General features: G+C 56.3%; 103 protein-coding genes, 4 tRNA genes, 3 rRNA genes and 5 pseudogenes (2 of these 115 running past the window's edge). 70 read left to right on the top strand and 45 right to left on the bottom strand.

The window, feature by feature from the left end; genetic code table 11:
- From paaC to paaZ, 4 genes are all read left to right on the top strand, one after another.
- Positions 1–398, top strand: partial view of a 1,2-phenylacetyl-CoA epoxidase subunit PaaC gene (gene paaC, locus AC1MEA_RS16645; protein ID WP_480416811.1) — the 3' portion only. Its footprint begins 364 nt before the window's first position; 398 of the gene's 762 nt are visible here — the last part of the coding sequence; its start codon lies beyond the left edge, outside the window; it ends in the stop codon at positions 396–398.
- Entirely contained in the window at positions 385–918 is a 534-nt protein-coding gene (paaD, locus tag AC1MEA_RS16640; protein ID WP_480416810.1) for a 1,2-phenylacetyl-CoA epoxidase subunit PaaD, read from the top strand. The genes paaC and paaD overlap by 14 nt, the downstream gene beginning before the upstream one ends.
- Positions 919–951: 33 nt before the next feature.
- Positions 952–2,028, top strand: coding sequence for a 1,2-phenylacetyl-CoA epoxidase subunit PaaE (gene paaE / locus AC1MEA_RS16635; RefSeq protein ID WP_480416809.1), 1,077 nt, complete (start codon positions 952–954; stop codon positions 2,026–2,028).
- Positions 2,029–2,219: 191 nt separating this feature from the next.
- Positions 2,220–4,271 carry a phenylacetic acid degradation bifunctional protein PaaZ gene (gene paaZ, locus AC1MEA_RS16630; RefSeq protein ID WP_480416808.1) on the top strand — a complete coding sequence of 684 codons (2,052 nt, stop codon included), beginning with the start codon at positions 2,220–2,222 and terminating at the stop codon, positions 4,269–4,271.
- Between the two features lie 271 nt (positions 4,272–4,542).
- On the opposite strand, the gene AC1MEA_RS16625 is transcribed toward paaZ, so the two are convergent.
- Both AC1MEA_RS16625 and AC1MEA_RS16620 read right to left on the bottom strand, forming a co-directional pair.
- On the bottom strand, positions 4,543–5,163 hold the full coding sequence (locus AC1MEA_RS16625; RefSeq protein WP_480416807.1) for a response regulator transcription factor: 621 nt from the start codon (positions 5,161–5,163) through the stop codon (positions 4,543–4,545).
- Entirely contained in the window at positions 5,163–8,090 is a 2,928-nt protein-coding gene (locus tag AC1MEA_RS16620; RefSeq protein WP_480416806.1) for an ATP-binding protein, read from the bottom strand. Before AC1MEA_RS16620 ends, AC1MEA_RS16625 begins: the two co-directional genes overlap by 1 nt.
- Positions 8,091–8,966: 876 nt before the next feature.
- Here AC1MEA_RS16620 and AC1MEA_RS16615 point away from each other — a divergent pair.
- Positions 8,967–9,119, top strand: a pseudogene (locus tag AC1MEA_RS16615) (IS3 family transposase); the annotation flags it as partial.
- Here AC1MEA_RS16615 and AC1MEA_RS16610 read toward each other — a convergent pair.
- Positions 9,118–10,351: pseudogene (locus tag AC1MEA_RS16610) on the bottom strand (IS30 family transposase); the annotation flags it as partial. The pseudogenes AC1MEA_RS16615 and AC1MEA_RS16610 sit on opposite strands and share 2 nt — an antisense overlap.
- Before the next feature lie 62 nt (positions 10,352–10,413).
- Here AC1MEA_RS16610 and AC1MEA_RS16605 point away from each other — a divergent pair.
- Positions 10,414–10,703: pseudogene (locus AC1MEA_RS16605) on the top strand (integrase core domain-containing protein); the annotation flags it as partial.
- Here the strand turns inward: AC1MEA_RS16605 and AC1MEA_RS16600 are convergent.
- The 6 genes from AC1MEA_RS16600 to AC1MEA_RS16575 form a co-directional block, all read right to left on the bottom strand.
- Positions 10,634–11,134 carry a hypothetical protein gene (locus AC1MEA_RS16600; protein ID WP_480918228.1) on the bottom strand — a complete coding sequence of 167 codons (501 nt, stop codon included), beginning with the start codon at positions 11,132–11,134 and terminating at the stop codon, positions 10,634–10,636. The pseudogene AC1MEA_RS16605 and the gene AC1MEA_RS16600 overlap by 70 nt on opposite strands.
- Positions 11,124–11,555, bottom strand: a complete 432-nt coding sequence (locus AC1MEA_RS16595) for a DUF6957 family protein (protein ID WP_480416805.1) — start codon at positions 11,553–11,555, stop codon at positions 11,124–11,126. The genes AC1MEA_RS16600 and AC1MEA_RS16595 overlap by 11 nt, the downstream gene beginning before the upstream one ends.
- 84 nt (positions 11,556–11,639) lie before the next feature.
- Complete coding sequence (locus AC1MEA_RS16590; protein ID WP_480416804.1) at positions 11,640–12,041, bottom strand: DUF6957 family protein; 402 nt, start codon at positions 12,039–12,041, stop codon at positions 11,640–11,642.
- A 382-nt stretch (positions 12,042–12,423) separates the two neighbouring features.
- Positions 12,424–12,732: a hypothetical protein gene (locus tag AC1MEA_RS16585; protein WP_480416803.1), complete on the bottom strand. Its 309-nt coding sequence runs from the start codon at positions 12,730–12,732 to the stop codon at positions 12,424–12,426.
- Positions 12,733–12,773: 41 nt separating this feature from the next.
- On the bottom strand, positions 12,774–13,151 hold the full coding sequence (locus AC1MEA_RS16580; RefSeq protein WP_480416802.1) for a hypothetical protein: 378 nt from the start codon (positions 13,149–13,151) through the stop codon (positions 12,774–12,776).
- The gene (locus AC1MEA_RS16575; protein WP_480416801.1) at positions 13,151–13,879 is read right to left on the bottom strand and encodes a metallophosphoesterase; all 729 of its coding nucleotides are present in this window, start codon (positions 13,877–13,879) and stop codon (positions 13,151–13,153) included. Before AC1MEA_RS16575 ends, AC1MEA_RS16580 begins: the two co-directional genes overlap by 1 nt.
- A gap of 155 nt (positions 13,880–14,034) precedes the next feature.
- Here AC1MEA_RS16575 and AC1MEA_RS16570 point away from each other — a divergent pair, with 155 nt between their 5' ends.
- Positions 14,035–14,541: a helix-turn-helix domain-containing protein gene (locus AC1MEA_RS16570; protein WP_480416800.1), complete on the top strand. Its 507-nt coding sequence runs from the start codon at positions 14,035–14,037 to the stop codon at positions 14,539–14,541.
- 180 nt (positions 14,542–14,721) lie between these two features.
- Here the strand turns inward: AC1MEA_RS16570 and AC1MEA_RS16565 are convergent, their stop codons facing one another.
- Positions 14,722–15,210, bottom strand: a complete 489-nt coding sequence (locus AC1MEA_RS16565; RefSeq protein WP_322178438.1) for a hypothetical protein — start codon at positions 15,208–15,210, stop codon at positions 14,722–14,724.
- Between the two features lie 9 nt (positions 15,211–15,219).
- Entirely contained in the window at positions 15,220–15,654 is a 435-nt protein-coding gene (locus AC1MEA_RS16560; protein WP_480416799.1) for a hypothetical protein, read from the bottom strand.
- Positions 15,655–16,122: 468 nt separating this feature from the next.
- Between AC1MEA_RS16560 and AC1MEA_RS16555 the strand changes: the two genes are divergently transcribed.
- Positions 16,123–16,689, top strand: a complete 567-nt coding sequence (locus AC1MEA_RS16555; RefSeq protein WP_322178437.1) for an SLATT domain-containing protein — start codon at positions 16,123–16,125, stop codon at positions 16,687–16,689.
- The gene (locus AC1MEA_RS16550; RefSeq protein ID WP_480416798.1) at positions 16,686–18,050 is read left to right on the top strand and encodes a reverse transcriptase domain-containing protein; all 1,365 of its coding nucleotides are present in this window, start codon (positions 16,686–16,688) and stop codon (positions 18,048–18,050) included. Before AC1MEA_RS16555 ends, AC1MEA_RS16550 begins: the two co-directional genes overlap by 4 nt.
- Positions 18,051–18,126: 76 nt before the next feature.
- Here the strand turns inward: AC1MEA_RS16550 and AC1MEA_RS16545 are convergent, their stop codons facing one another.
- Positions 18,127–18,531 (bottom strand): 3'-5' exonuclease, encoded by a 405-nt coding sequence (locus AC1MEA_RS16545; protein WP_480918158.1) that lies wholly within the window; start codon positions 18,529–18,531, stop codon positions 18,127–18,129.
- A gap of 14 nt (positions 18,532–18,545) precedes the next feature.
- On the opposite strand from AC1MEA_RS16545, the gene AC1MEA_RS16540 reads away from it, so the two are divergent.
- Complete coding sequence (locus AC1MEA_RS16540; protein ID WP_480416797.1) at positions 18,546–19,388, top strand: hypothetical protein; 843 nt, start codon at positions 18,546–18,548, stop codon at positions 19,386–19,388.
- 233 nt (positions 19,389–19,621) lie between these two features.
- Here the strand turns inward: AC1MEA_RS16540 and AC1MEA_RS16535 are convergent, their stop codons facing one another.
- Positions 19,622–20,431 (bottom strand): hypothetical protein, encoded by an 810-nt coding sequence (locus tag AC1MEA_RS16535; RefSeq protein ID WP_480416795.1) that lies wholly within the window; start codon positions 20,429–20,431, stop codon positions 19,622–19,624.
- A gap of 453 nt (positions 20,432–20,884) precedes the next feature.
- On the opposite strand from AC1MEA_RS16535, the gene AC1MEA_RS16530 reads away from it, so the two are divergent.
- Positions 20,885–21,529: a hypothetical protein gene (locus tag AC1MEA_RS16530; RefSeq protein WP_480416794.1), complete on the top strand. Its 645-nt coding sequence runs from the start codon at positions 20,885–20,887 to the stop codon at positions 21,527–21,529.
- Between the two features lie 561 nt (positions 21,530–22,090).
- On the opposite strand, the gene AC1MEA_RS16525 is transcribed toward AC1MEA_RS16530, so the two are convergent.
- From AC1MEA_RS16525 to AC1MEA_RS16510, 4 genes are all read right to left on the bottom strand, one after another.
- The gene (locus AC1MEA_RS16525; RefSeq protein WP_480416793.1) at positions 22,091–23,134 is read right to left on the bottom strand and encodes a hypothetical protein; all 1,044 of its coding nucleotides are present in this window, start codon (positions 23,132–23,134) and stop codon (positions 22,091–22,093) included.
- A 127-nt stretch (positions 23,135–23,261) separates the two neighbouring features.
- Positions 23,262–24,053: a restriction endonuclease gene (locus tag AC1MEA_RS16520; RefSeq protein WP_480416792.1), complete on the bottom strand. Its 792-nt coding sequence runs from the start codon at positions 24,051–24,053 to the stop codon at positions 23,262–23,264.
- A 743-nt stretch (positions 24,054–24,796) separates the two neighbouring features.
- Positions 24,797–24,887 (bottom strand) — tRNA-Ser (locus AC1MEA_RS16515).
- A 33-nt stretch (positions 24,888–24,920) separates the two neighbouring features.
- Positions 24,921–25,006: transfer RNA gene (locus AC1MEA_RS16510), tRNA-Ser, on the bottom strand.
- 121 nt (positions 25,007–25,127) lie between these two features.
- Between AC1MEA_RS16510 and AC1MEA_RS16505 the strand changes: the two genes are divergently transcribed.
- The 7 genes from AC1MEA_RS16505 to AC1MEA_RS16475 all read left to right on the top strand — a co-directional run bounded on the left by AC1MEA_RS16505 (position 25,128) and on the right by AC1MEA_RS16475 (position 29,377).
- On the top strand, positions 25,128–25,802 hold the full coding sequence (locus AC1MEA_RS16505; protein ID WP_219064442.1) for a Bax inhibitor-1/YccA family protein: 675 nt from the start codon (positions 25,128–25,130) through the stop codon (positions 25,800–25,802).
- Between the two features lie 93 nt (positions 25,803–25,895).
- The gene (gene tusD / locus AC1MEA_RS16500) at positions 25,896–26,288 is read left to right on the top strand and encodes a sulfurtransferase complex subunit TusD (RefSeq protein WP_219064441.1); all 393 of its coding nucleotides are present in this window, start codon (positions 25,896–25,898) and stop codon (positions 26,286–26,288) included.
- A 1-nt stretch (position 26,289) separates the two neighbouring features.
- Positions 26,290–26,652 (top strand): sulfurtransferase complex subunit TusC, encoded by a 363-nt coding sequence (gene tusC / locus AC1MEA_RS16495; RefSeq protein ID WP_480416791.1) that lies wholly within the window; start codon positions 26,290–26,292, stop codon positions 26,650–26,652.
- Positions 26,652–26,951, top strand: a complete 300-nt coding sequence (tusB, locus tag AC1MEA_RS16490) for a sulfurtransferase complex subunit TusB (RefSeq protein WP_480416790.1) — start codon at positions 26,652–26,654, stop codon at positions 26,949–26,951. The genes tusC and tusB overlap by 1 nt, the downstream gene beginning before the upstream one ends.
- Complete coding sequence (locus AC1MEA_RS16485; protein WP_219064438.1) at positions 26,948–27,283, top strand: TusE/DsrC/DsvC family sulfur relay protein; 336 nt, start codon at positions 26,948–26,950, stop codon at positions 27,281–27,283. The genes tusB and AC1MEA_RS16485 overlap by 4 nt, the downstream gene beginning before the upstream one ends.
- A complete protein-coding gene (locus tag AC1MEA_RS16480; protein ID WP_480416788.1) occupies positions 27,280–28,281 on the top strand; it encodes a glycosyl transferase family protein in 1,002 nt (333 codons plus the stop codon). The genes AC1MEA_RS16485 and AC1MEA_RS16480 overlap by 4 nt, the downstream gene beginning before the upstream one ends.
- Before the next feature lie 88 nt (positions 28,282–28,369).
- Positions 28,370–29,377, top strand: a complete 1,008-nt coding sequence (locus AC1MEA_RS16475) for a glutathione S-transferase family protein (protein ID WP_480416786.1) — start codon at positions 28,370–28,372, stop codon at positions 29,375–29,377.
- Between the two features lie 73 nt (positions 29,378–29,450).
- Here AC1MEA_RS16475 and cysG read toward each other — a convergent pair whose 3' ends face one another.
- From cysG to ftsK, 6 genes are read right to left on the bottom strand one after another with little or no spacing between them, the layout of a single operon-like run.
- Entirely contained in the window at positions 29,451–30,845 is a 1,395-nt protein-coding gene (cysG, locus tag AC1MEA_RS16470; protein WP_480416784.1) for a siroheme synthase CysG, read from the bottom strand.
- A complete protein-coding gene (gene serS / locus AC1MEA_RS16465; protein ID WP_480416783.1) occupies positions 30,846–32,126 on the bottom strand; it encodes a serine--tRNA ligase in 1,281 nt (426 codons plus the stop codon).
- A gap of 16 nt (positions 32,127–32,142) precedes the next feature.
- Positions 32,143–32,517 (bottom strand): fluoride efflux transporter CrcB, encoded by a 375-nt coding sequence (crcB, locus tag AC1MEA_RS16460; protein WP_219064433.1) that lies wholly within the window; start codon positions 32,515–32,517, stop codon positions 32,143–32,145.
- Complete coding sequence (locus AC1MEA_RS16455; RefSeq protein WP_219064432.1) at positions 32,517–33,839, bottom strand: replication-associated recombination protein A; 1,323 nt, start codon at positions 33,837–33,839, stop codon at positions 32,517–32,519. Before AC1MEA_RS16455 ends, crcB begins: the two co-directional genes overlap by 1 nt.
- A 19-nt stretch (positions 33,840–33,858) precedes the next feature.
- Positions 33,859–34,482: an outer membrane lipoprotein periplasmic chaperone LolA gene (gene lolA / locus AC1MEA_RS16450; RefSeq protein ID WP_480416782.1), complete on the bottom strand. Its 624-nt coding sequence runs from the start codon at positions 34,480–34,482 to the stop codon at positions 33,859–33,861.
- A 56-nt stretch (positions 34,483–34,538) separates the two neighbouring features.
- Complete coding sequence (gene ftsK, locus AC1MEA_RS16445) at positions 34,539–36,971, bottom strand: DNA translocase FtsK (protein WP_219064430.1); 2,433 nt, start codon at positions 36,969–36,971, stop codon at positions 34,539–34,541.
- A gap of 239 nt (positions 36,972–37,210) precedes the next feature.
- On the opposite strand from ftsK, the gene AC1MEA_RS16440 reads away from it, so the two are divergent.
- The 4 genes from AC1MEA_RS16440 to infA all read left to right on the top strand — a co-directional run bounded on the left by AC1MEA_RS16440 (position 37,211) and on the right by infA (position 39,152).
- Positions 37,211–37,384 (top strand): hypothetical protein, encoded by a 174-nt coding sequence (locus AC1MEA_RS16440; protein ID WP_449635391.1) that lies wholly within the window; start codon positions 37,211–37,213, stop codon positions 37,382–37,384.
- A gap of 4 nt (positions 37,385–37,388) precedes the next feature.
- Complete coding sequence (gene aat / locus AC1MEA_RS16435) at positions 37,389–38,081, top strand: leucyl/phenylalanyl-tRNA--protein transferase (RefSeq protein WP_480416781.1); 693 nt, start codon at positions 37,389–37,391, stop codon at positions 38,079–38,081.
- A gap of 44 nt (positions 38,082–38,125) precedes the next feature.
- Positions 38,126–38,833, top strand: coding sequence for an arginyltransferase (locus tag AC1MEA_RS16430; RefSeq protein ID WP_219064428.1), 708 nt, complete (start codon positions 38,126–38,128; stop codon positions 38,831–38,833).
- 100 nt (positions 38,834–38,933) lie between these two features.
- On the top strand, positions 38,934–39,152 hold the full coding sequence (gene infA / locus AC1MEA_RS16425; RefSeq protein WP_219064427.1) for a translation initiation factor IF-1: 219 nt from the start codon (positions 38,934–38,936) through the stop codon (positions 39,150–39,152).
- Between the two features lie 150 nt (positions 39,153–39,302).
- Here infA and clpA read toward each other — a convergent pair whose 3' ends face one another.
- Entirely contained in the window at positions 39,303–41,573 is a 2,271-nt protein-coding gene (gene clpA / locus AC1MEA_RS16420) for an ATP-dependent Clp protease ATP-binding subunit ClpA (protein WP_219064426.1), read from the bottom strand.
- A 29-nt stretch (positions 41,574–41,602) separates the two neighbouring features.
- Positions 41,603–41,962 (bottom strand): ATP-dependent Clp protease adapter ClpS, encoded by a 360-nt coding sequence (gene clpS / locus AC1MEA_RS16415; RefSeq protein WP_219064425.1) that lies wholly within the window; start codon positions 41,960–41,962, stop codon positions 41,603–41,605.
- Positions 41,963–42,182: 220 nt separating this feature from the next.
- Between clpS and cspD the strand changes: the two genes are divergently transcribed.
- On the top strand, positions 42,183–42,470 hold the full coding sequence (gene cspD, locus AC1MEA_RS16410) for a cold shock domain-containing protein CspD (RefSeq protein ID WP_480416780.1): 288 nt from the start codon (positions 42,183–42,185) through the stop codon (positions 42,468–42,470).
- Between the two features lie 98 nt (positions 42,471–42,568).
- On the opposite strand, the gene icd is transcribed toward cspD, so the two are convergent.
- On the bottom strand, positions 42,569–43,825 hold the full coding sequence (gene icd / locus AC1MEA_RS16405; protein WP_219064423.1) for an NADP-dependent isocitrate dehydrogenase: 1,257 nt from the start codon (positions 43,823–43,825) through the stop codon (positions 42,569–42,571).
- A gap of 325 nt (positions 43,826–44,150) precedes the next feature.
- Here icd and AC1MEA_RS16400 point away from each other — a divergent pair, with 325 nt between their 5' ends.
- The 21 genes from AC1MEA_RS16400 (at position 44,151) to nuoN (ending at position 67,967) form a co-directional block, all read left to right on the top strand.
- Complete coding sequence (locus AC1MEA_RS16400) at positions 44,151–44,597, top strand: NUDIX hydrolase (protein ID WP_219064422.1); 447 nt, start codon at positions 44,151–44,153, stop codon at positions 44,595–44,597.
- Between the two features lie 50 nt (positions 44,598–44,647).
- Entirely contained in the window at positions 44,648–45,793 is a 1,146-nt protein-coding gene (mnmA, locus tag AC1MEA_RS16395) for a tRNA 2-thiouridine(34) synthase MnmA (protein WP_449635392.1), read from the top strand.
- The gene (gene hflD, locus AC1MEA_RS16390; RefSeq protein WP_219064420.1) at positions 45,793–46,413 is read left to right on the top strand and encodes a high frequency lysogenization protein HflD; all 621 of its coding nucleotides are present in this window, start codon (positions 45,793–45,795) and stop codon (positions 46,411–46,413) included. Before mnmA ends, hflD begins: the two co-directional genes overlap by 1 nt.
- 144 nt (positions 46,414–46,557) lie before the next feature.
- On the top strand, positions 46,558–47,928 hold the full coding sequence (purB, locus tag AC1MEA_RS16385; protein WP_480416779.1) for an adenylosuccinate lyase: 1,371 nt from the start codon (positions 46,558–46,560) through the stop codon (positions 47,926–47,928).
- A gap of 61 nt (positions 47,929–47,989) precedes the next feature.
- The gene (locus AC1MEA_RS16380) at positions 47,990–49,156 is read left to right on the top strand and encodes a ribosomal protein uL16 3-hydroxylase (protein ID WP_480416778.1); all 1,167 of its coding nucleotides are present in this window, start codon (positions 47,990–47,992) and stop codon (positions 49,154–49,156) included.
- Positions 49,149–49,574 (top strand): GNAT family N-acetyltransferase, encoded by a 426-nt coding sequence (locus AC1MEA_RS16375; protein ID WP_219064417.1) that lies wholly within the window; start codon positions 49,149–49,151, stop codon positions 49,572–49,574. Before AC1MEA_RS16380 ends, AC1MEA_RS16375 begins: the two co-directional genes overlap by 8 nt.
- A gap of 176 nt (positions 49,575–49,750) precedes the next feature.
- Positions 49,751–50,539 (top strand): secretin N-terminal domain-containing protein, encoded by a 789-nt coding sequence (locus tag AC1MEA_RS16370; RefSeq protein WP_449635395.1) that lies wholly within the window; start codon positions 49,751–49,753, stop codon positions 50,537–50,539.
- Between the two features lie 534 nt (positions 50,540–51,073).
- Positions 51,074–52,399, top strand: a complete 1,326-nt coding sequence (gene aceA / locus AC1MEA_RS16365) for an isocitrate lyase (RefSeq protein ID WP_219064415.1) — start codon at positions 51,074–51,076, stop codon at positions 52,397–52,399.
- A 617-nt stretch (positions 52,400–53,016) separates the two neighbouring features.
- Positions 53,017–53,430 (top strand): NADH-quinone oxidoreductase subunit A, encoded by a 414-nt coding sequence (locus AC1MEA_RS16360; protein ID WP_219064414.1) that lies wholly within the window; start codon positions 53,017–53,019, stop codon positions 53,428–53,430.
- A gap of 10 nt (positions 53,431–53,440) precedes the next feature.
- Entirely contained in the window at positions 53,441–54,115 is a 675-nt protein-coding gene (locus AC1MEA_RS16355) for a NuoB/complex I 20 kDa subunit family protein (protein WP_219064413.1), read from the top strand.
- Positions 54,116–54,189: 74 nt separating this feature from the next.
- Positions 54,190–55,971 (top strand): NADH-quinone oxidoreductase subunit C/D, encoded by a 1,782-nt coding sequence (gene nuoC, locus AC1MEA_RS16350; RefSeq protein WP_219064412.1) that lies wholly within the window; start codon positions 54,190–54,192, stop codon positions 55,969–55,971.
- 2 nt (positions 55,972–55,973) lie between these two features.
- The gene (gene nuoE / locus AC1MEA_RS16345) at positions 55,974–56,471 is read left to right on the top strand and encodes an NADH-quinone oxidoreductase subunit NuoE (protein ID WP_322178406.1); all 498 of its coding nucleotides are present in this window, start codon (positions 55,974–55,976) and stop codon (positions 56,469–56,471) included.
- Entirely contained in the window at positions 56,468–57,826 is a 1,359-nt protein-coding gene (gene nuoF, locus AC1MEA_RS16340) for an NADH-quinone oxidoreductase subunit NuoF (RefSeq protein ID WP_449635396.1), read from the top strand. The genes nuoE and nuoF overlap by 4 nt, the downstream gene beginning before the upstream one ends.
- Before the next feature lie 137 nt (positions 57,827–57,963).
- Positions 57,964–60,681, top strand: coding sequence for an NADH-quinone oxidoreductase subunit NuoG (gene nuoG, locus AC1MEA_RS16335; RefSeq protein ID WP_449635397.1), 2,718 nt, complete (start codon positions 57,964–57,966; stop codon positions 60,679–60,681).
- Complete coding sequence (gene nuoH, locus AC1MEA_RS16330) at positions 60,678–61,685, top strand: NADH-quinone oxidoreductase subunit NuoH (protein ID WP_219064408.1); 1,008 nt, start codon at positions 60,678–60,680, stop codon at positions 61,683–61,685. Before nuoG ends, nuoH begins: the two co-directional genes overlap by 4 nt.
- 12 nt (positions 61,686–61,697) lie before the next feature.
- A complete protein-coding gene (nuoI, locus tag AC1MEA_RS16325) occupies positions 61,698–62,246 on the top strand; it encodes an NADH-quinone oxidoreductase subunit NuoI (protein ID WP_219064407.1) in 549 nt (182 codons plus the stop codon).
- A gap of 9 nt (positions 62,247–62,255) precedes the next feature.
- Positions 62,256–62,756: an NADH-quinone oxidoreductase subunit J gene (nuoJ, locus tag AC1MEA_RS16320; RefSeq protein WP_219064406.1), complete on the top strand. Its 501-nt coding sequence runs from the start codon at positions 62,256–62,258 to the stop codon at positions 62,754–62,756.
- Between the two features lie 4 nt (positions 62,757–62,760).
- Positions 62,761–63,069, top strand: coding sequence for an NADH-quinone oxidoreductase subunit NuoK (nuoK, locus tag AC1MEA_RS16315; protein ID WP_219064405.1), 309 nt, complete (start codon positions 62,761–62,763; stop codon positions 63,067–63,069).
- A complete protein-coding gene (gene nuoL, locus AC1MEA_RS16310; protein WP_219064404.1) occupies positions 63,066–64,919 on the top strand; it encodes an NADH-quinone oxidoreductase subunit L in 1,854 nt (617 codons plus the stop codon). Before nuoK ends, nuoL begins: the two co-directional genes overlap by 4 nt.
- 39 nt (positions 64,920–64,958) lie before the next feature.
- Entirely contained in the window at positions 64,959–66,491 is a 1,533-nt protein-coding gene (nuoM, locus tag AC1MEA_RS16305) for an NADH-quinone oxidoreductase subunit M (protein ID WP_449635399.1), read from the top strand.
- A 6-nt stretch (positions 66,492–66,497) separates the two neighbouring features.
- Positions 66,498–67,967: an NADH-quinone oxidoreductase subunit NuoN gene (nuoN, locus tag AC1MEA_RS16300; RefSeq protein ID WP_480416776.1), complete on the top strand. Its 1,470-nt coding sequence runs from the start codon at positions 66,498–66,500 to the stop codon at positions 67,965–67,967.
- Positions 67,968–68,018: 51 nt separating this feature from the next.
- Here nuoN and AC1MEA_RS16295 read toward each other — a convergent pair whose 3' ends face one another.
- The 6 genes and pseudogenes from AC1MEA_RS16295 to AC1MEA_RS16270 form a co-directional block, all read right to left on the bottom strand.
- Positions 68,019–69,083, bottom strand: coding sequence for an AI-2E family transporter (locus AC1MEA_RS16295; RefSeq protein WP_219064401.1), 1,065 nt, complete (start codon positions 69,081–69,083; stop codon positions 68,019–68,021).
- Between the two features lie 160 nt (positions 69,084–69,243).
- Positions 69,244–69,834 (bottom strand): annotated as a pseudogene (locus tag AC1MEA_RS16290) (methyl-accepting chemotaxis protein); the annotation flags it as partial.
- A 315-nt stretch (positions 69,835–70,149) separates the two neighbouring features.
- Positions 70,150–70,836: pseudogene (locus AC1MEA_RS16285) on the bottom strand (cache domain-containing protein); the annotation flags it as partial.
- Positions 70,837–71,151: 315 nt separating this feature from the next.
- The gene (locus tag AC1MEA_RS16280; RefSeq protein ID WP_480416775.1) at positions 71,152–72,495 is read right to left on the bottom strand and encodes an ATP-binding protein; all 1,344 of its coding nucleotides are present in this window, start codon (positions 72,493–72,495) and stop codon (positions 71,152–71,154) included.
- Positions 72,492–73,160 carry a response regulator transcription factor gene (locus AC1MEA_RS16275; RefSeq protein ID WP_480416774.1) on the bottom strand — a complete coding sequence of 223 codons (669 nt, stop codon included), beginning with the start codon at positions 73,158–73,160 and terminating at the stop codon, positions 72,492–72,494. Before AC1MEA_RS16275 ends, AC1MEA_RS16280 begins: the two co-directional genes overlap by 4 nt.
- The gene (locus tag AC1MEA_RS16270) at positions 73,160–73,474 is read right to left on the bottom strand and encodes a PepSY domain-containing protein (RefSeq protein ID WP_219064397.1); all 315 of its coding nucleotides are present in this window, start codon (positions 73,472–73,474) and stop codon (positions 73,160–73,162) included. Before AC1MEA_RS16270 ends, AC1MEA_RS16275 begins: the two co-directional genes overlap by 1 nt.
- 274 nt (positions 73,475–73,748) lie before the next feature.
- Here AC1MEA_RS16270 and queD point away from each other — a divergent pair, with 274 nt between their 5' ends.
- Positions 73,749–74,105, top strand: a complete 357-nt coding sequence (gene queD / locus AC1MEA_RS16265; protein ID WP_219064396.1) for a 6-carboxytetrahydropterin synthase QueD — start codon at positions 73,749–73,751, stop codon at positions 74,103–74,105.
- Between the two features lie 112 nt (positions 74,106–74,217).
- On the top strand, positions 74,218–75,186 hold the full coding sequence (locus AC1MEA_RS16260; RefSeq protein WP_480416773.1) for an IS110 family RNA-guided transposase: 969 nt from the start codon (positions 74,218–74,220) through the stop codon (positions 75,184–75,186).
- Between the two features lie 455 nt (positions 75,187–75,641).
- Here AC1MEA_RS16260 and rrf read toward each other — a convergent pair.
- From rrf to AC1MEA_RS16235, 5 genes are all read right to left on the bottom strand, one after another.
- A 5S ribosomal RNA gene (rrf, locus tag AC1MEA_RS16255) occupies positions 75,642–75,757 on the bottom strand.
- A gap of 142 nt (positions 75,758–75,899) precedes the next feature.
- Positions 75,900–78,790 (bottom strand): 23S ribosomal RNA (locus AC1MEA_RS16250).
- A gap of 236 nt (positions 78,791–79,026) precedes the next feature.
- Positions 79,027–79,102 (bottom strand) — tRNA-Ala (locus tag AC1MEA_RS16245).
- Positions 79,103–79,132: 30 nt separating this feature from the next.
- Positions 79,133–79,209: transfer RNA gene (locus AC1MEA_RS16240), tRNA-Ile, on the bottom strand.
- A gap of 83 nt (positions 79,210–79,292) precedes the next feature.
- A 16S ribosomal RNA gene (locus AC1MEA_RS16235) occupies positions 79,293–80,831 on the bottom strand.
- Together the 16S, 23S and 5S rRNA genes with 2 tRNA genes alongside form the textbook arrangement of a ribosomal RNA operon.
- A gap of 684 nt (positions 80,832–81,515) precedes the next feature.
- Here AC1MEA_RS16235 and rhtA point away from each other — a divergent pair.
- Entirely contained in the window at positions 81,516–82,403 is an 888-nt protein-coding gene (rhtA, locus tag AC1MEA_RS16230) for a threonine/homoserine exporter RhtA (protein WP_480416772.1), read from the top strand.
- A gap of 185 nt (positions 82,404–82,588) precedes the next feature.
- The gene (locus tag AC1MEA_RS16225; protein ID WP_480416771.1) at positions 82,589–82,867 is read left to right on the top strand and encodes a hypothetical protein; all 279 of its coding nucleotides are present in this window, start codon (positions 82,589–82,591) and stop codon (positions 82,865–82,867) included.
- A gap of 3 nt (positions 82,868–82,870) precedes the next feature.
- Here the strand turns inward: AC1MEA_RS16225 and AC1MEA_RS16220 are convergent, their stop codons facing one another.
- The gene (locus tag AC1MEA_RS16220; protein WP_480918157.1) at positions 82,871–83,443 is read right to left on the bottom strand and encodes a TetR/AcrR family transcriptional regulator; all 573 of its coding nucleotides are present in this window, start codon (positions 83,441–83,443) and stop codon (positions 82,871–82,873) included.
- 90 nt (positions 83,444–83,533) lie between these two features.
- Between AC1MEA_RS16220 and AC1MEA_RS16215 the strand changes: the two genes are divergently transcribed.
- Positions 83,534–84,274 carry an SDR family oxidoreductase gene (locus AC1MEA_RS16215; RefSeq protein ID WP_449635929.1) on the top strand — a complete coding sequence of 247 codons (741 nt, stop codon included), beginning with the start codon at positions 83,534–83,536 and terminating at the stop codon, positions 84,272–84,274.
- A gap of 34 nt (positions 84,275–84,308) precedes the next feature.
- Positions 84,309–84,917, top strand: a complete 609-nt coding sequence (locus AC1MEA_RS16210) for a 2-hydroxychromene-2-carboxylate isomerase (protein WP_480416770.1) — start codon at positions 84,309–84,311, stop codon at positions 84,915–84,917.
- Positions 84,918–84,948: 31 nt separating this feature from the next.
- Here the strand turns inward: AC1MEA_RS16210 and AC1MEA_RS16205 are convergent, their stop codons facing one another.
- Together AC1MEA_RS16205 and AC1MEA_RS16200 are read right to left on the bottom strand one after the other, a co-directional pair.
- Positions 84,949–86,757: an aminopeptidase P family protein gene (locus AC1MEA_RS16205; RefSeq protein WP_480416769.1), complete on the bottom strand. Its 1,809-nt coding sequence runs from the start codon at positions 86,755–86,757 to the stop codon at positions 84,949–84,951.
- A gap of 57 nt (positions 86,758–86,814) precedes the next feature.
- A complete protein-coding gene (locus tag AC1MEA_RS16200; RefSeq protein WP_480416768.1) occupies positions 86,815–87,981 on the bottom strand; it encodes a cysteine desulfurase family protein in 1,167 nt (388 codons plus the stop codon).
- A gap of 1,108 nt (positions 87,982–89,089) precedes the next feature.
- Here AC1MEA_RS16200 and AC1MEA_RS16195 point away from each other — a divergent pair.
- From AC1MEA_RS16195 to ssuE, 16 genes are all read left to right on the top strand, one after another.
- Complete coding sequence (locus tag AC1MEA_RS16195; RefSeq protein ID WP_219061687.1) at positions 89,090–89,875, top strand: hypothetical protein; 786 nt, start codon at positions 89,090–89,092, stop codon at positions 89,873–89,875.
- 53 nt (positions 89,876–89,928) lie between these two features.
- Complete coding sequence (locus AC1MEA_RS16190; RefSeq protein ID WP_480416767.1) at positions 89,929–91,050, top strand: DegT/DnrJ/EryC1/StrS family aminotransferase; 1,122 nt, start codon at positions 89,929–89,931, stop codon at positions 91,048–91,050.
- Positions 91,051–91,055: 5 nt separating this feature from the next.
- Positions 91,056–92,570, top strand: coding sequence for a lipopolysaccharide biosynthesis protein (locus AC1MEA_RS16185; protein WP_480416766.1), 1,515 nt, complete (start codon positions 91,056–91,058; stop codon positions 92,568–92,570).
- Positions 92,571–92,573: 3 nt separating this feature from the next.
- The gene (locus tag AC1MEA_RS16180; protein ID WP_480416765.1) at positions 92,574–93,512 is read left to right on the top strand and encodes a glycosyltransferase family 2 protein; all 939 of its coding nucleotides are present in this window, start codon (positions 92,574–92,576) and stop codon (positions 93,510–93,512) included.
- Entirely contained in the window at positions 93,502–93,954 is a 453-nt protein-coding gene (locus AC1MEA_RS16175) for a low molecular weight protein-tyrosine-phosphatase (protein ID WP_480416764.1), read from the top strand. Before AC1MEA_RS16180 ends, AC1MEA_RS16175 begins: the two co-directional genes overlap by 11 nt.
- The gene (locus tag AC1MEA_RS16170) at positions 93,955–96,171 is read left to right on the top strand and encodes a polysaccharide biosynthesis tyrosine autokinase (protein ID WP_449635922.1); all 2,217 of its coding nucleotides are present in this window, start codon (positions 93,955–93,957) and stop codon (positions 96,169–96,171) included.
- A gap of 32 nt (positions 96,172–96,203) precedes the next feature.
- Positions 96,204–96,956, top strand: a complete 753-nt coding sequence (locus tag AC1MEA_RS16165) for a WbqC family protein (protein ID WP_480416763.1) — start codon at positions 96,204–96,206, stop codon at positions 96,954–96,956.
- Positions 96,957–97,008: 52 nt separating this feature from the next.
- Entirely contained in the window at positions 97,009–97,524 is a 516-nt protein-coding gene (rfaH, locus tag AC1MEA_RS16160; protein ID WP_480416762.1) for a transcription/translation regulatory transformer protein RfaH, read from the top strand.
- Positions 97,525–97,574: 50 nt separating this feature from the next.
- Positions 97,575–98,576, top strand: a complete 1,002-nt coding sequence (locus AC1MEA_RS16155) for a glycosyltransferase (protein ID WP_219061342.1) — start codon at positions 97,575–97,577, stop codon at positions 98,574–98,576.
- Positions 98,573–99,829, top strand: a complete 1,257-nt coding sequence (locus AC1MEA_RS16150) for a glycosyltransferase family 4 protein (protein WP_219061343.1) — start codon at positions 98,573–98,575, stop codon at positions 99,827–99,829. Before AC1MEA_RS16155 ends, AC1MEA_RS16150 begins: the two co-directional genes overlap by 4 nt.
- 46 nt (positions 99,830–99,875) lie before the next feature.
- Positions 99,876–101,330, top strand: a complete 1,455-nt coding sequence (locus AC1MEA_RS16145) for a hypothetical protein (RefSeq protein ID WP_480416761.1) — start codon at positions 99,876–99,878, stop codon at positions 101,328–101,330.
- Positions 101,269–102,414, top strand: a complete 1,146-nt coding sequence (locus tag AC1MEA_RS16140) for a glycosyltransferase family 4 protein (protein WP_219061345.1) — start codon at positions 101,269–101,271, stop codon at positions 102,412–102,414. Before AC1MEA_RS16145 ends, AC1MEA_RS16140 begins: the two co-directional genes overlap by 62 nt.
- 62 nt (positions 102,415–102,476) lie before the next feature.
- Positions 102,477–103,694 carry a glycosyltransferase family 4 protein gene (locus tag AC1MEA_RS16135; protein ID WP_219061346.1) on the top strand — a complete coding sequence of 406 codons (1,218 nt, stop codon included), beginning with the start codon at positions 102,477–102,479 and terminating at the stop codon, positions 103,692–103,694.
- A gap of 13 nt (positions 103,695–103,707) precedes the next feature.
- Positions 103,708–105,117 carry an undecaprenyl-phosphate glucose phosphotransferase gene (locus tag AC1MEA_RS16130; protein WP_480416760.1) on the top strand — a complete coding sequence of 470 codons (1,410 nt, stop codon included), beginning with the start codon at positions 103,708–103,710 and terminating at the stop codon, positions 105,115–105,117.
- 145 nt (positions 105,118–105,262) lie between these two features.
- On the top strand, positions 105,263–106,339 hold the full coding sequence (locus tag AC1MEA_RS16125) for a polysaccharide biosynthesis/export family protein (RefSeq protein WP_480416759.1): 1,077 nt from the start codon (positions 105,263–105,265) through the stop codon (positions 106,337–106,339).
- A 278-nt stretch (positions 106,340–106,617) separates the two neighbouring features.
- A complete protein-coding gene (gene ssuE / locus AC1MEA_RS16120; protein WP_219061349.1) occupies positions 106,618–107,199 on the top strand; it encodes an NADPH-dependent FMN reductase in 582 nt (193 codons plus the stop codon).
- A 7-nt stretch (positions 107,200–107,206) separates the two neighbouring features.
- Here the strand turns inward: ssuE and AC1MEA_RS16115 are convergent, their stop codons facing one another.
- Complete coding sequence (locus tag AC1MEA_RS16115; RefSeq protein WP_449635917.1) at positions 107,207–107,473, bottom strand: hypothetical protein; 267 nt, start codon at positions 107,471–107,473, stop codon at positions 107,207–107,209.
- Positions 107,474–107,617: 144 nt separating this feature from the next.
- Positions 107,618–108,529, bottom strand: a complete 912-nt coding sequence (locus tag AC1MEA_RS16110) for a LysR family transcriptional regulator (protein WP_219061351.1) — start codon at positions 108,527–108,529, stop codon at positions 107,618–107,620.
- A gap of 131 nt (positions 108,530–108,660) precedes the next feature.
- On the opposite strand from AC1MEA_RS16110, the gene AC1MEA_RS16105 reads away from it, so the two are divergent.
- From AC1MEA_RS16105 to AC1MEA_RS16095, 3 genes are all read left to right on the top strand, one after another.
- The gene (locus AC1MEA_RS16105) at positions 108,661–109,362 is read left to right on the top strand and encodes a CoA transferase subunit A (protein ID WP_219061352.1); all 702 of its coding nucleotides are present in this window, start codon (positions 108,661–108,663) and stop codon (positions 109,360–109,362) included.
- Positions 109,363–109,437: 75 nt separating this feature from the next.
- Entirely contained in the window at positions 109,438–110,094 is a 657-nt protein-coding gene (locus AC1MEA_RS16100; RefSeq protein WP_480416758.1) for a CoA transferase subunit B, read from the top strand.
- A 219-nt stretch (positions 110,095–110,313) separates the two neighbouring features.
- Positions 110,314–111,732 carry a short-chain fatty acid transporter gene (locus AC1MEA_RS16095; protein ID WP_219061354.1) on the top strand — a complete coding sequence of 473 codons (1,419 nt, stop codon included), beginning with the start codon at positions 110,314–110,316 and terminating at the stop codon, positions 111,730–111,732.
- Between the two features lie 115 nt (positions 111,733–111,847).
- Here the strand turns inward: AC1MEA_RS16095 and cdd are convergent, their stop codons facing one another.
- A complete protein-coding gene (gene cdd / locus AC1MEA_RS16090) occupies positions 111,848–112,279 on the bottom strand; it encodes a cytidine deaminase (RefSeq protein ID WP_480416757.1) in 432 nt (143 codons plus the stop codon).
- Positions 112,251–113,003, bottom strand: a complete 753-nt coding sequence (locus tag AC1MEA_RS16085) for a hypothetical protein (protein WP_480416756.1) — start codon at positions 113,001–113,003, stop codon at positions 112,251–112,253. Before AC1MEA_RS16085 ends, cdd begins: the two co-directional genes overlap by 29 nt.
- 179 nt (positions 113,004–113,182) lie before the next feature.
- Here AC1MEA_RS16085 and AC1MEA_RS16080 point away from each other — a divergent pair, with 179 nt between their 5' ends.
- On the top strand, positions 113,183–114,046 hold the full coding sequence (locus AC1MEA_RS16080; RefSeq protein WP_480416755.1) for a LysR family transcriptional regulator: 864 nt from the start codon (positions 113,183–113,185) through the stop codon (positions 114,044–114,046).
- On the opposite strand, the gene AC1MEA_RS16075 is transcribed toward AC1MEA_RS16080, so the two are convergent.
- Positions 114,047–114,228, bottom strand: the 3' portion of a protein-coding gene (locus AC1MEA_RS16075) for an HPP family protein (RefSeq protein WP_480416754.1). It continues 949 nt past the right edge of the window; 182 of the gene's 1,131 nt are visible here — the last part of the coding sequence; the start codon falls outside the window, past its right edge; its stop codon occupies positions 114,047–114,049.

The raw sequence follows: 114,228 nt of genomic DNA, 5'->3' as shown, positions 1-114,228 counted from the left end.
GCATTGCCGGGATCGCCGCCAAAGCCGTCAAGGAAGTCACTTATCACCTGCGCCGCTCCAGCGAATGGGTCGAGCGCCTAGGTGACGGCACCGAGGAAAGCCACAAGCGCATGCTCGCGGCGATCCCAGATGTCTGGCGCTTCACGGTCGAGCTGACCAGCGCCGATGACAGCGAACAGCGTCTGTGCGACGCCAGCATCGCCCCGGACACCGCACAGGTCTCCGCGGCCTGGCAAGCCAAGGTCAGCGAGATTTTCGCCAGCGCGACCCTCCCAGTGCCCGCCGCGCCGAGCTATTTCTATTTGAACGCGCGCCGTGGCTTGCACACCGAACACCTCGGCATTCTGTTGGCCGAGATGCAATTCCTGCCCCGAGCGTACCCCGATGCAACCTGGTGAGCTGATCGCCAGCGACCAGGGCGCACGGTCGGCACAGCCGACCGACCTGGCAGCTGCGTGGGCGACATTGGCGCAGGTCATGGACCCGGAAGTGCCGGTGGTCAGCGTGGTCGATTTGGGCATCGTTCGTGATCTCGACTGGCATGCCGGGCACTTGCACGTGGTGGTCACGCCGACCTATTCCGGTTGCCCTGCTACCGAAGTGATCGAAAGCGATATCCGCGAGGCGCTGGAACTCGCCGGGTTCAAGGCGCCGCAACTGGAACGCAAATTGAGCCCGGCCTGGACCACCGACTGGATTACCGACAGCGGTCGCGAACGCCTGCGCGCCTACGGCATTGCGCCGCCGGAGGGCAGCACCAGCAAACGCAGCCTGCTCGGCGAAAGCCCGGTAATCGTTTGCCCGCAGTGCGGCAGCGCGCACACCGAAATGCTCAGCGAGTTTGGTTCCACCGCGTGCAAGGCGTTGTACCGCTGCTGCGATTGCCGGGAACCGTTCGACTATTTCAAGTGCATCTGAGCGGCGATCGGCCGTCCCAGCTGGAGAATAAAAATGAGTAAATTTCACAGCCTGACCATCAAGGACGTGCGCCCCGAGACCCGTGACGCGGTGTCCATCGCCTTCGAGATTCCACAGCACCTGCAAGACAGTTTTCATTTCACCCAGGGCCAGCACCTGGTGATGCGCACACATATGGACGGCGAAGAAGTGCGCCGTTCCTACTCGATCTGCACCGGGGTCAACGACGGTGAACTGCGCGTCGCGATCAAGCGTGTGGCCGGTGGGCGTTTTTCTGCGTTTGCCAATGAGCAGTTGAAGGCCGGGCACAGCCTGGAAGTGATGCCGCCGGCCGGGCACTTTCACGTTGAGCTCGACCCGACCCGTAATGGCAACTACCTCACGGTCGCAGCGGGCAGCGGCATCACTCCGATCCTGTCAATCATCAAAACCACCCTGCAAACCGAGCCGCACAGCCGCATCACGCTGCTATATGGCAACCGTTCCAGCTCTGGCGCGCTGTTTCGCGAACAACTGGAAGACCTGAAGAATCGCTACTTGCAGCGCTTGAACCTGATCTTCGTCTTCAGTCGTGAGCAGCAGGATATCGACCTGTACAACGGCCGGATCAACGCCGAGAAATGCGAGCAACTGTTCTCCCGCTGGCTCGACGTCAAAGCCCTCGACGCGGCCTTCATCTGCGGCCCGCAGGAGATGACCGAAACCGTGCGCGACAGCCTCAAGGCCAAAGGCATGGCGCCTGAACGCATCCACTTCGAACTGTTCGCCGCCGCTGGCAGCCAGCAAAAACGCCAAGCGCGAGAGGCAGTTCGCCAGGTGGATGCTGCCGTCAGCCAGATCACCGTCATCAGCGACGGCCGTGCCCTGGCCTTCGACTTGCCGCGCAACAGCCAAAGCATTCTCGATGCCGGCAACGCCCAAGGTGCCGAACTGCCCTACTCGTGCAAGGCCGGCGTGTGCTCGACCTGCAAATGCAAGGTCATCGAAGGCGAAGTGGAAATGGACAGCAACCACGCTCTGGAAGACTACGAAGTGGCCGCAGGCTATGTGCTGTCGTGCCAGGCATTCCCGATCAGCGACAAAGTGGTGCTGGATTTCGATCAGCTCTAAAAAACACCAAAACCTTGTAGGAACAGTGGTGCGGCGATCCGACTTGCCAGCGATGGCAGCCTGAGGTTCACCAGTGAGCTCACTTTCCTTATCGCCAGCAAAGCAACTCCTTCAGGAGTACACCCTGGTGCTGTGGTAGATCCCTTAATGGCGCGGTCGCGCCAACACATTCATAACTTGGAGGAATCGTGATGCCTCACGCCCCTACCCTGCAAAGTTTCATCGCCGGTCGCTGGATCGGCCAACACGGTGCTCAGGTCCTGCGCAGCGCCATCGATGGCCATGAAGTTGCGCGCACTCATGAAGAGCGCCCAGACTTCGCCGAAGCCGTCGAGCACGGCCGAAGTCAAGGCGTCAGCGGGCTGATGGCGCTGGACTTCCAGCAACGAGCGCAGCGTCTCAAGGCCCTGGCCTTGTACCTGAGCGAACGAAAGGAACAGCTCTACGCGATCTCCTACCACAGCGGCGCCACCCGCGCCGACAGCTGGATCGATATCGAAGGCGGCAACAGCACACTATTCACCTACGCCAGCCTCGGCTCGCGCGAATTGCCGTCGGGCAACATCGTCCACGAAGGCCCGGCGATGCAGTTGAGCAAACTGGGCACCTTCGCCGGCACGCATATTCTGGTGCCTCGCGGAGGCCTCGCGGTGCACATCAACGCGTTCAACTTCCCGATCTGGGGCATGCTGGAAAAGTTCGCACCGAGCTTTCTCGCCGGCATGCCGTGCATCATCAAACCGGCCAGCGCCACCAGTTACCTGACCGAAGCAGTCGTGCGCCTGATGGACGAGTCCGGTTTGCTGCCGGCGGGCAGTCTGCAATTGATCATCGGTAGCACCGGTGACTTGCTGGATCGCCTGCAAGGCCAAGACGTGGTGACCTTCACCGGCTCGGCCGACACCGCCGCCAAACTGCGGGTCAATCCGTACCTGATCCGCAACTCGGTGCCGTTCAACGCCGAAGCCGACTCCCTGAACTGCGCGATCCTCGCCCCGGACGTGACCCCGGACGATGAAGAGTTCGAGCTATTCATCAAGGAAGTCGCCCGGGAAATGACCACCAAGGCCGGGCAAAAATGCACAGCCATTCGCCGTGCTATCGTTCCGGCCAAACACATCGATGCGGTCGCGACCCGCTTGCGTGATCGACTGAAGAAAGTCGTGGTCGGCGACCCGTCGGTGGAAGGCGTGCGCATGGGTGCGCTGGCCTCCCACGATCAGCAAAAAGACGTTGCTGAGCGTCTGGAAAGCCTGCTGCAAAGCAGCGATATGGTGTTTGGAGCCCGCGACGGTTTCGAGCCGCGTGGTGAAAACGTCAGCCAGGGCGCGTTTTTCGCGCCGACCCTGCTGCAATCGCGCGACCCGCACGCCGAGGGCGGGGCTCACGATATCGAAGCGTTCGGCCCGGTCAGCACTCTGATGGCTTACGACGACCTGGACGAAGCCCTGGCCCTGGCCGCTCGCGGCAAAGGCAGCCTAGTGGCCAGTTTGATCACCAAGGACCCGCAGATCGCAGCCAAGGCCATTCCAGTCGCCGCGGCCTGGCACGGGCGCTTGTTGGTGCTCGACCGCGAATCCGCTGCCGAATCCACCGGCCATGGTTCGCCGTTGCCACAACTCAAACACGGCGGCCCGGGTCGTGCTGGCGGAGGTGAAGAACTCGGCGGTTTACGCGCGGTGAAACACTACCTTCAACGCGCCGCCGTGCAAGGTTCGCCAACCATGTTGGCCGCTGTCACCCGCGAATACGTGCGTGGCGCCAAGGTCATCGAAACCGAAGTGCATCCGTTCCGCCGGTTCTTCCAGGACCTGCAGATCGGAGAATCGCTGCTGACTCACCGTCGCACCGTGACCGAAGCGGATCTGGTTAACTTCGGTTGCCTGTCCGGCGATCATTTCTACATGCACTTCGACGACATCGCCGCCAAGGAATCGCAATTCGGTAAACGCATCGCCCACGGTTACTTCGTGCTCTCGGCGGCAGCAGGCCTGTTTGTGTCCCCGGCACCCGGCCCGGTTCTGGCCAACTACGGCCTGGATACTTTACGCTTCATCACTCCTGTGGGAATTGGCGACACGATTCAGGCACGCCTAACCTGCAAACGCAAAATTGATCAGGGTAAAAAAAGCCCGCAAGGCATCCCGCAAGGTGTGGTCGCGTGGGACGTGGAAGTCACTAACCAGTTGGGTGAGCTGGTCGCCAGTTACGATATTTTGACCCTGGTAGTGAAACGTGAGTAGTAATCAGACACAAAAGCTTTGAGCCGGAGCCCGCTTCTCAGGCCCCGCACAAATGGGGAATTTCTCAAAGTGGGCGTATCGAAAAAGCGGGGAGCCAATACCAAACCTTGAACAAAGGGGGGGAGTTTCGGAACGCATAACTAAAAGATTCCCTACTAAAACCCCATCAACGACAAAGCCCCGACTAATCAGGGCTTTGTCGCATCAAAATGGCGGGCTATAGCCACCAATTTATCGTCCGATGAAATCCAGAAATAAAAGCCTGTAAAACCTAATTTATTGAATCGTAATACTCCTCAACAAGTCTTATCAAATCAGGCAGTGAACGTACCTCCAACTTTTGCATAATGTTGTGACGGTGAACCTTGACCGTCACTTCTGCGATACCCAGTTCGCCACCGATTTGCTTGTTGAGCAGCCCTTTGACAGTGAGCTTGAGCACCTCCCACTCTCGATTGGTCAAAGGTTCGAAACGGCTTTGCACGCTGACCCGTTGTGCGAGATGCTGGCGTCGCACCTGGTCCAGTACCAAACCCTGTTCAATCGCGGACAGCAACGCCTGTTCTTCAAAAGGCTTGGGTAAAAATTCGATAGCGCCTGCCTTTACAGCCCTGACAGCAACGGGAATATCACCGTGAGCGCTGATGAAAATCGTCGGTATGAAATCACTCAGTGCCAGAAGGTGTTGCTGAAGTTCTATTCCCGTCATACCCGGCATGCGCATATCCAGGACTAGACATGAAGGACAATCCGGTCGCGGTTGATCGAGAAAAGCCTGTGCACTGTCAAAGGTCTGTACATTCAAGCCATGAGAGCGAAGTAGATTGCTGAGAGCTTCCCGGACCGAACTGTCGTCATCGACCACAAAAATGGTTGGGCTTAGAGGTTTCATTATGTGCCTCCGATGGCTGTAGGGATAACGATCTGAAAAATACTGCCCGGTGTGGATGCCAAAGGGTCGACCAATCGCAGCTGACCACCATGTGCCTCCATGATCGACCTGCAGATGGCCAACCCCATCCCAAGACCTTGAGTCTTGGTGGTGTAAAAGGCATCAAAAATCTTTTCTCGCTGTCCGGCGTCAATACCCTTTCCTGTGTCCTCGACCGATAGGTAGACCCTGCCTGTGTCGCCAGCAATACCTGCGTGCAGTGTCAGCATTGGAGGGTGTGGCTGCGGTGGTTGCATTGCTTCGATCGCGTTCATTACGAGATTCAGAATTACTTGCTGTATCTGAACTCGGTCTACCAGTACCAATGGAAGATTATCCGGAAGCTCCGTGCGTAGAACTATCTCCTGCATGCGCAGGGTTTCACGAAGAAAATCCAAAACGCTCTCGATCAAAATCTTGAAGTCCAGCGTCTCATGAACAGTCTCTCCCCGCTTGAGAAACTTGCGAATTCGCACAACCACCTCTGCGGCTCGGCGACTGTCTCGGACAATACTCAAGACACTTTTCATCGCCTCTTCTTGGTTTGGCGGATCCGTTTCCAGCCAGCGACGACAGGCATTACCATTTGCAAGTATGGCAGCCAGCGGTTGATTCACTTCATGTGTTATGGATGCCGCAAGCTCGCCCATCGTAGTCACCCGAACGACTCGAGCCAGTTCTTCTCTGGATTTCTCAAGCGCATATTCAGCGAGCTTTCGTCGATCAATGTCTTCAACAACACCAATTAGGGATGGTGGGCTATCTCCACTTCCTGGCATGACGGAAACGCTCGACTGCGTCCAGACACTTCTCCCGCTTTTATGCAGAAATCTTTTCTGATAGCGGTATTCACTAAGCTCCCCCGCCAACAACGCACTCATACGCTCATCTGTTACTACACGGTCATCTGGATGAGTGAGCTCTAGCAATGAAACGTCCTGCAACTCGTCAGGCTTGTACCCAAGCATCAGACAAAAGGCTGGATTACATGTCAGGAAACGCCACTGCAAGTCGACGACTGCGATCCCGATAGCGGAGTTTTCATAAATAGCCCGCCAACGCTGTTCAGACTTCTGTTGAGCTTCAAAGCTACGCTGCAGAGCTCGCCGGCCGGAAATCAGCTCACCAGTCAACTGCACCAAATCCGCAGTGTGTGTTTCCAACTCCGATTGCAGCGCCAATCGCGCCTTACGCATCATCACCAGATTTCGGACCCGACTAAGTAGTTCAGGAATAAAAAAAGGTTTGGTTACGTAGTCCTGTACCAATTCCGAAAGCAGAGTCAAACGGAGTTCTTCGTCTGCCCTCGCGGAAAGAACCAAGACGGGTATCTGGGCCAACGCAGGGACCAACCGCATTCTCCCGACCATTTGGTCGCCGCTAAGCCCTGGCATCATCAAGTCGGTGATGACTAAGTCCGGAACAACCTGAAGCATCGCTTCGAGCCCCTCGTTACCGTCGGCAGCTGTGCAGACTTGAAACTCATTCCCCAATACGCGGCTGATCAATTGCCGCATATCAGTATTGTCTTCCACGATCAGAATCTTCGCGCGGTCTGTATATTCGGCTTGTTTCCCTTCAACGGAGAGCTCGACTGATATGGCGGAGTCCAGCAGTGGCTGCCTCATTTTTGTGACGAGTTGAGGTGATTGCTGTACGCGAGCCTCGCTGGGAGCGTGAATTGGCAGTTCCACCTGAAACAACGCTCCTCCACCTGGAGCGTCATTAGCTGTGACAATTCCTCCGTGGAGGTCTACGAATTCGCGCACGATAGCCAAGCCCAGCCCGCTGCCGACTTGAGGAACAATCAACTCCCCCTCTCCCTGCTGAAAACGCTCGAAGATTCGTTCACGCTGAGGAGCTGGAATACCTGGTCCGCTATCGCGGACATTCAGCAACCAACGCGTGCCTGCGCTTTGTTCCAAATTGCAGCTGATTCGCCCCCCATCCGGAGTCACTCTAAAAGCATTCGACAGCAGGTTGAAAATGACCTGGCCAATTTTATCTGCGTCGACCTCTACCTCAAGTGGCGCACCAGCATGGACAGCACAGACGATCTGACGCTGCAGCGCGTGCGCTTCAAAATGGGAGGCGACGTCACGCGTCAAAGCGACCATGTCAACGCGTGTGTAATTGAGCTGCATCTTGTGGGCATCGATTTTTGCCAAGTCCAGCAACTCATTGACCAAAGTCAGCAGGCGGACAGTGTTTCGGCGGATACTCGCGATATCGGTTGTTTGACGTGAGGATAATCCCTCCCCGTTTGCCAATAGCTCATCAAGCGGACCAAGGATCAGTGAAAGTGGTGTTCTCAACTCATGGCTCAAATTGGAAAAAAAGCGGTTTTTTTGAGTGTCCAGATCCTGGACTTGAAGCACCAATTTTTCCAGTTCTTCATTTTTGCGAGCAATTTCAAGTTCAATCTGCTTTTTTGCCGTAATGTTTCGGCCTTCAGCCAGCAAAAATACGACCTCTCCCTCGTTATCACGGACCGGTGTTAGCGAGTAGTCCGCGATGATGGTGCTTTCACCACTGGCCTCTCCGTACACTTCAAGATCACAACGAATGAACTCACCACCGGCGACGCGCTGTACGAACTGTTTTTGGAGCGACTGGCTCTCTTGAGAAAGGGCGAACCAACGGGCTTCCCAGAAGGGCTTCCCGCGAACATCATCAATTCGAACGCCAGCGCCCTCTAGCGCGGGTAGATTGATCTCGAGGATCGTGCCGTTTTTGTCGAGCAGCCCAGCGAAGTGATACATCTGATCCAGGATAATACGGGCCATTTTTTCCCGCTGACTTTGAAGGTCATCCTGCTCACTTAGAACTACATTGCCTACACAGAGCTGAGATTTTTGCCTGAATAGTTCGCGATTAACCTTAAGCATTCGGCACACCTACTGAGCGCTAAGTAAAAGTTCTGAACGGCGTTTCGGGCCGCAGCATGAAAAAATCGCTTGCCCGCAGATTCTCATATTGAATGCGCTGAGGGTGTTTTCTCCACAGCATTCGATCAGTCTTGATCCTAACCAGATACCCCATCCATGAAGGAACTACCCGCCGTCAGCCGAATTTTTGACGTGCAAATGATGCTAGCGCAGGGATTCTCGCGTGGCGCTAGCCGCTAGGACGGCCAGTCAATGAATTCCGTTACCATTTCGCCCAGTGGGACGGTGCGGAATATCGGCGGTTGACAAGACTGGCATGGGCATCTTTTCTCGGCCGGGCAAGACGGTGTAATTGCCGCAGCATGCACCATTGCGGATCAGAGCGCTGGAGAGCGGCCAAGGCTGTGGTTTTTTTCCTGGGTTTGGTTGGCCCGAAGTATCGCAGCAGTGGAAAGAAAAGTCAGCGCAGGCCCTGGGCTCTTGGAGCGAAACGGCGATTCATTTATCGAACCTCCACAATCTCCGGCTACGCCTCTGACAACGAATAATAGAAACCGCCATCCGCTGCGAGGCGACTGGTAGGCCATATCCCTATCATAAATATGCACTTCTCGACGGTTCACCGCAGAAAGCTCTTGCAATGGTCCGAATCGAAACCGCCGGCCCACCACCGAGCCCACGGACACGCGCGCCGGAACGTATAACGCGCCGGGGCCGGCGCTCTGCTCGGCAGCTCGGTCATAGAATAATTCCCATAAAGCTATTTTTGCCGAGATCAATCTCGACCATTGCTAACTCGCTCATGATGATAGCCTCCGAAAGGTAACCCCCCGGGAAAGCCTAGCTCTCTCCAAGTGCGGGGTGACCATCTCATTTGGCTACCGCGCTCTTGATGTAGGAAGATCACGAGCGCCCGCGCTGATCAATCAGCTGAACGTCCATGAGCCGGTTGATTGGCTGTACAAAGTGTTTGAAATCAAACGCTCAAGTTACTACGCCAACCGCCTCAAGCGCCGAACGCCCGATGTGACAGGTCGGTACCTTTCGGGAAGTATTGCCGTAGAAGACCGTTCGTATTTTCGTTCGTACCGCGCTGCCATGGACTATGGGGGTCAGCAAAGAAAACCTTCACTCCGGATTCGATGGTAAATCGAGCGTGACCCGATAGCTCCTTCCCACGATCCCAAGTTAAAGATCGCCACAGTTCGACGGGAAGATCAGTCATCGTCTTCTTCAATGCGTTGGCCATGCTCACAGCCCCATAGCCGGCCAGTGCCGGGCCGTTCTTCGTCCGGGGAATTAGCCCATAACCTTCCTCGCGAGGTAGATGGACGAGCATGGTGAATCGGGTGGAGCGCTCGACCAGCGTTCCAATCGCAGAACGGTTCAGACCGATGACCAGGTCGCCCTCCCAATGCCCCGGTACAGCCCGGTCTTCCACCTCAGCAGGGCGACTGGAGATCATGATATCCTCGCTGACATGTGCCCACGCTTTGGCCTGCGCCCTGGCTCTTGGCACGCGCAATGCTCGCCCTGTGCGCAGGCAGCTCACCAGTTCGCGCTTGAGAGCCCCTCGACCCTGAATGTAGAGCGCCTGATATATGGCTTCGTGAGAGATGCGCATGGATTCATCGTCCGGAAAGTCGATCTGGAGCCGGTTGGTGATCTGTTCGGGCGACCAGCCATTGACCCATTTACGGTCACTGCGATGTGGTTTATTTCGGCCTTTGAAGGGCGCTTGTCGAGCGCCCAGCAATCTCACGGCCATCCGCGTCGTGAACCTTACCCTCCAGACGGTCTTGCACGTAGTGATGCAGTCGCGGGTTATTCACCAGTTTCGCTAGCTTCGGCCTCTTGGCCACCAGTTCTGCCTTCCATTGCGCGACTGAAGCTCGATACTCAAGCCGACCGCAACGAGTTGCAGCATTACGTGTCAGCTTCCGTGAAACTGTCGATGGGCTTCGTCCAAGGCGACGGGAAATCTCACGCACACCAACACTTTGCGCCCGAAGCAGCACAATCTCTTCTCGCTCTGCGAACGATAAGTACCGTCCTAATACGTGGTTCGACATGAATAATGGCATCCCGCCCCGATGACGAAACCATCGTGTGCCTACCGCTGATGATACGCCAACAGTCTGTGCAGCCTTTTCGCTTGTGATACCGGTTGCGACCTGCACCCAAAACAGTCGCTCGATCTCATTACGAAGTGACGGCGCGCCTGGAGAATGCATCGCTCCCCGGCCCGTCAATTTTTGCATCCATCTTGCGGGTCGTCCCATAAACACCTCGATCAACGGTGTTGCGACAACCGGTTGAATTCGCCCAGTATGCGAGTCGTTTATTTCGCCAGCGGCTGTGGCGTTATCGAATGCGCCAGAGCACGAGTCGCCGGGAAAATTGCTGGGACTCGCGCCGATGGAGCGCGTGTTCCGCAGTTTGAAAACCGAATGGATAACGACTCTGGGTTACAGAAGCGCCAAAGAAGCCCAGCGCGATATCAGCCCTTTCTTGATGCATCGGTACAACTGGATTCGACCCCATCAATTCAACGGTGGGCTGGCGCCAGCTCGGGTCGAAGAAAAACTTAACGTCGTGTCCGGGATTAGTTGACCACTACATATGCTTTCTGGCACCACGGCTGACGAGTCTACACAGCGTGTTTTTGCTTTCAAAAAAGCCGCCGTTGACCAACCGACGTGAGCAGGACATCGCACGCTATACCGTCGCTTACCAATCCGCTTCCCCTTGCCGCCACACACCTCGCAAATCGTCAAAGAAGCCTCCCTTGCTTTGTCCACCATGTCCCGGCAAACCTCATCACCCCCGCGATAATAAATCCGCAGTCCGTCCCACTTTTCTTTTACCCGAACGACCAGGATCGCAGGAGCGTCCTGATGCGCATCCAGATAGCCTTGAAGCGCCTGACAGAGTTTGTCCAGCAACGACCACCAGCCCGGCATAAATGCAACTTCGCGGATGACCAGGTCATCCAGCAGAAGGCGGTGTCGCGCCGGCAAAACCAGCGTCAGATCATCGTCCATCATCCACCCGAAATTCGCCGCCACACTGCTGCGACAGCGCAAAAACCGCTGGCACGCCAGCAAACTTGCGTGATCCTCGCCCCGCAAGGACGTAAAGCATGCCTTCAGTCTCAAAATAATAGTCTTCGTAGCGGCGCTGGAAACCGGATAGCACGCCACTGGGCGCCTCCCCCGCTCCGTAGCCTGCAGAAACGACAGTATTCGCGTACATGACGGTAGGCTGCAGCCCATTCCCCCTGATCAATGTCTCGTGGCGATCTGTCAACATGACATCAATCAGCATCCAATTTCTGACGATGTAAAAAGCTCTGTCCCCAAACGCCTCAGTTGCCGCGAAGATAAGCTCGTCGTCGTCAAGCCTTGAGCCATGAAGGATTCTGGCGGGCCCAAAAAGCAGATCCGCTAACAATTCAGTTTCCAAAAATCTGCCTTACCTTTAAAGGGGTCTTTACCCTGTACGTTTGCCGAGACTCGACTCGCGCCTGGCGCTGCTGAGGGGCGAAGATCAACTCGTTATTGCCATTACCGCTTGAGCACTACCTCGTTTCCGACGGCCTGGCCCCAGTAGCATGTAGATGGTGTTTTTTGTCTCGAAACAGCATCCCGTGAACGAGCGCTGAAATGTGCTGCGCACCCAGTCGCCCCGCTGTCGTTTCCCTGCGCTATGGAGCGCGACATCAGACGCATAGAGAACGTTAGGAGCGAATCCGTCCGCTGCAAGCGATGCTTGGTAGTCGTCAGAAACTTCCACTTCAATGATCGTCCAGTCTCGGACAAGGCAGTACGGTCGGCCAGAGACGTACAGGATCGCTTCGACTTCAGCCTCCGTCTCATCTCCCTCAAATCCTGACATAGCTTCGGCGTTGCCATAAAGCAGCTCCACGACTTCTGCCAGTAGAGCCGTCATCGCGATATCCCTGTTTTAGTACGCACGTAACGCAAATCCGTTACCGCTTGCTTGACACCTAGACCTTCCTGGCGTGAGCACAAAAGGCTGAAAGTGAGGGCTTTGGAGAACGCTTCGATGGTCATTCGATCCACTGCTTCCCAGCTAACACCCAGGAAATCGATTTGCTGCTGTCGCGCACGCACCACGCCGCCGACGCTAGCCCGCTCTTCCAATATCCCGGCTGATCAAGCACCTCACAGGGATGAACTGATACCCGGCCATCTTTTACCCGAAAAGTCTTGAGAGCCTTGATCGATCGCATTTCATCAGTCATCGGTTTTGGTTTCCAAAAGAGCACATACCCTCCTTCTGCTAATAAAGAAATGACGCACACAGGGTCTCAATGAAGCACCCCTGAAAACCGGGGACTACCGCCTTCCTGGGCCCAGTCGCAGATCACATACCTGCTGCCGCCGATAGTTTCGAACAGCATGTAATCGCCGTGCTCCGCACTCCGGATCAGCGTCGAAGTGCGAATGGTTGCGCCATCGTCAAAACGTCCTCGGCTTTCTCGAAAAACGATGCCCACCAGGCAATTGATGTCGTGATCGAAGAGCGCACAGCAGAGGTAACCTGTGATCGGAACTCCAAATTTTGTGCTGACGGCCCGCTGCACACTCGCCGGCATACCGACAGGTTTGGTTTCCACCGGAGACTGATGAGTCTCTAACAACTTAAAATATCTAGGCATTATTGAACCGAATAAAATGGGCCAAGGGCACCGTTCTGATGCCACCAGTGCGCGACCACATAGAGCCCACCGCCCTGAGCCACGACTACAAGGTAACCATCGCGGTAATACCGTCGCTCAATGGGCGGCGTATGCATAGGAAGCCCTTCAGGGAATTGATGTCTATGGTCACAAAACATCAGCCCAGTCATTACCGGTGGTCGCTCTAGCGCGCAAGCTAGAAACCCGACGATGTCGTAGTCATTGATGACCTCTCTGGCTTTCTGAATAACCGTAGGCAGACGCGAAAAACGAAAGCTGGCAAGAGTCGCTCCGAACGTTTTGATCCGGTAAGTGGCATAGCCTGGAGCCTTTTTATCGACGATAGAAAACGTCATCAGACCTCGATCTCCAAGCCTGCCCGAAACCCCGTTTGCTCAGTGGGATAACCGCGCGGATTCGAGACAACGCGACATTTGTCGAGTATCACGTCAACGAAGTGATGCGTGTGTCCAAACACCCACATATCCGCCTTCTCTATCAGGGTTGGCCAATGGTTTGAATAGGCTGCGTTTAAGTGGCCATCAGTCTTATCGCCGGCAACGGAGGGCGTAGGTGCGTAGTGTGTTATGACCACCGTTTTCCCGTTGAAAGGTTTTTCAAGCTCTTGACTCAGCCATCCCCGCGCCACTCGATTTTTGCTGGCAACATCATAGGGCCGAAGACGACGGTGCGAAGCCTCAGCCCGAATTACTTGGAAATCATTCATCCACTCCCCCGCTATTCGTGCAGCCGCGACGACGTCACCGCTTGACGTGAAATCAGTCCACGCGGTCGTGCCGAGAAAGCGGATTTGCTGCCAAACAAAGACGTCGTTTTCAAGAATGTGTACGTGAGGCGCGGCTGCGTCTTTCATTTTTTTGAGTGTGCGGTCGATGTGGCCTTTGTAAAATTCGTGGTTTCCACATACGTAAATTAGAGGGCACGAAAATGTCTGGTTCGCCCATGTCACCCCTCTGGCGTGAATGTCGATGTCACCGGCTAGGATGACTAAGTCGGCGTCCGTTGGGGGTGGCGTGAACTGAGAAAACTCATTATGCAAGTCCGACAAAATGTAGAGCTTCATAGCCCCCCGCTAAGCTTCGATTTAGACCTATATTGATTGGCATGCCGCTGCAAACGCGGTCATCCACAGAGGCGCGTCACGTACAAAATACAAATTGAGCGCTGATCAGGATAGTCCGGATGGGGAATATATACCGTCGCTCCGGATTGATCAACATGGCCTTATCCTCGCTTTTCCGAGGGATGCTGATGTCACTGAGCAAAGGTTTAGCAGCGGCGTTAAAAGCTGCGCGAGCGGTCAGAGCCCTTTCTCAGCAAGATCTCGGGAATGCAGGTGATCGCAAGCACCTTTGGCTCATGGAAAACGCGAAATCTTCACCGACCCTGAACAAATTTGATGAGCTGTCCCGCGCCCTCAAACTCGACCCGGTTACGCTTCTCGCACTCTGCGTTGCTGCCCGAGACCGAATCTCGCCAGCTGACGCGCTTGTACGGGCGCAAAAAGAGATCGTCGAGTTCGAGCAGCTAGGGGGCATCGAGAAGCTGCAGCGCAACTTCGAAGATGAGCGGAAGATGTCGCACGCCGAACAGAGGGCTCAAAACCTTGCTGCGGTTCAAGAGTGCAAGCGCCAAGGCTTGACCCAGAAAGCTACGATCGAGAAGCTCGGGATTCCGAGGTCGACGGTGAGCGATATGTGGAAAGTTGAAACTCCAGGAGAATAATCTTACCGACCGTGATTGGCGGTGAAACAGTCAATAAACATCCCCTGCCCGCTTATCTTGAGGCGCCCCCTTACGAAAGCAGGCATGCGCTGGTGAACCTGGCGACGGTTGAACAACTCAACCCGGCGCAGCTTAAGGATCGGAGTGCCGGCGGCGCGAGACGCTCCGATGTGTGCTACGTCAGTTCCCGAATCCTAACTGAGTCAGTTGGGACTTAAGGAAGCTTTCCTTCAACACTCTCGGGAAAGACACCGCAAGCTTCCACATCACGTAGATGAATCCTACAGGGACAATAATGCCCAGCCATCCACCCATCAGCAGCCCCACAAAGCTCAGCGGAATAAAGAGCAGGGCCAGCATACCGGCGCTCAACCGCATCTTGCCGATCCACATCTTGAATCCATTCTCCTCATAGATTTTCTGGCCATCTGACTTTTTGATTGCAAAAAGAATGTAGCCCAGCCGACCAAGTTTCACGAAGTAAAAATCACCCTCAATGCCCGGTCGCATGTACGACTCGATGAGCTGCCCTACTCCGACTTTTTTGACGAGCTTGGTGCTGCCGTCTTTTTCGGCAATGCGCAGATAGGTGTATTCGCTGCCATCTGGCTTGTTTGACGATGGGCCGACCACTTCCAGCTTACCGCTGACAACACTGACATCCGACATACGTAGACGTTAGCTCCTCTCACTGAGGTACCGTCTTACCATCGAAACGCCGTAGTCTATGGTAACCCCATAAATGAGAGTCAGCGTAACATCCTTAAGTAGCGCCGGATCCCTCAGTGCAGCAGTTTTCTCTTTAGCTTCCCGGTTGCCCAGGAGACTCTCAAACACTCCAACGGCCTCAGTTCCTGTCCACAAGCCGTCCTCGACCATGGCGATCTTGCCGCCAGGATGCTTTTCGATGGCCTCGGTCAGCGAGTCAAGGATCTGCAGCGTAGGCAGCCGCTTGGTCAACAGATTGGCGATAACCTCGCCACTTTTGATAGTCCCACGGCCATCTTTGTTGTAAACGACGGCATCGGCACCAGAGAGCGGTGACTCAGCGAAACGACGCCCGAGTTCATGAGGGGCGATCAATACAGTGTTGCCCAGGATCGTATCAGCCACCCAAGAAAACTTCCCCAGCCTGCCAAACTGCCCCTTCCACGCGGAAAGCGAGTTTACATCAACAAGCGAGTGACTCCACGCGCCTACTTCGATTCAGATCTGAATGACTATGTGCAGCCGCCACTGCACCCGCAAACCGCCAAAAACGGGTCGAAACGATTCAGCCCGTCCAGGCACTAAAAGCCCAGGGGGTTCAGTCAGGAAGATGTGGCGACACAGCTGGAGATTTCGACGTCAACCATCGGACACCACTGGAATAGAAAGGTCGAGTAACTGGGTGGCTTCCACGCGTCATAATGGCACTGTAGAATCAGTCGCGAAGGGGTGGGTATTTCCTCTCGTGCGAACGAGGGCGGTTCTGATAATTAACAGCTTCGGCTGTTGGGTTTCGGCCCACTGATCCCTAAGGGATGTTCAACGGCACTCAAATCCCCCCGCCCCTTCACCAATTTCTATGGAGAGATGTGTGTGAAAAAGGACAGCGTCTGGTTCACTTACAAGGCACGCATTCAGGCTCACAAGCGCCTGGAGTGGCTGGACTTTCACTCGCAACTCTTGCTGGTATGGTACGCGATCCTTAGCACGGCGCTGGGGGTGCTAACCATCAGGCACAGCACTATCCTTGGCCCCGACACAGACATCATGGCGACGATTCTTTCGGTTGCCTTGCTCGGCATTTCGCTTGCGGTTGCGAACCGCGACTTTCGAGGCCGAGCAATGCTGATGCGCACCAACTATCTGGAGCTGCAGAAACTCCATCGGGGACTGCCTGATGGCTCACCGACCACCACATCCCCTGCGCCAACGCCGGCACAGGTCACCAGATATGACGAACTGTTGGCTGAATCGGAAAATCATCGGGAAATCGATGATCGGATCGCACGCGTTTTTGCCAGCGGCCTCACCACTCGAATGCCCACAGGCTTTGAATACTTTGCTGCCGTATTTTGGCTGACGATGCGATTACTGATCACAGCGTTGCTCTATGCACTCCCGGTACTGGCAGGCCTCTATTCTTTCTGGAACAAGCCATGAGCGCGGCGAGAAGCTTTAAAAAGGTATTTACCCGAAAGCGTCTCCAGGAAATCTACACCGATAAAATCAAAAACTCCGGGGCCATCGGCCTCGACCGCATGCGTCCGGCTAACCTCGATAAACAGTTAAGCGCGGAGCTTGATCACATCATTGAGAAGGTTCACCAGGGTGAATATCGCTTCACTGCCTACAAGGAAAAACTGATTCTCAAGGGGGCCTCGTCGCCGCCTCGGCAGATATCCATTCCAACCGCCAGAGACAGAATCGTCCTACGTGCGTTGTGCAATTGCCTATCTAACGTTTTCCCCATGGCGAAACTCACCCTCCCCCAGACCGTCATCGATTCCCTGAAAACTGCGCTCAATTCCGGCGTGTATGCCGAATACGCCAAAATTGATCTCAAAAGCTTCTACCCATCCATTCCTCACGAACTGGTCGCCGCCACAACGCGAAAAAAAATTCAGAAACCCGAGTTCAGACAGCTGATTACCGACGCGCTCACAACGCCCACGGTGCCTGAATCCAGGGGAGGTAAAGGAGCCGATCGTCCTACCGTCGGCGTTCCACAAGGCCTTGCGATTTCCAATGTGCTCGCAGAGATTGCGCTCCAAGGCATTGATACTCTCTTCGAGTCTCGGACTGGGATTTGGTACAAGCGTTACGTTGACGACATCCTGATCTTGGCACCGGCAGGGGTGGCGCGCTCAACCGCTAATGAGCTCATCGCGAAATTGAAAGCCTTGAAGCTCAATCCGCATGACTTTGAACCGGGATCCAAGTCCAAGGTAGAAAGCCTAACCGACCCCTTCAGCTTTCTTGGGTACCAGATCGAGGGGAGCCAGGTGCTCATTCGCCACGAGAGCATTCTCAGATTTGAGTCATCGATCGCCAAAATTTTCACAGCATACCGGCACAAAATGGCAACAGCCCGACGTCCAGCTGATAAGGAGCGAGCTCTGGCCTACTGCCAGTGGAAGCTCAACCTGAGGATTACTGGCTGCATATTCAAGGGCAAACGCCTCGGTTGGGCTGCCTACTTCTGTCAGATCACCACGACCTCCCAGTTGCGTGCCATCAATCACACAGTCAGGAAGCTCACAGACCGCTTTTGCCCAAGCGGTGAGATCCATCCGAAGTCTCTGATCAAGACCTTCTACGAGCTGCAGAGGGGCATGAAGGCTAATAATGGCTACATCCCGAATCTCGATGCTCTCACGATCAATCAGAAGCGCGAGAAACTTACCATGTGGCTCGGCAATGATGCGCTTAAGCTGAGTGACGCAGAGGTGGAGCGTCGATTTGAAATCAAAGCCAGCAAGGCTGTGCGGGAGCTAGAAGAGGATATCGCTCAAACCTCCTGACCGCCCAGTCGCTGCTCTTTTCTGTATTCCCGTATGTCGCCTTCAGATGCTTAGATGGTGGTGAACAAGGGCCCTGCTAGCGCCCTTTGACTGCTTTGCGTTTGATCCCATCTGAAGGGGGCGCAGGACGCGGGGTCACGACATTCCAATAGGGCTGATCCACCTTGATATAACGGCTTGCCTTCTCCGACGCAGGTACCTTTTCGTCCCAGGAAATGTACCAATAGCAGTAGGTTATGGCCCGAGTAATCGCGACGTAGGCTGTTCGCAGCGCCTCCTGCTGCTGTGCTCTGTCGTAACCGCAGGGCTCGCCCGGATTCGCCATACCAGCCTGGGCATAGAAATCGTTTCTCGAAGGCGATGAAGTGGTTACCTCACAATCCCCCAGCAAAAAGACCGCATCGGCCTGCAAGCCCTTCGAGGAGTGGTATGTCAAAAACTTGATTTCCTTGCTTCGCTTTTCTTCACGCACTCGCTCAATGACGCGGCTTAGCTTTGTCTCAGCGTCTTTTTTGGTGTCGCGTTTATCCGAAAACTGTCGGACATTATTGGGAGGGTTATGATCGTAGCGCAGGTCTGGTGGTGTACCGCCCGCCGACGCTGATTGAGCGAGTTCGTCAAGCGAAGCGTAACCTCGTCAAGAGCGATACCGCTCACCACAGTGCCGAAGAGATCGCCAAGGGGCTTCTCCACCTGGTGAACCTCACCAATCTCACCACCAAGATCAAAGTGGGGAGTCGACAACACGTCCAAGTTCAGCAACTGTTTACCAACTTGGAAGATTTGGCCAGCTACCAACAGCTGGTAGTCGAGCTGCTGTTCACGTCGAATACCATCAGTGCCGCCAGTTGGTCATCCCTCGCTCAGCGCTTTTGGAATTTGGCATCAGTCCTTGCTGGAGCGCATGAACAGCCTGAGTCGGCGCAGGGATACCTAGCATGGGTGCCAGAGAGTTCAGAGGTCGTGCAGGAGGGGGCTGTACAGCTTGCAGTGAACACCTTCAGAAGCACTCACGACACTGGCGTGGTGGACATCAAGCTCGGCTCTATTCATTCGAGCAAAGGGCAGACCCACACCGCGACGCTTGTGCTCGAAACGTATAACCACGAACATTTCATCGGGAGTCTGTTGCCATGGGCTGCCGGCCAAAAAAGTCACGGGGGTATCAGGCCCCGAAAGAGGATAACCCAGCACCTCCTTGCCATGTATGTGGCGATGACTCGCCCGACGCACCTGTTCTGTTTGGCTATAAGCAGACGGACGCTTGGCGAGGGAGAAGAGTTTGATGCCAACTGCGCGCGGCTCTGCGAACAGGGTTGGGATATTCAGCACCTGTAGGTAAGCGGGGCACCATGCGACAGACAATGGCGTTCCCCATGTAACCGCAAAGCTGTCGCAGGAGTAATTTGACTTGCAGTGGTCGGAGGTTTTCCGGTGAATTAGCTTCGACGAGGGAGCCGATGCTAAAGCCAGCGTTGTCACCGGGCCGTGCTGAACCTCGTTCGACTCGCCAGGCGGCATGCATTTTCCGGACACGCCGCCCCCGTCATACCCATCTGATCCTGCTACGGTCAGGCCTTTTTCGCCTGCCGTTGCCGCTGCCGAAATCGCTTGATGAAGTCGGCATCCACCAGCTCGTCAACAGCTAGGTCAAGACCGCAATTCACTAGCGACGCCAAGCCACCATCAGATAGTGCGAATCCGTTGGGTATGAAGCCACACTCTTTCACCCGATTGTCGTCCATTCGAGCCAGGAACGCTTTCACAAAATCCGAGCGGCCCGATTTCCGGCTTTCAGTAGCAGCTGCAGTAGCCGGATCATCGGGGGTAACCTCAGCCATCTCGGCATCAGTGCCTATGGCTTGAACCACCTCACTCAATGCCGGCCAATATTTGAAATCAAACTGGTAGTGGATTCGATCGAGGCCATCCTTCACGTAGCTCTCGTAGAGATGATTGTGCTCCGACGCTTCGTGCACGATATCAAGGATGTGGTATTGGGTATTTGAGCTAAATCCTGAATGGTTATGAAGCTCATCACGCCGATCGAGCAGTGCTGCCATTTGATCGGCGAGCTCGCTGATTCGACTGTTGACCCCTACCAATTCTTCGCGAGCCTGCCGCGCTGCTTGGCTCTTTTCAGGGTTCCAGCCGTCAGCAGCATGGACGAAGACATCCCAGAACATGTGGAGAGCCCGAGGCTTCAGGGACAACGAGGCATAGACTTCTTCATACACGTCTGCCAACTCGATACGGCGCTTGAGCATGCCGTCAATGATGCTGCGTATGTTCGGCCAGATGCACTTGGCCTGGAGATTTTCCATCATGCTGCGCAGAAGCGTCTCGCAGTGCTGAACAGCTTCGGTGGGGGCGTGGGACACTCGGGGGATACCTGTATGGATAACGTGCGCCAAGGCTACCCCTTAACGCCTGAGGGCTCGGTACCTATTGAAAATTCTTTTCTACCTCAATAGGTACGTACCGTCCGAGGCCGACCTTCTCCCACCTCGGCCGGCTACTTCGATAGATCCTTACCGCTTGCCCGCACGTTTCAGTGGAGCTCTAACGTAAAGAAGCACTTCGCCAATGGCTATGGCGTAAGACTTCGGGGCCCAGCAAAAGCAGAGTTTTCTGCTGGTTCCAATTTACCTGATCGACGCTGACAAAAAAGCCTCGCTATGGCCAGGTTTCGCTGCTGCCCGGCTCAGTGGGCGCTGGCGACCATTCCAAGGCTCACGATCCAAGCAATACGCAAAGGTAGTAGATAAACTCCCGAATACCGAGGGGCGCCAAGCAATTGGCCTGCTCTCTGCCCACAGATCCTAGGATGATCAATGAACACCCCAGCCGTCGAGAAACCCGCTGCTGCTGCAGCCCAACCTCAAGTCGAAATTCAGCCCACTGCGCCCACTGAAGCAGCTAACTCACTGGTCGCAGCCCCCAAGCACGTGCGACGTGACGTGTTTGGGTTGAATGATCCTCTCAAGGCAGTGGTGGTGGTCGTGGGCATGATCGCGACCATAATTGCAGCCCTGATTTCGTTCGCCACCGCCACGATTCAGAACGCATCAATCTATCGTCTGGACGAGCAGACGATTGACTTCTTGAGCCAAGCATTCAATGCGACTGTGCTCCTCACCATACCTTTGGTGCTAGGCGCAGTGGGGGCGTTGACCCGATTGCTGCTGTCCGGGATGCGAATCATCGACCACCTTGAGTTGATCGCTGGTTCCAGCCTGATGGCGTGCTTTTCTTGGATTAGTATCAAGAGCGGCGTTCTCGTGTCGATCATTGCGCCCCACCTCGCCACCCATGGGGTCGAAACGAAAGACGCCCTCAGCAGTTCCAGTAGCTTCTATACGATGGCACTGGTGGCGATCGTCGTCGGTATGTTTTCCACCAATCTGTATCTGTTCATCACCCAGCGTGTTGAGCAACTCTCCAACCGTACGCCACACGATAATAAACCTCGTCCGTGAGGTGCTTGGGCCTTCACCTGCTGCATTGCCGGCTCTTGCCATAGCTTTAGATTCGCAGGCAACGCCAAGAGCGGTGCTGATGAAGCCGATCAGAGATTTGGAAGTCCTTGGTCTGATCGGTACGGCCCCGCCATCATCAGCCCAGGCCACAGACACCCCTCATCCCACCACCGCAAGTGCAACCTTTAGTCGCGCCCCAGCGGGGTCAGCCCAGTCAATCGCTATCAAGATCTAAACTGAACACGCTTTTCGCTCAGGCCAGGTCGCCTAGGCTCCAACAGGCGCTTTTCCCTGGCGCTCCTTGTGCAACTGATCAACGCGGTGCTGACAGCCCATATTCATGTTCGGTGCAGAAATCTTCACGACCTCGCTCAATGACTGATGCCCAAAGAGGACTTTAGCAAACGCTGGAAACCAATCGTGACACAAGCCCCCGGCAGCAGCGCTTCGCCTGACCTCAATCGTGGAGGCTCTGTTCAGTATCCACCAATGGATGAGGGCTCACGTGCAACTAATCACGCGACACGGTAGAGTCACCCTGTGACCTAGCGCTCCTCTCGATCAGTCACGCATCGCCTTTTCGTAAGTGTGAGCGTGGTAGGAGCACAAACCGCCATTGTCCTGATCGTCCTGTCTCAGTCTCTCTTCACAGATGGCGCACTCCGTGTAGTCCAACTGCGCTGCGCACCATAGGCAAATTTGCTCATAGATCACGTAGGTTGCACGGTCGCACTGCATACAAACCTCAACGCTCGGCTCTTCGCCGTCACGAGGATCGTAATCATGGGCCTCATTCAGCGCGCCAATCATCAGCGGCGCAATCAATCCCGTGTGTCCGCAAGCGACGCATGTGTACTCGAATTTTTCCTCATCGCGATCAACCAAGTAGTTCGCGTCTATGGACAGCTGAGCCGGGGACAGCAGCGATGACGAGCACGCCTCACAACGACTTTCGTCCAGCCAGGGAATCATCCCCTCAGGAACTCCCGCCCCCGTCCAAGCTTCCTTACATTGCTGCGTTGTGTCGACGAAAAAGTTGTGGTGAAGCAGCATGATCTGCCATGTATGCGCCAGAATTTGCGCAGGCACTTCCCCTAGTTGGGTCTGAATGAAATCCCTAAGCACGGGAAATAACTCGGCCACGAAATCTGCGACTTCCCCTAACGTGGTCGCAGGGTGCAGGTGTTCCAGGTGGTTGCGGCATTCTTGGAGCTTGGCAATCACTTTCCAATCAACCTCAATCCCAAACGCCTGGAAGCGCTTCTGGATCGTCCCGACGTCGATAGTGGTGGATTTGAACTTGCCTACCGGTAGCCATTCGATCCCACCCTCGCCATCGCCATGAGGCCATACCTCAGGAGGCATAAAAATGAGCGCGGCTGCGTCGGCAGGGTTGTCCACGCACGTGGCAATCTTATATTTGAAGAGAAGCAGCACCCCAGCGAACAAGTTGCGCACAGCAGAAAGTGCCCGGGCGGGGTCTCCTCCATCAGCAGGAGCTCTGCGGCTGCGCTCGAAGTCCTCGGCGCCTAAGCGAATAGACGTCAGCGCATTCTCACGAAGCTTGTTTGAATCGAGTTCGGAGATGAGTCGTTTTTCGGCCATGGGGGTTTCTCTTCCTACGAGCTTATCGAACAAGTGGGTAACGTTGGCCGTCGGGTGTCTGACAGACCCAGCGAGTGCGCTGAAGCATGCATCAATCGAGGTTGCTGAAGAAGGTTGGTCTGCGATCTCAGGTTTCGAAATGATGCCTGCCGTCCCAATAAGCAACACGACCCCGATCATCTACCGTTCGCTTCGCGCGAAAGACGGTTCCGAAGTTTTTCACCGTGAGTATCTGGTCATTCAGGACAGGTACTTCGTGACCTTCAAGACCATGGTCATCCTGCCCAGTGATCTGCTTCGGAAGGCGCATGAGTAATGCTGCATGCAGGGTCTCCCTGAGGACGAGGGCAAAGACGTTCGAAATGGTGCTGTATCTACCATGCGCATGCACAACATGATTTCCATGGCCCGCATTGACGTCACGCAGCACCGACAGCAGGTTAGCGTCGGACACCAACATTGATTTGTCCCGGACGCCCCCTCCTTGGGCTTGATGACACCACTGGGCAACGTCGGTAGACGTCTTGAGCTCCAGCACCCCGGATGACCGATGCGCAAAGGTCACTGCGCTGGGAAGGTAACGAGAAGTCGTGACAAATATTCCGCGATCAACGCCATCGTTGGCAACAACGCCCCTCAACGCTGCGACAGCTTCGAGGCCTATAGGGCGGGATGGCGAATACCGCTTGGCTTGTACATAGGCGAGGGTGTCGCCCAGCGGGCCGCGTTGAAGCAATTTGACATCGACACCTCCATCTCCCGAACCCGGGCCTACCTCCGCCTCAAAGCCCAGACTTTGGAAAATTCGATAGAGCAGGATTTCGAATTCGCGGTGGTGAAGGTTATACAACCGGTCGGGGTGAGCATGGAAATACTGATACAGCTCGGCATACAGGTCGCCGAAATCCTCGACGATCAAGCTGCACACCCACTTCCAGTGAAATACTCGTCGTAGGCCCGCTGCAGTGGCTCATTGTTGGCAAAAAAAATGAAGGAGTACCCATCGTTATCGTCGTAGAAGAAACCATGCGTGTCGGCAATCTCAGCGAATTGCTCTCGCAACCTGGGCTCTTAGTCTTCGTCTAAAAGTCGTGCAAGGTCGCAGCTGCTATGCAGGATGAAGACAACGGCGTCTTTTACCTAGCTCCCCATCGACGCGCTCCGCATAAGACTGAAAGCCGCTGTCGTGCCACAGGTCGGCCGCAATCGCCCATTCCTGTAAGGCGATTTGGGCATGCAGGATTCGCTGTTCCAATACCTTGTCCGGACTCCCCATCCAATGCTCCTTTTGAGATGTAACTGACGGGTGACTTCGGCACGCTCTTCCGACGCTCCGGAAAGACACAGGAAGCCCCGCACCGGTTCAGGGTACGAGTGAAACGGCAACCAAGCCTGCTTCAATAGATGGCTAAATCGGACATCGAATTCGGCGTAAAGCCCACTAGGGTCACCACTGGCGGGGCCCATCCGTAAGCATGCAGTTGAACACAAGCCCCTCGCAAGCACGCAACAGAATGCAGTAGCACGCATCCAGACGATTGCATCTTATGATGACGAGGTCGTTGAGGACTGTTCACCTCCAATCCAGCACACCTGCCAGACATATTGCAGGCATAAAAAAAGGGCCCAGATTATCTCTGAGCCCTTGATTTTACTGATGCGTGGCGGGAAACCAGGGATTCGAACCCTGGGAACGCTATTAACGTTCGCCGGTTTTCAAGACCGGTGCATTCAACCACTCTGCCAATTTCCCGTTCTTCATGTCGTGCGTCGCAAGCGTGCAGCTGAGAAGTACATGAGATAAGAACTCATGGACCTGTTACAGTCGGCAGTTTTCAAGACTGCTGCCTTAAACCACTCGGCCACACCTCCGTTGCGTTGCGGGCGCCATAATACCCGAATGAAACACACTGTCAAACTCTCTTCATAACTGGCGGCAAAGCGTCTGTTATGATCTTTGCGTCTTAACATTTCAATCACCAGGAGTTGCGCCATGCGCGAACAGGATTACGCAGTGAAAAACGGCGTGCAGGCCGAGCAGCTAGAGGTTAGCCGCGTCCTGCGCAATACATATGGTCTTCTGGCTATCACCCTCGCCTTCAGTGGCTTGATGGCTTTTATCGCTCAGCAGAATCACGTTCGTTACCCGAACGTATTCGTCGTCCTGATCGGCTTTTATGGCCTTTTCTTTCTTACTAATAAATTACGCGACTCGGCGTGGGGCCTGGTATCGACCTTCGCCCTGACCGGTTTCATGGGTTACCTGCTGGGCCCGATTCTCAACCGTTACCTGGGTATGCAGGGCGGTGCCGAGGTTGTCAGTTCGGCGTTTGCGATGACCGCGCTGGTGTTCGGTGGTTTGTCCGCCTATGTGCTGATCACTCGCAAGGACATGAGCTTCCTCGGTGGTTTCATCACCGCCGGCTTCTTCGTCCTGCTGGGCGCGGTGCTGGCCAGCATGTTCTTCCAGATCAGCGGGCTGCAATTGGCGATCAGCGCAGGTTTCGTGCTGTTCTCCTCTGTATGCATCCTGTTCCAGACCAGCGCCATCATCCAGGGCGGCGAGCGTAACTACATCATGGCGACCATCAGCCTGTATGTATCGATCTACAACCTGTTCGTCAGCCTGTTGCAGTTGTTTGGCTTGATGGGTGGCAGCAGAAACTGATTCGCTGTCGAGCTTCAACAAAAAGCCCGCTTAGCGGGCTTTTTGCTGTCTGACTCTATTATCATTGCCCAAGATTTGTTGACTGAGCCAACCATGAAGTTCGCCATTGCCATTTTTTCTGCGGCCCATGAGCCCTCCTCCCGCCGCGCCTTGCTGTTTGCGCAGGCGGTGCTGGCTGGCGGCCATGAGATTGTCCGGCTGTTTTTCTATCAGGAAGGCGTGCACATCGCGTCGGGCAATATTGTCACGCCTCAGGATGAGCAAGACCTGCCACGCCAATGGCGCGAGTTCGTCACCCTCAACCAGCTTGATGGCGTGGTGTGCATCGCCGCCGCCTTGCGACGCGGTGTATTGAATGAAGAAGAAGCTCAACGCTATCAGCGACCAGCAGCCAATGTGTCAGCCCCGTGGGAGTTGTCCGGGCTCGGCCAGTTGCATGATGCGGTGCAGGCCGCCGACCGACTGATCTGCTTCGGAGGGCCTTGAAATGTCAAAATCATTATTGATTATCAGCCGTCAGGCCCCGTGGTCTGGTCCCGGCGCACGGGAAGCACTGGATATCGTGTTGGCCGGCGGCGCATTCGATTTGCCTATCGGCTTACTGTTTCTCGATGACGGGGTGTTTCAACTCTTGCCTGAGCAAAAGGCCGCTCACGTACAGCAGAAGGACCTGACAGCCAATTTGAAGGCCTTGTCACTGTTTGGCGTCGAGGATATTTTTGCCTGTGACGACAGCCTGGCAGAACGCGGGATTTCCTCTGCCGGATTGAATGTGGATACGCTGCAACTGCTGCAAACGTCAGAAATCCCCATGATTATTGACCGCTACGACCAAGTGATAACGCTCTGATGTCGACTTTGCATGTTTTGTCTCACTCCCCTTTTGCAGACAGCCGTCTGACCAGCTGCCTACGCGTGCTCGGCCCGGAAGATGCCATCCTGCTCTGCGGCGACGCGACGTATGCGTTGCGTCCCGGTTGCGCACCGCTTCGTGCACTGGAGGTGCAGATAGCGTCGTCCAAACTGTTTGTACTCGAAGAGGACATCCTGGCGCGTCATCTTGAGGTTCCGCGCGGGGTCCAAAGCGTCGATTACCCAGGCTTCGTCGCGTTGTCGATACGCTTCGACAAGGTCAACACCTGGCTATGACACAGCTCACGATTGCCGAACACAGCATTGCACTGGACAAGGATGGTTTCCTGGTAGACCTGAACGACTGGTCCGTAGAGGTTGCAACTGCCTTGGCCTTACGGGAAGAAATTACCCTCAGCCCGGAACACTGGGAGATTCTGCAACTGCTGCGTGCTTTTTATACCGAGTTCCAGTTGTCGCCCGCAACTCGCCCGCTGATCAAATACACGGCGCTGAAGCTGGGCCCTGAAAAGGGCAACAGCATGCACCTCAATCGCCTGTTCAATGGCACTCCCGCCAAACTCGCCGCCAAGCTGGCGGGCCTGCCCAAACCGACGAATTGCATATGACCGAATTTTCCCCGCTGATCACTGAAACACCTGCCGAGCACCCGTTCGCCCAATTCGTGCGAATCCTGGGCAAGGGCAAACGCGGCGCCCGCGACCTTACTCGCGAAGAAGCGCGGGAAGCCATGGGCATGTTGCTCGACGAGAAAGTCGAAGACACCCAGCTTGGTGCTTTTCTGATGTTGTTACGGCATAAGGAAGAAAGCGCAGAGGAGCTGGCAGGCTTCACCGAAGCGGTACGAGAGCGTTTGCACGCTCCGGCGTTGAAGGTGGACATCGACTGGCCGACTTACGCTGGCAAAAAGCGTCACCTACCGTGGTACTTGCTCGCGGCCAAGTGCCTGGCGCAAAACGGTGTCCGCGTGCTAATGCATGGTGGTGGCGCGCATACCGCAGGTCGCCTGTACAGCGAGCAATTGCTCGAACTGCTGGGCATCCCGCTGTGCCGTAGCTGGCAAGCGGTCGGTACGGCGCTCGAGCAACACAACCTGGCGTTCATCCCGCTAGGGGATTGGGCGCCGCAGCTGCAGCGAATGATCGACCTGCGCAACATCCTGGGTCTGCGCTCCCCTATCCACTCACTGGCGCGAGCGCTCAACCCCTTGGGCGCTCGCTGTGGCCTGCAAAGCATCTTCCATCCCGGTTACCAGGGCATGCACCGCGAAGCCAGCGGTTTGCTAGGTGACAACGCCATCGTGATCAAGGGCGATGGCGGTGAAGTCGAAATAAACCCGGACACCATCAGTCACCTTTATGGCACTACAGCCGGGCAAAGCTGGGATGAGGAGTGGCCTGCGCTGTCGCCAAGACGTCATGTCAAACCGGCCACGCTCGACCCGGCACAATTAACGGCCCTTTGGCGTGGTGAAATAGAAGACAGCTACCCGCAGCTGGCCCTGATTTCGACCATCGCTCTGGCATTGCGCGGCCTTGGAACCCCACGCGATGCCGCCTTCGAATTGGCTCAGCAGTACTGGGATAATCGCGACAGATCTATTTAATCGATCATAGTCGCCCATGCTTTGCGCTATTCGTTCGAACCAATGCAATTAGACTGGCCTCCAATGCAAAAGAGCTTAGGAGTCAGACATGGGCCTTCTGGTCGACGGACGCTGGCATGATCAGTGGTACGAAAGCAGCAAAGACGGCGCCTTCCAGCGTGAAAACGCGCAACGCCGGCATTGGATCACCGCTGACGGTCAACCCGCCCCCAGCGGTGAAGGTGGCTTTGCCGCGCAAGCTGGCCGCTATCACCTCTACGTCTCCCTCGCCTGCCCATGGGCCCATCGCACACTGATCCTGCGCAAACTCAAAGGCCTGGAACGCTTGATCGACGTGTCCGTGGTCAGTTGGTTGATGCTGGAAAATGGCTGGACCTTCGATAAACAAAAGGGCTCCAGCGGTGACAAGCTCGATGGCCTGGACTTTCTTTATCAGCGCTACACCGCCGATGACGCCGCCTACACTGGCCGCGTGACCGTGCCATTGCTGTGGGATAAACAGCAACAACGTATCGTCAGCAATGAGTCGTCCGAGATCATCCGCATGTTCAACTCGGCGTTCGATGGCCTGACCGGTGATCGCCTGGATTTCTACCCTGAACCGCTGCAACAGCAGATTGATCGATTGAATGATCGGATCTACCCAGCGGTCAATAATGGCGTTTACCGCGCAGGCTTCGCCACTTCGCAAGGCGCTTACGAGCAAGCATTCGATGGCTTGTTTGCGGAACTGGATTGGCTGGAGGTGCTGCTTGGCAGGAAACGTTACCTGGCCGGTGAGTACCTGACCGAGGCCGATGTGCGCCTGTTTACCACCCTCGTTCGCTTTGACGCGGTGTATTACAGCCACTTCAAATGCAACCTGCGCCGCATGGCCGATTACCCGAACCTGAGTGACTGGTTACGCGAGTTGTATCAGTGGCCGGGCATCGCTGAGACGGTGGACTTTGAGCACATCAAAGGTCACTACTATGCGAGCCACCGGACTATAAACCCGACCGGGATCGTGCCGAAAGGACCAGCGCGGCACCTTGACGCCAGTCATGACCGCGAACGGCTTACAGGCCGTGGAGTCTGGCACAAAACAGGAGTTTGAGAATAAGGCATGAGGTGATGCCTTGACCGCCCGCACACGCGGATCATCAAGGCACGCACTTAAAGCCTATGCGCTAGAGCTGTCCTTGAGCGCCTTCGAACCACGCCAGCTTTTCCCGCAACTTGACCACTTCGCCGACGATCACCAGCGTTGGCGCATGCACTTCATGCTCAGCGACCAGTTGCGACAAGTTGGCCAGTGTGCCAGTGAACACCCGTTGATTCGAGGTGGTGCCTTGCTGAATCAGCGCAGCAGGGGTGTCCGGGGAGCGGCCATGCTGGATCAACTGTTCACAGATAATCGGCAAGCCGACCAGCCCCATGTAAAACACCAATGTCTGCGCCGGTGAGACCAGATCGCTCCAGGGCAGGTCCGTGGTGCCGTCCTTCAAATGCCCGGTAACGAAGCGCACTGATTGCGCATAATCACGGTGGGTCAGAGGTATGCCGGCATAGGCTGCGCAACCGCTGGCAGCGGTAATGCCCGGTACCACCTGAAACGGAATGCCGTGAGCCGCCAGCTCTTCGATCTCTTCGCCGCCACGCCCGAAAATAAACGGATCGCCGCCTTTGAGACGCAGTACACGCTTGCCTTGCTTGGCCAGATCAACCAACTGCTGATTGATCTGATCCTGCGGCAAAGCGTGATCGGCACGCTGTTTACCGACATAGACCCGCTCGGCATCGCGTCGGCAAAGTTCCAGAATCGCCGGCGCCACCAAGCGGTCGTAAAGCACCACATCGGCTTGCTGCATCAGACGTAAAGCGCGGAAGGTCAGCAAGTCCGGATCGCCCGGCCCTGCGCCCACCAGATACACCTCACCGGGTGCGCTGGGCGCCTCACCGTTGATTTTAGCAATCAGCAGACGCTCGGCTTCAGCGCCCTGCCCGGCCAATTGGCGGTCAGCGACAGGTCCCTGAAACACTTCTTCCCAAAATGCCCGGCGCTGCTGAACATCGGGGAACAGGCTTTTTACCTGACTGCGGAATCGCGCCGCCAGGCCGGCCAGTTGGCCATATGTCGAAGGAATCCAGGTTTCAAGCTTGGCGCGAATCAACCGCGCCAGCACAGGAGCATCACCGCCGCTGGACACTGCAATCACCAACGGTGAACGGTCAACGATGGCCGGAAATATCACGCTGCACAACGCAGGCGAATCCACCACATTGACCGGCACACAACGCTGCCGGGCGTCTTGCGACACCTGAGCGTTAAGTGGCTCGTCATCGGTGGCTGCGATGATCAGTACGCACCCGTCAAGGTCGCCCTGGGCATAGCCACGTAAAATCAGTTCTCCGCCGCTGCGCTCAACCAACTCGCACAATTGCGCTTCTATTTCGGGTGCAACCACCCGCAATAACGCACCGGCATCAGCGAGCAGGCGTGACTTGCGCAAGGCAATTTCACCCCCACCGACTACCAGTACGCGACTGCCACGCAGGTTATGGAACAGCGGCAGGAATTCCATTTAGCCTATGACCTCAAGCCCACCCATGTAGGGTTTTAGTACGTCAGGAACACGGATCGAGCCATCGGCCTGCTGATAGTTTTCCAACACGGCGACCAACGCCCGACCTACAGCCAGACCGGAACCGTTCAGGGTGTGAACCAATTCTGGTTTGCCAGTTTCCGGGTTACGCCAGCGCGCCTGCATGCGTCGCGCCTGGAAATCGCCGCAGTTGGAGCACGAGGAAATTTCGCGGTATTTGTCCTGGCTCGGGATCCAGACTTCAAGGTCGTACGTCTTGACCGCACTGAAACCCATATCACCGGTGCACAAGGCCAGTACGCGGTAAGGCAGTTCCAGCAGTTGCAGAACGCGCTCAGCGTTACCGGTGAGGGTTTCCAGTGCCGCTTGCGACTGGCCAGGCTCTACGATCTGAACCATCTCGACTTTATCGAACTGGTGCTGACGAATCATCCCGCGTGTATCGCGGCCCGATGCACCGGCCTCGCTGCGGAAGCATGGGGTGTGCGCGACAAACTTCAGCGGCAATTGCTTTGGATCAAGAATTTCGCCAGCAACGATATTGGTCAGCGACACTTCCGCAGTCGGGATCAAGTACAGGTCCGCCTCGCCTTCGCGAGTGATCTTGAACAGGTCTTCCTCGAACTTCGGCAACTGGCCCGTGCCCTGCAACGCGGGCGCCTGAACCAGATACGGGGTGTAAGCCTCTTCGTAGCCGTGATCGGTGACGTGCAGGTTGATCATGAACTGCGCCAACGCACGATGCATGCGAGCAATAGGGCCCCGCAACAGTGCGAAGCGGGCGCCAGACAACTTGGCGGCGGTTTCGAAGTCCAGCCAGCCGTACTTTTCGCCAAGCTCGACGTGGTCCTTGACCTCGAAGTCGAACACGGTAGGTGTGCCCCAACGACGAACTTCAACGTTGTCGTCTTCATCAGCGCCAACCGGAACCGATTCGTGTGGCAGGTTCGGCATGCTCAGCAGCATCCCGTCCAGCTCAGCCTGAATGCTGTCCAGCTCGACTTTACCGGTGCTCAGTTCGTCAGCCATACGCTCGACGTCAGCCATCAACGGTGCGATGTCTTCGCCGCGCTGTTTGGCCTGACCGATGGATTTGGAGCGGGCATTACGCTCGGCCTGCAACTGTTCTGTGCGGGTCTGGACGGTCTTGCGCTGGTTTTCCAGCGCTTCGATGCGGGCCACGTCCAGGGTAAAACCACGGGACGCCAGGCGATCCGCTACGTCCTGAAGTTGGGTACGTAACAGTTTGGAATCGAGCATATCGTTCTCTCGTCTATCAAAGTTTGGTCAAGGACAGGCCAGCCCATGTCGCGAGCAGCCCGCCGAATACGGTGATTGCCGCGTAGCCCAGCGCCAGCGGCACCTGCCCGCTTTCCAGCAAGCGCAGCGTATCCAGTGAAAAAGATGAAAATGTCGTCAGGCCACCCAAAAAACCTACCATCAGGCCTGCACGAAGCTCGATTGGTACTTCGGGACGCAACAGGAACAGTCCATACAGGTAACCGATCAGCAAGCAGCCGACGATGTTAACGGCCAATGTTGCGGTGTAGAAGTGTCGCGGCCAGTTCGCCGAGATCCAGCTGGCGGTGGCGAAGCGCAATAATGTACCAGCGATACCCCCGGCGGATACTGCAAGAATCAATCGAATCACTACTTTCTCCGCTTACGTGGGCTTGCTTTGTCCAGTGCCGCCAGATGATTCAGCTTTTCTCCGATCTTCAGCTCAAGGCCACGCGGTACCGGCTGGTAGTACTGGCGCGGCTCTAGGTCGTCCGGAAAGTAGTCTTCGCCAGCGGCATAAGCGTCGGGTTCATCGTGGGCGTAACGGTATTCTTCGCCATAGCCCAGTTGCTTCATCAGCTTGGTCGGCGCGTTGCGCAGGTGCAGCGGAACCTCCAGCGAACCATGCTCGGTCGCTTCACGCATCGCTGCCTTGAAGCCCATGTACACGGCATTACTTTTTGGTGCGCAGGCCAGATAAACGATGGCCTGCGCCACTGCCAACTCACCTTCGGGGCTGCCCAGACGCTCCTGCACATCCCACGCCGACAGGCATAACGTAAGCGCCCTGGGGTCAGCATTGCCGATGTCTTCACTGGCCATGCGCACAACGCGGCGAGCCAGGTACAACGGGTCGCAACCGCCATCGATCATCCGCGCGAACCAGTACAACGCCGCGTCAGGGTTGGAGCCGCGAATCGATTTATGCAGCGCGGAAATCTGGTCGTAAAACGCTTCGCCGCCCTTATCGAACCGACGACGACTGTCGCCAAGCAGGCTTTGCAGCAACTCGACACTGATCTCGGTGCCATCTTCGGCAAGGTCAGAGGCGTTTTCCAACAGGTTGAGCAAACGCCGACCGTCACCATCAGCCGCAGCCAGGAGCATCTTGAAACCTTCGTCGCTCAGGCTCAGTCGATGCTTGCCCAAGCCACGCTCTTCCGTCAATGCGCGCTGCACCAGCTTGTGCAGCGCCGCTTCGTCGAGGCTTTTCAGGACGTAAACCCGCGCACGGGAAAGCAAGGCGTTGTTCAGTTCAAAAGATGGATTCTCAGTGGTCGCACCGATAAAAATCAGAGTGCCGTCTTCTACGTAAGGCAGAAAGGCGTCCTGCTGCGACTTGTTGAATCGATGCACTTCGTCAACGAACAGGATGGTTCGGCGACCGTATTGCCCCGCCTGTTGCTTGGCAATCTCGACGGCCTGACGGATTTCCTTGACCCCGGCCAACACCGCCGAGACCGTTTCGAAATGCGCATCGGAGACTTTCGCCAACAGCCGTGCCAGCGTGGTTTTACCCACGCCCGGCGGCCCCCAGAAGATCATCGAATGCAAAGCGCCCTGCTCAAGCGCCTCACGCAGAGGCTTGCCATGAGCGAGCAGGTGTTCCTGACCGACGTACTCATCCAGATTGGCCGCACGCAGGCGCGCTGCCAAGGGCTGAGCTATCGGATCGCTACGAAACAAGTCCATGGGCCGCGGTTAAAACCTCTTATTCCTGAATGACATCAGCGCCTTTCGGGATATTGAATTTGAATTTTCCGGCAACAATCGGTTCGTTGGCTTTCACGCCCGTGAACAGGATATTGGTGCGCTGGCCAACGCTGTCAATCAACTGCATGTCATTGATGACGCCGTTGCGAAAAGACAGACGCAGGCTGTCGAACAGCGTGTCCTTGGTTTTGGGCTTGAGCACGAAGTCGATCACGCCGCCGGCTTCCTTGGCGCTGATGTCAAAGCTTTCGCTGATCTTGGACACATCACCGGACAACAGCAACGCAGGGGTCTGGGTCAGTCGCTGGTCGAGGGTCTTGATAGTCACCTGCTCCAGATCCGGGTCCCACAACGAGACTTTTTTCCCGTCGGATACCATCAACTGTTCCTGAGGTGCATCCGTATGCCAATAGAACAGGCCCGGACGCTGCAACGCCATGTCACCGGCTGTTTCCTGCAACTGGGTGCCGCCGCCGTCCAGTGTCAGCTGGGAAAACCGGGCGGTCAGGGTTTGCGATTTTTCAAGCAACTGGGTGAGTCGCGCGACATCTTTGCTATCGGCATGGACCGGGATAGCGGAAAAAGCCAGTGCAGATACCAACAGCATGCGGATAAGACGCATGGGAGTCCTCATTGAATTCAGTGGAGCCCTGACAGCACACAGTCGCGCGGTCAGGATTAGTCGCGCATAGGGCTCGGTGCGATGACCTCACGCGAGCCATTGGTGTTCATGGACGTCACAACGCCCGCCATTTCCATTGCTTCGATCATTCGGGCGGCGCGGTTGTAACCGATCTTCAGCTTGCGCTGTACCGCGGAAATGGAAGCACGCCGGCTTTCCAGGACGAAACGCACCGCTTCGTCATACAGAGCATCGCTTTCGCTATCATCAGAGCCTTCGCTGCCGCCATCAAAGCCACTACCGGGCTCTTCAACGCCCGCAAGGATGTCTTCGTTGTAGTCAGGTGAGCCACGCAGCTTCCAGGCCTCCACGACGCGGTGGACCTCTTCGTCAGACACAAAAGCGCCATGGACACGAATCGGCAGGCTGGTGCCCGGCGGCATGTACAGCATGTCACCGTGACCGAGCAGTTGTTCAGCGCCGCCCTGATCGATGATGGTCCGTGAATCGATCTTGCTCGATACCTGAAACGCCATGCGAGTCGGGATGTTGGCCTTGATCAAACCAGTGATCACGTCCACCGATGGCCGCTGGGTCGCGAGAATCAAGTGAATACCGGCCGCCCGGGCTTTTTGAGCGATTCGGGCAATCAGTTCTTCGACCTTTTTACCGACGATCATCATCATGTCGGCGAATTCGTCGACCACTACCACGATGGTCGGCAATTTGGTCAGCAGCGGCGCTATGTCGTGCATGCTTTCGCGTTTGTACAACGGATCTTCAAGCGGCGTGCCGGCGTCTTGAGCTTCTTTGACCTTGTGGTTGAAGCCCGACAGGTTACGTACACCCATCTTCGCCATCAGTTTGTAACGCCGCTCCATCTCGGCGACGCTCCAGCGCAGTGCGTTGGCCGCGTCCTTCATGTCGGTGACGACCGGACACAGCAGATGCGGAATGCCCTCGTAGATCGACAGCTCAAGCATTTTCGGGTCGATCATGATCAGTTTGGCGTCTTCCGGCCCCGACTTGAACAGGATCGACAGGATCATCGCGTTGACCCCCACCGACTTACCAGAACCGGTAGTACCGGCCACCAGCAGGTGCGGCATTTTCGCCAGGTCGGTAATCACCGGCCTGCCGCCAATGTCATGCCCCAGGGCCAGAGTGACCGGGGACTTGGCGTCATCGAACTCCGGAGTGGACAGCACTTCGGAGAAGCGCACGATCTGCCGGTCTTCGTTAGGGATCTCGATGCCAACGGTGGTCTTGCCCGGGATGACTTCAACCACACGCACACTGGTCACGGCCAGCGAACGCGCCAGATCCTTGGCCAGGTTGGAGATTCGACTGACCTTGACCCCGGCGGCGGGCTGAATTTCGTAGCGGGTGATCACCGGTCCCGGATGAATGGAGTCAACGGTGACTTCCACGCCAAACTCTTTGAGTTTGATCTCCAGAAGATGACCGACGGCAGCCAGCGATTCGGGGGAGTAGTTGAGCTTTTTCTTCTCTGCCGGATCAAGGATCGAAATCGGCGGCAAGGTACCTTCCACCGCACTGTCGATGAACAAGGGCGCCTGTTTCTCTTTCTGCACGCGCTTGCTTGGCTCCACTACTTTGGCCGGAGCCGGAGCGATCACCGCAGGTACGTGATTTGCGCGCTCGGTCATGTGTTTGCTGAGCGCTTGTTCACGCTCGATCAAACGCTCTTTGGCCTTGGCCTGTTCCCGACGGTCAGGGGCAACAGGCGCCACTACTTCACTGACACGAGTATCGACCTCGCGCAACTGCGCAACCATCTGCTTGCGCTCGCCACGGGCCGTCCACCAGCGATTGGCAGCGCCTTGGAACAGCTCGAACAGGTCAAGCGTGATCTTGCCGGTGACGTCCATCACTTTGAACCACGAAAGATCGGTGAACACCGTCAGGCCAAACAGAAACAGCGCAATGAACATCAGGGTGCTGCCCTGGATATTCAACGCATTTTTTGCCAGATCGCCCAGGCTTTCGCCCAGCGCACCACCGGCCGATGCCGGCAGGCCCGCAGTGAAGTGAAAATGGATATGGGCCAGGGCCGCACCAGACAACACCAGGAAGACCAGGCCAATCAGGCGCCAGGAGAACAACCAACCGCTCCACTGCCACGGCTCATGACGTTGACGGAAGATTTGATACGTCTTGATCGCCAACAACAGCGGGAAGATGTACGCAAAATAACCCAACACCATGAACAATATGTCAGCCGAGAATGCGCCAGCGCGGCCCGCAGCATTCTGCACCTGCTGGGCACTGCTGGTATGGCTCCAACCGGGATCGGCCTGATCGTAGGTCAACAACGCCATCATCAAATACAGGCACAGGGCGCCGATAGCGATCAGCGCACCTTCCTTGAGCCGGTAGTGCAACTGCTGACGCCAGAGCGGAACGGAACTGGGTGCTACGGTGGATTTCTTCAAAACGCTTCTTTTCCTGCGCCTTAGCGCGAACATCTGATGATTGACTACGAAATACTACTGTCTAGCGTTCGGTAAAAATGAAACACATGGATACGTTTATCTACAACCCGGCTAATCACTTGAAAAAACACCAATAAGGTCGGCATTGTACGGGTTTGCACCGACGTTGCCACGCTAGTCTGGCTTGCGTGTAGCATATCTTCAAGCGCCGGACGAACGACTCAATTTGAGCATGCATTGTCTTTCGTGACAAAGGCTTATGGGGTGTTTTTATGAACGACATCAAACATCCGGATCGTGCCGCGTTGCACACTCAAGCCATTGATTGCATCGTTTTGCTACACATATCCGCCTCAGGTTTCGTCAACGGGACCGTCTACGACCACACCGACGCCGTAGAGTTGCAGTCGTCGAGTGTACCGCCCTCCCCTTTCGAGAAGTCTTGATGCCATGCTGACCTGGTTACAACGTAACAGCCTGACCTTCCCGCCACTGGAAAAAGCCATGCGCGAGCCGAATGGCTTGCTCGCCGCAGGCGGAGATCTATCCGCCGACCGCTTGATTCAGGCTTATCGTCACGGCTGCTTTCCCTGGTTTCAGGAAGGACAGCCGATCCTGTGGTGGTCGCCGGACCCGCGCACGGTATTATTTCCCGAGGAGCTGCACATTTCTCGTAGCTTGAGCAAAATATTGCGCCAGAACCGCTATCAGGTGACCTTCGATCGGGATTTCACGGCTGTCATTCAAGCGTGCGCCGCGCCGCGCGATTACGCCGATGGCACCTGGATCACCGACTCGATGCAATCGGCCTACCTTGAGCTGCATCGACGCGGCTATGCCCACAGCGTGGAGGTTTGGGAGCAAGACACCTTGGTCGGAGGCCTGTATGGCCTGGCAATAGGCCAGCTGTTTTTTGGCGAGTCCATGTTCAGCCGGGCGGACAATGCCTCGAAAGTCGGCTTCGCCACGCTGGTCGAGCGCCTGAAGGCGTGGGGTTTCGTACTGATCGACTGCCAAATGCCAACCGAACATCTGCACAGCTTCGGCGCCAGAGCGATTACCCGCACGACATTTGCCGACTACCTTCGCCAGCACCTGGATCAACCCAATATCGCCGACTGGCTGCCTAGGCGAGTTTCATAGCCTGACATACACTCTTAACTAGAGATTTTATCCGAGGGTTGATCATGACAGAGCTGGCGCGGCTTAAGTTTTATGCCACTCAACCCCATTCCTGCAGCTATTTGCCTGAGGAACAAGCGACGACGCTGTTTCTGGACCCTAGCCAGCCGATGGATGTTCAGGTGTACGCCGATCTTTCCGACATGGGCTTTCGCCGTAGCGGGGACCATCTTTACCGGCCTCACTGCCAGAATTGCAGCGCGTGCGTTCCTGCTCGCATCCCTGTGGGACTGTTTGTTCCAGATCGTCAGCAAAAGCGCATTTTCAAGCGCAATGCCGATCTGCAGGTGACCCCGACTCAGCCACGATTCAGCGAAGAGTACTTCGACCTGTATCAGCGCTATATCGAGCAGCGGCATGCTGATGGCGACATGTACCCCCCTAGTCGTGACCAGTTTTCAACATTTCTGGTACGCGACCTGCCTTTCTCGACATTCTACGAATTCCGCCTCGGCGAACGCCTCTTGGCAGTCGCCGTTACTGACCTTTTACCCACCGGTCTTTCGGCGGTTTATACATTCTATGAACCCGGCGAAGAGCGCCGCAGCCTGGGCCGCTACGCGATTCTCTGGCAGATCGCCGAGGCGGCCAGATTGCAGCTCCATGCGGTCTACCTGGGCTACTGGATAAAGAACTGTAAAAAGATGAATTACAAAACCCAATATCGCCCGATTGAACTGCTTACAAACCAGAGATGGGTCACTCTTTATTGAAGCGCTTGGCTTAACACCTACTTTTCGGGCACAATGCACGCCGCTTTTGCCTGGCGCAGTTGCACCGGGCCATTCTTTGGTTACCGAGGGCTTTTACTGCATGTCGAAAGAAGACAGCTTGGAAATGGAAGGTACTGTCGTCGACACCCTGCCCAACACCATGTTCCGTGTGGAGTTGGAAAATGGGCACATCGTCACCGCGCATATCTCCGGCAAAATGCGCAAGAACTACATCCGTATTCTTACCGGTGACAAAGTGCGCGTCGAAATGACGCCTTACGACTTGAGCAAAGGGCGCATCACGTACCGCGCCCGCTAACAGGTCTTAACAAAAACGCCCGGCCTGTGCCGGGCGTTTTTGTGTGGGCGGGATTTAACCCGCACTGTTGCGCAACACAGATTTCGCCCATAAAAAAGCCCCGCCCCCACCCGATCAAAGGTGAGAAGCAGGGCTTTTTTTGGTTTTGGCTTAAGCCATTTCTGCCGTTGTCTCGAAGTCGAAGGTCATTTCTCCGTCCTTGACGTCGATATGCACCACGCCACCGTGCTCGGCCAACTCACCGAAGAGAATCTCTTCAGCCAGCGGACGCTTGATCTTGTCCTGGATCAAACGAGCCATGGGTCTTGCACCCATCTGTGCATCGTAGCCACTTTCAGCCAGCCAGGTTCTGGCGGCATCAGTCACCTCAAGCAGCACACGCTTGTCTTCCAACTGCGCCTGCAGTTCGGTAAGGAACTTGTCCACCACACTTTTGATGACCTCATGATTGAGGCGACCAAACTGGATAATGGTGTCCAGACGGTTACGGAATTCCGGCGTGAAGCTTTTCTTGATCACTTCCATTGCATCGGAAGAGTGATCCTGATGCGTGAAGCCGATCGAGGCACGCGCAGCAGTTTCCGCGCCAGCGTTGGTGGTCATGATCACGATCACATTACGGAAGTCCGCCTTGCGCCCGTTGTTATCGGTCAGCGTACCGTGGTCCATGACCTGCAGCAGCAGGTTGAAGACTTCCGGATGCGCCTTCTCGATCTCATCGAGCAGCAGTACGCAGTGCGGCTGCTTGGTAATCGCTTCGGTCAGCAAACCACCCTGATCGAAGCCAACATAACCTGGCGGTGCACCGATCAAGCGCGAAACGGTATGACGCTCCATGTACTCGGACATATCGAAGCGCACAAGCTCAATGCCCAAGGCCTTGGCCAACTGCCGAGCCGCTTCGGTCTTGCCGACACCCGTAGGACCGGCAAACAGGAACGAACCGACCGGCTTATCCGGCGATTTCAGACCCGCCCGCGACAACTTGATCGCGGTCGACAGCGAATCAATCGCTGCATCCTGACCAAACACGGTCATTTTGAGGTCGCGCTCGAGATTACGCAGCAGCTCCTTGTCGGAGCTGTTGACATGCTTGGGCGGAATACGCGCAATCTTGGCAACGATGTCCTCAACCTGAGCCACCTCGATACGCTTCACGCGTTTCTCGATGGGCTGCAGGCGCTGATAAGCCCCGGCTTCGTCAATAACGTCGATGGCCTTGTCCGGCATGTGCCGATCATTGATGTAGCGCGACGCAAGCTCGGCAGCGGCGCGCAATGCCTCGTCGCTATACTCGATACCATGATGTTGTTCGAAACGCCCCTTGAGGCCTCTCAGGATGCCAATGGTGTCTTCCACCGACGGCTCGGACACATCAACCTTCTGGAAACGCCGCGCCAATGCTCGATCTTTTTCGAAGATCCCGCGAAATTCCTGGAACGTTGTCGAGCCGATGCAGCGGATATCCCCCGAAGACAGCAGCGGCTTGAGCAGATTCGATGCATCCATCACGCCACCAGAAGCAGCACCTGCGCCGATGATGGTATGGATTTCGTCAATGAACAAAATCGCCTGCGGACGCTTTTTCAGCTCGTTGAGCAACGCCTTGAAGCGCTTCTCGAAGTCACCGCGGTATTTGGTCCCTGCAAGGAGAGCACCCAGGTCGAGGGAATACACCACACTATTGGCGAGCAGGTCAGGCACTTGATTGTCGACGATGCGTTTAGCCAGACCTTCGGCGATGGCGGTTTTACCCACCCCGGCCTCACCGACAAGCAGCGGGTTGTTTTTGCGACGGCGCGCCAGAATCTGCGCCACACGCTCGACTTCCATCTCGCGTCCGACCAATGGATCAATGCGACCCTGACGCGCCAACTCATTCAGGTTGCTGGCGTAGGCATCCAGAGGATTGCCTGAAGAAGAAGACTCGCCGCCCTCGTCATCCTGCATATCTTGCTCACCTTCTGAGTGATCGCCATGCCCTGGCACTTTGGAAATACCATGAGCGATGTAATTGACGACATCGATCCGTGCAACGCTCTGCTGTTTGAGCAGAAACACTGCCTGGCTTTCCTGCTCGCTGAAAATGGCAACCAGCACGTTAGCGCCAGTGACTTCACGCTTGCCCGAGCTTTGGACGTGGAAGACAGCACGTTGTAGTACCCGCTGAAAGCCCAGGGTTGGCTGGGTTTCGCGATCCTCGTCATGGACAGGAATCAACGGTGTCGTGGAGTCGATGAACTCCTGCAGATCATGCTTGAGTTTGTCGAGGTTTGCGCCACAAGCGCGCAAGACGGTCGCGGCAGCCTCATTATCCAAAAGAGCCAGCAAGAGGTGTTCAACCGTCATGAATTCATGACGCTTGGAACGTGCCTCCTTGAAGGCAAGATTGAGGGTGACTTCGAGCTCACGGTTTAACATAGCTTCACCTCATACCCAAGTGGTCGGCGTTAACCGTCCTTCTCGATCTCACAGAGTAGCGGATGCTGGCTTTCCCTGGCGTATTGGTTGACCTGCATTGCCTTGGTCTCGGCGATATCGCGGGTAAACAATCCACATACTGCCCGTCCCTCTGTATGGACGGCCAGCATGACCTTGGTCGCCAGCTCGCGATTCAGGTTAAAAAACACCTCGAGCACTTCGACGACGAAATCCATCGGTGTGTAATCATCATTAAATATAACCACCTTGTACATCGGTGGCGCCTGCAGTGCTGGCTTGGCCTCCTGTAGCACCACTCCAGCAGCACCATCCTCGTGTGTCGGACGGTCCTGATTGAATGTTAGTCGAATCTGGCTGAATGCATGCATGGAAAGAAAGGTTCGTAGGTGGGCGGGTTCAGTAATTAGTCGCAGTCTGACCGGTTTTCAAGTGGACCGCCGCATGACCTTGACTATCGGCAAAACGGTGTTACAAAGAATAGAACCCACATTGGGTAAAAAGGGTCCGTGCAGTCAACCAAATTTTTTTCGGTCCGGCGGATGAGGTGGATCATACTCCAGACGGAGTCCTTTGCAGAGGGATGTGAGCATGGCAAGCAGTAACCCCAAGCGCGGCAAGGTTAAGTGGTTCAACAACGCAAAAGGCTACGGATTCATTATTGAAGACGGCCAGAGCGAGGATTTGTTCGCCCATTACTCGGCGATAAAAATGGACGGCTACAAGACCTTGAAAGCAGGTCAGGCCGTTAATTTTGACATCATTCAGGGGCCCAAAGGTTTGCACGCTGTAGAGATTGCAGCTGCGAGCGAGACCCAAACCTCCTCCCCTATCGACGTTCCAAATCTGACCCATCAACCGCTGGATGTAACCGCCTGATTCGCCAGTAATCAGGCCGCTAAACCAAAAACCAGCCGAAAAAAAACCGGCCAGTTCAAGTTAATTGAACTGGCCGGTTTTGCTTAGCGCTGATCAGCTCACATGTGAGAGATCAGGGCATCGCCAAACGCGGAAGAAGACAGCAATTTAGCGCCGTCCATCAGACGTTCGAAGTCATAGGTCACTGTCTTGGCCGAGATTGCGCCGTTGGTGCCTTTGATGATCAGGTCAGCAGCTTCGACCCAGCCCATGTGGCGCAGCATCATTTCAGCAGACAGGATCAACGAACCCGGGTTCACCTGATCTTTGCCAGCGTACTTCGGTGCAGTACCGTGGGTAGCTTCGAACATGGCAATGGTGTCGGACAGGTTAGCGCCAGGAGCGATACCGATACCGCCAACTTCAGCAGCCAGTGCGTCGGACAGGTAGTCACCGTTGAGGTTCAGGGTCGCGATCACGTCGTATTCGGCCGGGCGCAGCAGGATCTGCTGAAGCATGGCGTCGGCGATGGCGTCCTTAACGATAACGTTCTTGCCGGTTTTAGGGTTCTTGAACTGCATCCAAGGACCGCCGTCAAGCAAGGTAGCGCCGAATTCTTCAGCAGCCACTTCGTAGGCCCATTCTTTGAAGGCACCTTCGGTGAACTTCATGATGTTGCCTTTGTGCACAATGGTCAGCGAGTCACGGTCGTTGTCGACGATGTACTGCAGAGCCTTGCGTACCAGACGCTTGGTGCCTTCCAGAGAAACCGGCTTGATGCCGATACCGCAGTTTTGATCAAAGCGGATCTTGGTAACACCCATTTCCTCTTTGAGGAACTTGATGACCTTGATCGCTTCTGGCGAACCGGCTTTCCACTCGATGCCAGCATAAATATCTTCGGAGTTTTCACGGAAGATAGTCATGTCGACGTCGCCTGGCTTCTTGACCGGGCTAGGTACGCCTTCGAACCAACGCACTGGGCGCAGGCAGACGTACAGGTCCAACTGCTGACGCATGGCAACGTTCAGGGAACGAATACCGCCACCGACTGGAGTGGTCAGCGGGCCCTTGATGGAAACGACGTAGTCTTTAACAGCGTCCAGGGTTTCCTGAGGCAGCCAGGTATCCTGATCGTAGACTTGGGTGGCCTTCTCGCCAGCGTAGACTTCCATCCAGGAGATTTTGCGCTCGCCGCCGTAAGCCTTTTTAACTGCAGCATCAACAACTTTCATCATGACTGGGCTGATGTCGACGCCGATACCATCACCTTCAATGAAAGGGATGATCGGGTTGTTCGGCACATTAAGAGAATGGTCTGCGTTGACGGTGATTTTGTCGCCGACTGCTGGAACCTGAATCTTCTGGTATCCCATGCTGGACTCCGTTTCTTTCGTGGTCTGACATCTGCTGCGCGGATAGCGCAACGGATGGATATTTGGGTCGCGAAAAGGCGCATCATTCTTGTAGCTTTTCTACAGAAAGTCACGCACTTTTCCATCGTCCGATGTCACCCTCACCCGCTACAACCCCCTGAATGCAAGGCATGTAGCCAAACTACAAAGCGACTACATTGCTGCTTTGGGTGAACTGACATCACTCCGGAACCAAACGTCGGTTCGCTGAAAAACAGGGCGAACGGCTATTATGGCTCCTCTCGCGGCCAAGCGACGCCGCTTAATTAAAGGAGATCCACCTTTCATGCGTTTTATTCCGCACGTGACCGTGGCAACCGTCATTGAAGACGAGGGCCGTTTCCTGATGGTCGAGGAAGTCGCTGAGGGCCGAGCCGTATTTAATCAGCCTGCCGGGCATTTGGAAGCCGACGAAAGTCTGATCCAGGCCGCTCTACGCGAAACACTGGAAGAAACCGGCTGGGATGTGGAGCTGACCGGCGTGATAGGCATCTACCTGTACACCGCCCCCAGCAATGGTGTGACCTACCAACGCGTCTGCTTCGCCGGCAAGCCATTGCAGCAGCGCCCTGATTACACGCTCGACGACGGCATCATTGGCCCACGCTGGCTCACTCGAGAAGCGCTTATGGAGCAGCGCGACCGCTGGCGCAGCGAACTGGTGATGCGCTGCATCGACGATTATTTGACCGGTGAACGCTTCGGTTTAGGCTTACTGCGTGAGACTGCTTGATCACGGCCTGCTAGAATTGCGTCCTTTTTGAAGCCACTCATTGAATTCCTATGCGTGATCCAGCCCCCCACGATCCAGTTCCTCATGATCCAGAAAGGACCCGCGTCATTGTCGGTATGTCCGGCGGCGTGGATTCTTCCGTTTCTGCCCTCCTGCTGATTGAGCAGGGCTATCAGGTGGAAGGCCTGTTCATGAAGAACTGGGAGGAAGACGACGGAACCGACTATTGCACCGCCCGCGAAGACCTGGCCGATGCGCAGGCCGTGTGCGACAAAATCGGCATCAAACTGCACACCGCCAACTTTGCCGCCGAGTACTGGGACAACGTGTTCGAGCATTTCCTGGCTGAATACAAAGCCGGACGCACGCCCAACCCGGACATCCTTTGCAACCGTGAAATCAAGTTCAAGGCATTTCTCGATTACGCCATGATGCTTGGCGCAGACCTGATTGCTACTGGCCATTACGTTCGTCGTCGCGACATCGACGGCCGCACCGAGCTACTCAAAGGCCTGGACCCGAACAAGGACCAGAGCTACTTCCTGCATGCCGTAGGCGGCGAACAGATCGCCAAGACCCTGTTCCCGGTCGGCGAACTGGAAAAACCTGCCGTGCGCGCCATCGCGGAAAAACACGAACTGGCCACGGCGAAGAAAAAAGACTCCACCGGTATCTGCTTCATCGGCGAGCGTCGTTTCAGCGACTTTCTCAAGCAGTACCTGCCGGCCCAACCCGGCGAGATCAAAACGACCGAAGGCGAAGTCATCGGCCACCATCATGGCCTGATGTATCACACCATCGGCCAGCGCCAGGGGTTAGGCATCGGCGGTTTGAAAGACGCCAGCGACGACCCGTGGTACGTACTGGTCAAGGACCTGGAAAACAACGAGCTGATCGTCGGCCAGGGCAATGATCATCCGTGGCTGTTCTCGCAAGCACTGACTGCGTCGGAAATCTACTGGGTCAACCCGATCGATCTGAGCAACCCACGTCAACTGACCGCGAAAGTGCGTTATCGCCAAAGCGACCAGACATGCACGCTTGAACAGACAGCCACCGGCTACCGCGTCACGTTTGAAGAACCCCAGCGCGCAGTCACACCAGGCCAGTCCGTGGTGTTTTACGAGGGCGAAATCTGCCTGGGCGGCGGCGTCATCGAAGTGGCCGAGCCTTGGCACAGCAAGGACAAGCGCTGATGACTCCGATGCAAGAGCAACTGGTCGCCTTGGGCGGTGTATTCCAGGCGGCCGTGCTGGTCGACAAGATTGCCAAGACCGGCCAGGTCAGCGAAGCAGCGCTCGGCTGCATGCTGGGCAGCCTGTTGGTCATGGACCCCAAAGACACACTGGAAGTCTACGGCGGCGACGACCTGAACCTGCGCGAGGGTTACCGCTCGTTGGTCAGCGCGCTGGAAAGGGACCCGACCAGCCTGCAACGCGAGCCACTGCGTTACGCCCTGTCAATGCTGGGCCTTGAGCGGCAGCTGGCCAAGCGTGACGACCTGCTTGAAGTGATCGGCAAACGCTTGCCGCAGATCAAGTCCCAGGTTGAGCATTTCGGTCTGGTTCACGACAACGTGATTGCCGCGAGCGGCGCGCTTTATCAGGACACTCTGAGCACAATGCGCCAACGAATTCAGGTACATGGCGACATGCGCAATCTGCAACAACCCAACAATGCGTCGAAAATCCGCGCCCTCCTGCTAGCTGGTATTCGCTCGGCGCGATTATGGCGACAGCTGGGCGGTCATCGCTGGCAATTGGTCATTAGCCGTCGCAAGCTACTCAAAGAGCTTTACCCGATGTTGCGCGGCTGATTCGCAACGCTGTACGACTACTCCCTTGAACACCGACACTATTAACTATTGCGCGCTCTACGCTGGTCAGTCCGAATCGAACTGACCAGCATTTAATGTATGATATGCGCCCCTTTTCGTTGCCCGACTGTCCGAGATCACCCCATGCAGCTTTCTTCGCTCACTGCGGTTTCCCCTGTTGACGGCCGCTACGCCGGCAGAACCAAGGCCCTGCGCCCGATTTTCAGTGAATATGGCTTGATCCGCTTTCGCGTCATGGTTGAAGTCCGCTGGCTCCAGCGCTTGGCTGCTCACCCACAAATCACTGAAGTTCCGGCCTTTTCGGCTGAAGCCAACGCGATCCTCAATACGCTGGCCGAGGACTTCTCCACCGTCCACGCCGAACGCGTTAAAGAGATCGAGCGCACTACCAATCACGACGTCAAGGCCATTGAGTACCTGCTCAAGGAGCAGGCCGCCAAGCTGCCTGAGCTGGCCAATGTCAGTGAGTTCATCCACTTCGCCTGCACCAGTGAAGACATCAACAACCTGTCCCACGCGCTGATGCTGCGCGAAGGTCGCGACGGGGTGTTGCTGCCGTTGATGCGTCAGATCGCCGAATCCATTCGCGAGCTGGCCGTACGCTTCGCTGACGTACCGATGTTGTCGCGCACCCACGGCCAGCCGGCGTCCCCAACCACTCTGGGCAAAGAGCTGGCAAACGTGGTCTATCGCCTGGAGCGCCAGATCGCTCAGGTGGCAGCGGTTCCGCTGCTGGGCAAGATCAACGGCGCAGTCGGCAACTACAACGCACACATCTCGGCTTACCCGGACATCGACTGGGAAGAGAACGCACGCGCGTTCATCGAAGACGAGCTGGGCCTGGGCTTCAACCCCTACACCACGCAGATCGAACCGCACGACTACATCGCCGAACTGTTTGACGCGATCGCTCGTTTCAACACCATCCTGATCGACTTCGACCGCGACATCTGGGGATATATCTCGCTGGGGTATTTCAAGCAGCGCACCATCGCTGGCGAAATCGGCTCATCGACCATGCCGCACAAGGTCAACCCGATCGACTTCGAAAACTCCGAAGGCAATCTGGGTATCGCCAACGCGCTGTTCCAGCACCTGGCCAGCAAGTTGCCGATTTCCCGCTGGCAGCGCGACCTGACCGACTCCACCGTTTTGCGCAACCTGGGCGTGGGCTTTGCCCATAGCATCATCGCTTACGAAGCCAGTCTTAAAGGCATCAGCAAACTGGAACTCAACGCGCAGAAAATCGCCGCTGAACTGGATGCCTGCTGGGAAGTGCTGGCCGAACCGATTCAAACGGTCATGCGTCGCTACAACATCGAAAACCCGTACGAAAAGCTGAAAGAGCTGACGCGGGGCAAGGGCATCAGCGCGCAAGCACTGCAAACTTTTATCGACGGTCTGGAAATGCCCGAGCAAGCCAAGGCTGAGCTGAAAAAGCTCACCCCGGCCAATTACATCGGCAACGCCGCGGCTCAAGCCAAGCGCATCTGACCTGCAGCAACTTTTGCACACGCCCGGCTGTGCCGGGCGTTTTCATTTCAAGGGCTTACAAATGAATCCTGATATTCCTCTTCAACTTCTGGGCGGCATCAGCGCGCGTGAATTCCTGCGTGACTACTGGCAGAAAAAACCGCTCCTGATCCGTCAGGCGCTGCCGGATTTCCAGAGCCTGATCGACGCCGACGAACTGGCTGGCCTCGCCCTGGAAGAAGAGGTTGAATCCCGCATAGTTCTCGAGAATGGCGAACGCCCATGGGAACTGCGCCGCGGTCCGTTTACTGAAGACGAGTTCAGCAAGCTGCCAGAACGCGACTGGACCCTGCTGGTGCAAGCGGTTGATCAGTTCGTACCTGAAGTCAGTGAGCTGCTGGAAAACTTCCGTTTCCTGTCCAGCTGGCGCGTTGATGATGTGATGATCAGCTTCGCCGTACCCGGCGGAAGCGTTGGCCCGCACTTCGATAACTACGATGTGTTTCTGCTGCAGGGCCAGGGCAAGCGCCACTGGCAGATAGGCCAAATGTGCGATTCCGAAACCCCGCTGCTGAAGCACGCAGACCTGCGCATCCTCTCGGACTTTGAAGCCACTGAGGAGTGGACCCTGGAGCCCGGCGACATGCTGTATTTGCCGCCGCGCCTGGCCCATTGCGGCGTTGCCGTGGATGACTGCATGACCTATTCGGTCGGCTTCCGAGCGCCAAGCGCAGCTGAGGTGCTAACGCACTTCACCGACTTCCTCAGCCAGTTCCTGCCGGACGAAGAACGCTACACCGACGCCGACGTACAGCCGGTCAGCGATCCGCACCAGATTCAGCGTGACGCCCTCGATCGCCTGAAAAGCTTGCTGGCCGAGCACATGAGCGATGAGCGGTTGCTGTTGACCTGGTTCGGCCAATTCATGACCGAGCCACGCTATCCCGAGCTGGTCGTCGGCCCAGAACTGGAAGAAGAGGACCTGTTCCTCAGCCTGGAACAAGGGGCGATACTGATCCGTAACCCGAGCGCGCGCCTCGCCTGGTCTGAAGTGGACGACGACCTTCTGTTGTTTGCCAGCGGCCAAAGCCGACTGTTGCCGGGCAATCTGCGCGAACTGCTCAAACTGATCTGCGCTGCCGACGCATTACACAGCGAAAACCTCGGCCCATGGCTGGCCGATGATTATGGACGCAACCTGCTCTGCGAGCTGGTCAAACAAGGAAGTCTGGGGTTTGCCGATGAATAAGATCTCCGTACGTGTCGCCGATTGGCAGAAAGATAACGCCGACATTCGGCGTATTCGGGAAGCCGTTTTTATCGCCGAACAATGCGTACCACCTGAACTGGAATGGGATGCCGAAGACGCCAGTGCAGTGCACTTCCTGGCATTTGAGGGTGATTTTCCCATTGGCACTGCCCGCTTGCTGCCTGACGGTGAAATCGGGCGCCTATCGGTGCTCAAAGACTGGCGCGGCCTGAAAGTCGGTGATGCACTGATGGAAGCAGTGATTGGCGAAGCCGAGCGCCGCGGCCTGAAGCAACAGATGCTCAGCGCACAAGTCCAGGCCACACGCTTCTATGAGCGCCTGGGCTTTGTCATTGTCAGCGGAGAATTTCTCGAAGCCGGGATCCCTCACGTCGACATGGTGCGTAGCGCAGCGTAATCGCCAGACTTAGCGAAGATGCATACCTGACGCCCCGCCCGCTTCACCCTAGGCTAACTATGCTGAGGTCGAAGATGTCGGGGCGTTTTGTTGCCTGCAATTCAACCTGGCCCAACCCGAGCCGATAAACTGTCAAACTCACATCTTTACGCGCCTCAATTGCGGAGATAACGGACATGCTCCTACGCACACTGTTCACGTCGCTGCTGGTGGCCTGCAGCTTTAACGCCATTGCCGCGACCGAGGTCGTGCCCCTGAACTATCGCACCAGTGACGACCTGCTGCCGGTGGCCAGGTCTTTTCTAGGCAATGAAGGCACGGTCAACGCTTACAATAACCAACTGATCGTCAATGCCGAGCCAGAAAAAATTCAGGCGTTACGCAGCCTGCTCTCGCAACTGGACAAGGCGCCCAGACGCCTGCTGATCAGCGTCGATACCAGCGACAGCAATGCGCAAAACGACCAGGGCTACGCCACCAATGGCACCGTGCAGACGCAAAACGGCGATGTCAGCGTCCGCAGCCAGACCCGCATCATCCATAGCGGCACTGACAGCCGTGACGGCGGCGTGCAACAGGTTCAAGCCAGCGAAGGCACGCCTGCACTCATTCAAGTAGGCCAGTCGGTCCCCCTGACGACGACCCAGACAGACGCCTATGGCTACGCGCAAAGCCAAACCCAATACCGCAATGTCACCCAAGGCTTCTACGTCACCGCCAGCCTGACGGGCGAGACCGTGCACCTGAGCATCAGCACCAATCACGATCGCATGAACCAGGAACAGCCTGATGTCGTGAACGTGCAGAGCACCGACACCCAGGTCAGCGGTCGGCTGGGCGAGTGGATTACCCTTGCCAGCGTCAGCGAGCAATCCCGGGCAGATCAACAGGGACTGGTGCAGCGCCGTACCACGCAGGGCCGGAGCGATATGACGTTGCGCGTGAAAGTCGAGGCACTGGACTGACGCTCTGGACTGAACACTGAGACCAAAGCGCCCCGAACTGACTGACTGGTCGTATTAGACCAAAGATGTAGTGCCATATAAAAAGCACTACAAAACATTTGACGGGTCAAAATTCACGAGGCATGATTGCCCCGCTCCCGCTTATCAGAGGCTCTGCAAAGAGCTTTCGAATCGCTGCTCTAACTTACACACCTGAGCCGATTCGTGTCTGGACCGCCCACAAGGCAGTTTGACGAGGTTGCGACTGGATCGAAGTTGTCCCGAGGGACGGAAGCGTAATACGGTAGATCGGCAATACCTCTGCGTGATCGCATCAAGGCATCCACGAGCCAAACTGCGAACATCAGACATGCCCTCAACCTCGCACTCTTCCCCTCTCGAGCCCCTCGACCATCCGTCGCGCCCTGCCAAACCCCAGCTCGACCGCTTAAGTTTCTGACAAGTGAGTAGCCAGCAACGTACCTTCTGAAAACCAGGGCGTTTTGGCGGAGCAAGAATTTTCCACCCGAAACCTATGCGACGAGGTTTATCTCCATGGCACTGACACGCGAACAGCAAATTGCAGCTCTTGAAAAAGATTGGGCTGAAAATCCACGCTGGAAACACGTGACCCGCAATTACTCGGCCGCTGACGTTGTCCGCCTGCGTGGCTCGGTTCAGCCTGAACACACGCTCGCCAAGCTGGGCGCTGAAAAGCTATGGAATCTGGTCACCCAAGGTGCCAAGCCTTCCTTCCGTCCCGACAAAGATTTCGTCAACTGCATGGGCGCCCTGACTGGCGGCCAAGCCGTGCAACAAGTCAAGGCAGGCATCCAGGCGATCTACCTGTCCGGCTGGCAAGTAGCCGCGGACAACAACTCCGCCGAATCGATGTACCCTGACCAATCGCTGTACCCGGTGGATTCGGTTCCAACCGTGGTCAAGCGCATCAACAACTCGTTCCGTCGCGCTGACCAGATCCAGTGGAAAGCCGGCAAGAACCCAGGTGACGAAGGCTACATCGACTACTTCGCACCGATCGTTGCTGACGCTGAAGCTGGTTTCGGCGGCGTACTGAACGCTTACGAGCTGATGAAAAGCATGATCGAAGCGGGCGCTGCTGGCGTTCACTTCGAAGACCAACTGGCATCCGTGAAGAAATGCGGCCACATGGGCGGCAAGGTTCTCGTGCCAACCCAGGAAGCCGTACAGAAGCTGACCGCTGCACGTCTGGCTGCTGACGTTGCTGGCGTACCGACCATCATCCTGGCCCGTACCGACGCTAACGCTGCTGACCTGCTGACCTCCGATTGCGACCCTTACGATAAGGAATTCGTGCTCGGCGAACGTACTCCAGAAGGCTTCTACAAGGTTCGTGCCGGTCTGGACCAGGCTATCTCCCGCGGCCTGGCCTACGCGCCGTACGCCGACCTGATCTGGTGCGAAACCGCCAAGCCGGATTTGGCCGAAGCACGTCGCTTTGCCGAAGCGATCAAAAAGGAATACCCGGACCAACTGCTGTCCTACAACTGCTCGCCTTCCTTCAACTGGAAGAAAAACCTGGACGACGCGACCATCGCCAAGTTCCAGCGCGAACTGTCGGCCATGGGCTACAAGCACCAGTTCATTACTCTGGCTGGCATCCACAACATGTGGCACAGCATGTTCAACCTGGCGCACGACTACGCCCGTAACGACATGACTGCCTACGTGAAACTGCAAGAGCAAGAGTTCGCTGACGCCGCCAAGGGTTACACCTTCGTGGCTCACCAGCAAGAAGTCGGCACTGGCTACTTCGACGACGTGACCACCGTGATTCAGGGTGGCGCGTCCTCCGTGACCGCGCTGACCGGTTCGACCGAAGAAGAACAGTTCCACTGATACCGCTTAGCCACCTAAGCAAGCGGCCATTCCAGACCGTTTAAAGAGCAACTGGAATGCCACATGACTAACGCCCCGACTGGTTCGGGGCGTTTTTTTTTGCTGAAGCTTTTATGGCGGCCTCAGCCGAGCGTGACACCACCACAATCGTGAAAGCAGGTCGTGACCTCCACCGGAGGTGCAACACTCGCATGAGACATCACGCGAGCCTTTAAACATTGATCCAGCGCGGTATTCAACGCCGCAAAAAAGAGTAAAACAACGAATCTCGAAACTGCGACACACGGCATATAAAGACTACTTCTCCGCTTTAACCCCGAGCGACAGTTTAAAAACCCCCACAGATGACATCCATTATCATTTATGCGTGTCGACCTTCATTACAACTCCGACAAAACACATTCAACAAAACTCCGGCTAATGCCCGCAGCGTATGGCCTGCGCCTGCTTTTAAGGTCTCGATGTCCTAAAGTATTAGAATAATTTCGCTGTAGAAAATTTACTTGCTACCTGTTTACCCATAAAATCATCGGGATAGATTTCGATGCGACATATCGTCACTGCTTTATTTCTTTATCAAGCCCAGAGACCTTTGCTCTCTGCCAAGGATTACCAGAATGCCCGAATCGACAGGTCTGATCGCCCATAACTGGGGCTTCGCCATTTTCCTTTTGGGTGTTGTCGGCCTCTGCGCCTTCATGCTCGGTGTATCCAGCCTCCTGGGCAGCAAAGCCTGGGGGCGCAGCAAAAACGAACCGTTCGAATCCGGCATGCTGCCCACGGGCGGCGCCCGTCTGCGGCTTTCGGCAAAATTCTATCTGGTCGCGATGCTTTTCGTGATCTTCGACATTGAAGCCCTCTTTCTCTTTGCCTGGTCTGTGTCCGTCCGCGAAAGCGGCTGGACCGGATTCGTCGAAGCACTCGTTTTCATAGCAATTCTGTTGGCAGGTCTTGTCTACCTATGGCGGGTTGGGGCGCTCGATTGGGCTCCTGAAGGTCGTCGTAAGCGGCAAGCGAAGCTAAAACAATGAGGCTTTGTCGATGCAATACACTCTCACCAGGATCGACCCGGATGCGCCTAACGAGGAGTATCCAATCGGTGAACGGGAAACCGTTTCCGATCCGTTAGAAGATCAAGTCCACAAAAACATCTACATGGGCAAGCTTGAAGACGTGCTGAACGGCGCGGTCAACTGGGGACGTAAAAACTCCCTGTGGCCGTACAACTTCGGCTTGTCGTGCTGCTATGTGGAAATGACCACCGCTTTCACGGCGCCCCATGACATCGCACGCTTCGGCGCCGAGGTTATCCGGGCATCACCGCGCCAGGCGGATTTCATGGTTATTGCCGGGACCTGCTTCATCAAGATGGCGCCGATCATCCAGCGCCTCTACGAGCAAATGCTCGAGCCCAAGTGGGTCATTTCCATGGGTTCGTGTGCTAACTCCGGTGGCATGTACGACATCTATTCAGTGGTCCAGGGGGTCGACAAGTTCCTTCCCGTGGATGTCTACGTGCCTGGCTGCCCGCCACGCCCCGAGGCTTTCCTGCAAGGATTGATGCTGTTGCAGGAGTCTATCGGCCAGGAGCGTCGCCCCCTTTCCTGGGTCGTCGGTGATCAAGGCGTCTATCGCGCCGAGATGCCGTCGCAAAAGGAACAGCGCCGCGAACAGCGTATTCAGGTTACTAACCTGCGCAGCCCCGACGAAGTCTGATCCCACTCTTTCTTTTTACAAAAGAGACAAGACTCTGGGTTCATTCTTTACGTTGACCGAAAGCGATCGAGACCATGACTGCAGGCACCGCTCTGTACATCCCGCCTTACAAGGCTGACGACCAAGACGTCGTCGTTGAATTGAATACCCGTTTTGGCCCTGAGACGTTCACCGTCCAGTCAACCCGTACCGGCATGCCGGTGCTGTGGGTTGCGCGCGCCAAACTGGTCGAAGTGCTGACCTTCTTGCGCCAGCTGCCAAAACCCTACGTCATGCTGTATGACCTGCACGGTGTCGACGAGCGCCTGCGCACTCATCGCCGCGGCTTGCCGGGTGCTGACTTCAGCGTGTTCTACCACCTGCTGTCGATCGAGCGTAATAGTGACGTAATGATCAAGGTGGCCTTGTCTGAGGGCGACCTCAGCCTGCCGACCATCACCGGCATCTGGCCCAACGCCAACTGGTATGAGCGTGAAGTGTGGGACATGTTCGGCATCGACTTTGCCGGTCACCCGCACCTGACCCGCATCATGATGCCGCCGACCTGGGAAGGTCACCCGCTGCGCAAGGACTTCCCGGCACGCGCTACCGAATTCGATCCGTTCAGTCTGACCCTGGCCAAACAACAGCTCGAAGAGGAAGCTGCACGCTTCCGCCCTGAAGACTGGGGCATGAAGCGCTCGAGCACGAACGAGGACTACATGTTCCTCAACCTCGGCCCGAACCACCCTTCGGCTCACGGCGCATTCCGCATCATCCTGCAACTCGATGGTGAAGAGATCGTCGACTGCGTCCCGGACGTCGGCTACCACCACCGTGGTGCCGAGAAAATGGCTGAGCGTCAGTCATGGCATAGTTTCATTCCGTACACCGACCGTATCGACTACCTCGGCGGCGTGATGAACAACCTGCCATACGTCCTTGCGGTCGAGAAGCTGGCCGGTATCAAGGTGCCGGAAAAAGTCGACACCATCCGCATCATGATGGCCGAGTTCTTCCGTATCACCAGCCACCTGCTGTTCCTGGGTACCTACATCCAGGACGTGGGCGCAATGACCCCGGTGTTCTTTACCTTCACCGACCGCCAGCGCGCTTATACCGTGATCGAAGCCATCACCGGCTTCCGCCTGCACCCGGCTTGGTACCGCATTGGTGGCGTCGCTCACGACCTGCCACGCGGCTGGGAAAAACTGGTCAAAGACTTCGTTGAATGGCTGCCCAAGCGCCTGGACGAATACCAGAAAGCCGCTTTGGACAACAGCATCCTGCGCGGCCGGACCATCGGCGTTGCGGCATACAACACCAAGGAAGCGCTGGAATGGGGCGTCACTGGCGCCGGCTTACGTTCCACCGGCCTGGACTTCGACCTGCGCAAGGCACGCCCTTACTCGGGCTACGAGAATTTCGAGTTCGAAATACCGCTGGCCGTCAATGGCGATGCCTATGACCGCTGCATCGTGCGTGTCGAAGAGATGCGTCAGAGTATCCGGATCATCGACCAGTGCATGCGCAACATGCCGGAAGGCCCGTACAAGGCGGATCACCCGCTGACCACGCCGCCGCCGAAAGAACGCACCTTGCAGCACATCGAAACCCTGATCACGCACTTCCTGCAAGTTTCGTGGGGCCCGGTCATGCCGGCCAACGAATCCTTCCAGATGATCGAAGCGACCAAGGGCATCAACAGCTATTACCTGACGAGCGACGGCGGCACCATGAGCTACCGTACCCGGATTCGCACACCAAGCTTCCCGCATCTGCAACAGATCCCTTCGGTGATCAAAGGCAGCATGGTCGCGGACTTGATTGCGTACCTGGGTAGTATCGATTTCGTTATGGCCGACGTGGACCGCTAAGCATGAACAGCACGCTTATCCAGACAGACCGTTTCGCATTGAGCGAAACAGAGCGCTCGGCCATCGAGCATGAGATGCACCACTACGAAGACCCGCGTGCGGCGTCTATCGAAGCACTGAAGATCGTCCAGAAGGAACGCGGCTGGGTGCCTGATGGCGCTGTTTATGCCATTGGCGAAATCCTTGGCATTCCGGCCAGCGACGTTGAAGGGGTGGCGACGTTCTATAGCCAAATCTTCCGTCAGCCTGTCGGCCGTCACATCATTCGCGTCTGCAACAGCATGGTTTGCTTCATCGGTGGCCACGAGTCAGTGCTCAGCGAAATCCAGACGTCGCTGGGTATCGGCCTGGGTCAGACCACCGCTGACAACCGCTTCACCTTGCTGCCCGTCTGCTGCCTGGGCAACTGCGACAAGGCCCCGGCCGTGATGATCGATGACGACACTTTCGGCGACGTACAGCCTGCTGGCGTAGCCAAAATGCTGGAGGGTTACCTATGACCATCACGTCTTTCGGCCCCGCCAATCGCATCGCGCGTACGGCAGAAACTCACCCGCTGACCTGGCGCTTGCGCGATGACGGCGAACCGGTCTGGCTTGATGAATATCAAACCAAAAACGGTTACGCCGCCGCACGCAAGGCTTTCGCCGAGCAGTCGCCTGACGAAATCGTTCAAGCAGTCAAGGACTCCGGCCTCAAGGGTCGTGGCGGCGCAGGCTTTCCCACGGGTGTGAAGTGGGGCCTGATGCCCAAAGATGAGTCCATGAACATCCGCTACCTGCTGTGCAACGCGGATGAAATGGAACCCAACACCTGGAAAGACCGGATGTTGATGGAGCAACTGCCCCATTTGCTGGTCGAGGGCATGCTGATCAGCGCCCGGGCGTTGAAAGCCTATCGTGGCTACATCTTCCTGCGCGGCGAGTACACCACTGCAGCCAAGAACCTCAGACGCGCCGTGAAAGAAGCAGAAGCGGCCGGTTTGTTGGGCAAAAACATTCTGGGCACCGGTTTTGATTTCGAACTGATCGTCCACACCGGCGCTGGTCGTTATATCTGCGGCGAAGAGACCGCACTGATCAACTCCCTGGAAGGCCGCCGCGCCAACCCACGCTCCAAGCCGCCCTTCCCGGCCGCTGTCGGCGTCTGGGGCAAACCGACGTGTGTCAATAACGTCGAAACCCTGTGCAACGTGCCGGCGATCGTCGAAAACGGCAACGACTGGTACAAATCCCTGGCCCGTGCTGGCAGTGAAGACCAAGGCACCAAGCTGATGGGCTTCTCCGGCAAGGTCAAGAACCCAGGCCTGTGGGAACTGCCTTTCGGCCTGCCCGCACGCGAGTTGTTCGAAGACTACGCCGGCGGCATGCGTGATGGCTTCAAGCTCAAGTGCTGGCAGCCAGGGGGCGCCGGTACCGGCTTCCTGCTGCCTGAACACCTCGACGCCCAAATGTACGCCGGTGGCATTGCCAAGGTCGGCACGCGGATGGGTACGGGTCTGGCCATGGCCGTCGACGACAGCGTCAACATGGTTTCCCTGCTGCGCAACATGGAAGAGTTCTTCGCCCAGGAGTCCTGTGGATTCTGCACCCCCTGCCGCGACGGCCTGCCGTGGAGCGTGAAGATCCTGCGCGCTATCGAGCACGGCGAAGGCCAACCGGGCGATATCGAAACGCTGTTGGGGTTGGTCAACTTCCTCGGCCCTGGCAAGACCTTCTGCGCCCACGCACCGGGCGCTGTGGAACCTCTGGGCAGCGCAATCAAATACTTCCGGCCGGAATTCGAAGCGGGTATCGCGCCACAGCGTGATGCCAACGCGACCCTGGCCCAACGCCCGATTGTGGTTGGCGCATAACAAGACAGAAAAGGTCGGTAGCCCATAAAGCCGCCGACCTCATACCCGATGACGCCTTACAGGCTGTTTGATACGGGTAGCACCGAGATTCCATTAGCCACGCCCGCTGACAACGGGCCAACGAAGAACTTTGAACCATGGCCACTATCCACGTAGACGGCAAAGCGCTCGAGGTCGATGGCGCAGACAACCTGTTACAGGCATGTCTGTCGCTGGGCCTCGACATTCCTTATTTCTGCTGGCACCCCGCCCTTGGCAGTGTTGGCGCTTGTCGCCAATGCGCAGTCAAGCAGTACAGTGACGAGAACGACAAACGTGGTCGTATCGTCATGTCCTGCATGACCCCCGCCACTGACGGCAGCTGGATTTCCATCGACGACGAGGAGGCCAAGGTCTTCCGCGCCAGCGTCGTCGAATGGCTGATGACCAACCACCCGCACGACTGCCCGGTCTGCGAAGAAGGCGGTCATTGCCACCTGCAAGACATGACCGTAATGACCGGTCACAACGAACGCCGTTATCGCTTCACCAAACGGACTCACCAGAACCAGGAACTCGGCCCGTTCATCGCTCACGAGATGAACCGCTGCATCGCCTGCTACCGTTGCGTGCGCTTCTATAAAGACTACGCCGGCGGCACTGACCTGGGCGTATTCGGCGCCCACGACAACGTGTACTTCGGCCGTGTCGAAGATGGCGCACTGGAAAGCGAGTTCTCCGGCAACCTCACCGAGGTCTGCCCGACCGGTGTGTTCACCGACAAGACTCACTCCGAGCGCTACAACCGCAAGTGGGACATGCAGTTTTCGCCGAGCATCTGCCATGGTTGCTCCAGCGGCTGCAACATCAGCCCTGGCGAGCGCTACGGTGAGATCCGTCGTATCGAAAACCGCTACAACGGTTCGGTCAACCAGTACTTCCTGTGTGACCGTGGCCGTTTCGGTTATGGCTACGTCAACCGTGAAGACCGTCCGCGCCAGCCACTGTTGGCTGATGGCCACGTCAAACTGAGCCTCGATGCTGCGCTGGACAAGGCTGCAGATTTGCTCCGAGGCCGTAACATCGTCGGTATCGGCTCACCTCGCGCCAGCCTGGAAAGCAACTTTGCCCTGCGCGAACTGGTCGGCGCCGAGCATTTCTACTCCGGTATCGAAGCCGGTGAACTGGAACGCCTGCGTCTGATCGTCAAGGTGCTCAATGAGAGCCCGCTGCCGATCCCGACAATGCGTGACATCGAAGATCACGATGCGATTTTCGTCCTTGGCGAAGACTTGACCCAAACCGCAGCACGTATGGCCCTGGGCCTGCGTCAAGCCGTCAAGGGCAAGGCCGAAGACATGGCCGCTGCGATGAAAGTCCAGCCGTGGCTCGATGCCGCAGTGAAGAACATCGGCCAGCATGAATTGAACCCGTTGTTCATCGCGAGCCTCGCCGAGACCCGTCTCGATGACATCGCCGAAGAGTGCGTTCACGCAGCCCCAGACGACCTGGCGCGCATCGGTTTTGCCGTTGCCCACGCCCTGGACGCCAGCGCGCCCGCAGTCGAAGGTCTGGATACACAAGCACTCGAACTGGCTCAGCGCATCGCGGCTGCACTGCTCGCGGCCAAGCGTCCGTTGATTATCTCTGGCAGCTCCCTGGGCTCGACCGCACTGATCGAGGCCGCAGCGAACATCGCCAAGGCATTGAAGCTGCGCGACAAACAGGGATCGATCAGCCTAATCGTCCCGGAAGCCAACAGCATGGGCCTGGCAATGTTCGGCGGTGATTCCCTCGACGACGCATTGCAGGCTGTTATTTCCGGCAAAGCTGACGCCATCGTGGTGTTGGAAAACGATCTGTACCACCGCGTCGACGCTGCTACGGTCGATGCTGCGTTCAACGCTGCGAAAGTCGTGATCGTCGCTGACCATCAGAAAACCCCGACCAGCGACCGCGCTGATCTGGTACTGCCGGCAGCCAGCTTCGCTGAAGGCGACGGTACCCTGGTCAGCCAGGAAGGTCGCGCCCAGCGCTTCTTCCAGGTGTACGACCCGACTTATCTGGACGCCAGCATTCTGGTCCACGAAGGCTGGCGCTGGTTGCACGCCCTGCGCAGCACCCTGCTGAACAAGGCAGTGGACTGGACGTTGCTCGATCACGTCACCGAAGCCTGCGCAGCCAGCACCGCGCAATTGGCCGGGATCGTCAACGCGGCACCGTCTGCGGCGTTCCGGATCAAAGGTTTGAAACTGGCGCGTGAACCATTGCGTTACAGCGGTCGCACGGCCATGCGCGCCAACATCAGCGTGCATGAACCGCGTACTTCGCAAGACAACGACACCGCGTTCTCCTTCTCCATGGAAGGTTACTCGGGTTCGGCAGAACCTCGCCAGCAGGTGCCTTTCGCCTGGTCGCCGGGTTGGAACTCGCCGCAAGCCTGGAACAAGTTTCAAGACGAAGTCGGCGGCCACCTGCGTGCAGGTGATCCGGGAACTCGCTTGATCGAAAGCCAAGGCGATGGCCTGTCCTGGTTCGCCAGCATACCGGGCGCGTTTTCCCCGGCTCGTGGCACATGGCAAGTGGTGCCGTTCTATCACCTGTTCGGCAGCGACGAAACATCGTCCAAAGCCGCACCGGTTCAGGAACGCATTCCAGAAGCCTATGTGGCGCTGGCCAAATCCGAAGCGGATCGTCTGGGTGTCAACGACGGCGCGATGCTCAACCTGAGTGTTGCCGGTCATACCCTGCGTCTGCCGCTGCGGATCAATGAAGAGCTGGGTGCCGGTCTCGTGGCCCTGCCTGCCGGTCTGGCCGGAATCCCGCCTGCGGTGTTCGGCAAAACCGTTGACGGTCTGCAGGAGGCAGCGCTATGACCTGGTTTACCCCTGAAGTGATCGACTCGATCATCTCGGTCGTTAAAGCCATTGTGATTCTGCTGGCCGTCGTGGTCTGCGGCGCGCTGCTGAGCTGGGTCGAGCGTCGTTTGCTCGCCCTCTGGCAGGATCGTTATGGCCCGAACCGTGTTGGCCCTTTCGGTGCCTTCCAGATCGCTGCCGACATGATCAAGATGTTCTTCAAGGAAGACTGGACACCACCGTTCGCCGACAAGGTGATTTTCACCCTGGCACCGGTTGTGGCCATGAGTGCCTTGCTGATTGCTTTCGCGATCATCCCGATCACCCCGACCTGGGGCGTGGCGGATCTGAACATCGGCTTGCTGTTCTTCTTCGCCATGGCCGGTTTGTCGGTCTATGCGGTGCTGTTCGCCGGATGGTCGAGCAACAACAAGTTCGCCTTGCTCGGCAGCCTGCGGGCTTCAGCACAGACCGTGTCCTATGAAGTGTTCATGGGTCTGGCGCTGATGGGCATCGTGGTGCAGGTTGGCTCGTTCAACATGCGCGATATCGTCGAGTACCAGGCACAGAATCTGTGGTTCATCATTCCGCAGTTCTTTGGCTTTTGTACGTTCTTTATCGCAGGCGTTGCGGTGACTCACCGTCACCCGTTCGACCAACCGGAAGCCGAACAAGAGTTAGCCGATGGTTACCACATCGAATATGCCGGCATGAAGTGGGGCATGTTCTTCGTCGGTGAGTACATCGGTATCGTGCTGATCTCGGCGCTGCTGGTGACCTTGTTCTTCGGCGGCTGGCATGGCCCGTTCGACATCCTGCCTTCGCTGTCGTTCTTCTGGTTCGCCCTGAAGACCGCGTTCTTCATCATGCTCTTCATTCTGTTGCGCGCTTCTATCCCGCGCCCACGGTATGACCAGGTGATGGATTTCAGCTGGAAATTCTGCCTGCCGCTGACCCTGATCAATTTGCTGGTGACCGCTGCGATCGTGTTGTTGAACACGCCCGCTGTCGCGGCTCAGTGAGGATAAAGACCCATGCTCAAGTATCTGTTTGACATCGTGCATGGCACCTACACCCAGCTTCGCAGCTTGGTGATGGTGTTTTCCCATGCATTTCGCAAGCGCGACACGCTGCAATACCCGGAAGAGCCGGTGTACCTGCCGCCGCGCTACCGCGGCCGCATCGTCCTGACCCGCGACCCTGACGGTGAAGAGCGTTGCGTAGCCTGCAACCTGTGCGCCGTAGCCTGCCCGGTTGGCTGCATCTCGTTGCAGAAAGCCGAAACCGACGACGGCCGTTGGTACCCGGAGTTTTTCCGCATCAACTTCTCGCGCTGCATTTTCTGTGGCCTCTGCGAGGAAGCCTGCCCGACCACCGCGATCCAGCTGACACCGGATTTCGAAATGGCCGAGTTCAAACGTCAGGATCTGGTTTACGAGAAGGAAGATCTGCTGATCTCCGGCCCTGGTAAAAACCCTGATTACAACTTCTATCGCGTTGCCGGTATGGCCATCGCCGGTAAGCCTAAAGGCTCCGCGCAGAATGAAGCCGAACCGATCAACGTGAAGAGCTTGCTGCCTTAAGGAAGAAAGATGGAATTCGCTTTCTATTTCGCATCCGGCGTCGCTGTTGTGTCCACCCTTCGGGTGATCACCAACACGAACCCGGTGCACGCCCTGCTCTACCTGATCATTTCGCTGATCGCTGTCGCCATGACCTTTTTCAGCCTCGGTGCTCCCTTTGCCGGTGTACTGGAAGTCATCGCTTACGCAGGCGCCATCATGGTCCTGTTCGTGTTTGTGGTGATGATGTTGAACCTGGGCCCGGCCTCGGTGCAGCAAGAACGTACCTGGCTCAAACCCGGCATCTGGATCGGCCCGGTGGCACTGGGCGTACTGCTGCTCGCGGAGCTGCTGTACGTGCTGTTCGCCAATCCGACCGGCGCAGGCATCGGCCACACCACGGTGGACGCCAAAGCGGTAGGTATCAGCCTGTTTGGTCCTTATCTGTTGGTGGTGGAACTTGCCTCGATGCTGCTCCTCGCGGCAGCGGTAACGGCATTCCATCTCGGCCGCAACGAGGCGAAGGAGTAAAGCCATGAATGCAATCCCTCTTGAACACGGTCTGGCGGTCGCCGGTATCCTGTTCTGCCTCGGTCTGGTCGGTCTGATGGTACGGCGCAACATCCTCTTCGTGCTGATGAGCCTGGAGATCATGATGAACGCGTCTGCTCTTGCGTTCGTCGTTGCCGGTAGCCGTTGGGCGCAGCCGGATGGACAGATCATGTTCATCCTGGTGATCAGCCTTGCAGCCGCCGAGGCCAGTATTGGCCTGGCGATCCTGATGCAGCTGTATCGCCGCTTCCACACTCTCGATATCGACGCTGCCAGCGAGATGCGCGGATGAACCTTCTCTTTCTGACTTTCGTATTCCCCCTGATCGGTTTCCTGTTGCTCGCGTTCTCTCGTGGACGCATCTCGGAAAACCTTGCCGCGCTGATCGGCGTTGGCTCCATCGGACTGTCGGCCATCGTGACGGCCTGGATCATTTGGCAATTCAACGTCGCACCGCCTGAGGGTGGTCACTACACCCAACTGCTGTGGCGCTGGATGTCAGTGGACGGCTTCGAACCGAACTTCGCCCTGTACCTTGATGGTCTTTCCGTGACCATGATGGGTGTGGTGGTGGGTGTAGGCTTCCTGATCCACCTGTTCGCTTCCTGGTACATGCGCGGTGAGGCCGGTTACTCGCGCTTCTTCGCCTACACCAACCTGTTCATCGCCAGCATGCTGTTCCTGATCCTCGGCGATAACCTGTTGTTCCTGTACCTGGGTTGGGAAGGCGTGGGCCTGTGCAGCTATCTGTTGATCGGTTTCTACTACAGCAACCGCAACAACGGTAACGCCGCGCTCAAGGCCTTTGTCGTCACCCGCATCGGCGACGTGTTCATGGCCATTGGCCTGTTCATTTTGTTCCAGCAGCTGGGTACGCTAAATATCCAGGAGCTTCTGGTGCGTGCACCGGAGCATTTCAGTGCAGGTGATTTCTGGATTGTGCTGGCAACCTTGATGCTGCTCGGTGGTGCTGTCGGTAAATCCGCGCAACTGCCGCTGCAAACCTGGCTGGCAGATGCAATGGCGGGTCCAACGCCGGTGTCGGCATTGATCCACGCCGCGACCATGGTGACCGCCGGTGTCTACCTGATCGCACGGACCCACGGTCTGTTCGAACTGGCACCCGATGTCCTGCATCTGGTCGGTATCGTCGGCGGCGTAACGCTGGTGTTGGCAGGTTTCGCGGCGTTGGTGCAAACCGACATCAAACGTATCCTTGCCTACTCGACCATGAGCCAGATCGGCTACATGTTCCTGGCGCTGGGTGTGGGTGCCTGGGAAGGCGCGATTTTCCACTTGATGACCCACGCCTTCTTCAAGGCGCTGCTGTTCCTCGCGTCCGGTGCGGTGATCGTTGCCTGCCACCACGAGCAGAACATCTTCAAGATGGGCGGCCTGTGGAAAAAACTGCCACTGGCCTACGCCAGCTTCATCGTCGGTGGCGCTGCGTTGTCTGCCCTGCCACTGCTGACCGCCGGTTTCTACTCCAAGGATGAGATTCTTTGGGAAGCCTTCGCCAGCGGTAACCATGCGCTGCTGTACGCAGGCCTGGTCGGCGCGTTCATGACGTCCCTGTATACCTTCCGTCTGATCTTCATCACATTCCACGGTGAAGCCAAGACCGAAGCGCACGCCGGTCACGGTATCGCTCACTGGCTGCCGCTGTCGGTGCTGATCATTCTGTCGACCTTTATCGGCGCACTGATCACCCCACCGTTGGCCGGTGTCTTGCCGCAGAGCGTCGGCCATGCCGGTGGTGAAGCCAAGCACAGTCTGGAAATCGCCTCGGGGGCCATTGCCATGGCCGGTATCCTGCTTGCGGCCCTGCTGTTTCTCGGCAAGCGTCGCTTTGCTACTGCTGTCGCCAACAGCGCTCCGGGGCGGTTCCTTACGACCTGGTGGTTCGCGGCATGGGGCTTCGACTGGCTGTACGACAAGCTGTTCGTCAAACCTTATCTGATGATCAGCCATGTGCTGCGCAAAGACCCACTCGACCACACCATTGGTTTGATCCCGCGTCTGGTCAAAGGCAGTCATAACGCCCTGAGCCGCACCGAGACCGGCCAACTGCGTTGGTACGCTGCTTCAATGGCTGCAGGCGCTGTATTGGTGCTTGGCGCCATCGTGCTGGTTGCGGTCTGACATGAACCTTGCGAATTTGCGAAAGGAATTGAGCCCGTCATGATTCTGCCTTGGCTAATCCTGATCCCCTTTATCGGCGGCCTGCTGTGCTGGCTGGGTGAGCGCTTCAGCTCTACCCTGCCACGCTGGATTGCGCTGTTGACCATGTCTCTGGAACTCGCCCTCGGCCTCTGGCTGTGGACCCATGGAGACTTCCACTTTGCTCCGGCGCCTGGCGTCGACCCCACATGGGTTGTCGAATTCAAGCATCAGTGGATCGAACGCTTCGGCATCAGTGTGCACCTGGCCCTCGACGGCCTGTCGCTGCTGATGGTGTTGCTGACCGGCCTGCTCGGCGTGCTGTCAGTGCTGTGTTCGTGGAAAGAGATCCAGCGTAACGTTGGCTTCTTCCACCTCAACCTGATGTGGATCCTGGGCGGCGTGGTTGGTGTGTTCCTCGCCATCGACCTGTTCATGTTCTTCTTCTTCTGGGAAGTGATGCTGGTGCCGATGTATTTCCTCATCGCGCTCTGGGGTCATAGTTCATCGGACGGCAAGAAGACCCGGATCTACGCGGCGACCAAGTTCTTCATCTTCACTCAGGCCAGCGGCCTGATCATGTTGGTGGCGATCCTGGGTCTGGTGCTGGTCAACTTCAACACCACCGGTGTGATCACGTTCGACTACACCGAGCTACTCAAGACGAAGCTGGCACCCGGCACTGAATACATTCTGATGCTGGGCTTTTTCATCGCCTTCGCGGTGAAGCTGCCAGTGGTGCCGTTCCACTCCTGGCTGCCGGACGCTCACGCTCAAGCGCCGACCGCAGGCTCCGTCGATTTGGCCGGTATCCTGCTGAAAACAGCTGCTTATGGCTTGCTGCGCTTCGCCCTGCCGTTGTTCCCCAACGCATCGGCAGAATTCGCGCCCATCGCCATGACCCTGGGCCTGATCGGTATCTTCTACGGTGCGTTCCTCGCGTTCGCCCAGACCGATATCAAGCGCCTGGTCGCGTTCTCCAGCGTCTCGCACATGGGCTTCGTGTTGATCGGTATCTACTCCGGTAGCCAACAAGCCCTGCAGGGTGCCGTGATTCAGATGCTCGCTCACGGTATCTCGGCAGCGGCACTGTTTATCCTCAGCGGCCAGTTGTACGAGCGCATGCACACCCGTGACATGCGGGAAATGGGCGGGTTGTGGTCACGCATCGCCTACCTGCCCGCGATCAGCCTGTTCTTCGCGGCCGCGTCCCTCGGCTTGCCTGGCACCGGTAACTTCGTTGGCGAGTTCCTGATTCTGATGGGCACGTTTGTCAGCGCCCCCTGGATCACCGCGATTGCAACGTCTGGCCTGGTACTCGGCTCGGTCTACTCGCTGATCATGATCCACCGCGCCTACTTCGGCCCTTCCAAGTCGGATGCAGTTCTGGCCGGGATGGATGCACGTGAATTGATCATGGTGCTGGGACTGGCGGCACTGCTGATCTGGATCGGCATTTACCCGCAACCGTTCCTCGATACCTCTGCCGCTACGATGCATGGCGTGCAGCAATGGCTTGGCACCGCCTTCACTCAACTTGCTTCGGCCCGGTAGAGCATTATGGACCTGACGATTCAACACTTTATTGCGCTTGCGCCGCTGCTGATTACCAGCGCCACGATTGTCGTGGTGATGCTGGGTATCGCCTGGCGTCGCAATCATTCGCAAACATTCCTGCTCACCGTGGCCGGACTCAACCTGGCACTGCTGTCGATCTACCCGGCGCTGAAAGTTGCGCCACTGGTGGTGACACCGCTGCTGAAAATCGATAATTTCGCCTGCCTGTATATGGGGCTGATCCTGGCCTCGACCCTGGCGTGCGTGACCTTGGCGCACGCCTATCTCGGTGAGAAGTCTTCTGGCTACCCCGGCAACCGCGAAGAACTTTACCTGCTGATTCTGCTGGCGTCGGCCGGTGGTCTGGTATTGGTCAGCGCGCAACACCTGGCGGGCCTGTTCATCGGTCTGGAACTGCTGTCGGTGCCGGTCTATGGCCTGGTGGCTTACGCCTTCTTCAACAAGCGCTCACTCGAAGGCGGCATCAAGTACATGGTGTTGTCGGCCGCAGGTTCTGCATTCCTGCTGTTCGGTATGGCGTTGCTGTATGCCGAAGCTGGCAGCTTGAGTTTCAGCGGTATCGGTGTGGCCCTGGCGGCGACCGGCCTGCCTAGCCCGATTGCGACATTGGGCCTGGGCATGATATTGGTGGGCCTGGCGTTCAAGCTGTCACTGGTGCCTTTCCACTTGTGGACCCCGGACGTTTACGAGGGCGCCCCTGCCCCGGTGGCGGCTTTCCTGGCCACCGCCAGTAAAGTGGCAGTGTTCGCTGTTCTGGTGCGACTGTTCCAGATCTCCCCGGCGGCCAGCAGTGGCGTGCTGCACGATGTACTGGCGGTCATTGCAGTCGCTTCGATTCTGATCGGTAACCTGCTGGCGCTGACTCAGACCAACCTCAAGCGTCTGCTCGGTTATTCATCTATCGCCCACTTCGGCTACCTGATGATCGCGCTGGTTGCCAGCAATGGCATCGCGGTCGAGGCGATTGGCGTGTACCTGGTGACCTACGTGATCACCACCTTGGGTGCTTTCGGTGTTGTTACCCTGATGTCCTCGCCTTACAGCGGTCGTGACGCGGACGCTCTGTTCGAATACCGCGGCCTGTTCTGGCGTCGTCCTTACCTGACTGCAGTGATGACCTTGATGATGCTATCGCTGGCGGGTATCCCGTTGACGGCCGGCTTCATCGGTAAGTTCTACATCATCACCACGGGCGTCGAGTCGCACCTGTGGTGGTTGTTAGGTTCGCTGGTCATCGGCAGCGGCATTGGCGTGTTCTATTACCTGCGAGTGATGGTCACGCTGTACCTGGTCGAGCCCAAGCTGCACCGTCACGATGCCCCATTCAACTGGGCACAGCGTACCGGTGGCGTGATGCTGCTGGTGATTGCAGTCCTGGCCTTCGTTTTGGGTGTCTACCCACAACCACTGCTGGACATGGTGCAACACGCAGGCCTGCAACTGGTCAGCTGATACGTTGAAGCAAAAAAACCCTGCTCACGCAGGGTTTTTTTTGCAGGAAATTTAACCAGGCAAACGCATGGTCCGCTTGGCCCCGACAAACAACCCCCAGGTCGACATGAACAACGCAGCCACCATTGGCCCGATGACAAACCCGTTCAGGCCGAATACCGCCATGCCGCCCAGGGTAGAGATCAAAATCAGGTAGTCCGGCATTTTAGTGTCCTTGCCTACTAGGATCGGCCGCAGGACGTTGTCTACCAGTCCGATCACGAATACCCCGAACAGCCCGAGCACCACGCCTTGCCAGATCATGCCGCTGAGCAGGAAGTAAGCCGCCACTGGCGCCCAGACGATTCCCGCCCCCACCGCTGGCAGCAATGACAGAAAGGCCATCATGACCGCCCAGAGCAAGACACTTGGGATGTCGAGTACCCAGAAAATAAACCCACCCAGCGCGCCTTGGGACACGGCTACCACAACATTGCCTTTGACCGTTGCCCGTACCACTCGGGTGAACTTCAGCTGCAAACGGCGTTTTTGCGGTTCGGCCAATGGCACGGCGATACGGATTTTGCGCACCAGCTCAGGACCATCGCGCAGGAAGAAAAACAACAGGTACAGCATGATGAAAAAACTCACCACAAAATCAAACGTGCCCTGACCCACGCTGAACGCCTGTGTCGCCAGGTATTGGCTACCTTGCATTGCACCTTTGACGATTTTATCGCGCAGGCCATTAAGGTCGCCCATGCCGAGGCGATCAAGTAAATGCCTGAAGTACGGCGGCAATGCTTCTTTGAACTGTGCCAGGTACTTGGCAATGTCCAGTTGCCCGCTTTCGATAGCCTTGTAAAGGGAAGCGCCTTCCTGGACCAGCAACGTGCTGATTACGATAACCGGAAGAATCGCGATCACCAGGCAGACCATCAAGGTGCACAGCGACGTCAGATTGCGTTGCCAACCAAAGCGCAGCAACAACCGCCGCTGGAGGGGCGCGAAGATAATGCCCAGGATCACCGCCCAGAAGACGGCGCCGTAAAAGGGCAAAAGAATCCAGATGAATGCGATGGTCACCAGCACCAACAGCACGAGAAAGGTTTTGTATTGCAGCGTGTTTTCGTTCATGTCCTGTCCACGTCAGTAAGACCCGGGATTCACTCGGCCTACTGCTTAGTCCACCAATCCACAGACGAGTGCCATCCGCTGTGCGATCAGCCTGGATAGGGAAGAGGTCATGGGGTATAGCTAAGCGGGATAAGGCCATTGCGGCCTTATCCCGTGCGGATCAGATACGGAACTGCCCGACCAATTTGCCCAGGCGTTGCCCCAGGTCTGCCAGGCTGCGCGAAGTCTGTGCGCTTTGCTGGGTTTGGTCGGCGACACTGTCCACCGATTGGGCTATCTGATGCACACTGCGGTTGATCTCTTCGGCGACGGCGGTCTGCTCTTCGGCCGCGCTGGCAATCTGCGCGTTCATTGAGTTAATCGTACCTATCAGCGCCGCAATCGTGTCCAGCGAGACGCCTGCTTCGTTGGCTCGCGCCGACGTACCATCGCCTGCCTCACTGGAACGACGCATGGAGTCTACGGCGCCCTGCGTACCCAGTTGCAGACGATCGATCATGCCCTGGATCTCTTGGGTACTCTGCTGGGTCCGGCTGGCCAACGCCCGCACCTCATCTGCTACCACGGCAAAGCCACGTCCAGCCTCCCCTGCCCTCGCGGCCTCAATCGCCGCGTTTAGCGCCAGCAAATTGGTCTGATCAGCAATCGAGCGAATCACCCCGAGCACGCTCACAATCGAAGACACGTCATTCTGTAAGCTGTCCAGGGACGTTCCGCTGCTACGAATATCATCAACCAACGCATGGATCTGCTTGATACTGCCATCCACCACACGCTTGGCCGCCTGGCCTTCGACGTCGGTTTGTTGGGCGGCGACTGCTGCGCCCTGTGCACTTTTAGCCACCTCTTGAGCCGCTGCGGACATTTCGTTGATCGCGGTAGCTACTTGATCGGTTTCGTGACGCTGACGCTCCATCGCTTGCTCGGAGCGATGGGCCTGATCGGACACTTCGCTGACCAATCCAGTCAGTTGCGTGGTCATTTCGGTTATTTGGCGCACCATCCCATGAATTTTGTCGACGAAGCGGTTAAACGAGCTCGCCAGATCGCCTAACTCATCCCCGCTAGTGACCACCAGCCGACGAGTCAGATCGCCTTCGCCAGCGGCAATGTCGTCCAGATTCGCTTTCATCAAACGCAATGGACGCACAATGGTGCCCGCCAGGACCGCCCCAACGACGGCAATTAACACCAGCAGTAGCAGAGCAACGCCGATAATGCTCAGCAACATCTCCTCCAGGCGCGCATCAACGTTCTTCTTGACCTCCGCGACCTGAGCTTCGATCCCGTCCAGGTTGACGGCGGTACCAATGACCATGTCCCACTTGGGCAGGTATTCGGTGAAAGCGAGCTTGGGAATCAATACTTGAGAGTTGCCGGGCAACGACGACGAGTATTGTAAATAATGGGTGCCGGCCTTGCCGACCGCGACCAGTTCGCGGTTGACGTAAACCCCATTCGGATCGCGGGCATCTTTGAAGCTTTTACCAATGTCTTCCGGGCTACTGCCCTTGAACAGACGTACCGCTTCCGAGTCGTAACCGAAGAAATAACCGTCCTTGCCATAGGTAATGGTGGAAAGCATTTTCACCACCTGCGCTCGCACGCTCGCGTCCCCAGGGGCTGCCGCGTCGTACAGAGGCTTGATGCTACCCAGCGCCACGGCGACGTAGCTTTGCAGCGTGGCTTTGGTTTCGTTGAGCAGGCGCTGTCGGGTGTCCTCGACCTCTTTTTTTGCCTGTCCCTGCAACATCAACACCGTGGTAGCGCTGATTACCAGAGCAAAAATCAACACGGGCAGGACTGCCAATGACAGTACTTTGGTCTTCAAATTAAGACGCATAAGTTTTCACTCTTATTGGTATTCCAATGTTTAGGTCGCAACGTTTTATTCGTTAGCGGCCCCAACCCTAAAAAGTTGAGAAGCGTCCGTCAGCTTTGTAGGCAAAAGCGTCATTTGTTGTCGGGATGAAGAAACAATGTGAATCGCGGATAGCGATAAAACGCCCGCCCGACTCGCTAGAAGGACCTCTCCATGTCGCTCAGGCAGTTTTCCATTCAATGGACATTAACGGTGGGTATCCGAATGATCGAGCATCGTTCGCTCGGGAAGATCAATGCGTACCTGAAGTCCGCCCAAAGGGCTGGACAGCAACTTCAGCTGACCGCCCCATGCATCGACAATATCACGCACGATACCCAGCCCGAGACCGTGTCCGCTGACCTGTTCATCCAGCCGTGAACCACGGCCGAGCACCTCGTCGCGACGAGCCTCAGGAATACCAGGGCCGTCATCATCGATCAGCAAACAATAACTCTTCGACTGGTGCGTGATACTCAGGCGCACCGCGCTGTCGGCCCACTTGCACGCGTTGTCCAACAGATTGCCCATCAACTCAAGAAGGTCCTCCCTGTCCCATGGCAGACATAGGCCGGACGTAACCGCCCTGCTCATCTGCAGGTGATCGCCATGGATCATGCCCAGTGTTGCGAACAGGCCTGGCAACTCTGCGTCACAATCGAACTGCGCACCGGGCAAGGCGTCTCCAGACAGGCGAGCACGGTTCAATTCACGGGTCAGGCGCTGTTGAATCTGCTCCAGTTGTTCGCGCAACGTGCTGCGCAAGGCGGGGTAAGCATCAAGCTTTTCACTGGCAGCCAGACTCACCAGCACCGCCAGAGGCGTTTTCAACGCATGTCCCATGTTGCCGAGGGCATTACGTGAACGCTTGAGGCTGTCCTCGGTATGAGCGAGCAAGTGGTTGATCTGTGCAACCAACGGCTCAAGCTCGACCGGCACATGATCATCGAGCTGTGAGCGCTGCCCCAGCTGCAACTGAGCGATCTGCTCTCGGGCAGTCTCCAGTGGCCTAAGCGCACGACGCACCGTGAGGCGTTGCAGGACGAGGATCAAAATCAACGCCGCGCCCCCCAACCCCAGACCAATTTGCTGCACACGCTGAAAGCTGGCTTCCACCGGGGTGTAGTCTTGAGCCACGGTAATGGAAATCGCCTGCCCGAATCGACGGTAGTCCGCACGCAGAACCAGCAATGACTGACCGCTTTGTCCCAGCTCGAAATTGGTGTGCAGGCCCGGCGTTTCCGGGGTGGGGAACTCAATATCCCACAGCGAGCGAGAGCGCCAATGCCCTTCAGGAAAGTCGACTTGGAAATAATGGCCCGAATAAGGCTGCTGGTAGGCAGGTGTCAGGTGACGCTCATCCAGTTGAAGGCCTTCTGGACCCCGTGAAAGTGCTACTAACAGGTTCTGGCTTTCATTGCGCAGCCCTGACTCCAGGTAGCGCTGCAATCCCAGCTCAAACAACCACAAGCTGGTCTGAGCCAACACCAGGCCCACGATGAGCAGCACACTGATCAAACCCAGACTGAGACGAGCCTGTATGGACCTCACTCGACTTCCTCACCGAAGCGATAGCCTTGACCGCGACGCGTCTCGATCACCGTGCGGCCGAGTTTGCGCCGTAGGTGATTGACGTGAACTTCGATCACATTTGAGTCGCGTTCGCTTTCACCGTCATAGAGATGCTCGGCCAAATGGCTTTTAGACAGTATCTGCTCGGGATGCAGCATGAAGTAGCGCAGTAAACGAAATTCAGCAGCGGTCAGCTGAATTTCAACGCTGCCCTGGGTCACGCATTGACGGCCCTCGTCCAGATGCAAACCCGCAGCCTCTAGCCTGGGTTTATTGACCTGACCATGTGAACGCCGCAGCAATGCTTGAATTCGCAGCTGTAGCTCTTCGGGGTGAAAAGGCTTGCTCAGGTAGTCATCGGCGCCCGCCTTAAGCCCTTCAATGCGCTCAGCCCATGAGCCTCGGGCGGTCAGAATCAAGACGGGGGTAGCCAAACCACTGGCACGCCATTTCTGAAGTACGTCGAGGCCCGGCAAACCTGGAAGTCCCAGGTCCAGGATAATCAAATCATAGGGTTCACTGCCCCCCTGGTAAACCGCATCACGTCCATCGGCAAGCCAGTCTACCGCGTAGCCCTGGCGTTTAAGCCCAGCGACCAGCTCATCTGCCAGCGGCACATGGTCTTCAACCAATAACAGCCGCATCAATCATCTTCCTTGTCCTTTAATAATCGACTGTCGCGAGCGTCGAACTTCAACTCCCGGACCACACCTTCCACGGTCAGCAACTCTATGTCGTAGAGGTATACGCCGTGTTTCTCCTCAAGCTCAGCCTCCAACAGCTTTGAGCCAGGGTAACGTCCCAGAGCTTGCCCTATCAGTTGTTCGAGCGGCAGGATCACTCCTTGCTGACGTAATTTCAGCGCTTCATCCTGATCCAGGTCCCGGGCGCCCAGCCCAGAGCAGAACAGAGCCAGGAGCAATGCGAAAAACCTGTAAGGATGCTCACTCACTTTCATTACGTGTCCTGCAGTGCTGTGACGGCTTTCATATCAGGCCTCCGTAAAAATAAATGCTTTGTACGGCTACAACGATAAACAACTCAACTTAATTGAAGCTGAATTTATCTGGCTAGGTGCCATCAGCCATCAGGCGAACAGGCGAACAGGCGAACAGCTTACAGCTGTGCTGGACCTGCGGTTTGTTTTAGCGCATAGGGCAAACCATTGCTGCTAAACTGCCCGCCTGCTTTTATCGCCTTGGCGATAGCCACTTTCTAGAGTCGAATACACTGTGGAAATTTTCAAAGAGTTTACGTTCGAATCAGCACACCGCCTGCCCCACGTACCTGAGGGCCATAAGTGCGGACGTCTGCATGGGCATTCATTTCGTGTGGCCGTCTATTTGGCGGGCAAAGTCGATCCTCATACAGGCTGGATTCGTGATTTTTCCGAAATCAAAGCGATCTTCAAGCCACTCTATGAGCGCCTCGATCACAACTATTTGAACGACATTCCGGGTCTTGAAAATCCAACCAGCGAAGTCCTGGCGAAATGGATTTGGGATCAGCTGAAGCCTTTGCTCCCAGAGCTCTCAGCCATTCGTATTCATGAGACCTGCACAAGCGGTTGTGAATACCGCGGTGACTGAGTTGAATTCAGTCATAAAAAACCACCAGATTGGTGGCTAATGAGATGGTCACCCCCAACACCCTGCGAGGGCTACGCTTTCGCAGGGTGTTTTGTTTTCGGAGGCCATCCTCATGAGCGAGTCAGCACTGATCGGTATCGATCTCGGCAAACACAATTTCCACCTTTACGGCCAAGACACGTCGGGCCGCGAAGTGTTTCGTAAAAAACTCTCACGAGCGCAGATGATGCAGTTTTTCGGCAACTTGCCGAACTGTGTCGTGGCGATGGAGGCCTGTGCCGGGTCCCATTTTGTCGCTCGCCAGCTGATGGCGATGGGGCACACGGCCAAGCTGATTTCTCCGCAGTTTGTTCGTCCCTTCGTCAAGGGCAACAAAAACGACTTTGTCGACGCTGAGGCGATTTGTGAGGCAGCTTCCCGCCCTTCAATGCGTTTCGTTACGCCTAAAACCGAAGCCCAGCAAACCCTTTCGGTGTTGCATCGTATGCGCGAATCGCTGGTGCGCGATCGCACCAGAACCGCCAATCAGATGCACGGTTTTCTGCTGGAGTTTGGAATCAACTTGCCTAAAGGACTGGCGGTTATGAAGCGTTTGGCGAGCGTCTTGGCTGAGCATGAAGTGCCCGTGCGGCTGACGGTGTTGTTGCAGCGCCTGCACGATCACTTTGTCTACCTGGATGAGCAAATCAAGGCGTTGGATAAAGAACTGACGTGCCAACTGGCCGACGATGATCTGGGCAGCCGCTTGCTGAGCATGCCCTGTGTCGGCCCGATCACCGCCAGCCTGCTGGCTGTGGAGATGGGCGATGGCAAACAGTATCGATGCAGCCGCGACTTTGCCGCCTCTGTTGGCCTAGTGCCCAGGCAATACAGCACGGGCGGCAAGGCTAACCTGCTGGGGATCAGCAAGCGCGGCGATAAGCACCTTCGGCAATTGTTGGTGCAGTGCTCCAGGGTCTATATGCAGAGACTGGATCACCAAAAAGGGGCTCTGGCCGACTGGGTGCGCTCACTGCTCAGCCGACGACACTCGAATGTAGTGGCTTGTGCCTTGGCCAATAAACTGGCGCGTATCGCCTGAGCGATAGCCGCCCATCATACGCAATACGAAGCAGGGCCAGACGCCTTGAACGCCTGACCCTGCGGTTGTTGCAGTACCACGAATCACCTTTCAGGTTTTGCGATAGCTGAACAACGGATGACGTGAACGGCCCACCGACCTGGCGAAGATCCTGACATAAAAATCGGCTTCAGAAGCCGATCGATTTTTAAGGATCGTCAGGCGCGACTCTCATCGTGGCGCTGGGGCATGCCCCAAACAAACGCCGGATAGATTTAAGCAAGCCAACCGCTTCATCCATTAATCAGTATTGCAAAAATGGGGGTGACCATAGATTTTTATGGCTATGGATTTTGTACCGCATGCGAGTATGGCTCCCGATGCCTGCGGACTGGAGTTTTTCGATGGGGAAGATATTTTCCCAGCGCACAAACAAAACCCCTGTCTGCATAAGCAGACAGGGGTTCGGAATTTAATCTTGACGATGACCTACTCTCACATGGGGAAACCCCACACTACCATCGGCGATGCATCGTTTCACTGCTGAGTTCGGGATGGGATCAGGTGGTTCCAATGCTCTATGGTCGTCAAGAAATTCGGTAGCCAGACCGTTACTTGCGTAACGTGCCAGCGAATGGGGATGTGATAGATTTGTGGGCTGTTGCCAATTTTCGGTTTGTGTCGTCTTCACACACCGCAATCTGCTCTTTCGACGCAAATTGCTTGGGTGTTATATGGTCAAGCCTCACGGGCAATTAGTATTGGTTAGCTCAACGCCTCACAGCGCTTACACACCCAACCTATCAACGTCGTAGTCTTCGACGGCCCTTCAGGGGACTCAAGGTCCCAGTGAGATCTCATCTTGAGGCTAGTTTCCCGCTTAGATGCTTTCAGCGGTTATCTATTCCGAACGTAGCTACCCGGCAATGCCACTGGCGTGACAACCGGAACACCAGAGGTTCGTCCACTCCGGTCCTCTCGTACTAGGAGCAGCCCCTCTCAAATCTCAAACGTCCACGGCAGATAGGGACCGAACTGTCTCACGACGTTCTAAACCCAGCTCGCGTACCACTTTAAATGGCGAACAGCCATACCCTTGGGACCGGCTTCAGCCCCAGGATGTGATGAGCCGACATCGAGGTGCCAAACACCGCCGTCGATATGAACTCTTGGGCGGTATCAGCCTGTTATCCCCGGAGTACCTTTTATCCGTTGAGCGATGGCCCTTCCATACAGAACCACCGGATCACTAAGACCTACTTTCGTACCTGCTCGACGTGTCTGTCTCGCAGTCAAGCGCGCTTTTGCCTTTATACTCTACGACCGATTTCCGACCGGTCTGAGCGCACCTTCGTACTCCTCCGTTACTCTTTAGGAGGAGACCGCCCCAGTCAAACTACCCACCATACACTGTCCTCGATCCGGATAACGGACCTGAGTTAGAACCTCAAAGTTGCCAGGGTGGTATTTCAAGGTTGGCTCCACGCAGACTGGCGTCCACGCTTCAAAGCCTCCCACCTATCCTACACAAGCAAATTCAAAGTCCAGTGCAAAGCTATAGTAAAGGTTCACGGGGTCTTTCCGTCTAGCCGCGGATACACTGCATCTTCACAGCGATTTCAATTTCACTGAGTCTCGGGTGGAGACAGCGCCGCCATCGTTACGCCATTCGTGCAGGTCGGAACTTACCCGACAAGGAATTTCGCTACCTTAGGACCGTTATAGTTACGGCCGCCGTTTACCGGGGCTTCGATCAAGAGCTTCGCGTTAGCTAACCCCATCAATTAACCTTCCGGCACCGGGCAGGCGTCACACCCTATACGTCCACTTTCGTGTTTGCAGAGTGCTGTGTTTTTAATAAACAGTCGCAGCGGCCTGGTATCTTCGACCGGCATGGGCTTACGCAGTAAATGCTTCACCCTCACCGGCGCACCTTCTCCCGAAGTTACGGTGCCATTTTGCCTAGTTCCTTCACCCGAGTTCTCTCAAGCGCCTTGGTATTCTCTACCCAACCACCTGTGTCGGTTTGGGGTACGGTTCCTGGTTACCTGAAGCTTAGAAGCTTTTCTTGGAAGCATGGCATCAACCACTTCGTGTGCCAAAGCACACTCGTCATCAGCTCTCGGCCTTAGAATCCCGGATTTACCTAAGATTCCAGCCTACCACCTTAAACTTGGACAACCAACGCCAAGCTGGCCTAGCCTTCTCCGTCCCTCCATCGCAATAACCAGAAGTACAGGAATATTAACCTGTTTTCCATCGACTACGCTTTTCAGCCTCGCCTTAGGGACCGACTAACCCTGCGTCGATTAACGTTGCGCAGGAAACCTTGGTCTTTCGGCGTGGGTGTTTTTCACACCCATTATCGTTACTCATGTCAGCATTCGCACTTCTGATACCTCCAGCAAGCTTCTCAACTCACCTTCACAGGCTTACAGAACGCTCCTCTACCGCATCACCTAAGTGATACCCGTAGCTTCGGTGTATGGTTTGAGCCCCGTTACATCTTCCGCGCAGGCCGACTCGACTAGTGAGCTATTACGCTTTCTTTAAAGGGTGGCTGCTTCTAAGCCAACCTCCTAGCTGTCTAAGCCTTCCCACATCGTTTCCCACTTAACCATAACTTTGGGACCTTAGCTGACGGTCTGGGTTGTTTCCCTTTTCACGACGGACGTTAGCACCCGCCGTGTGTCTCCCATGCTCGGCACTTGTAGGTATTCGGAGTTTGCATCGGGTTGGTAAATCGGGATGATCCCCTAGCCGAAACAGTGCTCTACCCCCTACAGTGATACATGAGGCGCTACCTAAATAGCTTTCGAGGAGAACCAGCTATCTCCGAGCTTGATTAGCCTTTCACTCCGATCCACAGGTCATCCGCTAACTTTTCAACGGTAGTCGGTTCGGTCCTCCAGTTAGTGTTACCCAACCTTCAACCTGCCCATGGATAGATCGCCCGGTTTCGGGTCTATTCCCAGCGACTAGACGCCCTATTAAGACTCGCTTTCGCTACGCCTCCCCTATTCGGTTAAGCTCGCCACTGAAAATAAGTCGCTGACCCATTATACAAAAGGTACGCAGTCACCCAACAAAGTGGGCTCCCACTGCTTGTACGCATACGGTTTCAGGATCTATTTCACTCCCCTCTCCGGGGTTCTTTTCGCCTTTCCCTCACGGTACTAGTTCACTATCGGTCAGTCAGTAGTATTTAGCCTTGGAGGATGGTCCCCCCATATTCAGACAAAGTTTCTCGTGCTCCGTCCTACTCGATTTCACTGCAAAGAGATTTTCGCGTACAGGGCTATCACCCACTATGGCCGTCCTTTCCAGAACGTTCCGCTAATCTCAATACAGCTTAAGGGCTGGTCCCCGTTCGCTCGCCACTACTAAGGGAATCTCGGTTGATTTCTTTTCCTCAGGGTACTTAGATGTTTCAGTTCCCCTGGTTCGCTCCATACACCTATGTATTCAGTGTAAGGTAACGGTCTTATGACCGCTGGGTTCCCCCATTCAGACATCTCCGGATCAAAGTCTGTTTGCCGACTCCCCGAAGCTTTTCGCAGGCTACCACGTCTTTCATCGCCTCTGACTGCCAAGGCATCCACCGTATGCGCTTCTTCACTTGACCATATAACCCCAAGCAATCTGGTTATACTATGAAGACGACATTCGCCGAAAATTCGCAATTTAACTCACAAATTTTACCTTAGCCCGTGACACCACCAGTGAAAGTGCTGTCCGGTCTAACTTTCTATCACATACCCAAATTTTTAAAGAACGATCTAATCAAAGACTAGAAATCAACATTCACCATCACATCGATGGAATGCTCATTTCTAAGCTTTACAATACAGAAGCAGTAAGTGGTGGAGCCAAACGGGATCGAACCGTTGACCTCCTGCGTGCAAGGCAGGCGCTCTCCCAGCTGAGCTATGGCCCCGTATCTCTACAGGCGTTTCCCACACAAAATTGGTGGGTCTGGGCAGATTCGAACTGCCGACCTCACCCTTATCAGGGGTGCGCTCTAACCAACTGAGCTACAGACCCAATTTCGGGCTGCTTCTAAATCGTCTTTTTCAATGAATCAAGCAATTCGTGTGGGAACTTATGAAGAAGCTGAGGTCTTCGATTAAGGAGGTGATCCAGCCGCAGGTTCCCCTACGGCTACCTTGTTACGACTTCACCCCAGTCATGAATCACACCGTGGTAACCGTCCTCCCGAAGGTTAGACTAGCTACTTCTGGTGCAACCCACTCCCATGGTGTGACGGGCGGTGTGTACAAGGCCCGGGAACGTATTCACCGCGACATTCTGATTCGCGATTACTAGCGATTCCGACTTCACGCAGTCGAGTTGCAGACTGCGATCCGGACTACGATCGGTTTTCTGGGATTAGCTCCACCTCGCGGCTTGGCGACCCTCTGTACCGACCATTGTAGCACGTGTGTAGCCCAGGCCGTAAGGGCCATGATGACTTGACGTCATCCCCACCTTCCTCCGGTTTGTCACCGGCAGTCTCCTTAGAGTGCCCACCATTACGTGCTGGTAACTAAGGACAAGGGTTGCGCTCGTTACGGGACTTAACCCAACATCTCACGACACGAGCTGACGACAGCCATGCAGCACCTGTCTCAATGCTCCCGAAGGCACTCCGCTATCTCTAGCAGATTCATTGGATGTCAAGGCCTGGTAAGGTTCTTCGCGTTGCTTCGAATTAAACCACATGCTCCACCGCTTGTGCGGGCCCCCGTCAATTCATTTGAGTTTTAACCTTGCGGCCGTACTCCCCAGGCGGTCAACTTAATGCGTTAGCTGCGCCACTAAGAGCTCAAGGCTCCCAACGGCTAGTTGACATCGTTTACGGCGTGGACTACCAGGGTATCTAATCCTGTTTGCTCCCCACGCTTTCGCACCTCAGTGTCAGTATCAGTCCAGGTGGTCGCCTTCGCCACTGGTGTTCCTTCCTATATCTACGCATTTCACCGCTACACAGGAAATTCCACCACCCTCTACCATACTCTAGCTCGACAGTTTTGAATGCAGTTCCCAGGTTGAGCCCGGGGATTTCACATCCAACTTAACGAACCACCTACGCGCGCTTTACGCCCAGTAATTCCGATTAACGCTTGCACCCTCTGTATTACCGCGGCTGCTGGCACAGAGTTAGCCGGTGCTTATTCTGTCGGTAACGTCAAAACACTAACGTATTAGGTTAATGCCCTTCCTCCCAACTTAAAGTGCTTTACAATCCGAAGACCTTCTTCACACACGCGGCATGGCTGGATCAGGCTTTCGCCCATTGTCCAATATTCCCCACTGCTGCCTCCCGTAGGAGTCTGGACCGTGTCTCAGTTCCAGTGTGACTGATCATCCTCTCAGACCAGTTACGGATCGTAGCCTTGGTGAGCCATTACCTCACCAACTAGCTAATCCGACCTAGGCTCATCTGATAGCGCAAGGCCCGAAGGTCCCCTGCTTTCTCCCGTAGGACGTATGCGGTATTAGCGTCCGTTTCCGAACGTTATCCCCCACTACCAGGCAGATTCCTAGGTATTACTCACCCGTCCGCCGCTCGCCACCAGGTACAAGTACCCGTGCTGCCGCTCGACTTGCATGTGTTAGGCCTGCCGCCAGCGTTCAATCTGAGCCATGATCAAACTCTTCAGTTCAAACATCTTTGGGTTTTGACAAAACCCTAAACTTAGCTCAGCAATCGTTGGTTACATCTTTGATTTCTCGCGGAGTAACTTGTGATGCTGATAATCAGTTGACTTCAGTCTTACAACACAAGCACCCACACGAATTGCTTGATTCAATTGTTAAAGAGCGGGTGGTTGAGATCTTTCGTCTCAGCCGAGGCGCGCATTCTACAGCAGCCCCTGTTGCTGTCAAGCGGTTATTTTAACAAGTTTCAAAGTTTCCTTTGCAACTTCAACCACTTGCGCTTCGATCAACTTCACGTCTCTCGTTAGCGGGAGGCGAATTCTACAGCGTTACACGCTGCTGTCAACACCTCTTTCTACCGCTTTCGATCCAGAAGATCAAAACCCCTTCCTCGCCGCTTACTTTGGATAACTCTTTGATTTACAAGGAGTTTTCCGCTTCATCTGCTCCGGAAGAGGTGCGAATTATAGAGAGATTTGACGGGGCGTCAACACCTAATTTCACATACCTGTCACATTGGTAAAACACACCTATATAAGGCTAAGGACTAGCCCCAAGCACACCCTCTCTATATAGCTAGAGCACGCGTCGCTGAGCAATATATTGCTCAGACCATCATTCTTAAGCATCATAGGCTCCGTTATTGAGCTCGCGCCCCCAAACAGATGACCGTGGACGATTAAACCGTAATGACTGATCAACCCCGCAGCCTCGCCTCGACGCTCTTTCCGGTCGGCCTGCTTCTTATAGCAATGGCTTCGATTCAATCTGGCGCATCGCTGGCCAAGAGCATGTTCCCGCTGGTGGGAGCACAAGGCACCACGACCCTGAGGTTAGTTTTTGCCAGCCTGATTCTGTTGCTGGTCCTACGTCCCTGGCGAGCGACGTTGACCGCCAAGTCATTGCGCACCGTCATCATCTACGGGATTGCATTGGGCGGCATGAACTTCCTCTTCTATATGTCCTTACGCACCGTGCCGCTGGGGATCGCCGTCGCGCTTGAGTTCACGGGGCCATTGACCGTGGCGCTTCTGTCTTCGCGTAAAGCAATCGATTTTGTCTGGATCGCTCTGGCCGTCACAGGCTTGCTGCTATTAATACCAACCAAGGAAAGCGGTGCGAATATCGATCTGATCGGGATCGGCTACGCACTCGGCGCGGGAGTCTGCTGGGCGCTGTACATTGTCTCAGGCCAAAAAGCAGGGGCTGACAACGGCATTCAAACCGCGGCGCTGGGCGTATTGATTGCGGCGATATTCATCGCACCTATAGGCATCGTGCACGCAGGCTCGGCATTGCTCAACCCGGCATTACTCACCACTGCGCTTGGTGTGGCCGTGTTGTCGACCGCCCTGCCCTATAGCCTGGAGATGATTGCACTGACGCGACTGCCTGCTCGAACCTTCAGCACCCTGACAAGTATCGAACCCGCGTTTGGAGCGTTGTCCGGATTACTTTTCCTGCATGAAAGCCTGACCCTGATGCAGTGGCTCGCCATTGGCTCAATCATTCTGGCGTCAGTAGGTGCAACACTGACCATGCGCCCGAAATCGCCGACAATGGTACCGGCTGACTGACCCGGCTTTCAAAATAGATACACGATGCCTCTAGCATTTGTAACGTGGTTGAGCCATGTTTAGTCCCGTCGCCGTTATCACCGCTGGAGTTTCATCCCGACCTGGACGTCATCGGCACGATCACGCAGATAAGCGAATTCAGAGCAAGGCGCTGGCATTTATGCATTCGCCAGGTAAGGAAGGGAATGAAACACATACTAATAGTCTTTGCATTGTTGGCGCTCGTTGGCTGCGCGGCAACGGCCAAACCTGTAAAGATTGGCAAACGCGGACTTCATATCAACTGCTCTGGACTCACCTCCTCTTGGGCCAAGTGCTATGAACTCGCAGTCAGCTCATGCGACGCAAAAGGCTATAAGCTCATCGCCAAATCCGGCGACGCCGTGGAAGACCCGGGTGATTATCCTTTCGGCCTCAACCCAGCGGGCTATACCAGCCGCAGCATGATCATCATCTGCAAATAACCTCTACTCACCGGCCTCTTGCGCATCGATTTGGCGGACCAACAAATCGTGGCTGGCATCGAGAACTTGCTGCTGAATCTGAACAGTAGACATCATTCTCGCGACCACCAATGCGCCGATGCATTGCGCCAGCGTAGCCCACGCAAGGCTCTCGCTGTCCAGCGTATGCGCCCACGCCTGTTGCAACTGACATAACCAGCGTTCGGCGTTTAGCCGAACAGCCTGATCAGCCCTGGCAATTTCGGCCCCAAGAGCCGGTAACGCACATCCTTTCTGCGGATTCTCTACGTGCGTCATGCTCAGGTACTGCTTCAGGCACCGCTTCAGCTTTAGGCGATCCTGATCTCCCTCCGCACTCAAACGCCGCAAACTGTTGCTCAACTCCCGCTCGACGATAGCGCCGAACAATTCATCTTTTGAAGAAAAGTGGCTATAGAACGCCCCCCCTGAAAGCCCAATCGCCTTCATAAGGCCATCAACGCCGATCGTCGAAAAACCCTGTTCCTTGGCCATGACCCCGCTGCTTTCCATCAGCTTTTCGCGGGTCTGCTCTTTGTGAATCACTGAATAGCGCACATACACCTCTGGATAACTGCCTTCTTGACGCAAGCCAAAGCGTAGCATAACGTTCGTTTGGTAAACGATCGTTTAGCTAAGGATCAAGCCATGACAGATGACTCAAACAAGAAGAAAGTCGTATTGGTAATCGGCGCAGGGGATGCAACGGGTGGCGCTATCGCCAAGCGGTTTGCGCGTGAAGGCTATATCGCCTGTGTTACTCGGCGCAGTGCTGACAAGCTGCAGCCACTCGTGGACGCGATCAACGCCGAAGGGGGTCAAGCTCACGGCTTTGCCTCGGACGCTCGCAAGGAAGAGGATGTCATCGCCTTGGTGGAGGACATCGAAACCAGGATAGGTCCGATTGAGGCCTTCGTCTTCAACATCGGCGCAAACGTCCCTTGCAGCATTCTTGAAGAAACTGCGCGCAAATATTTCAAGATTTGGGAAATGGCGTGTTTCTCCGGCTTTCTAAATGGCCGGGAAGTCGCCAAGCGCATGGTGAAACGCCAGCGCGGCACGATTCTGTTCACCGGGGCCACAGCAGGCTTGCGTGGCGCATCCGGCTTTGCCGCTTTCGCCGGAGCCAAGCATGGTATTCGCGCGCTAGCTCAAAGCATGGCGCGTGAATTGGGACCGCTGAATGTTCACGTAGCCCACGTGGTGGTGGACGGCGCCATCGATACCGACTTCATACGGACTCAATTCCCGGATCGTTACGCCCTTAAAGATGAGGATGGCATCCTCAACCCGGAACACATCGCCGATAACTACTGGTTTTTGCACAGCCAGCCGCGCGACGCCTGGACGTTCGAGCTGGACCTACGACCATGGAGCGAACGCTGGTAAGGGCGTCTCACAATAACAACAAGGAATATCAAACATGAGCAAGACGGTAGAGTTCTTCTTCGACGTCGGCAGCCCCTCCAGCTACCTGGCCTACACCCAACTCGGCAATATCTGCACGGAAACAGGAAGCCAACTGATTTACAGGCCGATGCTGCTCGGAGCCGTGTTCAAGACCACTGGCAATGCCTCGCCTATCAGCGTCCCGGCCAAGGCTCTCTATACCCTTCGAGACATGGACCGCTTCGCCAAACGCTATGGTGTACCGCTGCGTTTCAATCCGCACTTCCCAATCAATACGCTAAACCTTATGCGCGCTGCTACAGGTGTGCAGTTGCGCCAACCGGAGCGCTTTATCGCTTACCTCGATTGCATCTTCAAGGCGCTGTGGATCGACGGCCTAAATCTCAACGACCCAGCGATAGTGGCTTCGGCTCTAAAAGACGGCGGCTTCGACCCTGAGCTGATAGCCGAATGGATTAATGATCCGCAGGTCAAGGATCAGCTCAAAGCCACCACCGAACTCGCCGTGCAACGCGGCGTGTTCGGTGCGCCCTCCATGTTCATCGGCGATGAGCTGTTCTTTGGCCAGGATCGTCTGGATTTCGTTCGTGAAGCCCTGAGTAGCCACACCCTGTCGACATGAGCAAACGGGGCATGGACAAAGCGCAATCCGCCTAAATCGCGGCCGTGCACGCGCGCATCCATTCCAGCGCAGGCCCTTGTAACAGTGGACTGAGGCGCTCGTTGACCTGAGCGTGATAGGCGTTGAGCCAGTCACGCTCGTCTTGGGCCAGCAAGGAAACCTCAAGACAACGAGAATCAATAGGGCACAGGGTCAGGGTTTCGAATTTGAGAAACTCACCAAATTCGGTTTTCCCGGCATCAACAGCGAGCACCAGGTTTTCAATGCGCACCCCCCAGCGACCAGGACGGTACGTGCCGGGTTCAATAGAGGTGATCATGCCTGGCAGCATCGCCGTTTGCGGCGCTGCAACGGCTTGATAGGCAATAACTTGTGGTCCTTCATGCACATTGAGGAAATACCCGACACCATGCCCGGTGCCGTGACCATAGTCGACGCCCTCAGCCCAGATTGGCGCTCGAGCGATAGCATCCAGCAACGGTGAAGCGATCCCGCGCGGGAAATGTGCACGCGACAGCGCGATCACGCCCTTGAGTACACGCGTGCAATCCCGTTTTTGCTCGGCGCTGGGCGTTCCGATGGGCACCATCCGCGTGATGTCCGTAGTGCCACCCAGGTATTGACCGCCCGAATCGATCAGCAGCAGGCCATCACCTTCAATCTGCGCGTGCTCGCGCTCGGTGGCGCGATAATGCGGCATGGCCCCATTGGCATTAAAGCCCGCAATGGTCGCAAAACTTGGTGAGACATAGCCCGGACGACGGGCCCGAGCCTGACCTAAATGGAGATCAACGGACAACTCACTGACCGGCTCCCTTCCCTGTGTCGCTTCCAGCCAGGCAAAGAACTCACACAGTGCAGCACCGTCCTGCTCCATGGCCTGACGGATGTGTTGCGCATCGGCATCGCTTTTTTGCGACTTGAACAGCGTTGTCGGGTTGAGCCCTTCAACCAGTGTCACCTCAGCTTTAAGGTGGTCCAGCAAGCCACAGGTGACACGCGCCGGGTCAATCAGTAATCGGGCATCGGCCGGGACATCACGCAGCGCCGAGGCAACTTTGGTGTATTCGACGAGTGTGATGCCCTCCCCCTCCAGTGCTTGGCGCAGCTCGGCATCAACTTTGACGGAGTCGACAAACAGGCTGATCCGTTGAGGGCCAATCAAGGCAAAAGACATAAACACAGGATTGTAGGAAACATCAGCACCGCGCAGGTTGAACAGCCAGGCGATGTCATCCAGAGTCGCTATGAAATGCCAATCCGCACCGCGCTCTTGCAACGCCTGACGCAGTTTGGCCAGTTTGTCACCTCGACTCACGGTCGCCTGAGGTGGTAAATGCTGATAAATGGCATTGGTCGGCAACCCGGGACGGTCCAGCCATAGCTCTGTGAGCAGATCAAAATCCGTGCGCAAACTAGCGCCGCGCTCATATAACCTGGCGGCGAGCGTACGTGCCGAAGCAACCGCCAGCACAGCGCCATCCACTGCGACAACGCTGTTGCTCGTGGCCTTTTCAGCCAGCCAATCCAGCGGACCGGGCTGGCCCGACATCAACTTCACCAACTCGATGCCACTGCCCGCCAGCTCTTTAGTGGCTTGCTCCCAATAACGGCTGTCGGCCCACAAACCCGCAAAACTCTGGGTAATGATCAAGGTACCGACCGAGCCATGGAAGCCCGAAAGCCACTGCCGGCCCTGCCAATAGCCCGGCAGGTATTCAGAAAGGTGCGGATCCGCCGACGGCACCAGGTAAGCATCGATACGCTCCCGGCTCATCAGGGCGCGTACTTGCGCCAAACGTTCGGCGACCACTCCGTTGGTTTTCGACTGCGTACTCATTGATTCTCCCGCTGAACCGGTAATTGGCATGTTCCGGTTCAGATAATGGAGCAGCACTCACGACTGAGCAACCGCCCAGAAGGCAGGCTGGGTCAATGAGGCCTTGATCAACCGCACGGCATGGTCAACATCGTCCTCCGTGGTGAAGCGCCCGAGGCTCAAGCGAATGGTCTGGCGCGCAGACTGCTCATTGTGACCAAGGGCAAGAAGCACATGCGACGGTGCATTTTTTGCCGAGTTACAGGCTGAAGTGGAAGAAAAGGCCAAGTCACTGCTCAGTGCATCCAGATTCAGATCGCCCTTGCCAAAGGTCAGGCTGAGGGTGTGCGCGACCCGCTGGGTCGGGCTGCCATTGACGCGCAAGCCTGGGATCTCGGCCAGTTGCTGCCGCAAGCGCAAGTGCAGACGCTCGATCTGAGCGGTCTCATGTTCAAACACTTCGGCAGCCAACGCGAAAGCAGCACCCATGCCCGCAATCTGATGGGTGGCCAGTGTGCCCGAACGCAGCCCCCCTTCGTGCCCGCCACCATGAATCTGGGCCTGCAAGCGCCGGTCGGCACGCGGCCCGACATAGAGCGCACCAATACCTTTGGGGCCGTAGACCTTATGCGCGGAGAACGACATCAGATCAACCGCCAGCGCGGCCAGATCAATGCGTACTTTGCCGGCACCTTGAGCGGCATCGACATGGAACAGCGCGCCGTGCTCACGGACACGTTGGCCTATGGCTGCAATATCGTTGAGCGTGCCCAACTCGTTATTGACCAACATCAGCGACACCAGAAAGGTGTCATCACGAAGCGCGGCGCTGACGGCTGCAGGATCGATCAAACCCTCGGCATCCGGTGCCAGGTAAGTCACCTCATAACCAGCCGCTTGCAATTGCTGCGCTGTATCGAGAATCGCCTTGTGCTCAAGCTGGCTGGTAATGATATGCCCGCCCCGCTGCACTCGAGCCTGTGCAACGCCCTTGAGCGCCAGATTGTTCGACTCGGTCGCACCGGACGTCCAGACTATTTGCGTGGCCTTTGCGCCGACAAGATCGGCAATCTGTTGACGGGCCTGTTCGACAGCTTGCCGAGCCTGTTCACCGTATAGATGGGAGCTGGATGCAGGATTACCAAAATTCCCGGATCGGCCCAGACACTCGACCATGACCTTAATGACACGCTCATCCACAGGTGTGGTAGCGGCGTAATCGAAATACAGAGGAAGACTTTTCATAGACTGATAACTCTAAGGCGCGCACCCCAGAACGCTGGAGTGTTTGCGTGATGTCGAAGCGTCGAGAGCTTGATAGTGCCTGATTTTAAATAGATCAAAAAATTATTAATTATTATTTATATATTCCAAAATAGAATATAGAAAATAGGCCTGACCCCAAGCACGCTTATTCCCCCTGATCCAGACTCATCTTGCCTGTCGGCTCAAGGTGATCAGCGTTGCGAACGATACTCGTCTCCCCTCAAATAGCCCCACTGGAAATAAGGGCTATTCCAATATAGCTGGCAGTCGAGTGCTGAACCGCCGCACTCAACTGATAAAAAGTGAGTCCCCTCTGCGGACGCCAGGAATCGACGCGCTCAACTTTCAACAACCACGTGCAGCGAAAACACTCAACACAATAGTGATAACAGCGACAATGCATTCATTCGGGTAGTCAGTGTCCTTTAATAAAAGCCAACTACACTCACTGCGGGCCGGTGATTACTTGCCCAAACTTCACCGTGATTAATTGCATTATTCCCGCCTTTTTTACGCGTCTAAAAAACGTCGCCGCACCTAAGCGGTGCACGCGATGTTTTTTTGACTCTTAATAAAATCAATAACTTACAATCGCTACAAAACCGTTTATCAAAAATTTAACAGATTTTTGACGAAATAATTTGACAGGAAGGACGCCGCCGTCGATATATATGCCTGTCAGACGATTCGTTGCCACTGCAGCCCTGTCAAAGAACAGAGCGCGCAACGCGTCAAGCCAACATGCTTTACAGCTCTGCCCACACGAAATTAGTTTTAGGCACGGTGCAGTTTCTTGCGCCTGTGGGAGTCCGTTGACTAATTGAACACTTGTTTTTTTACTGAGCGTGCTCGGTCGGGCGGTAGCATTGCCTGAAGGTTTACTTCGGCCGTTTACCTAAGTTGCAGCGTGAACGTTTAAACATTGTTATTCAGTCACCCCGCTGCGCCGGGATCAGCAGATTCGGGCGGTAGCGTGTTTAAACGATGGGGTGTGAAGGTGTTCGTTTGTAATGCGTGCCCTTCAGCAATGGCGCCTGGACCTGATGGCCGTCCAGTTCCCTTACTTACCTATAAAGAGCCTGAAGCGATGCCTTTATCTTTTGACATTGATGAGCAGCAAGTAAAAAAGCTGGCCAATGAGATTGATACCCATGGCTTTGCCCAGCTGAGAGGTGTAGTCAGCGAAGCCGATCTCCAACAGCTGCGCACCTACACCGACCTCCACGCGGACCTCCATCCCGGCGAGTATTTTGCCTATCACGGCGAACAGGCATTGGCTGGCAGCCTGTTGGTGAATATCTGGGCCGACCCCCGATTCAAGGCATTGCTGGCCAGGTTGTATCGCGAAGCCGCAAACAAACAGGCGATCAGTGACAAGATTTTTCCGGTCCTTCGCTGTGTACAAGGAAACGAGGGGCAACGAGAGTCCAATTGCTTTCATTACGACGCCAGTCTGGTGACTGCACTGGTTCCCATCTTTATTCCGCAAGACGGTGAAGAGCGCGGAGATTTAGTTCTGTTTCCCAACTTACGCACCGTGCGCTCGAGCGTGGTCTTCAATGTTATCGAAAAGGCACTGTTGCAAAATCGTTTCAGTCGCAAGCTGATGTGCCTGGCAATGCAGCGCGGCTGGTTCAAGCCCACTACATTGCAGTTGGAGCCGGGAAGTATCTATTTCTTCTGGGGTTATCGCTCGTTGCATGCAAACCGCACTGTCGGCCCCGACCTGAAACGTGCGACCGCCATCTTTCATTACGGCGACCCTCATGCGGGCAGCCTTGCCACACGAATCATTCTTAAAATCAACCAACGTCGAGCCCGGTTGGTCAGCCGCAAAACAGGCAGTCAGCCACCCACCTCAACGCTCGGTTAGTCCCGTACTTCACTGTTCGATATCACTGTTCAGCGTCAGACATGGAGGCTTCGATGATCAACGTGACCAAGACCTACCTCGGCGACATCAACAAGTTTAAAACCTACGTAGAAGGCATCTACGCACGGGGCTGGCTAACCAATCATGGTCCCTTGGTGTGCGAGTTGCAGGAGCGCCTCAAAGCGTTTTTGGGTGTTAAACATGTGCTGCTAACCAATAATGGCACGCTTGCCCTGCAGGTCGCTTATCGCGCACTGGGTCTGAGCGGCAGCGCTGTGACTACACCGTTCAGCTTTGTAGCGACCAGCAGTTCGTTGCAATGGGAAGGTATTCGGCCGATTTTCGCCGACATTGACCCGCGCACCTGGAACATCTCCCCCGACCATATCGAAAGCAGGATCGTTTCCGATACCACCGCGATCGTGGGTACGCATGTGTTCGGCAACCCTTGTGCGGTCGAGCGCATCGAGCAAATTGCGCGTAAACACCAGCTAAAAACCGTCTATGACGGTGCCCATGCATTCGGTGTTCGTCATGCGGGTCAGTCGGTGCTCAAGTGGGGCGACATCAGCACACTGAGTTTTCATGCGACCAAGTTGTTTCATACCATTGAGGGCGGAGCGATCATCACCAACGATGACGAACTGGCCCGGCGCGTGTACCTGCTGTGCAACTTCGGCATCGCCGACACCGACAAAATCGATGGCCTCGGGATCAACGCCAAACTCAACGAGTTTTCGGCGGCCATGGGCCTGTGCATTCTCGACGACATCGACAGCATCTTCGAGCAGCGTGCTGAAATCGCTCATCGCTATCAGTCTCGGCTGGGCGATTACGTGGACTTTCAACAAGCCACACCCGATAGCGAACTCAACAACAGCTACTTCCCCATCGGCCTGCACGGTGAACAACAGCTATTACGGGTGCGGACAGCCCTTAACAATAAAGGCATCAACCCTCGACGTTATTTCTACCCGTCTCTGGACACCCTCGAATACCTGCAGCCCCAAGCCGCCCAGAGCGCTTCGCGGGCGTTGAGCCAGCGCGTACTTTGCCTGCCGATCTATCCGGGGCTGGCACACGATGACCAAGACAAGATCATCGACACCCTTATCGCTGAATGCAGTCTTGGCCCAATCAGCTTTAAAGATACGGCCTTCGCTCAGGTTATCTAAACGCCATGCCGAGAAAACTTTCCGTCATCAGAAACACCACCTTGAGCTATGCCGGACAGGCCTACGCGCTGCTGGTTGGCATTCTGATAATGCCGTTCTATCTCGGCCATCTAGGGGCCGAAGCGTATGGCCTGATCGGTTTCTTTTCCGTCATGCAGGCATGGTTGCAGTTACTCGATGCAGGGATGTCCCCCAGCCTGGTTCGTGCTGTCGCCCATCAGCAGAGCTTGCCAGCCGGCGAGCGAAACGCGGGGCACTTACTGCGCTCGTTCGAAATTATCTTCGTGCCACTGGCAGTACTGTGCTGCGTGGTGATTTACGCGGCCAGCCCATGGATTGCGGTGAAATGGCTCAACGCTCAGGTTCTGGATCACCAAACCCTAATCAGCTGTATCAGCATGATGGGGCTGATCATCGCGTTGCGCCTGTATTCGACGCTTTACAAAAGCGGCATACAAGGTTTGGAACAACACGCCTGGTTGAACATTGCCAATGTGATCATTGCCACCCTGCGCTATTTCGGCGGGTTGCTACTGGTCAGTTCAATCTCGAACGATCCTCGGGACTTTTTCGAATTCCAGGTGCTGGTGGGACTGATCGAAGCCTTGATCTTCGCCGCCCGGGCCTACCAGCAAATGCCAACCCCGCATCTGTTGAGTGGCTTCAACTGGGCACTGGTCAAGCCGATCATTCCGTTTGCCGCCAGCATGTCCCTGACGACCGTGTTGTGGATCGTCTTGACGCAGATAGACAAGGTGTTGCTCTCGGAAATGCTGTTGCTCAAAGAGTACGGTTATTTCTCTCTGGTAGCGCTGATCACCACCGGCATCCTGATGTTGGCCAACCCACTGGCGCAAACGCTATTACCGCGCTTGACTGTACTGATGGCAGAAGGCCGTCAGGATGATATGCATGCTCTGTTTCTATCCGCCAACCGCTTCGTGTGCACCTTTCTGTTTCCACTGGCTGCGGTGATCGGGGTGCACGCCGAACCGCTGATTTACGCCTGGACCGGTGACCACGTTGCTGCCCAATGGAGCCATTCGATACTCCTCTGGTACTCGTTGGGCAGCGCGATCATGGCCGCCAGTGCCTTTCAGTTTTACCTGCAATACGCCCACGGAAGGATGGAGTTGCATGTCTGGTACAGCGTGGTGTCAGCCATAGTGACGGTGCCGGTGATGCTCCTGGCCATCCACTATCAAGGAGCGTACGGCGCGGCCTTGGCCTGGTTCGCTCTGCGTCTGGTGTCTTTTCTGATCTGGCCACCGATCGTGCACAACCGATTGGCGCCGCGCATTAATGGCCGATGGCTACACGATATTTTGCGTATCAGCCTGATGACCGCCATTGGGATTGTCATCAGCGAACCGCTGTTTCGCATGATTGCCGGCGATGACCGCATCACGACGTTCATGGGCCTGGCGGTGTGCGGTCTGGTGACCCTGACGCTGGTGGCGGCAAGCTATAAGCCACTGGCCGTGAAGATTTTCATTTTGTTCAGCAAACCGAGTACTTGAGCCATGGATGCCACCTCGCAAAATGCCACCACAGAGCCGCGCGCTCCCGAGCCACTGCTGAGCATCGTCTGCCCCGCCTACAATCAGGAGGGGTTTATCGCCCAGACGCTCGAGAGCTTTCTGGCACAACAGACGAATTTTCCTTTCGAAATCCTGATCAACGACGACGCGTCCACCGATGGCACTGCGCGCGTCATCGCCGAGTATGCCGAACGCTATCCAGGAATCATCAGGCCGTTTTATCAGGACGTTAACCAGTACCAGCAAGGCAACCCCTGTGTCCCCGCGCTGTTCAAGGAAGCGCGTGGACGCTACATCGCTTATTGCGAGGCCGACGACTACTGGACCGACCCACGCAAACTTCAAATCCAGGTGGACTTCCTCGAAAGTCATCCGGATTACTCACTGACCTATCACGACGCCATGTCCTTCGACAGCGAGGGTGAACGGGGCATCCAGTTACAGGGCGAGTTGCGTCGCGACGCCAGCGCCATCGAACTGCAAAAGGCCCGACCGATTTCAACGCTGACCGTGTGCTTTCGTAATGTTTTTTTCGAACTGCCGCCGGAGTTGCTCCTCGCGCCACTCAACGACCTGTGCTGGTGGTCGCTGCTCGGCGCATTTGGCAAAGGTAAATTTCTCGCCGAGATCAAGCCTGCCATGTACCGCCTGCATCCGGGTGGGGTTTTCTCCATGCGATCGCACAAGCGGAAATTACACATGAGCCTGCAGACGTGCACCAGCCTGGCCAACTACTACAACCGTATTGGTAACCAGGAGCTGTACGAATACTTCCTGATCCAGGTGTTTGGTTTGTCGCTGTCGGCAATAAGGCCGCTGAACAAACTACATGCATTGCTGCTGGTGGCCCGTAACGTCAGCGTCAATCTCAATAAACGTCTGTGGCTGATCCTATCGGGCAGCAAAGGTCATGTTCAGTAACCTGTTAGTGATCTGCGTCGGCAATATCTGCCGCAGCCCGATGGCTGAGGCGATGTTCCGCCAACGCGTGCGGGCACCCGGTGTGCAGATTTCATCGGCCGGGATTCACGCAATGCTTTGCGCACCGATGGACCCGCTGGCCCGCGAAGTCCTGAAGACTCATCAAGTGCCTGCTCACCACCATGAGGCGCGTCAGGTCGACCGACAGATGTTGCGCGAGGCCGAGCTGATTCTGCTGATGGAACAGACGCAGATGCAGAGCATTTTGAAACTGGCTCCAGAAGCGCGCGGCAAAGTGTTTTTGATTGGCAAATGGCAACACGAGCTGGAAATAGCCGACCCCTACCGGCGCCCGAAACTAGCCTTCGAACAGACCTTCGAGCACCTTTCGCGTTGTGTCGATGACTGGCTCCCTTACCTACAGTCAGGAGTAACAAGATAAATGACCGCTATGAACCGCTCTTCCCTGGACTATTACCAGGACACCCGGATCGATTTGGCAACTATCTTGCGCACATTGTTTGATCACAAGGGTCTGATCGCCTCGATCGTCAGCTTTTTTTTCCTGATCGGCGTGGCCTACGCCCTGCTCGCGACACCGGCCTATCAAGCCGCTGCGATGATTCAAATCGAGCCTAAAAAAATCGGCATCGAGGCGACTACCGAAGTCAGCGGCAAGCCAATGTCAGTCTCTCAGGCCACTACCGAGATAGAGTTGATCAAGTCGCGGGCCGTGCTCGGCCGCGTGGTCGAAGACCTCAAGCTCAACATTATCCAGAAGCCACGGTACTTCCCTGTGTTCGGCGCATACATGGCCCGAACTTACAAACCGCTAACCGAAGGCAGCTTCGCTGAACCCTTGTTCGGCCTGAAGAACTACGCCTGGGGAGGCGAACAAATCAGCGTCTTCCAGCTGGAAGTTCCTGACGCACTGCTCGGCGAACCAATGACACTGGTGGCCGACGGAGCAGACGCGTTCTCGCTGTATGACAAAAAAAGTAAACTGCTGCTCAAGGGTCAGACCAATCAGACCGTCGAAGGCAATGGCGTAAAAATCCAGGTGGCCACGCTCAAGGCTCGCCCCGGCACTGAGTTCAAGCTGACCAAAGAGCGCACGCTGACCAGCGCGCTGGAGTATCAGGGCCGCCTGACCATCAATGAAGCTGGCAAGGATTCAGGGATTATTTACCTGTCCATTCAGGACACCAACCCCACCCAGGCCAAGGTTATTCTCGATGAGGTCAGCCGCCTGTACGTGCGCCAGAACGTTGAACGCAGCTCTGCCGAAGCCGCGCAGCGCCTGGAGTTTCTGCGTTCGCAACTGCCGCTGGTACGTAAGCAGCTTGAACAATCAGAGCAAGCCCTGAACGCGTTCCAGGCCAGCGCAAAATCGGTGGACCTGAGCATCGAAACCAAATCGGTGCTCGACCAAGTAGTCAACCTCGACTCCATGCTCTCCGAACTGAAACTCAAAAGGGTCGAGGTTGAACGGCTGTACACCCGCGAACACCCTACCTACCGCGCGCTGATGACTCAGATGGGCCAACTTGAAGCACAGAAACAAGGCTTGTTGAAAAAAATCCAGGCATTGCCTGTCACCCAGCAAGAATTACTGCGCCTGACCCGCGACATGCAAGTCACCACTCAGACCTATACCTTGCTGCTGAACAAGAGTCAGGAACAGGACATCCTTCGCGCTGGCAGCATCGGTAACGTACGCATCATCGACAATGCTGACGTCAACGTCGAAGAGCCGGTCAGGCCCATGCGTAAACTGATCGTGGTGATCGCAACCTTAGTTGGCGCACTGGCGGCAGTCATCGTGGTATTCCTGCGCCAAGCGTTCTATCGCGGCGTGGACAACCCGGAAATCATCGAAAACCTGGGCATGCCAGTCTATGCCTCGCTGCCGTACTCGCGAAAACAAGAGCGCCTGGAAAAACAGAACCAGAGCCGTTCCGCGGGCAAGGAGTCGAAGTTGCTGAGCGTCTCCGAACCCTCCGAGTTGGCCGTGGAGTCGCTGCGCAGTCTGCGCACCAGTCTGCACTTCGCGATGCTCGAAGCACGTAACAATGTATTGATGATTTCCAGCCCGTCACCCGGTTCGGGCAAGTCGTTCGTGTCCAGCAACCTGGCGGTGATCATTGCCCAGACGGGTAAGCGTGTACTGCTGATCGACGCTGATATGCGCAAGGGCTATCTGCACAAGGTATTCGGCCTGCACCCTAAACACGGTCTGTCCGACACACTGGCCGCCCGCCTGACAAGCCGCGAAGTGATCAACGCCACCGAAGTGCCGAATCTGGACTTCATCTCCTGTGGTTTTGCTGCACCCAATCCGTCGGAGTTGTTGATGCACGACAACTTCAACAAGCTACTCACCGACCTGGCGCCGCTCTATGACCTGGTGATCATCGATACGCCACCGATCCTCGCCGTGACCGATGCCACGCTGGTCGGACGCCAGGCGGGCACCTGTTTACTGGTCACTCGTTTCGGCCTGAGCACTGTCAAGGAAATCGAAGCCTGCAAACGCCGTCTGGGCCAAAACGGTGTGGTCATCAAAGGCGCTATTTTCAATGGCGTGTTACGCAAGGCATCAAACAATGCCTATGACTGCTCAGCCTATGGGTATGACTACAGTCCCGCTCGAAAGTGAACGCACGGATATGACTTATCAAGGAGATGAACATGGCCAAGACGCTAGCAATGATGCAGCCGTACCTGTTTCCCTACTTGGGTTACTTCCAACTGATTGCATCAAGCGATGTCTTCGTCCTTGGCGATGACTTGCAGTACATCAGGTCGGGTTGGGTCAACCGCAACCGCATCCTTTACAACGGCGAAGCCAAACTGATTACCTTTCCGCTGAAACGGGATCGATTCGATCTGCCGATCAACCAGCGTGAACTGTGCGACAACTTCGCCGACGAGGCCCAACGCCTGACAAGCCTGATCACCCAAAGTTATCGCAAGGCTCCGTATTTCGCTCAAGTCCTGCCCTTACTGGAGCGATTGATCAACTTCCCGCAACAGAACCTGGCGCTTTACATCGAACATTCGATCAGGGAAATGTGTGCTTATCTGCACATCGATACGCCGATTTTTCGTAGCTCTGATTTGGACATCGGCACCCCCATCGACAAGCAGGATCGGGTGGTACGCATCATGCGTAATTTTGCTTGCGAGCGTTATCTCAATCCCATTGGCGGGGTCGAGTTGTATAACCCTGAGTATTTTGCGCGACATGACCTGTCGCTGCGATTCTTCAAAATCGACCCCATCGACTATCGGCAATACAGAGATCCCTTCGTGGCCAATCTGTCGATCATTGACGTACTGATGTTCAACTGTGTCGAGCAGGTTCAACAACTGCTGTCGTGCTACTCGCTCAGCAACAGCACAGCGCCTCATGGACATGAGGCCTTGGCCGCAACCGCCTGAACACCTGATGTTGTACTACCCAGTCAAACCCGGATTGCAGTGGAGTAAACATATGTCTTACATGGAAAGCCCCGCTCGCTGGTATCTAATCCAGACCAAGCCGCGTCAGGAAGCTCGCGCTGAAGAGCACCTGCAACGTCAACAGTTCGAATGCTATCGCCCACTCAAGGCAGGGGCGCCAAAAAAGCGCAACCCACGGGCCATCAGCGAGGAAGAGTTATTCCCCGGCTACCTGTTTATCCGCATGGACCAAGTGCACGACAACTGGTACCCGATCCGATCAACGCGGGGCGTGGCGCGCATCGTCACCTTCGGTGCACATCCGGTGCCGGTGCAGGACGAACTGATTGAGCAGATTCGCCAACGACTGTTGTCCCCTGCCCCACGGCCGGAGTTTCAACAGGGCGAACACGTACTCATCAAGTCCGGCAGTTTTTGCGACATTGAGGCGATTTTTCTCACCGCGGACGGCGAAGAGCGTGCAGTGATCCTGCTCAATCTGCTGCAACGTGAACAAAAGGTCACGCTGCCCATCAGCAGCCTGGCGCGGATGGAAGCACGAGTCTGAAAGGCCGCTTGCACAGACCTTCGATCTTTTCTAATCGCCTGGAACTCACCATGACCCCTAAAACAACGCTGGTGACACTCACCTATGGTGATCGCTTGTCTTACCTGCAAACGCTGGTCAGTCGTTCATTGGCCAGCCCCCAGATCGAACGGGTGATCATCGTCAGCAATGCGTCGGTGGCGCCACTCGAATCCCTGACTCGGGCCTGGCCCGGCCAGGTTCAAATCATTTACCTGCAGCACAACACGGGTTCGGCCAAAGGCTACTCCGTAGGGATCAAGGCTGCGCTGGATGCCGGTGCTGATTACATCTGGCTGATGGACGACGATAACGCACCGACCGTCAATGCCATCGCGACCTTGCACCAATGCCTGTATCAACGCGAGCGCATTGATGGCCGTGAGAAAGCCGCCGTATTGGGGTTCCGCCCGACCCACCAGGCAGACTTCGCCGCCGGTGTACCCAAGCGCTTCGCCATTCAGCGGCGCTCGAGCTTCTTCGGTTTCCATATCGCCCAGTTGCCCTACAAGATTTGGCGGCGCTTGCCTTGGGGTCATCCTCGGGCCAAACAATCGCAACTGCCCATGGTGCAATTACCGTTCGCGACCTATGGCGGCTTGCTCGCCCACCGCAGCCTGTATGAAAAAATAGGTCTGCCGCTGGACGCGTTGCTGCTGTATGCAGATGACAGTGAATACACCTGGCGTATTACCGCCGGCGGCGGCCGGATATTCCTGGTCCCCGACGCGCTCCTCGACGACCTGGAAGAGTCGTGGAACATCAAGGCCAAAACCAACAACATCTATGAAAGCTTCCTGCTGGGTGGTTCGGACCTGCGCGCCTATTACGGTGCGCGTAATCAGGCATGGTTCGACAAGAACATCTGGGCATCGTCGTCATGGCTGTACAGTCTCAACCGCTGGGTGTTCTTTCGCCTGCTGCGGGTGATCGCCAAACGACGTGGCGCAGAACAACGCTTGAGCCTGATCGAAAAAGCCATTCACGACGGCGAGTCCGGCGTGCTGGGGCTACATCAGTCGTATCCCCTATGAAAGTATTGTTCATCAATAGTCTTTATCCACCGCATATCGGCGGCGGCGCAGAGATCATCCTGCAGCGCACGGCGGAAGGCCTGCAAGCGCGTGGCTGCAAGGTGGTGGTATTGGCCACTGCACCAGAGCCGGGTCTGAGGGAAGACTCGCTAAACCAGGTCAAGGTTTACCGCGCAGGCCTGCACAACCTCTATTGGCACCATACCGAGCAGCGCCCCGGGCAGTTGAGTCGACTTCGCTGGCATATGCGCGACCGCTACAACAGCGACATGCGCGAGTATGTGCGTGACGTGATCCGCGCAGAGCAGCCAGATGTGGTGGTCTGCCACAATCTGAGTGGTTGGTCGATTTCAGCCTGGGACGAAATCCGTGCCGCTGGCTTGCCGATTGTCCAGGTGTTGCATGACATGTACCTGCTCTGCCCCAGTAGCACGATGTTCAAGAATGGCAAAAACTGTGAGCGCCGGTGCTTCAACTGCAAAGTGTTTCGCAAGGGCTATGACTGGCGCTCGGCCCAGGTCGATACGGTGATTGGAGTAAGCCGTTTCATGCTCGACACCTTGCAAGGCCAAGGCTACTTCCAGGGTGCCAAGGCCTATGTCGTGCACAACAGCAGTCCATTCCCCGCGCCAACGGTAAAGCCCCGGCACGCCAATCCCCTGAATACCAAAGAGCCGCTGCGTTTTGGCTACATGGGCACGTTGTCCGAGGCGAAGGGCGTGCGCTGGTTGATCGAACAATTCCAACGCCTGCCGTTCGACGCCACGTTACAGATTGCCGGGCGCGGCCAGCGCAATGATGAAGCGCGGCTCAAGGCGTTGGTGACCTCGCCGAACATCAGTTTTGTCGGTTACCAAGCACCGTCGGAGTTTTACAGCCAGATTGATGTGGCTGTGGTGCCATCCACCTGGAACGAGCCTTTCGGCATGGTCGCCGTTGAAGCGTGTGCCCATTCACTGCCGGTTATCGCCAGCCGTATGGGGGGGTTACCCGAGCTCATTCAGGATCGGCTCAACGGCCTGCTATGCAACCCCGATGACCCTGACTCGCTAGGCTTGGCCATGCTGCGCTTGCATCAGCAGCCGGAGCTGCTCAGCCGACTTGGCGGCCAGGCACGTACGAGCGTCGCGTCGCTGCTTAACCTGGACCTGATGCTTGACAGCTATCAAAGTATTTTCGCCCAGACCCTTCTGGACAAAATCGTACGGCATGAAGATCAACCCCTGTCCCATTCGGTATTGCCCGGCCCGTGACCATGAGCAGCCGCTCCGGACTGCTGTTTCTTCACTGAGATGAAACATGCTCACTCCTAATCTGACCCCGTCACGCCAGCAACTGACGTTATTTCTGACGAGCCTGTTTCTCAGTGCTGCAGCCATGGGTGATGAGTCGTTCATCGTTGGCGTCGGCACTCACCTGCTCAATAAGAACGGTTCATCGGCCACCGCCATGAAATTGATCAGCGACGCTGGGATCGACTCGGTACGTGACGATGCCTATTGGTCGACGGCTGAACCCAGGCGTGGACAGTTACATATCGATCCGGCCTGGAAGACTTGGTTGAGCACAGCGCACGAACATCGATTACGACCGCTGTTGGTACTGGGTTATGGCAACCCGTTTTACGCCAACAATGCAAAGCCCCGCGAGCCGCAAGTCAGGGCAGCCTTCGGCAACTATGCCAGTTTCGTCACTCGGAAGCTGAGGGGCCGCGTCGACTTTTTCGAGATCTGGAATGAGTGGGATTACGAGAATCCGGCCGATGCGGGTTCCTCAGCCGATTACATCGCCTTGGTTGATGAAACTGTGCGGCGCATTCGAGGGCAAACCCACCCTGTAAAAATCCTGGCGGGCGCGGTCACCAGCAGAGGGATCGACCTGGGCTTCGCCGATCGTTTACTCGAAGCTGATGTGCTGTCCAAAGTGGATGGCCTGTCACTGCATCCGTCTGTGTATTGCCGTAATGTCGAACGCCATACCCCGGAGCACTGGATTGCCTGGCTGCGCGAGGTGGATGCAAGTTTCAGGTCGATTGCCGGCAAACCAGTGCCTTTGTACCTGACTGAAATGGGCTGGCCCAGCAACGAAGGCAAGTGCGGCGTGGATGAAAAAACCCAGGCCGCGTACCTCGCCCGCAGCTTCTTTCTGGTGCGCACCGTGCCGGACATCAAGGGCATGTGGTGGTACGACCTCCTCAATGACGGCGAAGACCGCAGCGACCTGAAACAGAATTTCGGCCTGCTTGAGCAAAACATGGCGATCAAGCCAGCCTATCTGACCCTCAAGGCAATCAGTCCAACGTTACGCGAATACAGTTATGAGCCGGAAAAAAGCCGAGTAAATGGCTCGACTTACCTCCTGCGTTTCTCCAAAGGCCCGGAACAGATACTGGTGGCCTGGAGCACAAACGAGAACCCGCAGCAGATACACGTCGATGCCAGCAGCGTGCAGCGTGGCAATGTGCAGATCATTGACACCGACGAGCCCGAAAAGGGCCGTTTCGACAGCGGTATTGCCTGGCAATGCGACGACAGTCGCTGCTCGGCACAGCTCCCGATAAACGGATTTCCTAAAATCATCAGTCTGGGCATCAAACCTCCGCTCTTTAGCCCGGTAAATTGCGCGCCCTTACGGCCATGGCCGGCAACTGACCCTGTTTTTGCCCTTCAAACTTCCCTTCAGGTCGCCTCCGATGATTGTGATCAATGCTCGTTTTCTCACTCAGGAACTGCGCGGTGTGCAGCGGTTCGCTGAGCAGACTTGCCTGGCACTCAAGCAGATGCGCGACGACGTGGTCTTTGTTGCCCCACACGGCATCAAAATGCACGAAAGCGCCAAGGTTCTAGAGGTGCAATGCATTGGCCGCAATAGCGGTCACCTCTGGGAACAACTGGACCTGCCGCTGTATCTGCGCCGCCAGGGCAACCCATTACTCGTATCGCTGTGCAGCACCGCGCCGCTGATGTATGGCAACCAGATTGCCACCCACCACGACATCACTTACGTGCGTCACCCGGAAAGCTACACCCGCGCATTTCGCACACTGTATCGAGTGATGACCCCCATCCTGCTGATGCGAATCAAAGCGCTGCTGACCGTGAGCAATTTTTCAAAAGGGGAAATTTCACAGTTCTATAACTACCCCGAGAACAAGATTTTCGTGGTGCCCAATGCGGTCAGCGACGCCTTTCAACCGGGTCCGCCGCTCACCAACAAGCAGGACTATCTGCTGGCGGTGTCTTCACCCAGTGCGCATAAAAACTTCAGTCGCATGATCGAGGCATTCCTGACATTGCGTACTCAAGAAGATCTGCAATTACACATTGTCGGTGCGGCGAGCGAAATCTTTTCCGACCCCAGCCTGCAACGTCTGGCCAACAGCGACCCCCGCATCCGTTTTCTCGGCAGGCTCAGCGACGCAGAGCTGATCGCTCAATATCAGGGCGCAACAGCCTTCGTATTCCCCTCACTGTATGAGGGCTTCGGCATCCCGCCGCTGGAAGCGCAGGCCTGTGGTTGCCCGGTACTGGCAGCCAATGCCGCATCGATTCCCGAGGTGCTGCAAGCCAGCGCACTGTACTTCGACCCGGTGGACGTCGGCCATATCGCCTCGGCCATGGAGCGCATTCTTACCGATCTTCCGTTACGTCAATCTTTGCGCCGTCGCGGCTTGAACAACGTGACACGATTTTCCTGGGAGGACTCGGCCCGCCGCATTTCCCAGCGCATCGACGCCCTGCTCGCGCAACCCGGTAGCCCAGAACTGCCCCGGCAGACGGCGACGAAGCAGGCCGTTAACGAGAGCATTCCTGCGAAATCGTCTTCCAGCAAGTCTTGACGACGCCAAGACGCAGCCTGCCCGAGCCTGAACACGGGCTTGTGCACACACGAGAGAATCCAATGAAAATTGCTATCGTCCATGACTGGCTGGTGACCTACGCTGGCGCCGAGCGCGTGCTCGCTGCGCTGATAAAGGCCTGGCCGGAGGCTGATCTGTTCTCGGTGATCGATTTTCTCAGCGATCAGGATCGCGCCCATTTGGGTGGCAAGAAGGCTCAGACTACGTTCATCCAGAACCTGCCAAAAGCTAAAACCCATTATCAGAAATACTTGCCGCTGATGCCGCTGGCCATCGAACAACTGGATCTGTCCGGTTATGACCTAATCATTTCCAGCAGCCACGCCGTGGCCAAAGGGGTGCTGAGCGGCCCCGATCAGGTGCACATCAGCTATGTCCATTCGCCGATCCGCTACGCTTGGGACCTGCAACACCAGTACCTGCTCGAAGCCGGACTGAACAAAGGCTTCAAAGGCAAGCTCGCGCGGATGGTTCTGCATTACATACGCATGTGGGATCAGCGCACCGCCGCCGGGGTCGATGACTTTATCGCCAACTCGTATTTCATTGGCCGGCGCATCTCCAAAGCCTATCGCCGCGAATCCACAGTGATCTACCCACCGGTGGACACCTTGGGATTCACCCTGCAAGAAACCAAACAGGAGTACTACCTGACGGCCTCGCGCATGGTGCCTTACAAGCGCATGCCGATGATCATCGAAGCGTTCGCGGCAATGCCGGACAAACGTCTGATCGTGATCGGCGATGGTCCGGAAATGGCAAAAGCACGCGCCATCCACGCGCCGAACGTGACCCTGCTGGGTTATCAACCGTTTGCCGTATTGCTCGAACACATGCGCAACGCCAAGGCCTTTGTCTTTGCCGCCGAGGAAGACTTCGGCATCAGCCCGGTAGAAGCGCAAGCCTGTGGCACCCCGGTGATCGCCTACGCCAAGGGTGGCGCCCTTGAAACCATCTGTGGCCTCGACCATCCCACGCCGACCGGCGTGTTCTATCACCAGCAGACGGTATCCGCACTGGTGGCGGCCATCGGCGAATTCGAAAACGCCAAGCCCCGGATCAGCGCCCAGGCCTGTCGCACCAACGCCGAACGTTTTTCCTGCGAGCGCTTCGAGCAAGAGATCAAAGACTTCGTCGAAGCACGCTTGAGCGCCGCGCACACCTCACGCCATCCTCGACCAGCGAGCGCGACGGCATCGACTCCGCCAGTGGCCATCGCCGATCACCATGCACGTGTAGTTCCGATCAAATCACTCTGAACGAGCACAGGTCATGAGCACACAATTTCGTGGCATTTTGCACGCTAACCAATCCCTGCTATCCGTCGCCCACCGCTTGCTCGATCTAACCGTCATCGTGCTCTGCGGTTATTGGCTGAACCGGATCGAAGGCTCACCCATGGGCGCCGAGCCGTGGATTCTGATCATGCTCTCGGTGCTGGTATTCCACTGGATCGGCGAGTATCACCAGCTCTATGGCTCTTGGCGCGGCGAACGCATTCTGCGCGAACTGACCAAAATCTTCAGTTATTGGTCGACGACATTCGTCATCCTGCTGACGGTGAACTACCTGCTGTTTAACCACGTGAGTGTGCCGGACAACGGTCAAATGGCCTGGTTCGCACTGGTGCTGGTGACCCTGTGCAGTTATCGACTATTGATCCGCAGCCTGTTGCACAGCTTGCGGCGACGAGGCTTTAACACCCGCCGCGTGGCCATTGTCGGCACAGGGCAATGTGGCGAACGCTTGGCCACCTCGATTTCCAGCGCCCCCTGGATGGGCATGAACCTGCTCGGCTTCTACGATGAGGAACCTCAGCAGATGGATCTCACGGCCGTTGGCCGACGCGTGCCGGTACTGGGCAATCTGGAGCAACTGATCAACGATGCGCGCGAAGGTCGCATCGACAAGATTTACATCACCCTGGCGCTCGGTCAGCCAAACCTGTGCGAGTTGGTCAAAGGCTTGAGCGACACCACCGCCTCGGTGTACCTGATTCCGGATATGTTCATGTTCGAGCTGCTGCACGCACGCAGTGAGAGCATCAATGGCCTGGCCAGTATCAGCATTTTCGATTCCCCCATGGACGGCGCCTGGAGCGTGGTCAAACGCGTGGAAGACATCGTGCTGTCCAGCCTGATTCTGTTGATGATCGCCTTACCCCTGGTATTGATTGCAATCGCAATCAAGCTCACATCGCCCGGCCCCGTGCTGTTTCGACAGCGTCGTTATGGACTGGATGGACGGCCGATCATGGTCTGGAAGTTTCGCAGCATGTGCGTGCAGGAAAACGGCGATAACGTCCGTCAGGCCACGCGCAACGATGCACGAATCACCCCCCTCGGCGCCTTCCTGCGTCGCACCTCGCTTGACGAGCTGCCGCAGTTTTTCAACGTGTTGCGCGGTGACATGTCCATCGTCGGCCCACGGCCTCATGCGGTGGCGCACAACGAGCAATACCGCAAGCAGGTCAGCGGTTACATGCTGCGGCACAAGGTCAAACCGGGAATCACCGGTTGGGCGCAGATCAATGGCTGGCGTGGCGAAACGGATACGCTGGACAAGATGCAAAAGCGCGTCGAATTCGACCTTGAATACATCGAACACTGGTCAGTCTGGCTGGACATAAAAATCATTCTGTTGACCCTGTTCAAAGGCTTTCTCAACAAAAACGCATTTTAAATAAATCATCTATCTTTTGTATCACCAGGCTCGTTGAGGAGGCGAACCGGGGCGTGCACGCTTGCAATAACGCGGTACCGGTGTTGGTAAGGGAAGCAATGAAATCACTGTGGTGCACCGTGCACCTTTCGGAAGGATAAAATATATGAAGCGAACCCTAGCTGTTGTGCTGCTTTCCAGCCTGATTTTGCAAGGCTGCGCATTTGCTCCCGGGCAGCATATGACGCCAGATGAAGTCGAAGACAATGGACCGGACGAACCTAAAGTCCACCTCGTGGCCATTACGCCCAAGAGCGTGCAGCAACAACATGTCGCAACCAAAACCTCAGTGCTGCCGCCGGAGCTGTTGAACTACCGTACTCCCGAATACGTGGTCGGCCCAGGCGACACCTTATTGGTGACTGTCTTCGAACACCCCGAATTGACAGCGCCAGGCTCGATGGATCAGCTCGATGCCAACAGTCGGGAAGTATTGAGCGACGGAACGGTGTTCTTCCCCTATGTCGGCAGGATCCAGGCCGCGGGCAAGACCGTCGCACAGATACGTGAACAGCTGAGGATGGGCTTGCTGCCGCAATACACCGAGGTCAAAGTCGACGTCAAAGTCTATCGTTACAACAGCCAGCGCATCGTGCTGTCAGGTGCGTTCAAGAACCCGGGGACGCAACCGATCACCAACGTCCCGCTGAGTCTGGTGCAGGCCATCAGCGCTGCCGGGGTGGATCTGAGCGACGCCAACCTGGCGGGGTTGACCCTCAGTCGTGACGGTAAGGAGTACGTGCTCGATATCGACGCACTCAACCGCAAAGGATCGCAACTGAGCAAAATCCTCCTCAAGAATGGCGACTACCTGCACTTGAACAGCAACTCGCAGAACAAGATCTATGTGTTGGGTGAAGTCATGCGCCCGCAAGTGATCTCTTTCGGCACAACCAGCCTGACACTGATGGAAGCCCTCGGTAATTCCGGCGGTCTTAGCCCGGACTCTGCCGACGGCAATGCGGTCTACGTGATTCGCGCGGCGGATAACGATGGCCAGGGCGCGACGGTCTACCACCTCAACGCAGTAAAACCGACCTCCTATGTGCTCGCGCGTCAATTTGAACTCGAGGCACAGGATGTGGTGTTTGTCGGTCCGGCCAATATCACCCGTTGGAACCGCTTCATCAGCAACTTGCTGCCATCGGCCAGCGTAGTCGCTACCGGTACCGCCTTCAAATAACTGAACCGCACTACAACCCTCCCCGCCTTCGACGAATGCGGGGTTTTTTTTGCCTGCGATTTGCGACTGACGACTGTTGCCACAGAAACAGCGAACCAACAGTTACATGCCGATTGTGCAGTCACAACGACATATCGACGCGCCATGACACTCTATAAAATCGTTTACTTTCAAAGCGTTGGAGAATTATTCAATGCTGGCATGCATGCTGCTTTGTACTGAGGTAACAGACCGAAGCCATCACCATGGCGGGCGACATTGACCCAAGGAAATACAACATGTTGGTAGTTTCTCTCTCAGGCAGCCCGGCCCTGAAATCCCGCTCCGGCGTGGTCCTGGAACATGCGCGTCATTGGCTGCAAGCCCACGATGTGAACGTCCAGGCCCTCAAAATTCGAGACTTTGCTGCGGAAGACCTGCTCTACGCGCACTTCGACAGCCCGCAGGTCATCGACTTTATCGAAGCGGTCAAACAGGCCGATGGCCTGCTAATCGGCACACCGGTGTACAAGGCGTCATTTTCCGGCGCCCTGAAAACCCTGCTCGATCTGCTGCCCGAGCGTTCGTTGCACGGCAAGGTTGTTCTGCCACTGGCCACCGGTGGCAGCATCGCGCACATGCTAGCGGTGGACTACGCCCTGAAACCGGTGCTCTCGGCGCTCAAGTGCCAGGAAGTACTGCACGGCATCTTCGCCATCGATACCCAGATCAGCTACAGCAACAATGAACAAGGTGGCGAACTCGACGATATCCTCACCGAGCGTCTGCATGAAGGGTTGGAACATTTCCATCATGGGTTGCTGCGAAGGGTCCAGGCCCGGCACTCGCTGGCCGGCGGCCATTTGAAGCTGGCGCTGTGAACACCTATTAACCCTGACGATCGGGGTGAGCAACACCCTGCGCTGCATTCATCTCGCCGCGGTTGTCGAATTCATGGACGATTTGTGGCGAGTGGGTCAATTGGGCTTTTTTGGTCTGGTATTCGTCAAACGACAACCCGCGACGGTTCAAATCTTCAAGCGCCAGTTCGCGAGTCTCTTCGGCGGTGTAGGGACGCAGCTCAGGGGAGTGGCTGGCACATCCTGAGAGAACGGCAGCGGTGAGCAACAGGGCAAGGGTCAGTAAGCGATTCATGGGCGTGTTCACAGGGCTCTTTTCGGAATGAGCCAAGGCTACTCGCCACCTCGGCCGAGTAGAAATCATCACGCTCGATAGTCGCTATCGATTCCCCTGTGTTCTCCACTCGTCCTCAGAAAGCCCGGCCACCCAAGCGCTTCTCTAGTGAAGCCGGGCCATTCCCGAGACTTGCTCCTGCGCACACCCGATCAACACCTCACGCAAGGCCTGGGCCGCCGTCGAGAGCGTGTGATCAGCCAGCATCATCAAGCCGATACGCCGTTCAATACGCGGTTCGATCAGCGCGATGCAATGCGCACCCAACTCTCGCATTTGCTGCACGCACAACGACGGTACCGCGCTGACCCCAAGCCCATTGGCGACCATACGACCGATGGTCGCCAACTGATGACTTTCAAACGCGACCGACAGCTTGCCATGCTGCGCCTGCAGGGCTTGCTCCAGCAACAAACGCACGGCGGATGGCCGCTGCAATGCGATGAAGTCTTCCTGCAACAGCTCACTCCAGGTCACCTCCTCACGCTCGGCCAACGGCGAATCCACAGGCACCACTGCGACGAAACGGTCCATATAAAACGGGGTGAACAGCAGAGAATTGCTCGATTCTGGCTCAAAACCGATACCCAATTCCACCCGGCGATGACGCACCATCTCAAGCACTTGCTCGTTAATCACGTCATGCACCGCGACGTTGACCCGTGGGTAGCGATCACGAAACACCTTGAGTGCGCTCGGCAGCCAGTTACCGGCGAATGACGGCATTGCTGCGATCGACACTTTGCCCAACTGCAAGGTGAAGCGCTGGCGCAGCAACTCTTCGGTGTTGTCCCAATCCGCCAGCAACTGACGCGCCAGCGGCAACAGGGTTTCACCCTCCGGTGTGAGGCTGACGCTGCGCGTCGTGCGACTGAACAGCGGCCCACCCAAGTCCTCTTCCAGGCTTTTGATGGTCAGGCTCAACGCTGGCTGGGAAAGATGCAGCCGCTCCCCCGCCTGGGCGAAGCTCAGGCATTGCGAGACTGCCAGAAAAGCCCTGAGTTGCTTGACGTTCATATATTTAGTTTTCTTATCAATCCATCAGAAAAACAAAATTAACAAATCATTACAGGCAAGGGAAGATGCACTGAACGCTCTCCGACAGCCTGCTTGTCGGTCAACAACTACAAAAGAAAAGGCGGATCATTATGGCTGGGCTCGACAAACGAGTGGCAACGTACGAAGAAGCGCTGGATGGGCTAACCGATAACATGACGGTTCTGTCTGGTGGTTTCGGTCTGTGTGGCATCCCTGAAAATCTGATCGCGGAAATAAAGCGCCGTGGCGTCAAAGGCCTTACGGTTGTTTCCAACAATTGCGGCGTCGACGGCTTTGGTCTCGGTGTGCTGCTCGAAGACCACCAGATCCGCAAAATGGTCGCGTCTTATGTTGGCGAGAACGCGCTGTTCGAACGCCAGCTGCTCAGCGGCGAGCTGGAAGTCGAACTGACCCCGCAAGGCACCCTGGCTGAAAAACTTCGCGCAGGCGGTGCTGGCATCCCCGCGTTCTACACCGCCACCGGCTACGGGACTCCCGTCGCTGAAGGCAAGGAAACCCGCCAGTTCAACGGGCGTCACGTGATCCTTGAAGAAGCGATCACCGGCGATTTTGCTATCGTCAAAGGCTGGAAAGCCGACCATTTCGGCAACGTGGTGTACCGCAACACGGCGCAGAACTTTAACCCTGTGGTCGCCACCGCCGGCAGAATCACCGTGGTCGAAGTCGAAGAAATCGTCGAGCCAGGCGAATTGCTACCCAGCGAGATTCACACCCCCGGTATCTATGTTGATCGCGTGATCCTGGGCACCTTCGAGAAACGCATCGAACAGCGCACCGTCAAGAAGGCCTGAGGCCGTTCTTTCGCCGCACTCAAAGAGTCTTCTCGTCCAGAACACTCTCGTTCCGAACAATAAGAGAACCTGACCATGGCACTTTCCCGCGAACAAATGGCACAGCGCGTCGCACGCGAACTGAAAGATGGTTTTTACGTCAATCTCGGCATCGGCATTCCGACCCTGGTCGCCAACTACGTGCCCACTGATATCGACGTGATGCTGCAGTCGGAAAACGGCCTGCTCGGCATGGGTGAGTTTCCGACCGAAGAAACCATCGATGCCGACATGATCAACGCTGGCAAACAAACAGTGACCGCCCGCAAAGGGGCATCGATATTCTCCTCGGCTGAATCCTTCGCCATGATCCGTGGCGGTCATGTGGACCTCACCGTGCTGGGTGCTTTCGAAGTCGACGTCGAGGGCAACATCGCCTCCTGGATGATCCCCGGCAAACTGGTCAAAGGCATGGGTGGCGCGATGGACCTGGTGGCCGGTGCCGACAACATCATCGTCACCATGACCCACGCCTCCAAAGACGGTGAATCCAAACTGCTGTCACGTTGCAGCCTGCCGCTGACCGGTGCCGGTTGCATCCGCAAAGTGCTGACCGACCTCGCTTACCTGGAAATCGCCGACGGCGCATTCATCCTGCGCGAGCGCGCGCCGGGGGTCAGCATCGAAGAAATCATCGCGAAGACCGCCGGCAAATTGATCGTGCCGGACGATGTCGTGGAAATGAGTTTCTGACAGTGACGCGGCGTCTGGCCGATTGCTTTCGCGAAGACGTCAGCCCTCACACCAAAATAGTCGAGAGGTCACCAAACGATGCCTCCACGCTGTGCCATTCTGCCCCTTCAATGATTGAAGGGGTTTGTTGTTTTGTAGCTTCACCGCTTTGCGCGTGCTCTAAAAAAAACGGGCTAGCCCCTTAGTCCCTCAATAATAAATTCAAAAAAGGTAGGACCCATGGCCGCCCATATCGAAGACAGCCGCTATGCCCGCTTTGCCCTGCGTTGCGCCAATTGGGCCGAACGCTGGTTCCCTGACTCCTGGGTGTTTGCCGTGTTGGCAGTGGTTATCGTGGCCGTTGCGACCATGGCCATGGGCGCCAAACCGACTGAGGCCGCCACCGCGTTTGGCGATGGTTTCTGGAGTCTGATTCCGTTCACCATGCAGATGGCTTTCGTGGTGATCGGTGGTTACGTAGTGGCCAGCTCGCCACCCGCCGTACGCCTGATCGACCGCTTGGCGCGCATCCCGAAGAACGGGCGCTCGGCAGTGGCCTGGGTAGCACTGATCTCCATGGTTGCCTCCTTGCTGAACTGGGGGTTGTCGCTGGTGTTTGGCGGCCTGCTGGTTCGCGCGCTGGCGCGGCGCACCGATTTGCGCATGGACTACCGTGCCGCCGGTGCGGCGGCTTATCTGGGCCTGGGTGCGGTGTGGGCGCTGGGACTTTCGTCTTCGGCCGCGCAACTGCAAGCCAACCCGGCCAGCCTGCCACCGTCGATCCTGGCGATAACCGGCATGATCCCCTTCACCCAAACCATCTTCCTCTGGCAGTCTGGCGTCATGCTCGCGATCCTGATCGTGGTCTCGCTGATCATCGCCTACGCCACCGCACCCGGCCCTTCCAGCGCCAAGGATGCGGCAGCCTGCGGTGTCGATCCGAGCTTCAGCCTGCCAGCAATTCCCAAGCGCTCACGTCCTGGTGAGTGGCTTGAGTACAGCCCGATACTGATCATCCTGTTGGTGCTGCTGGCTGCTGGCTGGTTGTTCCATGAGTTCTCGACCAAACCGGCGATCACTGCCATTTCCGGACTGAACACCTATAACTTTCTGTTCATCATGACCGGCGCCCTCCTGCACTGGCGGCCGCGCAGCTTCCTCGATGCGGTGTCTCGCGCAGTGCCAACCACCACGGGCGTACTGATCCAGTTCCCGCTCTACGGTTCGATTGCGGCACTGATGACCACGGTCAAAGGCAGCGATGCGCAAACCCTGGCCCACCACATTTCGACCTTCTTCACCCAGATCGCCTCGCACGATACTTACGCGTTGCTGATGGGTGTGTACTCGGCGGTGCTGGGCTTCTTTATTCCATCGGGTGGCGGCAAGTGGATCATCGAAGCGCCTTACGTGATGCAAGTTGCCAATGACCTGAAATATCACCTGGGCTGGGCAGTGCAGATCTACAACGCGGCCGAAGCGCTGCCAAACCTGATCAACCCGTTCTACATGCTGCCGCTGCTGGGCGTTCTGGGTCTGAAAGCACGTGACCTGATCGGCTTCTCGTTTGTGCAGTTGCTGGTCCATGCCCCTCTGGTGCTGTTCATGCTGTGGGCGTTGGGCACCACACTGACGTATCTACCGCCGGTCATGCCGTGAGCCATTGGCCACTTCTTGCCGATGCAAGAGGTGGCCTTCAAGACGGCGCCTACGCAGCCTACGCAGTGTGGCTAGAGGCCATTCTGTGCGTTTGCCTGGCTACGCGAGAAACGGATCAAGTGCGCAGTGTGAACCCGTGGGGCAGAAGCTGAGCGATGAAGTAACTTTCCTCCTCGCCAACAATAAAAATCTCCGCATCGGGGGCCAGTTCCTGAATCCACTGTCGGCAGGCACCGCAGGGCATTTTTTCGTTGAGGGGGGAGTCGTTGGCGGCGCTCACACAGGCAATCGCGATGGCCGCAATGTTTTGCTCCCCCGCCATTCGCGCACTGGCCAGGGCCACGCGCTCTGCACAGATGCCCAACCCATAACTGGCATTTTCGATGTTGGCGCCGCGATAAATCGCTCCTGACGCGCCAAGTACCGCAGCGCCCACGTGAAACTTCGAATACGGCGCATACGCTTGATCGGCGGCCGAGACGGCTTCATCCGACAGGCGCGTTCGACGCTCGGCGACGCTATGCGTCTTTAGCGGCTTCTTCGTCATTCGAGATGATCCTTCCAATTGAATTAGCCAAGGCTTCCAGCATGTTCCTGGCATTTTCATTGATGATACCGTTCTTGCACCAGTCGAGCTCTTCCGTGCCCCGAACGGAGTCGCAGGTCAGTGTGCCGATGACTGACAACGGCGCTTTGCGGGACCAGACCGGGGCCGAAATGATTGATCTTCCGGCGAATGGCGCATGAACATACAGCCTTGCCAGTTCTGCCGCCAGCAGGGGATTGGGTTCTGACGGCTCACCGCAGATGACCTGTTGTTCATGGAACGCTTTGACATTGATAAACCACACCCTGATCGATTCCCAATCCAGCGGAATCGCCCGGTAGTCCCACGGTTCGGTCGCAGCCTTCCAGTATTTAGGCACCAGACAACGTTGGGCAGGAAGGTCTTTTCCGGGCCGGGTTTTCTCCCACACGTGAACAATGATTCTCAAGTCTCTGGAGGTGATCGGCGTGTTGGAGTTAGCGATGAAGAAGTGAACGCCTAAATCCAGAAGCTCATAAATAATTCGTCTGTTGGTCCGCGAAACGCTCAGGTTGTACCAACATTGAATCCCCAGCAGGACGATCGCCATGCCCATCAACAGGTGCTTGCGATCCGGCATAGGATCTGGCCCCGTGAAGTAGTTCACCCATAAACTCACCAGCACGGCGATAGCGAAGGCGAGCACCAGATTGATCGCGACGGGGTGCTGTTTCAGCCAATGCATATTCAGATTCTCCACGGTTCTAATGAGGATCGGGCAACCTCTCTGAAACCGTCCGACGGGTTTCGACAGCACAATGAGCATAGCCAAGATTCAACCCGCGCATTCCTCCGCCATTCACAGACTCCCTGCGCCTGGCTGATGCCTTTACAATCAAGCCCTCTGATTTGAAGTGAACCCACATGGACATCGACCTGGCTCGAACCTTTGTAGAGATCGCGCGGTACGGCAGCCTTGTCGCTGCCGCCGAACGACTGCATGTCACGCAGACGGCCATTACGGCCCGCGTGCAGAAGCTTGAGAGTCATCTCAACTGCACGCTGTTCATCCGCAACCGGGCCGGCGCTAAGTTGACGGCGGATGGCGAAGCATTTGTCGTGTATGCCAATCAACTGGTGCAGACCTGGGAAGCGGCGCGCCGGGACCTTCCTCTGCCTGAAGGCTACCGCAATGTGCTGCACATCGGTGGTGAAGTCAGTTTGTGCAACCCGCTGATGCTGAGCTGGGTGCAACAGATGCGCGAAAAGATTCCGACCCATGCCTTGCGTGCAGAGATAGGGGACGGCAAGCAGCTGTTGCAGCAACTGGAGCTGGGGGTACTGGATGCGGCGCTGGTCTATCAGCCCACTTACTGGCCGGGCCTGCAGGTCGAGCAACTGCTGGAAGAGAAACTGATTCAGGTGCGCCTGGCATCCAACCCGGAACCCTACGTGTATGTCGACTGGGGCGATGACTTCCGCAAGCAACACGATGCGGCACTTCCAGACCTGGCCAAAGCGGCGATCGGCTTCAACCTGGGGCCACTGGCGCTGCAATACATTCTTGAAAATGGCGGTGCCGGTTACTTCCGTACGCGAGTGGTCCAGAGTTATCTGGACAGCGGCGTGTTCGAGCGCGTGCCAAAGGCGCCAGAGTTCACCTACCCCACCTATCTGGTTTATTCGCGTGATCGTGACTCAGCGGTATTGCAGTCGGCTTTCGAGCTGTTGCGAGACATCGTCAAAGCAGACAGTGATTGGTCGCAACGCTGGGACCCGATCATCTAGTCATCCAAGATGCATGATCAAATCCCGATGAAGCGCTGCAATCAGATCAGTCTGGGTCACGATGCCGACCAACTCTCCTTTCTCGATGACAGGCAGGCAGTGCAGCCCCGATCCTGATAACAGCGGAATCAGTTCGACGACATGCGCATTGCCGCTCACACAGGTGACCGGGCGGGTCATCA

This window comes from Pseudomonas sp. ASL8, assembly GCF_056680355.1.
This window is presented reverse-complemented; position numbering and strand designations above follow the sequence as displayed.

Excerpts from the sequence above, each read along its gene's own strand:
- paaD (WP_480416810.1), top strand. The coding sequence starts at position 385 with ATGCAACCTGGTGAGCTGATCGCCAGCGACCAGGGCGCACGGTCGGCA.
- paaE (WP_480416809.1), top strand. The coding sequence starts at position 952 with ATGAGTAAATTTCACAGCCTGACCATCAAGGACGTGCGCCCCGAGACC.
- paaZ (WP_480416808.1), top strand. The coding sequence starts at position 2,220 with ATGCCTCACGCCCCTACCCTGCAAAGTTTCATCGCCGGTCGCTGGATC.
- AC1MEA_RS16625 (WP_480416807.1), bottom strand. The coding sequence starts at position 5,163 with ATGAAACCTCTAAGCCCAACCATTTTTGTGGTCGATGACGACAGTTCG.
- AC1MEA_RS16620 (WP_480416806.1), bottom strand. The coding sequence starts at position 8,090 with ATGCTTAAGGTTAATCGCGAACTATTCAGGCAAAAATCTCAGCTCTGT.
- AC1MEA_RS16600 (WP_480918228.1), bottom strand. The coding sequence starts at position 11,134 with ATGGACGATGATCTGACGCTGGTTTTGCCGGCGCGACACCGCCTTCTG.
- AC1MEA_RS16590 (WP_480416804.1), bottom strand. The coding sequence starts at position 12,041 with ATGACGGCTCTACTGGCAGAAGTCGTGGAGCTGCTTTATGGCAACGCC.
- AC1MEA_RS16580 (WP_480416802.1), bottom strand. The coding sequence starts at position 13,151 with ATGACGTTTTCTATCGTCGATAAAAAGGCTCCAGGCTATGCCACTTAC.
- AC1MEA_RS16575 (WP_480416801.1), bottom strand. The coding sequence starts at position 13,879 with ATGAAGCTCTACATTTTGTCGGACTTGCATAATGAGTTTTCTCAGTTC.
- AC1MEA_RS16570 (WP_480416800.1), top strand. The coding sequence starts at position 14,035 with ATGGCCTTATCCTCGCTTTTCCGAGGGATGCTGATGTCACTGAGCAAA.
- AC1MEA_RS16565 (WP_322178438.1), bottom strand. The coding sequence starts at position 15,210 with ATGTCGGATGTCAGTGTTGTCAGCGGTAAGCTGGAAGTGGTCGGCCCA.
- AC1MEA_RS16550 (WP_480416798.1), top strand. The coding sequence starts at position 16,686 with ATGAGCGCGGCGAGAAGCTTTAAAAAGGTATTTACCCGAAAGCGTCTC.
- AC1MEA_RS16530 (WP_480416794.1), top strand. The coding sequence starts at position 20,885 with ATGAACACCCCAGCCGTCGAGAAACCCGCTGCTGCTGCAGCCCAACCT.
- AC1MEA_RS16525 (WP_480416793.1), bottom strand. The coding sequence starts at position 23,134 with ATGGCCGAAAAACGACTCATCTCCGAACTCGATTCAAACAAGCTTCGT.
- AC1MEA_RS16505 (WP_219064442.1), top strand. The coding sequence starts at position 25,128 with ATGCGCGAACAGGATTACGCAGTGAAAAACGGCGTGCAGGCCGAGCAG.
- tusD (WP_219064441.1), top strand. The coding sequence starts at position 25,896 with ATGAAGTTCGCCATTGCCATTTTTTCTGCGGCCCATGAGCCCTCCTCC.
- tusC (WP_480416791.1), top strand. The coding sequence starts at position 26,290 with ATGTCAAAATCATTATTGATTATCAGCCGTCAGGCCCCGTGGTCTGGT.
- tusB (WP_480416790.1), top strand. The coding sequence starts at position 26,652 with ATGTCGACTTTGCATGTTTTGTCTCACTCCCCTTTTGCAGACAGCCGT.
- AC1MEA_RS16485 (WP_219064438.1), top strand. The coding sequence starts at position 26,948 with ATGACACAGCTCACGATTGCCGAACACAGCATTGCACTGGACAAGGAT.
- AC1MEA_RS16480 (WP_480416788.1), top strand. The coding sequence starts at position 27,280 with ATGACCGAATTTTCCCCGCTGATCACTGAAACACCTGCCGAGCACCCG.
- AC1MEA_RS16475 (WP_480416786.1), top strand. The coding sequence starts at position 28,370 with ATGGGCCTTCTGGTCGACGGACGCTGGCATGATCAGTGGTACGAAAGC.
- cysG (WP_480416784.1), bottom strand. The coding sequence starts at position 30,845 with ATGGAATTCCTGCCGCTGTTCCATAACCTGCGTGGCAGTCGCGTACTG.
- serS (WP_480416783.1), bottom strand. The coding sequence starts at position 32,126 with ATGCTCGATTCCAAACTGTTACGTACCCAACTTCAGGACGTAGCGGAT.
- AC1MEA_RS16455 (WP_219064432.1), bottom strand. The coding sequence starts at position 33,839 with ATGGACTTGTTTCGTAGCGATCCGATAGCTCAGCCCTTGGCAGCGCGC.
- lolA (WP_480416782.1), bottom strand. The coding sequence starts at position 34,482 with ATGCGTCTTATCCGCATGCTGTTGGTATCTGCACTGGCTTTTTCCGCT.
- ftsK (WP_219064430.1), bottom strand. The coding sequence starts at position 36,971 with ATGTTCGCGCTAAGGCGCAGGAAAAGAAGCGTTTTGAAGAAATCCACC.
- AC1MEA_RS16440 (WP_449635391.1), top strand. The coding sequence starts at position 37,211 with ATGAACGACATCAAACATCCGGATCGTGCCGCGTTGCACACTCAAGCC.
- aat (WP_480416781.1), top strand. The coding sequence starts at position 37,389 with ATGCTGACCTGGTTACAACGTAACAGCCTGACCTTCCCGCCACTGGAA.
- AC1MEA_RS16430 (WP_219064428.1), top strand. The coding sequence starts at position 38,126 with ATGACAGAGCTGGCGCGGCTTAAGTTTTATGCCACTCAACCCCATTCC.
- infA (WP_219064427.1), top strand. The coding sequence starts at position 38,934 with ATGTCGAAAGAAGACAGCTTGGAAATGGAAGGTACTGTCGTCGACACC.
- clpA (WP_219064426.1), bottom strand. The coding sequence starts at position 41,573 with ATGTTAAACCGTGAGCTCGAAGTCACCCTCAATCTTGCCTTCAAGGAG.
- clpS (WP_219064425.1), bottom strand. The coding sequence starts at position 41,962 with ATGCATGCATTCAGCCAGATTCGACTAACATTCAATCAGGACCGTCCG.
- cspD (WP_480416780.1), top strand. The coding sequence starts at position 42,183 with ATGGCAAGCAGTAACCCCAAGCGCGGCAAGGTTAAGTGGTTCAACAAC.
- icd (WP_219064423.1), bottom strand. The coding sequence starts at position 43,825 with ATGGGATACCAGAAGATTCAGGTTCCAGCAGTCGGCGACAAAATCACC.
- AC1MEA_RS16400 (WP_219064422.1), top strand. The coding sequence starts at position 44,151 with ATGCGTTTTATTCCGCACGTGACCGTGGCAACCGTCATTGAAGACGAG.
- mnmA (WP_449635392.1), top strand. The coding sequence starts at position 44,648 with ATGCGTGATCCAGCCCCCCACGATCCAGTTCCTCATGATCCAGAAAGG.
- hflD (WP_219064420.1), top strand. The coding sequence starts at position 45,793 with ATGACTCCGATGCAAGAGCAACTGGTCGCCTTGGGCGGTGTATTCCAG.
- purB (WP_480416779.1), top strand. The coding sequence starts at position 46,558 with ATGCAGCTTTCTTCGCTCACTGCGGTTTCCCCTGTTGACGGCCGCTAC.
- AC1MEA_RS16380 (WP_480416778.1), top strand. The coding sequence starts at position 47,990 with ATGAATCCTGATATTCCTCTTCAACTTCTGGGCGGCATCAGCGCGCGT.
- AC1MEA_RS16375 (WP_219064417.1), top strand. The coding sequence starts at position 49,149 with ATGAATAAGATCTCCGTACGTGTCGCCGATTGGCAGAAAGATAACGCC.
- AC1MEA_RS16370 (WP_449635395.1), top strand. The coding sequence starts at position 49,751 with ATGCTCCTACGCACACTGTTCACGTCGCTGCTGGTGGCCTGCAGCTTT.
- aceA (WP_219064415.1), top strand. The coding sequence starts at position 51,074 with ATGGCACTGACACGCGAACAGCAAATTGCAGCTCTTGAAAAAGATTGG.
- AC1MEA_RS16360 (WP_219064414.1), top strand. The coding sequence starts at position 53,017 with ATGCCCGAATCGACAGGTCTGATCGCCCATAACTGGGGCTTCGCCATT.
- AC1MEA_RS16355 (WP_219064413.1), top strand. The coding sequence starts at position 53,441 with ATGCAATACACTCTCACCAGGATCGACCCGGATGCGCCTAACGAGGAG.
- nuoC (WP_219064412.1), top strand. The coding sequence starts at position 54,190 with ATGACTGCAGGCACCGCTCTGTACATCCCGCCTTACAAGGCTGACGAC.
- nuoE (WP_322178406.1), top strand. The coding sequence starts at position 55,974 with ATGAACAGCACGCTTATCCAGACAGACCGTTTCGCATTGAGCGAAACA.
- nuoF (WP_449635396.1), top strand. The coding sequence starts at position 56,468 with ATGACCATCACGTCTTTCGGCCCCGCCAATCGCATCGCGCGTACGGCA.
- nuoG (WP_449635397.1), top strand. The coding sequence starts at position 57,964 with ATGGCCACTATCCACGTAGACGGCAAAGCGCTCGAGGTCGATGGCGCA.
- nuoH (WP_219064408.1), top strand. The coding sequence starts at position 60,678 with ATGACCTGGTTTACCCCTGAAGTGATCGACTCGATCATCTCGGTCGTT.
- nuoI (WP_219064407.1), top strand. The coding sequence starts at position 61,698 with ATGCTCAAGTATCTGTTTGACATCGTGCATGGCACCTACACCCAGCTT.
- nuoJ (WP_219064406.1), top strand. The coding sequence starts at position 62,256 with ATGGAATTCGCTTTCTATTTCGCATCCGGCGTCGCTGTTGTGTCCACC.
- nuoK (WP_219064405.1), top strand. The coding sequence starts at position 62,761 with ATGAATGCAATCCCTCTTGAACACGGTCTGGCGGTCGCCGGTATCCTG.
- nuoL (WP_219064404.1), top strand. The coding sequence starts at position 63,066 with ATGAACCTTCTCTTTCTGACTTTCGTATTCCCCCTGATCGGTTTCCTG.
- nuoM (WP_449635399.1), top strand. The coding sequence starts at position 64,959 with ATGATTCTGCCTTGGCTAATCCTGATCCCCTTTATCGGCGGCCTGCTG.
- nuoN (WP_480416776.1), top strand. The coding sequence starts at position 66,498 with ATGGACCTGACGATTCAACACTTTATTGCGCTTGCGCCGCTGCTGATT.
- AC1MEA_RS16295 (WP_219064401.1), bottom strand. The coding sequence starts at position 69,083 with ATGAACGAAAACACGCTGCAATACAAAACCTTTCTCGTGCTGTTGGTG.
- AC1MEA_RS16275 (WP_480416774.1), bottom strand. The coding sequence starts at position 73,160 with ATGCGGCTGTTATTGGTTGAAGACCATGTGCCGCTGGCAGATGAGCTG.
- AC1MEA_RS16270 (WP_219064397.1), bottom strand. The coding sequence starts at position 73,474 with ATGAAAGTGAGTGAGCATCCTTACAGGTTTTTCGCATTGCTCCTGGCT.
- AC1MEA_RS16260 (WP_480416773.1), top strand. The coding sequence starts at position 74,218 with ATGAGCGAGTCAGCACTGATCGGTATCGATCTCGGCAAACACAATTTC.
- rhtA (WP_480416772.1), top strand. The coding sequence starts at position 81,516 with ATGACTGATCAACCCCGCAGCCTCGCCTCGACGCTCTTTCCGGTCGGC.
- AC1MEA_RS16225 (WP_480416771.1), top strand. The coding sequence starts at position 82,589 with ATGAAACACATACTAATAGTCTTTGCATTGTTGGCGCTCGTTGGCTGC.
- AC1MEA_RS16215 (WP_449635929.1), top strand. The coding sequence starts at position 83,534 with ATGACAGATGACTCAAACAAGAAGAAAGTCGTATTGGTAATCGGCGCA.
- AC1MEA_RS16210 (WP_480416770.1), top strand. The coding sequence starts at position 84,309 with ATGAGCAAGACGGTAGAGTTCTTCTTCGACGTCGGCAGCCCCTCCAGC.
- AC1MEA_RS16205 (WP_480416769.1), bottom strand. The coding sequence starts at position 86,757 with ATGAGTACGCAGTCGAAAACCAACGGAGTGGTCGCCGAACGTTTGGCG.
- AC1MEA_RS16200 (WP_480416768.1), bottom strand. The coding sequence starts at position 87,981 with ATGAAAAGTCTTCCTCTGTATTTCGATTACGCCGCTACCACACCTGTG.
- AC1MEA_RS16195 (WP_219061687.1), top strand. The coding sequence starts at position 89,090 with ATGCCTTTATCTTTTGACATTGATGAGCAGCAAGTAAAAAAGCTGGCC.
- AC1MEA_RS16190 (WP_480416767.1), top strand. The coding sequence starts at position 89,929 with ATGATCAACGTGACCAAGACCTACCTCGGCGACATCAACAAGTTTAAA.
- AC1MEA_RS16185 (WP_480416766.1), top strand. The coding sequence starts at position 91,056 with ATGCCGAGAAAACTTTCCGTCATCAGAAACACCACCTTGAGCTATGCC.
- AC1MEA_RS16180 (WP_480416765.1), top strand. The coding sequence starts at position 92,574 with ATGGATGCCACCTCGCAAAATGCCACCACAGAGCCGCGCGCTCCCGAG.
- AC1MEA_RS16175 (WP_480416764.1), top strand. The coding sequence starts at position 93,502 with ATGTTCAGTAACCTGTTAGTGATCTGCGTCGGCAATATCTGCCGCAGC.
- AC1MEA_RS16170 (WP_449635922.1), top strand. The coding sequence starts at position 93,955 with ATGACCGCTATGAACCGCTCTTCCCTGGACTATTACCAGGACACCCGG.
- AC1MEA_RS16165 (WP_480416763.1), top strand. The coding sequence starts at position 96,204 with ATGGCCAAGACGCTAGCAATGATGCAGCCGTACCTGTTTCCCTACTTG.
- rfaH (WP_480416762.1), top strand. The coding sequence starts at position 97,009 with ATGTCTTACATGGAAAGCCCCGCTCGCTGGTATCTAATCCAGACCAAG.
- AC1MEA_RS16155 (WP_219061342.1), top strand. The coding sequence starts at position 97,575 with ATGACCCCTAAAACAACGCTGGTGACACTCACCTATGGTGATCGCTTG.
- AC1MEA_RS16150 (WP_219061343.1), top strand. The coding sequence starts at position 98,573 with ATGAAAGTATTGTTCATCAATAGTCTTTATCCACCGCATATCGGCGGC.
- AC1MEA_RS16145 (WP_480416761.1), top strand. The coding sequence starts at position 99,876 with ATGCTCACTCCTAATCTGACCCCGTCACGCCAGCAACTGACGTTATTT.
- AC1MEA_RS16140 (WP_219061345.1), top strand. The coding sequence starts at position 101,269 with ATGATTGTGATCAATGCTCGTTTTCTCACTCAGGAACTGCGCGGTGTG.
- AC1MEA_RS16135 (WP_219061346.1), top strand. The coding sequence starts at position 102,477 with ATGAAAATTGCTATCGTCCATGACTGGCTGGTGACCTACGCTGGCGCC.
- AC1MEA_RS16130 (WP_480416760.1), top strand. The coding sequence starts at position 103,708 with ATGAGCACACAATTTCGTGGCATTTTGCACGCTAACCAATCCCTGCTA.
- AC1MEA_RS16125 (WP_480416759.1), top strand. The coding sequence starts at position 105,263 with ATGAAGCGAACCCTAGCTGTTGTGCTGCTTTCCAGCCTGATTTTGCAA.
- ssuE (WP_219061349.1), top strand. The coding sequence starts at position 106,618 with ATGTTGGTAGTTTCTCTCTCAGGCAGCCCGGCCCTGAAATCCCGCTCC.
- AC1MEA_RS16115 (WP_449635917.1), bottom strand. The coding sequence starts at position 107,473 with ATGAATCGCTTACTGACCCTTGCCCTGTTGCTCACCGCTGCCGTTCTC.
- AC1MEA_RS16110 (WP_219061351.1), bottom strand. The coding sequence starts at position 108,529 with ATGAACGTCAAGCAACTCAGGGCTTTTCTGGCAGTCTCGCAATGCCTG.
- AC1MEA_RS16105 (WP_219061352.1), top strand. The coding sequence starts at position 108,661 with ATGGCTGGGCTCGACAAACGAGTGGCAACGTACGAAGAAGCGCTGGAT.
- AC1MEA_RS16100 (WP_480416758.1), top strand. The coding sequence starts at position 109,438 with ATGGCACTTTCCCGCGAACAAATGGCACAGCGCGTCGCACGCGAACTG.
- AC1MEA_RS16095 (WP_219061354.1), top strand. The coding sequence starts at position 110,314 with ATGGCCGCCCATATCGAAGACAGCCGCTATGCCCGCTTTGCCCTGCGT.
- cdd (WP_480416757.1), bottom strand. The coding sequence starts at position 112,279 with ATGACGAAGAAGCCGCTAAAGACGCATAGCGTCGCCGAGCGTCGAACG.
- AC1MEA_RS16085 (WP_480416756.1), bottom strand. The coding sequence starts at position 113,003 with ATGCATTGGCTGAAACAGCACCCCGTCGCGATCAATCTGGTGCTCGCC.
- AC1MEA_RS16080 (WP_480416755.1), top strand. The coding sequence starts at position 113,183 with ATGGACATCGACCTGGCTCGAACCTTTGTAGAGATCGCGCGGTACGGC.